General features: G+C 70.5%; 90 protein-coding genes, 1 tRNA gene and 2 pseudogenes (2 of these 93 cut by a window edge). 44 read left to right on the top strand and 49 right to left on the bottom strand.

Annotated features, from left to right (window positions below; genetic code table 11):
- Positions 1-245, top strand: partial view of a glutamine--fructose-6-phosphate transaminase (isomerizing) gene (glmS, locus tag I596_RS14265; protein ID WP_067649310.1) — the 3' portion only. Its footprint begins 1,588 nt before the window's first position; 245 of the gene's 1,833 nt are visible here — the last part of the coding sequence; the start codon falls outside the window, past its left edge; its stop codon occupies positions 243-245.
- A gap of 66 nt (positions 246-311) precedes the next feature.
- Here glmS and I596_RS14260 read toward each other — a convergent pair whose 3' ends face one another.
- The 4 genes from I596_RS14260 to I596_RS14245 all read right to left on the bottom strand — a co-directional run bounded on the left by I596_RS14260 (position 312) and on the right by I596_RS14245 (position 9,661).
- Entirely contained in the window at positions 312-3,464 is a 3,153-nt protein-coding gene (locus I596_RS14260) for a DUF7933 domain-containing protein (RefSeq protein WP_150132178.1), read from the bottom strand.
- 87 nt (positions 3,465-3,551) lie between these two features.
- Positions 3,552-6,020: an FG-GAP repeat protein gene (locus I596_RS14255; protein WP_083965602.1), complete on the bottom strand. Its 2,469-nt coding sequence runs from the start codon at positions 6,018-6,020 to the stop codon at positions 3,552-3,554.
- A gap of 187 nt (positions 6,021-6,207) precedes the next feature.
- A complete protein-coding gene (locus I596_RS14250; protein WP_067649302.1) occupies positions 6,208-8,685 on the bottom strand; it encodes a winged helix-turn-helix domain-containing protein in 2,478 nt (825 codons plus the stop codon).
- A 160-nt stretch (positions 8,686-8,845) separates the two neighbouring features.
- On the bottom strand, positions 8,846-9,661 hold the full coding sequence (locus I596_RS14245) for a hypothetical protein (RefSeq protein WP_067649299.1): 816 nt from the start codon (positions 9,659-9,661) through the stop codon (positions 8,846-8,848).
- A gap of 145 nt (positions 9,662-9,806) precedes the next feature.
- On the opposite strand from I596_RS14245, the gene I596_RS19260 reads away from it, so the two are divergent.
- The 5 genes from I596_RS19260 to I596_RS14220 all read left to right on the top strand — a co-directional run bounded on the left by I596_RS19260 (position 9,807) and on the right by I596_RS14220 (position 15,852).
- The gene (locus I596_RS19260; RefSeq protein WP_083965601.1) at positions 9,807-11,162 is read left to right on the top strand and encodes a 3-oxoacid CoA-transferase subunit B; all 1,356 of its coding nucleotides are present in this window, start codon (positions 9,807-9,809) and stop codon (positions 11,160-11,162) included.
- Positions 11,163-11,406: 244 nt separating this feature from the next.
- Positions 11,407-11,871, top strand: coding sequence for a (2Fe-2S)-binding protein (locus I596_RS14235; protein WP_067649296.1), 465 nt, complete (start codon positions 11,407-11,409; stop codon positions 11,869-11,871).
- A complete protein-coding gene (locus I596_RS14230) occupies positions 11,868-14,234 on the top strand; it encodes a xanthine dehydrogenase family protein molybdopterin-binding subunit (RefSeq protein ID WP_083965600.1) in 2,367 nt (788 codons plus the stop codon). Before I596_RS14235 ends, I596_RS14230 begins: the two co-directional genes overlap by 4 nt.
- 18 nt (positions 14,235-14,252) lie before the next feature.
- Positions 14,253-15,272, top strand: a complete 1,020-nt coding sequence (locus tag I596_RS14225; protein WP_083965599.1) for an XdhC family protein — start codon at positions 14,253-14,255, stop codon at positions 15,270-15,272.
- Positions 15,259-15,852, top strand: coding sequence for a nucleotidyltransferase family protein (locus I596_RS14220; protein ID WP_067649293.1), 594 nt, complete (start codon positions 15,259-15,261; stop codon positions 15,850-15,852). Before I596_RS14225 ends, I596_RS14220 begins: the two co-directional genes overlap by 14 nt.
- 16 nt (positions 15,853-15,868) lie before the next feature.
- On the opposite strand, the gene I596_RS14215 is transcribed toward I596_RS14220, so the two are convergent.
- Positions 15,869-16,567 (bottom strand): ion channel, encoded by a 699-nt coding sequence (locus I596_RS14215; RefSeq protein ID WP_150132177.1) that lies wholly within the window; start codon positions 16,565-16,567, stop codon positions 15,869-15,871.
- 88 nt (positions 16,568-16,655) lie between these two features.
- Here I596_RS14215 and I596_RS14210 point away from each other — a divergent pair, with 88 nt between their 5' ends.
- A complete protein-coding gene (locus tag I596_RS14210) occupies positions 16,656-17,234 on the top strand; it encodes an LOG family protein (RefSeq protein ID WP_083965810.1) in 579 nt (192 codons plus the stop codon).
- 168 nt (positions 17,235-17,402) lie between these two features.
- Here the strand turns inward: I596_RS14210 and I596_RS14205 are convergent, their stop codons facing one another.
- The 4 genes from I596_RS14205 to mrcB form a co-directional block, all read right to left on the bottom strand.
- Positions 17,403-17,825, bottom strand: coding sequence for an HIT family protein (locus I596_RS14205; protein WP_067652036.1), 423 nt, complete (start codon positions 17,823-17,825; stop codon positions 17,403-17,405).
- Between the two features lie 127 nt (positions 17,826-17,952).
- Positions 17,953-19,923 (bottom strand): DNA repair helicase YoaA, encoded by a 1,971-nt coding sequence (yoaA, locus tag I596_RS14200; protein WP_223303839.1) that lies wholly within the window; start codon positions 19,921-19,923, stop codon positions 17,953-17,955.
- Between the two features lie 11 nt (positions 19,924-19,934).
- A complete protein-coding gene (locus I596_RS14195; protein ID WP_067649287.1) occupies positions 19,935-20,468 on the bottom strand; it encodes a hypothetical protein in 534 nt (177 codons plus the stop codon).
- Positions 20,465-22,771, bottom strand: a complete 2,307-nt coding sequence (gene mrcB, locus I596_RS14190; protein ID WP_223303838.1) for a penicillin-binding protein 1B — start codon at positions 22,769-22,771, stop codon at positions 20,465-20,467. The genes I596_RS14195 and mrcB overlap by 4 nt, the downstream gene beginning before the upstream one ends.
- Positions 22,772-22,868: 97 nt before the next feature.
- On the opposite strand from mrcB, the pseudogene I596_RS19305 reads away from it, so the two are divergent.
- Together I596_RS19305 and I596_RS19300 are read left to right on the top strand one after the other, a co-directional pair.
- Positions 22,869-24,665 (top strand): annotated as a pseudogene (locus I596_RS19305) (glycosyltransferase); the annotation flags it as partial.
- Positions 24,666-25,094: 429 nt separating this feature from the next.
- Positions 25,095-27,194: a glycosyltransferase gene (locus I596_RS19300; protein ID WP_067652028.1), complete on the top strand. Its 2,100-nt coding sequence runs from the start codon at positions 25,095-25,097 to the stop codon at positions 27,192-27,194.
- A 196-nt stretch (positions 27,195-27,390) separates the two neighbouring features.
- Here the strand turns inward: I596_RS19300 and I596_RS14180 are convergent, their stop codons facing one another.
- Positions 27,391-27,969 carry a Fe-Mn family superoxide dismutase gene (locus tag I596_RS14180; RefSeq protein WP_067649285.1) on the bottom strand — a complete coding sequence of 193 codons (579 nt, stop codon included), beginning with the start codon at positions 27,967-27,969 and terminating at the stop codon, positions 27,391-27,393.
- Positions 27,970-28,219: 250 nt separating this feature from the next.
- On the opposite strand from I596_RS14180, the gene grxD reads away from it, so the two are divergent.
- Positions 28,220-28,537, top strand: a complete 318-nt coding sequence (grxD, locus tag I596_RS14175) for a Grx4 family monothiol glutaredoxin (RefSeq protein WP_067649283.1) — start codon at positions 28,220-28,222, stop codon at positions 28,535-28,537.
- The gene (locus tag I596_RS14170) at positions 28,534-29,304 is read left to right on the top strand and encodes an SDR family NAD(P)-dependent oxidoreductase (RefSeq protein WP_223303837.1); all 771 of its coding nucleotides are present in this window, start codon (positions 28,534-28,536) and stop codon (positions 29,302-29,304) included. The genes grxD and I596_RS14170 overlap by 4 nt, the downstream gene beginning before the upstream one ends.
- 9 nt (positions 29,305-29,313) lie before the next feature.
- Here I596_RS14170 and I596_RS14165 read toward each other — a convergent pair whose 3' ends face one another.
- Positions 29,314-31,332, bottom strand: coding sequence for an NADPH-dependent 2,4-dienoyl-CoA reductase (locus I596_RS14165; RefSeq protein ID WP_067652025.1), 2,019 nt, complete (start codon positions 31,330-31,332; stop codon positions 29,314-29,316).
- 95 nt (positions 31,333-31,427) lie between these two features.
- Here I596_RS14165 and I596_RS14160 point away from each other — a divergent pair, with 95 nt between their 5' ends.
- A complete protein-coding gene (locus tag I596_RS14160) occupies positions 31,428-31,802 on the top strand; it encodes a hypothetical protein (RefSeq protein ID WP_067649278.1) in 375 nt (124 codons plus the stop codon).
- A 9-nt stretch (positions 31,803-31,811) separates the two neighbouring features.
- On the opposite strand, the gene I596_RS14155 is transcribed toward I596_RS14160, so the two are convergent.
- Positions 31,812-32,828 (bottom strand): zinc-binding alcohol dehydrogenase family protein, encoded by a 1,017-nt coding sequence (locus I596_RS14155; RefSeq protein WP_067649275.1) that lies wholly within the window; start codon positions 32,826-32,828, stop codon positions 31,812-31,814.
- Between the two features lie 133 nt (positions 32,829-32,961).
- The gene (locus I596_RS14150; protein WP_067649272.1) at positions 32,962-34,179 is read right to left on the bottom strand and encodes an MFS transporter; all 1,218 of its coding nucleotides are present in this window, start codon (positions 34,177-34,179) and stop codon (positions 32,962-32,964) included.
- A gap of 115 nt (positions 34,180-34,294) precedes the next feature.
- Between I596_RS14150 and I596_RS14145 the strand changes: the two genes are divergently transcribed.
- Complete coding sequence (locus tag I596_RS14145) at positions 34,295-35,245, top strand: LysR family transcriptional regulator (protein WP_067649269.1); 951 nt, start codon at positions 34,295-34,297, stop codon at positions 35,243-35,245.
- Positions 35,246-35,248: 3 nt separating this feature from the next.
- Here the strand turns inward: I596_RS14145 and I596_RS14140 are convergent, their stop codons facing one another.
- The gene (locus I596_RS14140; RefSeq protein ID WP_067649266.1) at positions 35,249-36,040 is read right to left on the bottom strand and encodes a dioxygenase family protein; all 792 of its coding nucleotides are present in this window, start codon (positions 36,038-36,040) and stop codon (positions 35,249-35,251) included.
- 224 nt (positions 36,041-36,264) lie between these two features.
- Between I596_RS14140 and I596_RS14135 the strand changes: the two genes are divergently transcribed.
- Positions 36,265-37,716, top strand: coding sequence for a bifunctional 2-methylcitrate dehydratase/aconitate hydratase (locus I596_RS14135; protein ID WP_067649263.1), 1,452 nt, complete (start codon positions 36,265-36,267; stop codon positions 37,714-37,716).
- A gap of 216 nt (positions 37,717-37,932) precedes the next feature.
- Positions 37,933-38,985: an OmpA family protein gene (locus I596_RS14130; RefSeq protein ID WP_067649258.1), complete on the top strand. Its 1,053-nt coding sequence runs from the start codon at positions 37,933-37,935 to the stop codon at positions 38,983-38,985.
- A gap of 318 nt (positions 38,986-39,303) precedes the next feature.
- On the opposite strand, the gene I596_RS14125 is transcribed toward I596_RS14130, so the two are convergent.
- Complete coding sequence (locus I596_RS14125) at positions 39,304-40,104, bottom strand: inositol monophosphatase family protein (RefSeq protein ID WP_067649255.1); 801 nt, start codon at positions 40,102-40,104, stop codon at positions 39,304-39,306.
- Positions 40,105-40,213: 109 nt separating this feature from the next.
- On the opposite strand from I596_RS14125, the gene I596_RS14120 reads away from it, so the two are divergent.
- From I596_RS14120 to I596_RS14110, 3 genes are all read left to right on the top strand, one after another.
- Positions 40,214-40,984, top strand: a complete 771-nt coding sequence (locus I596_RS14120; RefSeq protein WP_067652022.1) for an RNA methyltransferase — start codon at positions 40,214-40,216, stop codon at positions 40,982-40,984.
- 172 nt (positions 40,985-41,156) lie between these two features.
- Positions 41,157-41,786 (top strand): DUF47 domain-containing protein, encoded by a 630-nt coding sequence (locus I596_RS14115; RefSeq protein WP_067649252.1) that lies wholly within the window; start codon positions 41,157-41,159, stop codon positions 41,784-41,786.
- A gap of 5 nt (positions 41,787-41,791) precedes the next feature.
- On the top strand, positions 41,792-42,919 hold the full coding sequence (locus I596_RS14110; RefSeq protein ID WP_067649249.1) for an inorganic phosphate transporter: 1,128 nt from the start codon (positions 41,792-41,794) through the stop codon (positions 42,917-42,919).
- A gap of 168 nt (positions 42,920-43,087) precedes the next feature.
- On the opposite strand, the gene I596_RS14105 is transcribed toward I596_RS14110, so the two are convergent.
- On the bottom strand, positions 43,088-43,495 hold the full coding sequence (locus I596_RS14105) for a hypothetical protein (protein ID WP_067649246.1): 408 nt from the start codon (positions 43,493-43,495) through the stop codon (positions 43,088-43,090).
- Positions 43,496-43,543: 48 nt separating this feature from the next.
- Here I596_RS14105 and I596_RS14100 point away from each other — a divergent pair, with 48 nt between their 5' ends.
- The 5 genes from I596_RS14100 to secF all read left to right on the top strand — a co-directional run bounded on the left by I596_RS14100 (position 43,544) and on the right by secF (position 47,990).
- On the top strand, positions 43,544-43,906 hold the full coding sequence (locus I596_RS14100) for an MGMT family protein (RefSeq protein WP_083965595.1): 363 nt from the start codon (positions 43,544-43,546) through the stop codon (positions 43,904-43,906).
- 50 nt (positions 43,907-43,956) lie between these two features.
- Positions 43,957-44,610, top strand: coding sequence for a rhomboid family intramembrane serine protease (locus I596_RS14095; protein WP_067649243.1), 654 nt, complete (start codon positions 43,957-43,959; stop codon positions 44,608-44,610).
- Positions 44,611-44,731: 121 nt separating this feature from the next.
- The gene (gene yajC / locus I596_RS14090; RefSeq protein WP_067649240.1) at positions 44,732-45,061 is read left to right on the top strand and encodes a preprotein translocase subunit YajC; all 330 of its coding nucleotides are present in this window, start codon (positions 44,732-44,734) and stop codon (positions 45,059-45,061) included.
- 58 nt (positions 45,062-45,119) lie between these two features.
- On the top strand, positions 45,120-46,994 hold the full coding sequence (secD, locus tag I596_RS14085; protein WP_067649237.1) for a protein translocase subunit SecD: 1,875 nt from the start codon (positions 45,120-45,122) through the stop codon (positions 46,992-46,994).
- Positions 46,995-47,015: 21 nt separating this feature from the next.
- On the top strand, positions 47,016-47,990 hold the full coding sequence (secF, locus tag I596_RS14080) for a protein translocase subunit SecF (protein WP_067649234.1): 975 nt from the start codon (positions 47,016-47,018) through the stop codon (positions 47,988-47,990).
- Positions 47,991-48,125: 135 nt separating this feature from the next.
- Here the strand turns inward: secF and I596_RS14075 are convergent, their stop codons facing one another.
- From I596_RS14075 to I596_RS14060, 4 genes are all read right to left on the bottom strand, one after another.
- Entirely contained in the window at positions 48,126-48,572 is a 447-nt protein-coding gene (locus tag I596_RS14075; protein ID WP_083965594.1) for a cupredoxin domain-containing protein, read from the bottom strand.
- A 263-nt stretch (positions 48,573-48,835) separates the two neighbouring features.
- Positions 48,836-50,176, bottom strand: coding sequence for a S8 family peptidase (locus I596_RS14070; protein ID WP_067649228.1), 1,341 nt, complete (start codon positions 50,174-50,176; stop codon positions 48,836-48,838).
- Positions 50,176-50,844: a zf-HC2 domain-containing protein gene (locus I596_RS14065; RefSeq protein ID WP_190278919.1), complete on the bottom strand. Its 669-nt coding sequence runs from the start codon at positions 50,842-50,844 to the stop codon at positions 50,176-50,178. Before I596_RS14065 ends, I596_RS14070 begins: the two co-directional genes overlap by 1 nt.
- Before the next feature lie 4 nt (positions 50,845-50,848).
- Positions 50,849-51,478 carry an RNA polymerase sigma factor gene (locus I596_RS14060; protein ID WP_083965593.1) on the bottom strand — a complete coding sequence of 210 codons (630 nt, stop codon included), beginning with the start codon at positions 51,476-51,478 and terminating at the stop codon, positions 50,849-50,851.
- 148 nt (positions 51,479-51,626) lie between these two features.
- On the opposite strand from I596_RS14060, the gene I596_RS14055 reads away from it, so the two are divergent.
- The 4 genes from I596_RS14055 to I596_RS18145 all read left to right on the top strand — a co-directional run bounded on the left by I596_RS14055 (position 51,627) and on the right by I596_RS18145 (position 57,688).
- A complete protein-coding gene (locus I596_RS14055) occupies positions 51,627-52,382 on the top strand; it encodes a TorF family putative porin (RefSeq protein ID WP_150132176.1) in 756 nt (251 codons plus the stop codon).
- A 601-nt stretch (positions 52,383-52,983) separates the two neighbouring features.
- Complete coding sequence (locus I596_RS14050; protein ID WP_067649219.1) at positions 52,984-55,494, top strand: S8 family serine peptidase; 2,511 nt, start codon at positions 52,984-52,986, stop codon at positions 55,492-55,494.
- Between the two features lie 569 nt (positions 55,495-56,063).
- Positions 56,064-57,170 carry an XRE family transcriptional regulator gene (locus I596_RS14045; RefSeq protein ID WP_067649217.1) on the top strand — a complete coding sequence of 369 codons (1,107 nt, stop codon included), beginning with the start codon at positions 56,064-56,066 and terminating at the stop codon, positions 57,168-57,170.
- An 11-nt stretch (positions 57,171-57,181) separates the two neighbouring features.
- Entirely contained in the window at positions 57,182-57,688 is a 507-nt protein-coding gene (locus I596_RS18145; protein WP_083965591.1) for a hypothetical protein, read from the top strand.
- 530 nt (positions 57,689-58,218) lie between these two features.
- Here I596_RS18145 and I596_RS18140 read toward each other — a convergent pair.
- Entirely contained in the window at positions 58,219-59,664 is a 1,446-nt protein-coding gene (locus tag I596_RS18140; RefSeq protein WP_083965806.1) for a restriction endonuclease, read from the bottom strand.
- A gap of 104 nt (positions 59,665-59,768) precedes the next feature.
- Between I596_RS18140 and I596_RS14035 the strand changes: the two genes are divergently transcribed.
- The 3 genes and pseudogenes from I596_RS14035 to I596_RS19295 all read left to right on the top strand — a co-directional run bounded on the left by I596_RS14035 (position 59,769) and on the right by I596_RS19295 (position 60,942).
- Positions 59,769-60,062 (top strand): transposase, encoded by a 294-nt coding sequence (locus I596_RS14035; protein ID WP_067649211.1) that lies wholly within the window; start codon positions 59,769-59,771, stop codon positions 60,060-60,062.
- Positions 60,059-60,709 (top strand): annotated as a pseudogene (locus I596_RS14030) (IS3 family transposase); the annotation flags it as partial. The gene I596_RS14035 and the pseudogene I596_RS14030, both read left to right, overlap by 4 nt.
- A 47-nt stretch (positions 60,710-60,756) precedes the next feature.
- Positions 60,757-60,942, top strand: coding sequence for an IS3 family transposase (locus tag I596_RS19295; protein WP_223303836.1), 186 nt, complete (start codon positions 60,757-60,759; stop codon positions 60,940-60,942).
- Here the strand turns inward: I596_RS19295 and I596_RS14025 are convergent.
- The 20 genes from I596_RS14025 to I596_RS13930 all read right to left on the bottom strand — a co-directional run bounded on the left by I596_RS14025 (position 60,939) and on the right by I596_RS13930 (position 77,261).
- On the bottom strand, positions 60,939-61,397 hold the full coding sequence (locus I596_RS14025; RefSeq protein ID WP_083965590.1) for a site-specific integrase: 459 nt from the start codon (positions 61,395-61,397) through the stop codon (positions 60,939-60,941). The two genes, I596_RS19295 and I596_RS14025, sit on opposite strands and share 4 nt — an antisense overlap.
- 87 nt (positions 61,398-61,484) lie before the next feature.
- Positions 61,485-61,559 (bottom strand) — tRNA-Lys (locus I596_RS14020).
- Positions 61,560-61,848: 289 nt separating this feature from the next.
- A complete protein-coding gene (gene queC / locus I596_RS14015; RefSeq protein WP_067649209.1) occupies positions 61,849-62,514 on the bottom strand; it encodes a 7-cyano-7-deazaguanine synthase QueC in 666 nt (221 codons plus the stop codon).
- Positions 62,511-63,230 (bottom strand): 7-carboxy-7-deazaguanine synthase QueE, encoded by a 720-nt coding sequence (gene queE, locus I596_RS14010; RefSeq protein ID WP_083965589.1) that lies wholly within the window; start codon positions 63,228-63,230, stop codon positions 62,511-62,513. Before queE ends, queC begins: the two co-directional genes overlap by 4 nt.
- 47 nt (positions 63,231-63,277) lie before the next feature.
- Positions 63,278-64,171, bottom strand: coding sequence for a tol-pal system protein YbgF (gene ybgF / locus I596_RS14005; protein ID WP_067649207.1), 894 nt, complete (start codon positions 64,169-64,171; stop codon positions 63,278-63,280).
- 6 nt (positions 64,172-64,177) lie between these two features.
- Positions 64,178-64,690 (bottom strand): peptidoglycan-associated lipoprotein Pal, encoded by a 513-nt coding sequence (pal, locus tag I596_RS14000; protein ID WP_067649204.1) that lies wholly within the window; start codon positions 64,688-64,690, stop codon positions 64,178-64,180.
- A 102-nt stretch (positions 64,691-64,792) separates the two neighbouring features.
- Positions 64,793-66,103: a Tol-Pal system beta propeller repeat protein TolB gene (gene tolB, locus I596_RS13995; protein ID WP_083965588.1), complete on the bottom strand. Its 1,311-nt coding sequence runs from the start codon at positions 66,101-66,103 to the stop codon at positions 64,793-64,795.
- Positions 66,104-66,113: 10 nt separating this feature from the next.
- Positions 66,114-67,043: a cell envelope integrity protein TolA gene (tolA, locus tag I596_RS13990; RefSeq protein ID WP_067649201.1), complete on the bottom strand. Its 930-nt coding sequence runs from the start codon at positions 67,041-67,043 to the stop codon at positions 66,114-66,116.
- The gene (gene tolR, locus I596_RS13985) at positions 67,043-67,489 is read right to left on the bottom strand and encodes a protein TolR (protein WP_067649198.1); all 447 of its coding nucleotides are present in this window, start codon (positions 67,487-67,489) and stop codon (positions 67,043-67,045) included. The genes tolA and tolR overlap by 1 nt, the downstream gene beginning before the upstream one ends.
- A gap of 35 nt (positions 67,490-67,524) precedes the next feature.
- Positions 67,525-68,211, bottom strand: coding sequence for a protein TolQ (gene tolQ / locus I596_RS13980; protein ID WP_067649195.1), 687 nt, complete (start codon positions 68,209-68,211; stop codon positions 67,525-67,527).
- Positions 68,208-68,633, bottom strand: a complete 426-nt coding sequence (gene ybgC, locus I596_RS13975) for a tol-pal system-associated acyl-CoA thioesterase (RefSeq protein ID WP_067649192.1) — start codon at positions 68,631-68,633, stop codon at positions 68,208-68,210. Before ybgC ends, tolQ begins: the two co-directional genes overlap by 4 nt.
- Positions 68,626-69,672 carry a Holliday junction branch migration DNA helicase RuvB gene (gene ruvB, locus I596_RS13970; protein WP_067649189.1) on the bottom strand — a complete coding sequence of 349 codons (1,047 nt, stop codon included), beginning with the start codon at positions 69,670-69,672 and terminating at the stop codon, positions 68,626-68,628. The genes ybgC and ruvB overlap by 8 nt, the downstream gene beginning before the upstream one ends.
- A gap of 83 nt (positions 69,673-69,755) precedes the next feature.
- Positions 69,756-71,633, bottom strand: coding sequence for a potassium transporter Kup (locus tag I596_RS13965; RefSeq protein ID WP_067649186.1), 1,878 nt, complete (start codon positions 71,631-71,633; stop codon positions 69,756-69,758).
- A 136-nt stretch (positions 71,634-71,769) separates the two neighbouring features.
- Positions 71,770-72,360: a Holliday junction branch migration protein RuvA gene (gene ruvA, locus I596_RS13960; protein WP_067649182.1), complete on the bottom strand. Its 591-nt coding sequence runs from the start codon at positions 72,358-72,360 to the stop codon at positions 71,770-71,772.
- Positions 72,357-72,911 (bottom strand): crossover junction endodeoxyribonuclease RuvC, encoded by a 555-nt coding sequence (gene ruvC, locus I596_RS13955; RefSeq protein ID WP_067652008.1) that lies wholly within the window; start codon positions 72,909-72,911, stop codon positions 72,357-72,359. The genes ruvA and ruvC overlap by 4 nt, the downstream gene beginning before the upstream one ends.
- A gap of 57 nt (positions 72,912-72,968) precedes the next feature.
- The gene (locus I596_RS13950) at positions 72,969-73,709 is read right to left on the bottom strand and encodes a YebC/PmpR family DNA-binding transcriptional regulator (RefSeq protein WP_067649179.1); all 741 of its coding nucleotides are present in this window, start codon (positions 73,707-73,709) and stop codon (positions 72,969-72,971) included.
- Between the two features lie 36 nt (positions 73,710-73,745).
- Complete coding sequence (locus tag I596_RS13945) at positions 73,746-74,396, bottom strand: lipase family alpha/beta hydrolase (RefSeq protein ID WP_067649177.1); 651 nt, start codon at positions 74,394-74,396, stop codon at positions 73,746-73,748.
- Complete coding sequence (gene aspS, locus I596_RS13940; RefSeq protein WP_067652005.1) at positions 74,393-76,162, bottom strand: aspartate--tRNA ligase; 1,770 nt, start codon at positions 76,160-76,162, stop codon at positions 74,393-74,395. Before aspS ends, I596_RS13945 begins: the two co-directional genes overlap by 4 nt.
- A 134-nt stretch (positions 76,163-76,296) precedes the next feature.
- Positions 76,297-76,854, bottom strand: a complete 558-nt coding sequence (locus I596_RS13935) for a DUF3011 domain-containing protein (protein WP_067649174.1) — start codon at positions 76,852-76,854, stop codon at positions 76,297-76,299.
- Between the two features lie 83 nt (positions 76,855-76,937).
- The gene (locus I596_RS13930; protein WP_067649171.1) at positions 76,938-77,261 is read right to left on the bottom strand and encodes an FmdB family zinc ribbon protein; all 324 of its coding nucleotides are present in this window, start codon (positions 77,259-77,261) and stop codon (positions 76,938-76,940) included.
- 282 nt (positions 77,262-77,543) lie between these two features.
- Between I596_RS13930 and I596_RS13925 the strand changes: the two genes are divergently transcribed.
- Positions 77,544-79,436: a DUF7453 family protein gene (locus I596_RS13925; protein ID WP_067649168.1), complete on the top strand. Its 1,893-nt coding sequence runs from the start codon at positions 77,544-77,546 to the stop codon at positions 79,434-79,436.
- Between the two features lie 19 nt (positions 79,437-79,455).
- Here I596_RS13925 and I596_RS13920 read toward each other — a convergent pair whose 3' ends face one another.
- Positions 79,456-81,810 (bottom strand): winged helix-turn-helix domain-containing protein, encoded by a 2,355-nt coding sequence (locus tag I596_RS13920; RefSeq protein ID WP_223303977.1) that lies wholly within the window; start codon positions 81,808-81,810, stop codon positions 79,456-79,458.
- 112 nt (positions 81,811-81,922) lie between these two features.
- On the opposite strand from I596_RS13920, the gene I596_RS13915 reads away from it, so the two are divergent.
- Both I596_RS13915 and ggpS read left to right on the top strand, forming a co-directional pair.
- The gene (locus tag I596_RS13915; RefSeq protein ID WP_067649161.1) at positions 81,923-83,185 is read left to right on the top strand and encodes an MFS transporter; all 1,263 of its coding nucleotides are present in this window, start codon (positions 81,923-81,925) and stop codon (positions 83,183-83,185) included.
- Between the two features lie 150 nt (positions 83,186-83,335).
- A complete protein-coding gene (gene ggpS, locus I596_RS13910; RefSeq protein ID WP_223303835.1) occupies positions 83,336-85,654 on the top strand; it encodes a glucosylglycerol-phosphate synthase in 2,319 nt (772 codons plus the stop codon).
- Between the two features lie 231 nt (positions 85,655-85,885).
- Here ggpS and I596_RS13905 read toward each other — a convergent pair whose 3' ends face one another.
- The 3 genes from I596_RS13905 to clpB form a co-directional block, all read right to left on the bottom strand.
- Positions 85,886-88,057, bottom strand: coding sequence for an FG-GAP repeat domain-containing protein (locus tag I596_RS13905; RefSeq protein ID WP_150132173.1), 2,172 nt, complete (start codon positions 88,055-88,057; stop codon positions 85,886-85,888).
- 238 nt (positions 88,058-88,295) lie between these two features.
- Positions 88,296-92,513, bottom strand: coding sequence for a beta strand repeat-containing protein (locus I596_RS13900; RefSeq protein ID WP_190278917.1), 4,218 nt, complete (start codon positions 92,511-92,513; stop codon positions 88,296-88,298).
- A gap of 223 nt (positions 92,514-92,736) precedes the next feature.
- Positions 92,737-95,319: an ATP-dependent chaperone ClpB gene (clpB, locus tag I596_RS13895; RefSeq protein WP_067649153.1), complete on the bottom strand. Its 2,583-nt coding sequence runs from the start codon at positions 95,317-95,319 to the stop codon at positions 92,737-92,739.
- A gap of 213 nt (positions 95,320-95,532) precedes the next feature.
- Here clpB and I596_RS13890 point away from each other — a divergent pair, with 213 nt between their 5' ends.
- The 6 genes from I596_RS13890 to I596_RS13865 all read left to right on the top strand — a co-directional run bounded on the left by I596_RS13890 (position 95,533) and on the right by I596_RS13865 (position 102,563).
- Positions 95,533-96,204 (top strand): glutathione S-transferase family protein, encoded by a 672-nt coding sequence (locus I596_RS13890; protein WP_067649150.1) that lies wholly within the window; start codon positions 95,533-95,535, stop codon positions 96,202-96,204.
- A gap of 46 nt (positions 96,205-96,250) precedes the next feature.
- Entirely contained in the window at positions 96,251-97,378 is a 1,128-nt protein-coding gene (locus I596_RS13885; protein ID WP_067649147.1) for an MGDG synthase family glycosyltransferase, read from the top strand.
- Positions 97,365-98,474 carry a phosphatidate phosphatase App1 family protein gene (locus I596_RS13880; protein WP_223303834.1) on the top strand — a complete coding sequence of 370 codons (1,110 nt, stop codon included), beginning with the start codon at positions 97,365-97,367 and terminating at the stop codon, positions 98,472-98,474. Before I596_RS13885 ends, I596_RS13880 begins: the two co-directional genes overlap by 14 nt.
- A 106-nt stretch (positions 98,475-98,580) precedes the next feature.
- Entirely contained in the window at positions 98,581-99,360 is a 780-nt protein-coding gene (gene otsB, locus I596_RS13875; protein ID WP_150132172.1) for a trehalose-phosphatase, read from the top strand.
- A gap of 7 nt (positions 99,361-99,367) precedes the next feature.
- Positions 99,368-101,152 carry a glycoside hydrolase family 15 protein gene (locus I596_RS13870; RefSeq protein ID WP_067649141.1) on the top strand — a complete coding sequence of 595 codons (1,785 nt, stop codon included), beginning with the start codon at positions 99,368-99,370 and terminating at the stop codon, positions 101,150-101,152.
- A gap of 43 nt (positions 101,153-101,195) precedes the next feature.
- Positions 101,196-102,563, top strand: a complete 1,368-nt coding sequence (locus I596_RS13865; RefSeq protein WP_067649138.1) for an alpha,alpha-trehalose-phosphate synthase (UDP-forming) — start codon at positions 101,196-101,198, stop codon at positions 102,561-102,563.
- A 33-nt stretch (positions 102,564-102,596) separates the two neighbouring features.
- Here I596_RS13865 and I596_RS13860 read toward each other — a convergent pair whose 3' ends face one another.
- The 4 genes from I596_RS13860 to aceE all read right to left on the bottom strand — a co-directional run bounded on the left by I596_RS13860 (position 102,597) and on the right by aceE (position 106,895).
- Entirely contained in the window at positions 102,597-103,001 is a 405-nt protein-coding gene (locus I596_RS13860) for a DUF3224 domain-containing protein (protein WP_067651996.1), read from the bottom strand.
- A 192-nt stretch (positions 103,002-103,193) separates the two neighbouring features.
- Entirely contained in the window at positions 103,194-103,613 is a 420-nt protein-coding gene (locus I596_RS13855; RefSeq protein WP_067649135.1) for a thiol-disulfide oxidoreductase DCC family protein, read from the bottom strand.
- A complete protein-coding gene (locus I596_RS13850) occupies positions 103,588-104,214 on the bottom strand; it encodes a DUF4166 domain-containing protein (RefSeq protein ID WP_083965585.1) in 627 nt (208 codons plus the stop codon). Before I596_RS13850 ends, I596_RS13855 begins: the two co-directional genes overlap by 26 nt.
- Positions 104,172-106,895 (bottom strand): pyruvate dehydrogenase (acetyl-transferring), homodimeric type, encoded by a 2,724-nt coding sequence (gene aceE, locus I596_RS13845; RefSeq protein WP_067649129.1) that lies wholly within the window; start codon positions 106,893-106,895, stop codon positions 104,172-104,174. Before aceE ends, I596_RS13850 begins: the two co-directional genes overlap by 43 nt.
- Before the next feature lie 190 nt (positions 106,896-107,085).
- On the opposite strand from aceE, the gene I596_RS13840 reads away from it, so the two are divergent.
- From I596_RS13840 to I596_RS13820, 5 genes are all read left to right on the top strand, one after another.
- Positions 107,086-109,161 carry a hypothetical protein gene (locus tag I596_RS13840; RefSeq protein WP_150132170.1) on the top strand — a complete coding sequence of 692 codons (2,076 nt, stop codon included), beginning with the start codon at positions 107,086-107,088 and terminating at the stop codon, positions 109,159-109,161.
- A gap of 235 nt (positions 109,162-109,396) precedes the next feature.
- Positions 109,397-109,960 (top strand): ECF-type sigma factor, encoded by a 564-nt coding sequence (locus I596_RS13835; protein WP_067651993.1) that lies wholly within the window; start codon positions 109,397-109,399, stop codon positions 109,958-109,960.
- The gene (locus I596_RS13830; protein WP_067649124.1) at positions 109,960-112,836 is read left to right on the top strand and encodes a serine/threonine-protein kinase; all 2,877 of its coding nucleotides are present in this window, start codon (positions 109,960-109,962) and stop codon (positions 112,834-112,836) included. Before I596_RS13835 ends, I596_RS13830 begins: the two co-directional genes overlap by 1 nt.
- Before the next feature lie 147 nt (positions 112,837-112,983).
- Positions 112,984-114,501 (top strand): choice-of-anchor Q domain-containing protein, encoded by a 1,518-nt coding sequence (locus I596_RS13825; RefSeq protein WP_067649122.1) that lies wholly within the window; start codon positions 112,984-112,986, stop codon positions 114,499-114,501.
- A gap of 79 nt (positions 114,502-114,580) precedes the next feature.
- Positions 114,581-115,343, top strand: the 5' portion of a protein-coding gene (locus I596_RS13820) for a leucine-rich repeat domain-containing protein (RefSeq protein ID WP_067649120.1). 704 nt of this gene lie beyond the right edge of the window; the window shows 763 of its 1,467 coding nt (coding positions 1-763); it begins with the start codon at positions 114,581-114,583; its stop codon lies beyond the right edge, outside the window.

Genomic DNA, 115,343 nt, shown 5'->3' with positions numbered 1-115,343 from the left:
TCAAGTCGAACCTGGAAGAAGTGCGCGCGCGCGGCGGCGAGCTGTTCGTGTTCGCCGACGACCAGGTGCAGATCGACGGCCTCGGCGAGCGCGGCGCCGTGGTCAAGGTCGCCTCCGGCGGCAACCTGTGCGCCCCGGCGGTCTTCACGGTGCCGCTGCAGCTGCTGGCCTATCACGTCGCCGTGCTGCGCGGCACCGACGTCGACCAGCCGCGCAACCTCGCCAAGTCCGTCACGGTCGAATAGCGCGCCGCGCGGCGGCGGCAGTGGAAACGAGGGCTTCGCAGGCGAAGCCCTCGCTCCCGGGTACGGCTAGGGAATCGTGATCGGTCCACCGGACCGGTTGTAGGCGTAGCGGAGCAGGCGCGCCGGGTAGCCGGTGGGCCAGGTCGTCGCCAGGTGCAGGTAGCCGTAGGTGATCAGGCCGGTTTCCTCGTTGTAGAACTTGAAGCCGAGGTAGCCGTCGACCCCGGCCAGGAAGTACCGGGTCTCGCCGTACTCGCCGTTGGCCACTTCGCTGAAGGTCGAGTCCGGTCCGATCGTGTCGCCCGCTTGCAGGACGCTGTAGGGGCCGAACACGGTGTCGGCGACGCCGCCGTTGCGGCCCGGGTGGACATCGCCGAACCAGTAGAACATCAGATGCGGCCGCATCGACGACCAGTAGGGCTGGAAGTCGTCGCCGTAGAGCGGGAGCGCGTCCCAGTCCTGGCGCCCGAAGTTGAACGACAGGCCGCTCTCGGTGGCCGGCAGTTCGAGGTTCAGCAGGCCGCTGACGACCAGGTCGTCTTCCGGCGGCGCTTCGAAGCCCGTGCAGAACAGGCCGTCGCCGTGCGTGCTGCAGGCGTGCGCTGCCAACGGCGCGGTCACTTCCACGTGAACCGGTATCGCCAGCACCGGGCGCGCCGGGTCGTTGGTCGCGATGCACAGCTGGGCTTCGTGGTTGCCGGGTGCGAGGCCGCCTGCCGCCGGATCGACCGTGACGCGGATACGCGCCAGGGCGCCGCCGGCCACCGTGTCGCCCGGCACGGTGGCGCTCAGCCACGGCAGCGCCGGGCCGGTGCACGACGTGCCGGCGCCGGTCGCCCGGATCATGAAGTTGCCGAGGACGCCGATCATGCTGGCCAGGCCGGTCAGGTCGTTCGCGGCCAGGTTGTCCAGATCCAGCGGCGCCGGCGCGCTGTCCGACGGCAGGTTGAGCGACAGGTAGGAGCGCGCCCGGTGGACCGAGCCGTCGACGGCCGCGGCGTACAGCGAACCCGGATAGCCGTTCATCGCCCAGTGCTCGACCATGCCGAGATAGACGTCGCCGGGACCCGGGACGGCGAAGGCGGTCGCATAGGTCTGGAATACGTCGAGCGTGTCGATCGTAACCAGGCGGTTGCCGCCGAGCCGTACCGCATTGCTCGGGTCGCCGTCGCCGTCGGCGTCGTAGTAGGCGACCAGGTTCGCGGTGAGCCCGATGAGGCTGCCGCCCTCCAACTGGCGTGGCCACATCACCGACACCGAGTCGATCGTCTGCGCTTCCAGCACGTTGTAGCGGTTCAGCCAGATGCCGGCGAACTGGCCCAGGCCCAGGCTTCTATCGTAGCTGCCGTCGTCGAGCCGATAAATCACCGCACTGGACGTGCCGGCGGGATCGGCGCCGTAGCCGCGGACCGGCTGCTGCACGACCGGCGACGTCACCGCCGGCAGCGACAACGCGGTGGCTTCTTCCTCCGCGGCACCGGCCTTGGCCAGGGTCCTCGGATGCGGCCGCAGGCCCGAGGCGGTGCCCTGGGCGGCGATGGCATAGCGCAGCGGCAGGCTGCCGCTGGCGTTGGCCAGTGTGAAGACCGCCTCGCGGCTCATGTTGGCGGCGACGCTGACATTCAGCACGGCCGGTGCGGCGCTGGCCGAGGGCGGCTGGACCGGCGCCGGCAGTGCGACCGTGATCGGTGCGCCGTCGCCGTCGATCGCGCTCTCGATGATCTGGGCGGGGAGTCCGGCCAGGCCGAACGTGGCCAGGCGCAGGTAGCCGTAGCAGACGCCGCTGCCCTCCACCGGATACGGCAGGCGCCCGTTGCACCGGAAGCGCACGCCGAGTGCTCCGTCGCCGCCGGCCAGCCAGGCCGGGTCGGGCAGCACGTCCGGTTCGCTGGAGTAGGTGGCTGCCGGGCCCACGGTCGCGCCATCCGCCAGCATCGCCGCGTGGCCGTTGCCGTCGACGACGAACTGGGCCTGGCTGGCGGCGATCGCCTGCAGCACCAGGGTCACCATCAGCGGCGATTCGCCGTTGTAGCCGAGCCCGAGGCCGACGTCCCAGCCGTAGGCGCTGGCGACGCCTTCGCTGGTCTGGCCGCCGATCAGGTCGAACGAGGTGCGCAGGCCGGTCGCGGCGATCGGCTGGTTGAACGCGTGGCGGACGATGCCGTTGCCGCCGGCCGGCACCACCGACAGCGTCGCGGTGGCGGCCTGGACACTGTCGCCCTGATTGGTGCGCAGTGCCCCGGCGGCGATCTGGTTCACGTGGGTGCCGCCGTCCGAGGTCACGTCGACCTGGATCGTGCAGCGCCCACCGGCCGGGATCGACGCACCGGCTGCGGCCAGCGTGACCGCGCCGCTGCCGGCGGGCGCGGTCAGCGCGCCACCGCAGGTCGTGCTGGCGTTCGGCGGCGTCGCGACGCGGAGACCCGCCGGAAACGTGTCGGTCAGGTCGGCGGTGAGCTGCGCGTCCTGCGCGAACGGATTGACCAGCGTGATCGTCAGCGTACTGGTGGCCGGCGCGCGCACGACCTCCGGTGCGAACGCCTTGCCGAGCGCCACGGCCGGCGCGGCGGCATTGGCGACGATGATCATGTGCGCATCGGCGAAGTTCAGCGTCGACAGCGGCGTCGGTGTCGGGACCCCGCAATCGGGCGCGCTGATGAGTGCCTCGTGCGTCTGCGGACTCGGGTTGCCGCCGGCGTAGAACGCCGACAGCGGGTAGGCGTCCACGTGGTACTCCACGACCAGGTCGGTGCCCACCGCGTCCGCGACCAGGCCGGCGACCGGGATCGTCGCGGTGTCGAGCTGGCCGCTGACCAGCGTCTGCGCCGACTGGCCGATCAGGGTCAGCTGGTCGGTCGGGATCGTTCCGGCCGGCACGGCGTGCGGGATCGTATGGAGCCGGATCGTCACCGGCGCGGTGCCGCTCTCGGTGCCGACGGTGACGCTTTCGATCGCCAGCGACGTCGGCGCGCCGTGCTCGGAAAGATAGAAGCGGCGCCACCAGCTGGTGGCGCCGGTGGTGCCGGCTTCCCAGTCGGAGCAGGACACGCCGCCGGTGGCCACCGGCGTGTTGTCGGTCATCTGTGCGATCGGGCGGGCACCGAGGACGACCTCGGCGCCGCGCGCGGCGGTCGTTGCCGGCGCCGGCTGCAGCCGGGCCGCGTGGGCGGTTCCCACGCTGGCGAGCAGGCCGGTCAGGACCAGGATCATAGGTTTCATTGCAAGTTCCCCAACCATCATCGATAGGTACCGCTGCACGCGTAGCGCGGCCGCGGTCGTATGAAAGGACTGTCCGGTGGTGCCGTCCTACGGCGAATCGAAGCCGTCGCGGAACAGCGTGCCGTCCGGGTGCACCGTCAGGTCCACGGGCACGCGGACCATCCGTGCCTGCGGGTCGTTGGTCGCCATGCACAGCAGTGCGCGGTAGCTGCCCGGTGCCAGCGCGGTGGCGTCGGCGGTCACGGCGAGGTTCTCGGCGGCGCCGGCGGCGATCGCTCCGGTGGTGGCGGCCAGGGTCAGCCAGGGGATCTCGGACGCGGCGATGCAGTCGTTGTCGGCCTCGCCACCGGTGGCGCGGATGTGCCAGTTGCCGGGCGAGCCGAACGTTTCGAGATGGCCGATGATGATGTTGCGTGCCAGGTGATCGAGGTCGGGATCGCCGTTGCCGGCACCGCCCACCCACGAGGCCGCGCGCACGGGCGCGTCGGTATCGACCGCCGCCGGGAACAGCCGCGGCCAGCCGCCGCCGCGCGCGTAGCTGCTCTCGAAGCCGACGTAGACGTCGCCTTCGCCGGGCACGCGGAAGCTGGCCGGATAGTCGACGAACTGGTCCAGCGCACCGATCGTGACGAACTGGTCGCCACCCAGGCGTACCGCGTTGATCGGGTCGCCGTCGCGGTCGGCGTCGTAGTAGGCCAGCAGGTTCACCTGCCGGCCGACCAGGCTGCCGTCCGCGTTCTGCGGCCACTGGATCGACACGGTATCGATCGTGAAGGCGCCGGTGCCGGGCGGCGCGGCGAAGCGGTTGAGGTAGATCGCTGCTGCTTCCTCGTAGCCGCGCGACAGGTTGAACGTGTTCTCGTAGCTGCCGTCGTCGAGCACGAACGCCAGGGAACCGTCCCCGCTGGGCCCCGTCCACGGCGCGGGCATGCGCGAGCCGGCCTTGCCTCCGTGGCCGACGGCCGAGGGAGCCGCACCGGCGGGGGCGGCCGGTCCTGGGGCGGGCACCGGTGCCAGCGGGACCGCGGCCGCGGTGGCGGCCGATTCGCCGATCGCGTAGTCGAGCGTCTCGTCGCCGCCGTTGGCGATCCTCAGCGTGCCGGCGGCAGTGCCGCCGGACATCGCGTTGAGCCGCAGCACGGCGGGTGCGACATCGGCCCTGGCCGCCTCGTGCGCGGTGTGGAGATAGGCGGCGTCGACGAGCTGGGCACCGACCACGGCCCTGCGGCCGTCCAGCGCGACCTTGAAGCCGATACGGTCCTGCCAGTCGCCGTCGCTGGCGACCAGCCGCTTGGTGCGGGTCCAGGCGCCGTCGAGCTTGCGGAAGACGAAGGCCGCGCCTTGCTGGGGCACGCCGTCGATCGGCGCATAGTAGGCGCCGACGAGCGCGGTCGAACCGGAGATCGCGGTCGAGATGCCGAACGCATCCATCAGGTCGCCGTTCTGCGCGAGCAGCTTCTGTGCGAAGGACAACCCGCCGGCGGAGCGCTCGTACACGTAGACCGCACCGTTGGCCGCGCCGCCATGGTCACCGCCGTTCATCGCGCCGATCAGCGCGGTGCTGCCGTCGAATGCGAGCGACGTGCCGAACTGGTCGCCGAAGCCGCCGTCGTAGGCGGCGAGCCGCTGGACCTGGGTCCAATCGCCATCGTTGCGCGCGTAGACGTAGACGAGCCCCTGGTTCATGGCCGGACGGGCGCCGGTGGCATTCTTGGCGCCGATCAGCAGGCGATCGCCGTGCAGCGCCACCGACCAGCCGAACTGGTCGCCGGCCTTGCCGTCGGCGGCGGCCAGCCGGCGGACCGGCTGCCAGCCCGCGTCCGATCGCGCGAACAGGTAGGCCGCGCCCTGGTTGGGGCGGTCGCCGTGCAGCGTCGCTTCGAACGCGCCGACCACGGCGGTGTCGTCGAAGATCGCGACCGCCTGGCCGAACTTGTCGCTGGGCGTGCCTTCTTCGGCACCCAGCCGGGCCGTCTGGACCCAGACGCCCTCGGTCGTGCGGGTGAACACGTAGGCGGCGCCGGCGCTGGCTTCCGGCCGGTCGGCGGCTTCCGGCGCCGGCCGGCCTCCGCCATAGACGCTGCACGAGGCGCCGACGATCAGCTGGTCGCCGTGCACCGCCAGCGCGGTGCCGAACATCTCGCCCGACACCGGCACGTCGGCGGTCAGCTTCTGGCGCTGGGTCCAGACCCCGTCCGACTCGACGAAGACGTAGACCGCACCGGCGAACGCGACGCCATTGGCCGTGGCCAGTGCCGCGCCGACAAGGGCGGTATCGCCGGTGACGGCCACCGCCGAACCCAGGAACTGGCTGCCGGTGCCGTCACTGGCGGTGAGCTTGCGCTCGTGCCAGATCCACGGCCGGAGCAGGCCGGCCGGCGCGCCGGCCGCGAGGCCGCCGTCGAGCCCGGTTACCGGCACCGGTCGTGGGGTGTCGCCCAGGTGCGCGGGTGCCCAGGGCGGCTGCACGGTCCGCGGACCGGCCTCCAGGGCGTCGGCGCGCGCGAGGCCCGCCGCCGCCAAGGTGCCGAACAACACCCATCCCAATCGTTTCATTTTGCAAGATCCCCGCAAGCTACTCGTGAAAGGAAGTCGTGGACAGGCTTGCGCGCTCGCAGCGCGAGCAGCCTGTCCCGACTGTAGTCGGCCGCGTCGGGACCATCTGCGCGAACGCTTTGGCCTGCCTAAGCGCGGCCTGATGGATGCCTGTGGGAACGCGACAACTGGTTGATTGGACGGGAAATCAGCGAGCGGCCGATTCGCCGTGGACGGCGGTGGCGGCGCCGGATGCCGCCGGCGCAGGCGCCGGGGCGGTGGGCCAGGTCGCGAGGGCCGCCGGCAGGGTTCGCTCGCCGGCCAGGTCGCGGGCCTTGGCGAGGGCGGCCTTCCAGGCCTGCTGCTGGCCGAGCGCGTGATAGAGCTGCGCCTGCAGCACGGCGCACTGGTACTCCTGGTCGACCCATTGCGCGACCCGGCCGACGACGCGCGTGGCCTCGGTGAGCCGCCCGATCTCGATCAGGTACCTGCCGTAGGCCACGGCCACCATCGCGATTTCCGACGGCGCGGCGCGCCCGGTCAGGGCCAGCGCCTGCTCGAAGCCGGTGAGCGCCGCGTCGGTCCGATGCTCGGCCGCCGCCTGCTCGGCCTCGCTCAGCCGGACCTGCAGGGCGATCGAGGGATCCTGCAGCGTGCTCGCCCACGCGGCGAACCGCTGCGTCTGCCGCGCCGCCTCGGCGATCGCGCCTTGCCGGCGCAGCGCCTGCGTGAGAACCCTCCAGCCCCCGCTGTGGCCGCGGGCATAGTGCGGCGCCGAGAGCGCCGGTGCGGCGCGCAGTTCGGTCACGCGCGTAGCCAGGGCGACGGCGGCGGTCCAGTCCTCGCGCACCAGCGCAAGCTGCGCCTGGTTCGCGAGCAGGGCCGAGTAGAGGTCCGCCTGGCGCGCCGGATCGATGGCCGCTGCCGCCGCATCGAGATCGCGCTGCGCCTCGTCCAGCCGGCCGCTGGCGATCAGGGCGCGTACCTCGTGCAGGCGCGCCGACCAGTCCGCGTCCCAGGTGGTACCGAGCACGAGCCGCGCATGCCCGGCGACGGCGAGCGCGTCGCGCGGCTGCAGCATCGCCATGTGCAGGTAGATCTTGTTGCCGAACGCGGCACGCAGGACGTCGCCCGGCGGGAAGCGCTCCAGGCGCGCGATCGCCCGGTCCTGCAGGGCCTGCGCCTCGGCGAAGCGATGGCGTGCGATCAGGGTTCCCGCCTGCGACGCCTCCAGCTCCGCCAGGCCCAGCGTATCGCCGGCCAGTTCCATCGCGATCCGCGCCTGCGCGAAGTCGCCATCGGCCTCCGCGTCGTTGCCTTCGACCGCATGCAGGACCGCGCGGCTGCGCATGGCGGAGCCGTAGATCAACGAGAGATGTGCCTGCTGGGCGATCCGGATCGTTTCGTTCAGGCGGTCGCGTGCCGCGTCGTTGCGGTTATCGAGGAAGTCCAGCGCTGCCAGGCCGAACAGCGCGCGGCTGTGCGTCTCCGCATCCAGCGGGCGTTGTGCCCGATCGTCCAGCACCGATTGCAGCAGCGTGCGTGCCGCCTCGGTGCGGCCGGCGGCGACTTCCAGCTCGGCCTTGCGCACGCGCAGCGGTGCCGAGTCGCCCAGCGCCGGCGGGATCGCGCCGAGCAGCTGCCGGGCGGTGTCGTCGTCATGGCCGTCCATCGCCGCGTCGACGCGCCGGATCAGCGTTTCCTCGTCGAGGGTGGCGCCGGGCGCGTCGGTGCCGGGCGTGCGGCCGAGCAGTACCAGCACGCGATCCGCCGCCGCGCGCGCGCCTGCGATCGCATCGGCGGCGTGCACTTCCACTTCGCGCGTGTCGCCGTCCGTGCCCTTCACCTCGACGTGCAGGCGCCACCCCGTCGGCGTCTTGCGCAGCGAGGGCGCGACGATGAGGCGCGCGCCGGTGGCTGCCCGCACGGTGGCGGGATCGACCGCCTCGACGGCATCGTTCTTCGCCAGCGCGACGATGTTGCTGCTCGGCACGGCGGCCAGTCCGCCGTCATGCAGGCGCGTGGCGATCAGGTCCATCAGGCCCAGGCGCAGCCAGGCCCATTCGCTGTCCAGGGTACCGTCGATGCGGACCGGCAGGACCGCCAGGCGCGCCGGTCCCGGCACCGGTTCGAGCGCGGTGCCCGGCGCGGCCGAAGCGGCGGGCGCGGAAACCGGTTCTTCACGGTCGCCGCGAATCAGCCGGGACAGGGGTGGCAGCAGGACGCCCACCAGCACGAGCACGACGAGGCCGCCGATCACGCCCAGGCGGCGCCTCGTCCGTGACGACCCGGTGACCGGCCCCGACGGCGCCGGCAGCGGCGGTGCGGCTGGCACGGCCTCGACCGGCCCGGCGTCCGGCAGGTCCGGCCGCAGTTCGGCCACCCAGCGGTAACCGAAGCGCGGCACCGTGCGGATGACCTCCTGGTCGCTGCCGGTGTCGTTGACGACACGGCGCAGGCTGCGGATCAGCTGGTCGAGCTGGTTGTCGGTGACATCGGCCTTGCCCCAGACAGCGGCGCCGAGTTCGTCGCGGCCGACCGCGCGATCGCGGTGCTCGACCAGCCAGGCCAGGCAGTCGAACACCTTCGGCGACATCGGGACGAGCTGGCCGTCGCGATGCAGTTCGCGAGCGGCGAGATCCAGGCGGCAGGTACCGAAGCGGAAAACCGAGGGAGACGCATGCATCGGCCGAGTGTAGCCCGCACGGCGACCCGGGCCGAGCCGCGCCGCCGCAACGCGATGAACACCGGCTGCGTTCCGCCGCTGGTCCGGATGGCCGGCGCGTCTGTTCCAGTGCTTGCAGCGGCCGGCGGCCGACCCGGCCGGATCAGGCGACGAGCGCGTTTCAGCGTCGCGGCGGGTCGGGCACGAAGGCGCCCGGGAACGGCACCGGTTCGCGCTCGGCGACCGGGCGGACGATGATGCCGCGGGCGACCAGGTTGCGGTAGCTGTCGTACCCGATCGCGACCTGCTCGGCCGGCCGGCTGCTGGCGCGCACGAACCGGGTCTGCGTGACGGTCGAGGTCTCGCGCTCGCCGTGACCGGTGCCGAGCCGCTCGGCCGGCCGCGCGGCCGATGCCTGCGCGCGTTGCGGTACCGCGTCGGCGGCTTCGGCTTCCTCGCGCGGTGCGGCCGGAGCGGCGGCCGGCGCTTCGCCGGCGGAGACCTGCGGTGTGCGCTTGCGTTCGATCGGCACCTGCCGTTCTTCGAACACGGCCACGCCGATCACGCCGACGTTGGCCGGGCGTCCGGTTTGCGAGGCGTAGCTGTCGGGCAGGGCGGTAAACGTGAACTGCGCGACCTCGTCCAGGCTCTTGCGCCAGCCGAGGATCTGGGTCGACTCCCACGGGCCGAGCACGTAGCCGCCCTGGTCGGGGCTGGCCGTCTCGCCGGTCACCGCATTGACGCCGTCCACCGACAGCACGGCCAGCACGCGGGCGCCGCTGCGATTGGTCAGGCGCACCGCATAGCGGTGGCCCGGCACGCCGGCGACGTGGGCGCGGCCCTCCTTGTAATGCGGCGCCAGGGGCTGGCCGGTATCGCGGTCGACGACGGTCAGGTCGATCAGGCGGGCGGGCCGCGCGAAGGCGGCGGGCGCGGTGGCGACGGCGAACAGCGTGGAAAGCAGGACGAGGGACGGCAGGGCGCGGGCGACGTGCATGGAACACCTCCGGTGTGGGGACGGAACCTGCAACGTGCCGCCGCCGCCGCCGGGGTTTGCGGCCGGCGCCATGCGCGGCGCATGGCGGCCGGCGCCGATTCGAGCGAAACTTGCGCACCCATTCCCAGCACGACGAAGGCAGCGCGTGAACAAAGTCCATGCAAACGCGGCGGAGGCACTGAACGGCTTGCTGTTCGACCGCATGACCATCGCCGCCGGCGGTTTCGGCCTCTGCGGCATCCCGGAGAACCTGATCGGCGCGCTGCTCGCAGCCGGGACCCGCGAGCTGACGATCGTCGGCAACAACGCCGGCGTCGACGATTTCGGCATGGGGCCGCTGCTCAAGACCCGCCAGGTCAAGAAGGTGGTCGCGTCCTATGTCGGCGAGAACAAGGAGTTCGAGCGGCAGGTCCTCGCCGGCGAGCTGGAGCTGGAACTGGTGCCGCAGGGCACGCTGGCCGAGCGCCTGCGCGCCGGCGGTGCCGGCATCCCGGGCTTCTACACGCGCACCGCGTTCGGCACCAAGCTGGCCGAGGGCCGCGAGACCCGCGTCTTCGACGGCAAGGAGTACGTGCTGGAAGAAGGCATCCGCACCGACGTCGCGCTGATCAAGGCCTGGAAGGGCGATGCGCTCGGCAACCTGGTGTTCCGCAAGACCGCGCGCAACTTCAACCCGATGATCGCCACCTGCGGCAAGGTCTGCGTGGCCGAGGTGGAGGAACTGGTCGAGGTCGGTACGCTCGAGCCGGACCAGGTCCACGTGCCGGGCATCTACGTCGACCGCATCATCCAGGGCGAGAAGTACGAGAAGCGCATCGAGTTCCGCACCGTCGCCGGCGCCAATACCGGCAAGGAAAGCCCGCTGCGCATGGCGATGGCGCAGCGCGCGGCGCGCGAGCTGCGCGACGGCTACTACGTCAACCTCGGCATCGGCATCCCGACCCTGGTCGCGAACTTCATCCCGTCCGGCATGGACGTGACGCTGCAGTCGGAGAACGGCCTGCTCGGCATCGGCCCGTTCCCGGATGACGCGGCCGTCGACGCCGACCTCATCAACGCCGGCAAGCAGACGATCACCGCGCTGCCCGGCGCGAGCTTCTTCTCCAGCGCCGACTCGTTCGCGATGATCCGCGGCGGCCATATCGACCTGTCGATCCTCGGCGGCCTGGAGGTCTCGGTGACCGGCGACCTGGCCAACTGGATGGTGCCCGGCAAGATGGTCAAGGGGCCGGGTGGCGCGATGGACCTGGTCAGCGGCGTCAAGCGTGTCGTCGTGCTGATGGAGCACAACGCGAAGGACGGCACGCCGAAGATCCGCAACGAATGCACGCTGCCGATCACCGGCAAGCAGGTCGTGGACCTGATCATCACCGATCTGGCGGTGTTCGAGGTGGAACGCGGCAAGGGCCTGAAGCTGATCGAGCTGCAGCCGGGCGTCAGCGTGGCCGATGTCCGCGCCAAGACCGAATGCGCGTTCGCGGTGGCGCCGGGCCTGGAATAGGCGCCGCCCGCCGGCGGCTGCGTGCAAGGCGCAGCCGCCGCACTGCAAATCGATACTCCTGGGTATTTTAATCGGCAGGTGGGCTGGCTATGCTCGGGTGGCCGCTGCTGCCGGCGCGTGTCTGCGTGTCCCGGCGGTCGGCGGCGGTCCCGTGCGGTTTCACCGGCCGGCGTGGACCAGCCTCGTACGAAGGCATGACGCGGATCCACCCGGGTCCGGTCGACCCACGAACCGGAGGTGGACGATGGTCACGTTGACCGTGAACGGCCGCGAGCAGCGCTTCGACGGCAATCCCGAAATGCCCCTGCTGTGGTATTTGCGCGACGTGCTGGGCCTGACCGGGTCCAAGTACGGCTGCGGCATGGCGCTGTGCGGCGCCTGCACGATCCACCTCGACGGCGTCGCGATGCGCGCTTGCGTGACGCCGGTCTCCGCGGCACAGGGCCGCACCGTCACCACGATCGAAGGCCTTTCGGCCGACGGCAGCCATCCGGTGCAGCAGGCCTGGACCGAACTGAACGTGGCCCAGTGCGGCTACTGCCAGTGCGGCCAGATCATGCAGGCCGCGTCCCTTTTGAAGGACAAGCCCAAGCCGAGCGACGCCGACATCGATGCGGCGATGGTCGGCAACCTGTGCCGCTGCGGCACCTACACGCGGATCCGCGCGGCGATCCACCTGGCGGTGGAAAAGACCGGAGGTGGCGCATGACGCCCGACGGGATGACGCCGCGGTACGCCGCGGAAGACGCGGCGGCGTCCGTGACGGACACCGGCGCTGGCGTGGTCACCAATGTCAGCCGGCGCGCCTTCCTGCTCGGCCTCGGTGCCGGCGCGCTGGTGCTGGCGGTGGCACCGGCGATCGCCGCCGACCCGCCGCGCCGCTACGGCGGCGACGGCATGCCCGGCGGCCTCAAGGACGATCCGCGGCTGTTCGTCGCGATCGCCGCCGACGGCACGGTCACGATCATCAACCATCGCGCCGAGATGGGGCAGGGCGTGCGCACCAGCGTGCCGCTGATCGTCGCCGACGAGCTGGAGGCCGACTGGACGCGCGTGAAGGTGCAGCAGGCGCCGGGTGACGAGACCAAGTACGGCAACCAGAACACCGACGGCTCGCGCTCGGTCCGCCACAACTTCGAGCCGCTGCGCCGCGCCGGTGCGGCCGCGCGGCAGATGCTGGTCGCCGCCGCGGCGGCGCGCTGGAAGGTGCCGGCCGCCGAGGTCGTCGCGCAGAACCACACGCTTTCGCACGCGGCCAGCGGCCGGCGCGCCGGCTACGGCGAGTTCGCGGCGGACGCCGCCGCGCTGCCGGTGCCGACCGGCACGGCGCTCAAGCTCAAGACGCCGGCCCAGTTCCGCTACATCGGCAAGGGCAAGGTCGGCCTGATCGACAATCGCGACATCGTGACCGGCAAGGCGCAGTACGGCATCGACACGCGCCTGCCCGGCATGGTCTATGCGGTCGTCGCGCGGCCGCCGGTCTACGGCGGCAAGGTCAAGCGCCACGACGCGGCGGCGGCACTGAAGGTGCCCGGCGTGCTCAAGGTCGTGCCGCTGGACGGCGCGCCGATCCCGTCGGCGTTCTTCCCGCTCGGCGGCATCGCCGTCGTGGCCGAGAACACCTGGGCGGCGATCGAGGGTCGCAAGGCGCTGACGATCGAATGGGACAACGGCCCCAATGCCGGCTACGACTCGGCCGCCTACCGCGCGGCGCTGGAGACCGCCTCGCGCGCGCCGGGCGAACTCGTCTACGACCGCGGCGACACCTACGGCGCCCTGGCCAAGGCCGAGCGCAAGATCGCGGCGGAGTACTACGTCCCGCACCTGGCGCATGCGCCGATGGAGCCGCCGGCCGCGGTCGCGCGCGTCGGCGCCGATGCCGCGGAGGCCTGGGCCTGCGTGCAGGCACCACAGGCCGGTCGCGCGCTGCTGGCGGGCCTGCTTAAGCTGCCCGAGGAGCGCGTGACGATCCACCAGACCCTGCTCGGCGGCGGCTTCGGCCGCAAGTCCAAGCCGGACTTCATCGCCGAGGCCGCACTGCTGTCGCGCGCGATGGACGGCAAGCCGGTCAAGCTGACCTGGACGCGCGAAGACGACATCGTCAACGACTACTTCCACACCGTCTCGCTGGAGCGCATCGAGGCCGCCGTGGACGCCGACGGCAAGCCGCTGGCCTGGCTGCATCGCAGTGCGGCGCCGTCGATCGGCTCGCTGTTCGGTCCGGATCCCAAGCACCAGCGTGACTTCGAGCTCGGCCAGGGCCTGACCGACCTGGCCACGGCCGTGCCGAACTACCGCATTGAGAATCCCGAGGCCGCGGCGCATACGCGCATCGGCTGGTTCCGCTCGGTCTACAACATCCCGCACGCGTTCGCCACGCAGTCGGCGGTGGCGGAGCTGGCGCACGCGGCGGGCCGCGACCCGAAGGATTTCCTGCTCGACTTCATCGGCCCGGCACGCCGGGTCGATCCGACCACGATGAAGACGCCGAACTACGGCGAGGACCCGGCCAGGTACCCGCTCGATGCCGGGCGCCTGCGCCGCGTGGCCGAGGTCGTCGCCAAGGCGGCCGGCTGGGGCCGCGCGCTGCCGCGCGGGAAGGGCCTCGGGATCGCCGCCCACCGCAGCTTCGTCAGCTACACGGCGGTGGTCGTCGAGGTCGAGGTGGCCGACGATGGCACGATCGTGATCCCGCGCGTGGACATCGCGATCGACTGCGGGCCGCAGGTCAATCCCGAGCGCGTGCGCTCGCAGATGGAAGGCGCGGTGATCCAGGGCATCGGCCTGGCGACGATCGGCGAGATCCGCTTCGCCGAGGGCCGTGCCGTGCAGAGCAACTTCCACGACTACCTGCTGCCGCGCATCGACGCCGCGCCGCGCGCGATCCACGTGCATGCGGTCGGTGCCGACGACTATGCCGTGCCGCTCGGCGGCGTCGGCGAGCCGGGCCTGCCGCCGGTCGCGCCAGCGCTGGCCAACGCGGTGTTCGCCGCGACCGGCCGGCGCATCCGCAGCCTGCCGATCGACACGCAGCTGGCCGGCTGGAACGCGACCGGCACGGCTGCCGGCTGAGCGCATCGAGGCGCGCCGATGGCCGTGATCTGCGATGCGAACGGGACCGCCGGCCTGCCGGTGGCCGTTCGATCCGGCACGGGCGCCGGCGGTCCGCGCGCGGTGGTGGAGGCCCTGCTGGCGGCGGCACATGCGGGCGTGCCGGCGGTGCTCGGCCTGGTCGTGGACACCAACGGGTCGACCTACGCCAAGCCGGGCGCGCTGCTGTGCGTCGCCGAGGGCGCGCGCGTCGGCTGGATCAGCGGCGGCTGCCTCGAATCCTCGCTGGAGGCCAGCGCCCGCGCCCAGCTCGCCGCGCGCCAGGCCGGCGTCGTCGAGTACGACACGCGCGATGACGCCGATCTTCTCGTCGGCAGCGGCATCGGGTGCCGCGGTGTCGTGCGTATCGCACTGGTGCCGCTGACGCTGGTGGCCGGCATCGCTGCACCGCTGGAGGCCTGGACGCGGCAGGCCCGCGACCTGGACGTGGCCCTGCTGGCGACCGGCGAGCTGATCGTGCGCGCCGGCGAGGTCGGCGGGCGCTGGATGCCGCCCTGGGAACCCGCGGCCGTGGCCGCGCTCGACGGTGACCGCCACCTGCGTATCGCGCGTGCGCCGCGCCTGCTCGTGTTCGGGGCCGGGCCGGAATCGGCCACGCTGCTGCCGTGGCTGCGCCAGCTCGGCTGGTACGTGGACGTCGCCGAGCGCCGCCCGCGCTGGGATGCGGCGGCCGCGCACGCGGATCGGCACCTGCAGGTGCCGCCCGGCACGGTGCTGGCCGACGCGCAGCACGACGCCGCGCTGGTGATGAACCACGATTTCGAGCTCGACCGCGAGGCGCTCGAGCACCTGGCGGCGGCGCCGATTCCGTGGATCGGCCTGCTCGGTCCGCCGGCGCGCCGCGACGACCTGCTGCGCCTGCTCGGCCCGGCGGCCGCCGCGGCGCTGCAACCGCGCCTGCATGCGCCGGTCGGTCTCGACCTCGGCGGCCGCGGCCCGGAAGCCATCGCCCTGGCGATCACCGCGCAGTTGCACGCCTGGCGCCATGGCGGCGGCTGATCACGCCGCGATCGTGCTGGCGGCCGGCCGCAGCCGCCGCCTGGGGCGCCCCAAGCAATTGCTGCGTGTCGACGGCGTCAGCCTCCTGCGCCGCACGGTCGCTGCCGTGCTGGCGACCCAGCCGGTCCTCGTCGGCGTGGTGCTGGCGGCCGATGCGCCGGCGGTCGCCGCCGAGATCGCCGGACTGCCGGTCGTGACCTGGTTCAACCCGATGCCGGACGCCGGCCTGTCCGGCTCGCTGCGCGTCGCCGCATGCGCGCTCGCCGCCCATGCGGGGCCGACACTGATCGTCGGCGTCGATCAGCCGCGCCTGGGGACCGATCACCTGGAGGCGCTGTTGCAGGCCGGTCGCGTGCACGGCGGCGACGTCGTCACCGGCTACGGGCCGGCGTTCGGCATCCCCGCGCGGGTCACCGCGGCGACGCTGGCCCAGGCGATGGACTTGAGCGGTGACGGCGGCCTCAAGCGGCTCTGGCTGGCCGCGCCGCCGCAGCGCGTGCAGGCCGATGCGCTGGGGTTCGACCTCGATACGCCGGCCGATCTCGCCGTGGCGGTCGCGCGCGGCTGGATCGACGCCTGAGGCCGGCCGGCGGGGGTCAGCCGTCCGCGTCGCGGCGCGCGATCGCCCGCGTGGTCGCCAGCCCGATCAGGCGCGAGACGACCAGGGCGATGTACATGACGCCGGCGAACTGCTCGAGCATCACCAGGGCGCGCGCCTGCGCGCGCACCGGGATGATGTCGCTGAGGCCCACGCCCGACAGCGTGCTGAAGCTCAGGAACAGCAGTTCCATCCAGCTGCGCGGGGCGTCCGGCGCCGTCGCCGCGATGAAGCTGCCGGGAAACCATTGCTGGCAGACCAGGTACGCGAACGCGAAGGCCCAGGCCAGCAGCGTGAACGTGGCGCCGGCCGCGAACAGCTCGTCGCCGGTGACGCGATGGTCGCGCAGCATGTAGGCGGTGAGGCCGCCGGCGGCGTACAGGTAGAGCGCACCTTCGAGCACCTGGGCCGCCGTCGCCAGCGATGGCGGCCCCAGCCCGGTGCCGGCGAGCAGCGACAGCGCCACCGCCGGCGCGGCCAGCAGCCAGGCGATCCAGTTGATCGCCGGGCTGCGGTTGATGACCCACAGCGCCAGCGCCAGCACCAGGATGCCGAACGCACCGAACACCGCGCGGCCGGCGGCGGCGTGTTCCATCGCCGGATACAGCACCACGCCGAGCAGTTGCACGAACAGCAACAAGGCGGACGGGTGGCGCTTGACCGTCACCAGCGTCCTGAGCAGGGGAATCGAGGCCATGAGCGGGTTCCGTTCGGGACGTCGCGCCGGTGCGGGGCCTTCCACGCGAAGGCGTAGAATCCGCGCGCATTCTGTCATGGGAACGAACATGCGTGTCTGCGTCTACTGCGCCTCCAGCGAGCATTGCGACCGCGTCTACCACGAGGCCGCGTTCGCGCTCGGGCGGCAGCTGGCCGAGGCCGGCTGCACCACGGTCTACGGCGGCGGCGCGGTCGGGCTGATGGGCTCGCTGGCCGACGGCGCGCTCTCGGCCGGCGGCCAGGTCATCGGCATCATTCCGCGCTTCATGACCGAGGTGGAGTGGCAGCACCCGGGCCTGGCCTCGCTGGAAGTGGTCGAGGACATGCGCGAGCGCAAGCACCGCCTGCTGACCGATTCGGATGCGGTCGTCGCCCTGCCGGGCGGCTGCGGCACGCTGGAGGAGTTGTTCGAGGCGATCACGCTCAAGCGGCTGGGGCTCTATTTCAACCCGATCGTACTGGTCGACACGCAGGGTTTCTACGCACCGCTGCAGGCGTTCATGGAGCAGGTGGTCGCGCAGCGCTTCATGAATCCCGAGCACCTGGGCATGTGGCATCTCGTCGATACGGTGGAGGAGGTGCTGCCGGCGATCCGTCGCATCCCGCGCTGGCGCGACGACGCGCGCAGCATCGCGGTCGTGCGCTGACAGGCGGCCGGGAACGCGCCTGCCGGCGCGATCCCGGGGACGGATCGCTCGCGGGGCGACGGCGCAGCCGTCGAGTTGCGCAGTTGGTGGTACCGCATTGCCGCGGCCGCGCGAGCCGGGCAGGGGCAGGGCAGTCGTTTCTCGACGCACTGCGTGCGCAGCGCGGTGTCAGTCCAGGTGCGCGCGCAGAGCGGCGGCATAGGCGTCGCGCGTGCCGGCCTCCGGCGTGGCCGGCGGCTGCGGATAGATCCGCAGCAGGCCGTCGTCCGGCAGCCGCGGGTGCACGTGGATGTGCAGGTGGGGCACTTCCTGGAAGGCCGCCTCGCCGATCGAGTGCCAGAGGCTGAGGCCCTGGTTCGGGAAGGCCGCCGCGACCGCCCGCGTCACGCGCGCCACGGTCGCCATCAGCGCCGCGCCGGTGGCGGCATCCAGCTCGCGCACGTCGCCCAGGTGCCGGCGCGGGATCACCAGCGTGTGGCCGGGATGGAACTGGCGCAGGTCGACGAAGGCCAGCGTCAGGGCGTCCTCGCAGACGAGGCTGGCCGGTGCTTCGCCGCGGACGATGTCGCAGAAGACGCAGGCGGTGCTCATCGGCGTTCCCCGCGATAGCCGGAGGCCGGCGACCGGCCGGCGGTGGTCGCGGATGCCGGACGCCGGCGGCGGATCGCCGGGGCTGCGGGCGGCCACGGCGCAAGGGCCGCCGGCGCGGGGCACACGGTCACGGTGTTTCCTGGGCGGGTGCGGGTGCGTCGGCGAAGAACCGCCGCACGTCGGCGATGTCGCGCGTCTGCGGCAGCGGCGGCAGGCTGCGCAGGAACAGCTTGCCGTACGGCCGCGACAGCAGCCGCGGATCGCAGAGCACCAGCACGCCGCGATCGCCGACGTCGCGGATCAGGCGGCCGGCGCCCTGCTTGAGCGCGATCACGGCGGCCGGGATCTGCCATTCGGCAAACGGATTGGCGCCGGCATCGCGCAGCGCCTCCAGGCGCGCGGTCAGCACCGGGTCGTCGGGCGCGGCGAACGGCAGCTTGTCGATGATCACGCACGACAGCGCCTCGCCGGCGACGTCCACGCCTTCCCAGAAGCTGGCGGCGCCGAGCAAGACACCGTTGCCGGACGCGCGGAACGCCTCCAGCAGCTGGTGGCGCGGCGCGCTCCCCTGGACGAACAGCGGCCAGCGGGCGTGCTCGGCGAGCCGCTCGGCGGCGCGGCGCAGCGCCCGGTGCGAGGTGAACAGCAGGAAGGCGCGCCCCTGCGAGGCTTCGAGCACCGGCAGCGCGGCATCGACGACGTGGTCGGTATACAGCGACGAGGACGGATCGGGCAGGCCCGGCGGCAGGTAGGCTAGCGCCTGGTGCGCATAGTCGAACGGGCTCTCCAGCGACAGCGTGTGCGGATCGTCCAGGCCGAGCTGGCGCGCGAAGTGGTCGAAGCGGCCGGCCACCGAAAGCGTAGCGGACGTGAAGATCCAGGCGGCGCGACTCTGTGCGCGCAGTTCGCGCAGCGGCGCGGACAGGTCCAGCGGGGTGGCGTGCAGCGCGAAGCCGTGCGGCGTGGTCTCGTACCAGTGCACGAAGTCGCGCGAGCCGGCGTCGCGCACCTGCCGCAGGCGGGCGATCTGCTCGCCGGCGCGCTCGTGCAGCGCGGCAAAGCCGCGGCTGCGCTCGGCATGCGCCTCGAGGCCGTCGGTCAGGCCGTGCAGGGCCTGGTCGAGCCGGTCCAGTTCGTCCGAGACGTCGGCTGCGCCGATGAACAGCGCGAGCGCGCCGCGCGCCGGCAGCGCGTCGATCGCCAGCCGCAACCGCTGCAACAGCGGCGCGAACGGCTCGACCAGCGGCTGGATCACCGCCAGCGCGCCGGTGACGTTGGCGCATTCGGCCAGCGCATCCTGCGCCAGCTCGCCGACCTGGCGCGCCGACAGGCTGGTCGAGAAGAACTGGCCGGCCAGTTCCGGGATCTGGTGCGCCTCGTCGAGCACGAAGGCCTGCGCCCCGGGCAGGATCTCGCCGAAGCCCTCCTGGCGCAGCGCCAGGTCCGCGAACAGCAGGTGGTGGTTGACGACCACCAGGTCGGCTTCCTGCGCGGCGCGGCGCGCCTTGACCACGAAGCAGTCGTTGAACAGCGGGCAATCGGTACCGAGGCAGTTCTCGGTGGTGGACGTCACGCGCGGCCACAGCGGCGAGTCCTCGGCGATCTCGGCCAGCTCGGCGCGGTCGCCGCTGGCGGTACGCGAGGACCAGGCGCGGATCGCCTGCAGCTGCGCGACCTGCTGGCGCGAGGCGAAGCGGCCGTCCTTGTGCGCCTGGTCGAGCCGGTACAGGCACAGGTAGTTCGCGCGGCCCTTGAGCAGCGCCGCCGACAGCCGCGCGCCCAGCACGCTGCGCACGCGCGGCAGGTCGCGGTGGAACAACTGGTCCTGCAGCGCCTTGGTGCCGGTCGAGACGATCACGCGCCGGCCCGACTCCAGCGCCGGCACCAGGTACGCGAAGGTCTTGCCGGTGCCGGTGCCGGCCTCGGCGATCAGGATCTCGCGCTCGGCGATCGCCTCCTCCACGGCGGACGCCATCGCCTGCTGCTGCGCGCGCGCCGCGAAGCCGGGCACCTCGGCGGCGAACGGCCCGTGCGGGCCGAGCAGGTCGGCGGCGGCCGGCGCGGCGGCGCGGGCGGCGTTCGTGTCCGGTCCGGTCAAGCCGTGCCCCGCTACATCCGGGTGGGGGGCGCCTTGCGGCATTCCTTGACCTGGCGTTCGGCTTCGGCACGTCGCTCCGGATCGCCGAGCTGCAGGCGCGTTTCGACCAGGACCTGCCAGTTCCGTGCGCAGAGGCCGCCCAGGCGCGGACCGAGGCGATAGCTGTGCATGGCGTGCTCCTCTGCGGCCTGCAGGTGGCCTTGCGCCAGCTCGATCTCGGCCAGGTACTGCAGGATCTCCGGTGCCTCCGGCGCCAGCTTCAGCGCGCGGCCGGCGGCGGTGGCGGCGGCGTCGAGCCGGCCTTGGGCTTCGGCCGTCTCGGCTTCGCGCAGGAAGCCGTCCACGGCCGGGTCGCGCAACGGCTGCACCTGGATGACCGAATCGTCGCCCTTGCCGGCGGCACGGACGGCAGCCACCGCATCGTGCGTCGGGCGCGGCGGCGGTGCCTCGGTCTTGGGCGGCGGCTGCGCGCAGGCGGCGGCGAGCGCGGCCAGGGTGGCGGCGAGCGGGAGGCGAAGCGGTCGGAGGTGATTGGGCGTCTTCATCGGCTGGGTTCGTCGGAGGAGGTGCGGTCGCTGCCCAGCCATTGTCGCAGACGATCGAATGCGCAGCCGCGGGTTTCGGTGGGCGCGTAGCCGGCGGCGAACGGCATCGGCCGCGCGCCCGCGCAGGCCTCTTCGGTCCGGCGTCCGCTCTCGGGATCGATCCAGACCGTCTCGAGGCCGCCGTCCGGCGGATCGAGCGGCGTGCTCGGCAGCCGCCGGAACAGCTCGATCCAGATGCGCAGCGCGCCGGTCGATCCGTACAGGCCGGTCGGCTTGTTGTCGTCGCGGCCGACCCAGGCGACGGCGAGCTGGCTGCCGGTGTAGCCGGCGAACCACGAATCGCGCTGGGTGTCGCTGGTGCCGGTCTTGCCGGCCGCGCGCAGGTGGCCGAGGCCGGCCTCGCCGATCGCGCGGCCGGTGCCGTCGCGCGCGGCCTGTTGCAGCGCATGGGTGACCAGGCGCGAGGCGGTGACGTAGTCGCCGGTGCCGCTCTTGACCTCGTAGCGGGCCAGCGGCCGGCCCTGCGCGTCGAGCACGCCGCGCAGGGCGCGCAACGGCACCGCGTGGCCGTCCGCCGCGAAGTACTGGTAGAGCTGGGCGACGTCGAGCGGACTGAGCTCCACCGCGCCGAGCAGCAGCGACGGGTTGGGATTGATCGTACGGCCCAGGCCGAACGACTCGATCAGGCCGCGCACGCGATCGACGCCGACACGCAGGCCCAGGTGCACGGTCGCCAGGTTCCAGCTGTTGGCCAGCACGTCGACCAGCGGCACCGCGCCGTGCAGCCGGCCGTCGTCGTTCTTCGGCTGCCAGCGGCTGCCGTCACGCTGCGGCATGTCGACCGGCGCGTCCTCGATCAGCGAGGCGAGCGAGTAGCGCTGCGGCTGCGCCAAGGCGACCAGGAACACGAACGGCTTGACCAGCGAGCCGATCGGCCGCGCCGCGGTCAGCGCGCGGTTGAAGCCCGGGGCCGCCGGATTGCGGCCGCCGATCAGCGCCTGCACGTCGCCGTCGCGCGCACCGGTGACGACCAGGGCGGCCTCGACCGCGTCGGCGCGCGTGCCGAGCGTGGCGAACGCCTTGCCGATCGCCGCCTCGGCCAGCAGCTGGGTCGAGGGCGCCAGCGTGGTGTGGATCGCCAGGCCGGCGCTGTCGAGCTCGGCATCGGGGTAGTCGCGCTGCAGCTGCGCGCGGACCAGGTCGAGGAAGGCCGGGTAGCGGTTGCGCGGCAGCGCGCCGGCGGCCGAGACGTCGAGCGGCTGCGATTGCGCCGCGGTCAGTGTCTTCTCGTCGATCAGGCCGGTCTCGAAGAACTGCGCGAGCACGCGGTTGCGGCGCGTCATCGCCCGCTGCGGATAGCGGCGCGGGTCGTGGTAGCTCGGCCCCTGCACCAGGCCGACCAGCAGCGCGATGTCGGCCGCGCCGAGCGTGCGCACGTCGCGGCCGAACCAGAATTCGCTGGCGGCCGCGAAGCCGTGGATCGCCTGGCCGCCCTGCTGGCCCAGGAACACCTCGTTGACGTAGGCCTCCAGGATCGTGCGCTTGTCGTAGCGCGCCTCGATCAGCAGGGCGATCAGTACCTCGTTGGCCTTGCGCAGCAGGTTCTGGCTGCGGTCGAGGAACAGGTTGCGGACCAACTGCTGGGTCAGCGTCGAGCCGCCCTGGACCACGCGGCCGGCGCGCAGGTTGGCCCAGCCGGCGCGCAGGATCGCCGCGCTGTCGATGCCGTGGTGACTCTTGAAGTCCCGGTCCTCGACCGCCTGCAGGCCCGCCACCAGCAGCGGCGGCGCCTCGCCGAGGCTGAGGATGCGGCGCTCCTCCTGCTCGCTGCCGTAGAGCGTCGCGATGCGGGCCGGTTCCAGGCGCACCGGGCCGATCGCCTGGCCGCTGTCGGCATCGGCCAGTGCACCGACCCGGCCGCCGGAGAGCGTCACGGCGATGCGCCGCTCGCGCTCGCGGCCGTCGAGCCATACGAAGCCGCGCCGCGCGATCGTGAAGCGTGCGCCGTCGCGCGCATAGGTGCCGGCCTGCCGCGCGCCCGCCTCGGCGCGATAGCGCGCCGCGTCCAGCTCCATCACCAGGGTCTCGGGGTCCAGCGGCAGCCCCTGGCGCAGTTCCAGCGGCCGTGCGTAGACACGGCTGGGAATCTGCCAGGACAGGTCGTCGAAGCGACTGCGCACCTGCCGGTCGAGGATGAACAGGTAAGGGCCGAGAAAGCCGATCGCTGCGCCCAGGGCCAGCAGGAACGGAGCGCGCAGCCAGCGCCAAGCCCACGCGATGACGGAAAACAGGCCGGAGAGCAAGCATCGTCCAGAAGTGCGGAATCCGGGCCAGTGTAGCCAAAGTGACATCGCGCGGCGCCATCCCGGATAATCGCCGGTCGCTCCGTGGCTGGCGTCCATGACTTCCACTCCGAGTTTCCGCCTCTGCCTGTTCGGGTCCGTCCCGCCGGCACCGTCCCTGCTGGCCGGCCTGACACACGGGGTCGCGCCGGTGCTGGTCGGCCCCTGGGCGGCACAGGCCGGCGGAGCCGATGCGGTGCGCCTTTCGGGCCTGCCCGCCGGTACCGATCCGCTGCCGTTCATTCCGGCGCTGGCTGCCGCGTTTCCGGGCGAATCGCTGGTGCTGGTGCGCACCGATGCCGAGTTGCCGGACCGGGTGATCGATCGCCTGCTGCGCGCGCTCGCGTGCGAGGACGTGCTGGCCGCCGTTCCGCTCGACAACGTGGTGCCGGCCCGATCGCCGCTGCCGGCCGGCACGGAAAGCGTCGCGCCCGCAGCACGGATCGACGCGGTGTGCTATGCCTACTCGGCGCGCGGCGCGTTCGACGGGCCGGTGGCCGCCGCGCCGGTCTCGGCGTGGCGCGGCGCCGCGCTGGCGCGGCTCGATCTGTCGCAGCCCGGGTGGATCGACGCCGCGCCCGCTGCCGGCCTGCGTTGCGTCGTGCTCGACCACGCCTATGTCGCCGCCGCCGGCACGCCGCTCACGGGTGCACCGGCCGATACCGACCCGCGCGATCCGCTGCCGCCGTCACCGCTGGCGGCGTTGCGCGAGCAGGTCCGCGCCGCGCTCGACGCCGGTGCGACGCCCGGCCGTGCGGCGCTGGACGAGCGGCCGGTGCTGCTGCACGTCCTGCATGGCTGGGGCGGCGGCGCCGAGCGCTGGGTGCGCGACTTCGCCGCCAGCTTCGACGGCGCGCACCACCTGGTGCTGATCGCCCGCGGCAGCGCCGCCCGGCGCATGCCCGGCGAGTGGCTGGAACTGCACGACGGCGCACTGGCCGGGCCGCCGCTGCGGCGTGTCGCGCTGCCGCAGCCGATCGCCGATACCGCGCTCGCCGATGCCGGCTACCGGGCGATCCTCGGCGACATCCTGGCCGACTACGGCGTCGACGCGATCATCGTCTCGTCGCTGATCGGCCACAGCCTCGACGCATTGCGCACCGGCCTGCCGACCGTGCGCATCGTCCACGACCACTATCCGCTCTGGCCGGTGCTGCACCGGGACTTCGGTGATCCGCGCCTGGCCTTCGACGCCGCGCAGCGATCGGCCGACCTGGCCGCCGCGACCGACTACGAGTTCATTGCGCGCGACCCGGACCATTGGACGCGGCTGCGCGACGCCTGCGTCGCGGCGCTGGGTGCCGCGCAGGTACGGCTGGTCGCACCGAGCCGGGCGGCCCTGGCCGACGACCTGCGCCTGGCACCGGAGCTGCGCGCGCTGCCGTCCGCGGTGATCCCGCACGGCATCGCGCCCTGGCCGTCGCCGCCGCCCGAGCCCACGGTCCGGGCCCCGGGCCGGCGCCTGCGCCTGCTGCTGCCGGGCCGCATCCGGCACGGCAAGGGCGGCGAGCTGCTGCAGGCAGTGCTGCCGGCGCTGCGCGAACGGGCCGAGCTGTTCCTGATCGGCGCCGGCACCGATGCGCACGCGCTGTTCGGCCAGCACGGCGTCCACATCCTGCTCGACTACCGCCGCGACGAACTGCCGGAGCTGATCGCGCGGATCGCGCCGGATGCGGCCCTGCTGCTGCCGACCGTGGCCGAGACCTTCGGCTACATGCTCTCGGAACTGCGCAGCCTCGGCGTGCCGGTGCTGGCCACGCGCATCGGCGCGCTGGCCGAGCGCATCGTCGACGGCGTCGACGGCTTCCTGGCCGCACCCGAGCCGGCCGCCGTGATCGCCGGCATCGACGCGTTGCAGGCCGATCGCGGACGGCTCGACACGGTCCGTTCGACACTGGCCGGGCAGCGCGAGCCGGACCTGGCGGCGATGAGCCGGGCCTATGCCGAGGTGATGCCGACCGCCGCCCGGCCGCCGCTGCGCTACCGGCCGGGCCTGCTCGGCGCAGACCGGATGGCCGCCGCTGCGGCTGCCCGCGACCTCGCCACGGCCGCGCGGCAGGGCCGGGCGCTGGCGGCGGACCTGGCTGCCACGCGCGAGGAAAGCGCCCGCCGCGGCGACTGGGGCCACCGCCTGGACCGCGAGTTGACGACACTGCGCGGCGAGTTCGACGCGCGCACGCGCTGGGCGCTGGCGCTGAACGAGGAGCTGGAACGCATCCGGCCGGTGCACGAACAGATGCTGGCCAGTACCTCCTGGCGCATCACCGCGCCGCTGCGCACCGCGATGGCGCGCCTGCGCGCGTTGCGCGCGGCGCTCGGCTACCGCAGGGCGCGCCTGTCGAGCCTGCTCGGGCGCGTGCGCGGCAGTATCGCGCGGCGCGGCGTGCTGGGCACGCTGACGCGCATCGCGCGCGAGCTCCGCGCACCGCCGCCGCCGCGGCGTGCGCAGGTGTACGCCGCGCCGGACGGCCGCTTCGCACCGTTCGCGGTGCCGCGCGCGGCGGCGCCGCGCGTCTCGATCGTGATCCCGGTCTACAACAAGATCGCCTACACGGTCGCCTGCCTGCGTTCGTTGGCCGAGCACGCCGGCGATACGCCGTTCGAGACGATCGTCGTCGACGACGGCTCCAGCGACGACACCCCGGAGAAGCTGGCGCAGATCCAGGGCATCCAGGCGATCCGCAACGCGCGCAACCTCGGCTTCATCGGCTCGTGCAACGCGGGCGCTGCCGCGGCGCGCGGCGAGTACGTGCTGTTCCTCAACAACGACACGGTGGTCACGGCGGGCTGGCTGGAGGCGCTGCTGCGCTGCTTCGCCGAGGAGCCGCAGGCCGGCCTGGTCGGCGCCCGGCTGGTCTATCCGGACGGCCGCCTGCAGGAAGCCGGCGGCATCGTCTTCGACGACGCCTCCGGCTGGAACTACGGCCGCTTCGACGACCCGGACGATCCACGCTATGCGTTCCGCCGCGAGGCCGACTACTGCTCCGGCGCGGCGATCATGCTGCCGCGCGCGCTGTTCGAGCGGCTCGGCCGCTTCGACGCGCGCTACGCGCCGGCCTACTACGAGGACACCGATCTCGCGTTCGCCGTGCGCGCCGCCGGCTACCGGGTGTTCTACGAGCCGGCCTCGACCGTGGTCCATTTCGAGGGGATCACCTCCGGCACCGACACCGCCACCGGCATCAAGCGCTACCAGGTGGTCAACCAGGCGACGTTCCACGACAAGTGGCGCGGCGCGCTCGCGCAGCAGCCGGCGCCGGGCACGCCGATCGGGCGCGCCGCCAGCCATCGCGCCCGCGGCCGCGTGCTGATCGTCGACGCGACGACGCCCGCGCCGGACCAGGACTCGGGCTCGCTGCGCATGGTCAACCTGATGCGCGTGCTGCGCGACCTCGGCTACCAGGTCAGCTTCCTGCCCGACAACCGCGCCTGGGTGCCGCGCTACACCGCGGCGCTGCAGGCGCTCGGCGTCGAGGCGCTGTACCACCCGTACGTCGCCGACCCGGTGGCCTGGTTCCGCGCGCGCGGTGCGGAGTTCGACGCGATCGTGCTGTCACGCCACTACGTCGCCAGCAGCTATGTCGGGCTGGCGCGGCTGCACGCGCCGCGCGCCCGGCTGATCTTCGACACGGTGGACCTGCACTACCTGCGCGAGCAGCGTGCCGCCGACCTGGAGCAGCGCGACGACCTCGCGCGGCACGCGGCGGCCACGCGCACGCAGGAGCTGCGGCTGATGCGCGAATGCGACGTGACCCTGGTCGTCAGTCCGGCCGAGCGCGCGCTGCTGGCGGTCGACGCCCCCGGCGTGCGGGTCGAGATCCTGTCCAACGTGCACGAGGTGTTCGGCTGCCGCCGGCCGTGGGGCGAGCGCCGCGACCTGGTCTTCGTCGGCGGCTTCGAGCATCCGCCGAATGCCGATGCGGTGCTGTGGTTCGTCGGCGAGGTGCTGCCGCGCATACGCGCACGGCTGCCGGACGTGCGGCTGCACGTCGTCGGCAGCAAGGTCACGCCGGCGGTCGAGGCGCTCGCCGGCGAGGCGGTGGTCGTGCACGGCTACGTGCCGGACCTGGAGCCGATGATGGACGGCTGCCGCGTCTCGGTCGCGCCGCTGCGCTACGGCGCCGGCGTCAAGGGCAAGGTCAACATGGCGATGAGCTACGGCTTGCCGGTGGTGGCCACGCCGATCGCCGTCGAGGGCATGCACGTGAAGGCCGGCGACGAAGTGCTGGTCGCGGCCGACGCGGACGCGTTCGCGGACGAAGTGGTGCGCCTGTACGGCGACGAGGCGCTGTGGACGCGGCTGTCGGAGAACGGCCTGCTGAACGTGCGCGAGCACTTCTCGTTCGAGGCGGCGCGCCGCGCGGTCCAGCGCGTCCTGTCGTGAAGGGGCCGCTCCGGCACCGACGACGGCCGGGCGGCGACCGCCGCAGCCGGGCACGCACGGCCGGTTACCTGCGGGCACGGTGGCACAGGCGCCTCGGATCGGGTTGCCGGTCCCCGGCACGGGCCGGGGACGGCGAGGAGTCGCATGACAGCGCGGGCGCGGCGCGCCGGCCGGCGCGGGCCGCGCTGCGCGAAGGTCAGGCCAGCTGGCTGGCGACGAAATCCCAGTTGACGAGGTTCCAGAACGCCTCGACGTACTTCGGCCGCGCGTTGCGGTAGTCGATGTAGTAGGCGTGCTCCCAGACGTCGCAGGTCAGCAGCGCGCGATCGGTGCCGGTCAGCGGCGTGCCGGCGTTGGACGTGCTGGCCAGGGCCAGGCTGCCGTCCGGGCGCTGCACCAGCCAGCCCCAGCCCGAGCCGAACGTGCCGACCGAGGTCTTGGTGAACTCGTCCTTGAACTTGGCGAAGTCGCCGAAGGCCTGGTTGATCTTGTCGGCCAGGACGCCGCCGGGCTCGCCGCCGCCGGTGGGCGACAGGCAGTTCCAGTAGAACGTGTGGTTCCAGATCTGCGCGGCGTTGTTGAACATGCCGCCGCTGGACTTGCGGATGATGTCCTCCAGCGAGAGCTCCTCGAACTCGGTGCCCTTGATCTGGTTGTTGAGGTTGGTGACGTAGGTCTGGTGGTGCTTGCCGTAGTGGTAGTCGATCGTTTCCGCCGAGATGTGCGGCGCCAGCGCGTCGCGGGCCCAGGGAAGCGGGGGAAGTTCGATGGCCATGCAGTGTCTCCTGCCGATGGGTGGGGAAGGACTCGGAAGTCTAGCAGGGTGGCGGGAGACGCTTTCGCGTGAACGCCCGCCGCTGCGGCTCCGGGGGATGCCCGTGTCGGGTGGTTTCGCCGCCGTTGCCCTTCGCGGGGGGCTGCGACCTTCCGCGCAAGGCCGCCCCGCGCCGCCGCGGCCCGGCCTTGTGCGGAACGGGTAGAATGCCCATCTGGCGCTGAATGCCTGCGCCCTTTCCGGATCCGTGATGGAAACCACCGAACGCATCAAGAAAACCCTGGCCGAACATGCGGTCGTGCTCTACATGAAGGGCACGCCGCAGTTCCCGATGTGCGGCTTCTCCAGCCGCACCGTCAAGGCCCTCAAGGCCGTCGGCGCCGACTTCCATGCCGTCAACGTGCTGGAAGACCCGGAAGTCCGGGCGACGCTGCCGCGTTACTCCAACTGGCCGACGTTCCCGCAGCTGTTCGTGCACGGCGAGCTGATCGGCGGCTGCGACATCACGCTGGAACTCTACGAGTCGGGCGAGCTCGAGCGCATCGTCAAGGACCTGCAGAAAGCGTGATCGGCCGTCTTGCCTTGGCGCGCGTCGCCGCGGCGGCGCCGGCCGCTGCTGCGCTGGACGGCCGCGTGGTCCTGGTCGCCGGCGCCACCGGTGGGCTCGGACGTGCCGCCGTGCTGGCCTGCGCCGGTGCGGGTGCGACCGTGGTGCTGCTCGGCCGCAAGGTGCGCGCGCTCGAGAAGCTCTACGACGAGGTCGCCGCCGCCGGCGGCGCGCAGCCGGCGATCTATCCGCTGGACCTGGCCGGCGCCAGCCCGGACGACTACGGCCAGGTGGCGGACACGGTCGAGCGCGAATGCGGCCGGCTCGACGGCATCGTCCATGCGGCCGCGCAGTTCGCCGGCCTGCAGCCGACCGACCAGATCAAGCCCGAGGAATGGCTGCGCACGCAGCAGGTCAACCTGACCGCGCCGTTCCTGCTGACCCAGGCCTGCCTGCCGCTGCTGCGCCAGCGCGAGCGGGCCGCCGTGGTCTTCGCATTCGACGACCCGGCCACCATCGGCAAGGCGTTCTGGGGCGGCTACGGCGTCGCCAAGCACGCCTTGCCCGGCCTGGTCTCGATCCTGCACGAGGAAACCGACACCGGGCCGGTGCGCATCCACGGCCTGCTGCCGGCGCCGATGCGCACGGCGTTGCGGCGGACCGCCTGGTTCGGCGAGGACACGCTCAGCCTGCCGACGCCCGACGCAGCCGGCGCGGCGGCGGCCTTCCTGCTGACCGATGCGGCGAGCGGACTGCGCGGCGCGATCCTCGATCTGCGCCCTGCCTGAGTCACCGCTTCACAGCGTGCTCGCCAGCGCCGTGCCTTGCGCGATCGCGCGCTTGGCGTCCAGCTCGGCCGCCACGTCGGCACCGCCGATGACATGGGTGGCGACGCCCGCGGCGATCAGCTCGTCGGCGAGACGGCGGTCCGGCTCCTGGCCGGCGCAGACGACGACGTGGTCGACCGCGAGTACCTGTTTCTCCTCGCCGACGCGGATGTGCAGGCCGTCCGCGTCGATGCGCTCGTAGGCGACGCCGCCGAGCAGCGTGACCCGCTTGGCCTTCAGTGTCGCGCGGTGTACCCAGCCGGTGGTCTTGTTGAGGCGCCGGCCCGGCGCGCCCGGCGTACGCTGCAGCAGCCAGACCGCACGCGCCGGCGGCTCCGGCCGTGCCGGCGCCAGGCCGCCGCGCGCGGCGTGATCCAGGTCCACGCCCCATTCGCGCGTCCAGCGCGCGAGGTCGGTGGTCGGCGACGGCGCCGGCTCGACCAGGAACTCGGCGACGTCGAAGCCGATGCCGCCCGCGCCGACGATCGCCACGCGCGGTCCGACCGGCACGCCGTCGCGCAGCACGTCCAGGTAGCTCAGCACGCGCGGATCGTCGCTGCCGGGAATCGACAGCCGGCGCGGCACCACGCCGGTGGCCACCACCACTGCGTCGAAGCCCTCGGTCCGCAGCGCGGCGGCGGTCGCGGACGTGCCGAGACGGATCTCGACGCCGGTATCGGCCAGGCGGTGGCCGAAGTAGCGCAGCGTCTCGTGGAATTCCTCCTTGCCGGGGATGCGCTTGGCGAGATTGAACTGGCCGCCGATCGCACCGGCCCGCTCGATCAGGGTCACGCGGTGGCCGCGCTCGGCCAGCGTCGCGGCCGCCGCCAGGCCGGCCGGGCCGGCGCCGACGACGGCATAGCGCCGCGGCTGCGCGACCGGCCGGATCGCCAGCTCGGTCTCGCGGCAGGCGCGCGGGTTGACCAGGCAGCTCGCCGTGCGGTTCTCGAACACGTGGTCGAGGCAGGCCTGGTTGCAGGCGATGCAGGTGTTGATGCGGTCGCCGCGTCCGCTGCGTGCCTTGGCGACCCAGTCCGGGTCGGCCAGCAGCGGTCGCGCCATCGAGACCATGTCGGCGCTGCCGTCGGCCAGCAGGCGTTCGGCGACCTCGGGCATGTTGATGCGGTTGGTCGCGACCAGCGGCAGCCCGACCTCGCCCTTGAGCTTGCGCGTCAGCGCGGCGAACGCCGCGCGCGGCACCGAGGTGACGATGGTCGGCACGCGCGCCTCGTGCCAGCCGATGCCGGTATTGATCAGTGTCGCGCCGGCGGTCTCGATCGCCCGCGCCAGCTGCACGATCTCGTCCCAGCTCTGCGCGTCGTCGACCAGATCGAGCATCGAGAGGCGGTAGATGATGATGAAGGCCTCGCCGACCGCCGCCCGCGTGCGGCGGACGATCTCGACGGCCAGGCGCATGCGCCGCTGCGCGCTGCCGCCCCAGGCATCGTCGCGCCGGTTGGTGCGCGCGGCCAGGAACTGGTTGATCAGGTAGCCTTCCGAACCCATCACCTCGACGCCGTCGTAGCCGGCATCCTGTGCCAGCTTGGCGCAGCTCACGAATGCGTCGATCGTGCGCTCGACGCCGCGGGCGGTGAGCGCACGCGGCGTGAACGGCGTGATCGGTGACTTGATCCGCGACGGCGCGACCGACAGCGGGTGATAGGCATAGCGGCCGCCGTGCAGGATCTGCAGGCAGAGGCGACCGCCTTCGGCGTGCACCGCGCCGGTCAGCCGGCGGTGCCGCGCCACGTGCCACGGCATCGACAGGCGCCCGGCGAACGGCTTGAGCCAGCCCTCGACATTGGGTGCGATCCCGCCCGTCACCATCAGCCCGACACCGCCGCGCGCACGCTCGGCGAAGTACGCCGCGAGCCGCGCGTAGTCGCGGGCGCGGTCTTCCAGGCCGGTATGCATCGAGCCCATCAGCACGCGGTTGGGCAGGACCGCGAAACCCAGATCGAGCGGGGCGAACAGGTGCGGGTAGTCCACGGTGCCATCCACGGATTCAAACGAGCGTTTAAGATGCCTGTCCGGGCGTGCCGGTGGCAAGGGCGCTCGCGTCAGGACCGGCCACGGGAGGCGTCGTGAGCGTAAACGGGGTGATCTACCTATGCGGCGTGCACAGCATCGCCTTCGCGCTGTTCCACGCGGCGTTCTGGCGGCTGTTCCGCTGGCGGACCGAACTGGCCCGCGTCGGGCGACCGACGCGGGCGATCGTGCAGATCCTCAACCTGCGGCTGATCCACGTGTTCCTCGGCATCGGCATCGTCTGCTTCGTCTTCCCCGAGGAACTGGCCGGGACGCCGCTGGGGCGCGCGCTGCTGCTGCTGATGGCGCTGTTCTGGGTCGGGCGGACGATCGAGCAGCTGGTGTTCCTGCGGATCGATCATCCGCTCGTGCACGGCCTGACGGCGGCGTTCGTGCTCGGCGCGGGGCTGTTCGCGCTGCCGTTGCTGTAGCCCGCGCCGCTACCAGCCGGCGAGGGCGAGCTTGCCGATCGTGCTGCCCGATTCCAGCTGCCGGTGCGCCTCGCGCAGGTTGGCGGCGTTGATCGGCGTCAGCGTCTGGGTGTGCGTGCTGCGCAGTGCGCCGGCGTCGACCAGGTCGGCGACGCGTTCGAGGATCGCGCCCTGCTCGCCCTGGTCGGCGGTTTTGAAGCGCGGCCGCGCGAACATCATCTCCCAGTGGATGCCGATGCACTTGGCCTTGTACGGATCGCCGATGCGCAGCGCGCCGGCCGGTTCGACGATGAGGCCCACATGGCCCTGCGGCGCCAGCAGCTCGCCGAGCGCGTCCCAGTAGCGGTCGGTATCGGCGAGGTTGATCGCGGCGTCGACCGTCTGGAAGCCCAGGGCCGCCAGTTGCGGCGCGAGCGGCTGGCGGTGGTCGATCACGTGGTGCGCGCCGAGGTCGCGGCACCACTGCACCGTCTGCGGCCGCGAGGCGGTCGCGATCACCGTGAAGCCGGCGCGGCGGGCGAGCTGGATCGCGATCGAGCCGACACCGCCGGCGCCGGCGATCACCAGCAGGGTCTTGCCGGTGCCGCCGTCCTGCGCGTCGAACGGCATGCGCTGGAACAGCAGTTCCCAGGCGGTGATCGTCGTCAGCGGCAGCGCGGCGGCCTGGGCGAAGTCGAGCGAGGCCGGCTTGCGGCCGGCCAGGCGCTCGTCGACCAATTGGAACTGCGCGTTGCTGCCGGGCCGCGTCACGTCGCCGGCGTAGTAGACGGCATCGCCGGGCTTGAAACGCGTGACCTCGGGGCCGACGGCCTCGACGACGCCGGCGGCGTCGAAGCCGAGGACGCGCGGCTGCGGTTCCACCTGCGGCTTGGGTGCGCGCAGCTTGGTGTCGACCGGATTGACCGAGACCGCCTCCACGCGCACGAGCAGGTCGTGGCCGGCGGCGGCCGGCACGGGCAGGTCGACGTCGATCAGCGCAGCGGGGTCGTCGATCGGCAGGTAGCGGGTCAGGGCGACGGCTTTCATCGGGAGTCCTCTCGAAGCGGCGGTAGGGATCGTGGTACCGGCCGGGACGCGCGTCCAGTGGCCTGGCGAAGATCGGTGAAGCGAAGCATCGGAACGGGGCGCATCGGGGCGGGGCGGCGCGCGGGCGAGGCGCTCATCCGTCCTCGCCGACGCACAGCACCGGCGCCGGCGCGCGCCGGTCCTGGTGCAGGGCCCAGCCGGCCACCAGCAGGGCCGCCAGCGGCACCAGCGCGGCCACCCAGGCCAGCGATTCGAGGCCCAGGCCGCGGTCGATCGTCCAGCCGCCCAGCCACGCGCCGAGCGCATTGCCGAGGTTGAACGCGCCGATGTTGAAGCTGGAGGCCAGGCTCTGGCCGGCACCTTCGGCCTTGGACAGCACCCACAGCTGCAGCGGCGGCACGGTCGCGAACGCCGCGAAGCCGAGCAGGCCGACGAAGACGACGGTCAGCCAGCGGCTGTGCAGGGCGAAGCCCATCAGGACCAGCACCACGACCAGCAGGGCCAGGCTGCCGAGCAGGGCCGGTACCAGCCGGCGGTCGGCCAGCCGGCCGCCGACCAGGTTGCCGGCGACCAGGCCGGCGCCGAACACCAGCAGGATCGGCGAGACCGCCGCTTCGCCGAAGCCGGTCACGCGCGTCAGGATCGGCGCGATGTAGGTGAACACCGCGAACATCCCGCCGAAGCCGAGCACCGTCGTCAACAGGCCGAGCAGGACCGGTCCCCGCGCCAGGGCGCGCAGGTCGGCGCGCCAGTCGCCCGGCTCCGGCGGTGCGGTTTCCCGCGGCACGTAGCGGGCCAGCACCGCCAGCGCGACCACGCCGATCGCCGTGACCGCCAAGAAAGTGGCACGCCAGCCGAACGCCTGGCCGAGCCAGGTGCCGAACGGCACGCCGAGGATCGTCGCCACCGTCAGGCCGGTGAACATGATCGCGATTGCCGAGGCACGCCGGTCCGGCGGTACCAGGCTGGTCGCGACGATCGAGCCGACGCCGAAGAACGTGCCGTGCGCGAACGCCGTCAGCACCCGCGCCGCCATCAGCAGTTCGTAGTTCGGTGCCAGCGCGCAGGCCAGGTTGCCGAGCGTGAAGATGCCCATCAGCGCCAGCAGGGCGGTCTTGCGCGGCCAGCGCCCGGTCAGCACGGTCATCACCGGTGCGCCGATCAGCACGCCGAGCGCGTAGCCGGAAATCAGCAGGCCGGCGGCCGGGATCGAGACGCCGAGGTCGGTACCGACCTCCAGCAGGATGCCCATGATGACGAACTCGGTGACGCCGATGCCGAACGCGCCGGCGGTCAGCGCATACAGGGCGGGCGGCGTGCGTGGCCGGGTGGCCGCAAGCGGGGTGTTCATGACGGGATCGGGGTCCGGAGGAAAGACGAGACGCCCAGGCTAGGCGCTTGCAGATTGAGCGGAAACCGGCATGATCGCGAATCAGTTTCAACAGAAAATTGAAAATGGAGGCCGGATGGACCGCGTCGGCGACATCGCCCTGTTCCTGCGCGTGCTCGATTCGGGCTCGATCAGCGCGGCTGCGCGCAGCCTGGACCTGTCGCCGGCCGTCGCCAGCCAGCGCCTGAAGCGGTTGGAACGCGATTTCGGCGTGCGCCTGCTGCACCGGACCACGCGGCGGCTGCACGCCACCCCGGAAGGGGCGGTGCTGGCCGCGCAGGGGCGGGCCCTGGTGGAGGACCTGGAATCGCTGGCCAGCGGCCTGCGCCAGAGCGGCGCGGCGGTGGCCGGCACGCTGCGGGTGACGCTGTCCGCCTCGTTCGGGCGCCAGTACGTCTCGCCGCTGCTGCCGCGGTTCCTCGCGCGGCACCCGCGGCTGCGGCTCAGCGTCCACCTGAGCGACCAGGTCGTCGACCTGGTCAGCGAGGGTTTCGACCTCGCGATCCGCATCGGTGCCCTGGAGGATTCGCGCCTGGTCGCGCGGCGGATCGCCGCCAACCGCCGCGTGCTGTGCGCCGCGCCGGCGTATCTGGCACGGCGCGGGCGGCCGCGGACGCCGCAGGCGCTCGGCGAACACGAATGCCTGCTGCTGTTCGGCAGCGGCGGCCGCCAGGACAGCTGGCGGTTCGGCACGCCGGAAGGCGGCGAGACCGTCGTCCGGGTGCAGGGGCGCTTCGAGAGCAACTTCGGTGAGCTGCTGCGCGACGCCGCCGTGGCTGGCGAGGGCATCGCGGTGCATTCGCTGTGGCACGTCGCCGACGACCTGCGCGCCGGCCGGCTGGAGGTGGTGCTGCCCGACTATCCGATCGCCGCCACCGCGATCAGTGCGGTGATGCCGCAGCGGCGGCTGGTTCCGCCGCGGGTGCGCGCCTTCGTCGACTTCCTGAGCGCCGAGTTCGGCGAGCATCCGCCCTGGGAACGCGGCCTGGACGGCGCGCTGGCCGGCGTGCGCGAGGTGCCCCGCTGAACGTCAGTCGCCGTCGAAGGCGAACGCGTCCAGTGCCAGCGAACCCAGCGCGACCGAATCGTGCAGCAGCCGCGCCCGCGGCGTGTCGCCGGCGGCCCCCAGCGCGACGAACAGCGGCAGCAGATGCTCGGGGCTGGGATGGTTGCGCAGGGCATGCGGAAGCCGCTGCCAGTCGAGCACGCCGGCCACGTCGCCGGCCAGCAGCCGGTCGCGCAGCGGATCGGTGAAGCCGGTCATCCAGGTGGCCGGCGCGGTGCCGCCGGCGCGCCAGTCCAGCTCGCGCAGGTTGTGCGAGAAGCTGCCCGAGCCGAGCACCAGCACGCCATCGTCGCGCAGCGGCGCCAGCGCGCGCCCGACGCGGTAGTGCCAGGCCGCATCGGCCCGCGGATCGACCGACAGTGCGACCACCGGCACGTCGGCCTGGGGATACATGCGCCGCAACGGCACCCAGACGCCGTGGTCGAATCCGTGGCCGGCATCGTCACGCGGCACGAAACCCTCGCGCGCCAGCAGGTCCGCCGCGCGCGCGGCCAGCTCGTCCGCGCCGGCGGCCGGATAGCGCAGCGCGTACAGCGCCGCCGGAAAGCCGCCGAAATCGTGGACCGTCGCCGGCCGCTCGCCGCGGGTCAGCGCCGGTCCCGGGCTTTCGAAGTGGGCGGACGCGACGAGGATCGCGCGCGGCCGGCCGATCGCCGGGCCCAGGCCGTCCAGGAAGCGGCCGGCCGGCGAATCCTCGATCGCCAGCATCGGCGATCCGTGCGATACGAACAGGCTGGGAAGCGGAGCGGTGGTCATGGCGGGTCTCGTCGGCCGCGGGGCGGCGCTGGCGGTCAAGATGGGTTCGCCGGGCGGCCGGATCGAGCCGCGGCGGCGGAAAAGACTGTTGCCGGCAGCCGCCGAATGCGCCGCCGGCGGTACCGCGCCGATGCCCGGGACGGACGCATCTGGCACAATGCGCGGCTTCGTACCGCGCGTTCGCGCGGCCGCCGCGCCTCCCCACCACCGCTACGGAACCCATCATGTCCGGACACGACATCCGCTCGGCCGCACGGCCGGATCCCGACCAGCCGATGGTCGACATCGCCAACTACGTGGCCGATGCGACGATCGATTCGCCGGAGGCCTACGACACCGCGCGCTACATGCTGCTCGACTCGCTGGCGACGGCCATGCTGGCGATGAAGTTCCCCGAGTGCGTCAAGCATCTCGGGCCGGTCGTGCCGGGCGCCACGCTGCCGGGCGGTGCGCGCGTACCGGGCACCAGCCACGAACTCGATCCGGTGCAGGCGGCGTTCGCGATCGGTACGCAGATCCGCTGGCTCGACTTCAACGACACCTGGCTGGCCGCCGAATGGGGCCATCCGTCCGACAACCTCGGCACCATCCTCGCCGTCGGCGACTACCTGTCGCGCAAGGCCGAGCGCGAAGGCGCCGCGCCGCTCACCGTCCGCGACGTGCTGACGTTCGCGATCAAGGCGCACGAGATCCAGGGCTGCTACGCGCTCAAGAACAGCTTCAACCGCGTCGGCCTCGACCACGTGATCCTCGTGCGCCTGGCCTCCACGGCGGTCGCCACGGCGATGTTCGGCGGCGGCAAGGAGGAGATCGTCACCGCGGTCTCGCATTCGTGGATCGACAACGGCGTGCTGCGCACCTATCGCCACGCCCCCAACACCGGCCCGCGCAAGAGCTGGGCCGCCGGCGACGCCTGCCGCCGCGCGGTGATCCACGCGATCAATGCGGTCGAGAAGCGCGTGGTCGGCTATCCGTCGGCGCTGAGCGCGAAGACCTGGGGTTTCTACGACGTCGCGTTCAAGGGCAAGTCCTTCGAGTTCGAGCGCCCGTTCGGCAGCTACGTGATGGAGAACGTGCTGTTCAAGATCAGCTACCCGGCCGAGTTCCATGCGCAGACCGCGGTCGAGTGCGCGATGCAGCTGCACGCCGAGGTCGCCGGCCGGATCGACCAGGTCGAGCGCATCGAGATCGAGACCCAGGAAGCGGGCGTGCGCATCATCGACAAGACCGGCCCGCTGGCCAACTACGCCGACCGCGACCACTGCATCCAGTACATGGTCGCCGTGCCGCTGATCTTCGGACGCCTGACCGCCGAGGACTACAACGACGCGGTGGCCGCCGACCCGCGCATCGACGCGCTGCGCGACAAGATGACGGTGAAGGAAAACCCCCAGTTCACGAAGGACTACTTCGATCCGGAGAAGCGCTACATCGGCAACTCGGTTCAGGTTTTCTTCAAGGACGGCTCGAGCACCCAGAAGGTGTCGATCGACTACCCGATCGGCCACCGCAAGCGCCGCCACGAGGGCATTCCGGTCCTGCTGAACAAGTTCCGCGACGCGCTGGCGGGCCACCTGCCGGCCGCCCGGTCCGCACGCATCCTGGCCGCCACGGCCGATCCGGCCGCGCTGGACCGGATGCCGCTGCACCGGTTCCTGGACCTTTTCGCGCTCTGACGACCGACTGACTGCGGGCTTAATACCGTTTTTACATATGCTGGTTCAGCTTGAAACGTCCGTCTAGACTGTGCCCCCCAGGGACCCGTAATAAATCGTTAAAAACACGTTCTGTTCCCCTAGGATTTGTTGTAGAGTGCGCACTGCGATTCGCGTCCAATCGGAGCGCACCTTCAGGACGCCAAGCAAGAACCAACGATCAGGAGACTCCAAATAATGAAGCAGAAAGCCTTGTATGCGCTGATTGCACTGTCGCTTGGCGGAGCGGCCACCGTCGCCCAGGCCCAGGACTACGGCAACTGGTACATCACGCCGCGTATCGGCGCCGTGATCCCCGATAGCGACCGCGACACCAAGGAGTCGCTGTACGGCGGCCTCGGCGTCGGCGTTTGGGCGACCCCGAACCTGGCGGTCGACTTCGAGTACGGCATCAACAACGCCGACTACGAGAACGACTCGGCCCGTCCCGGCAAGGAATGGGAGTCGGTCAGCCTCGGCGCCACCGCGCGTTGGTTCTTCGGTCAGGAAGGTTCGGCCTGGCGTCCGTACGTCCTTGGTGGCGTCGGCTTCCTGCGCCATGCCGCCTATGCCGAGAGCGTGCAGAAGAGCGGCTGGGATCCGTTCGCCACCGTCGGCGGCGGCGTCCAGTACAACGTCTCGCATCGTGTCGCGCTGCGCGGTGAAATCGCCGCCCGTTACGACAACGACAACAACTCGCTGCAGGGCCAGTTCCCGGGCGTGAAGAAGAACACCGGCTTCACCGACGGCCTGGCCACGATCGGCCTGGTCTACAACTTCGGTGGTGCACCGGCTCCGGAGCCGCCGCCGGCTGCCGAGCCGCCGCCGCCGCCGCCGCCGCCGCCGGCTGAAGAGCCCGCACCGGCCAAGGTCGTGATCGACCTGCGTGGCGTGAACTTCAAGTTCGACCGTCCGAAGGTCGGCGAGAAGAACATCGTCCCGACCCTGCGCGAGCCGACGGCCGACTCCGTCGCGATCCTCGATCAGGCGGTCGACGTGCTGAAGCGTTACCCGGAGACCGTGGTCGAGCTCGACGGTCACACCGACTCGATCGGTTCGGACACCTACAACCAGGGTCTGTCCGAGCGTCGCGCCCAGGCCGTCTACGACTACCTGACCGCGAACGGCGTCAGCGCGAGCCAGATCAGCGGCGTCAAGGGCTTCGGCGAGTCGAACCCGATCGACACCAACGACACCAAGGAAGGCCGCGCTCGCAACCGTCGCGTGGAGCTGCAGGTCCAGGGCCAGTAAGTCCTGACCGATCCAAGCTTGTCGAAAAGGCCCGGCGCAAGCCGGGCCTTTTTCTTTTCCGGGAACCGAAAGCGGGATGAACGAGGGCGCCGGGTCCGCCACGACGGGCGGCCGTGCCTGGCGGGTGTGCTTCGACCCGGCGGGGCTGGGCGGGGGCGATGACCCTGCGAACGCGGCCTTCGGCGATCGCCGCCGCCGGGCACGAGGTGGTGCGGGTTACGAATCGAAGCGGCACGCGCGCGAAGCCGCGGCGCGGCGGAGATTGCTTCAGGGCCCGGAACCGCCGCCGGCGAGCACCGGCGGCAATTGCCGGCGGCGTCAGCGCGCGAGGTCGGGCGTGAGGTCCTTGGCGATCGTCTTGATGATGCCGTCGGCGACCTTGAGGTTGCCGGCGATCAGGTTGCCGTTGTCGGGCAGGCCGTCGCGGCCGGTGAAGTCGCAGTAGCGTCCGCCGGCCTCGCGCACCAGCAGGCAGCCGGCGGCCATGTCCCAGGGCTTCAGGCCGATCTCGAAGTAGCCGTCGATGCGGCCAGCCGCCACGTAGGCCAGGTCCAGCGCGGCCGAACCGGTGCGGCGGATGTCCTCGGCCTCGCCGAGCAGGGTCTCGGTCATCGCCATCTGGGTGCGCAGGTGCTTGCGCTGGCGGTACGGAAAGCCGGTGGTCAGCAGGGCGCCGGCCAGGCTCTCGCGCTTGCTGACGCGCATGCGGCGATCGTTGAGGAATGCGCCGTCGCCCTTGCTGCTGGTGAAGAGCTCGCCGCGCAGCGGATCGTAGATCACGCCGTGCACCGGCTCCTTGCCTTCCAGCAGGGCGATCGACACGCAGAAATGCGGGAAGCCGCGCAGGTAGTTGTGCGTGCCGTCCAGCGGGTCGACGACCCAGGTGTAGCGCGACCTTCCGCTGGCGCCGCTTTCCTCGGCGAGCACCGCGTGATCGGGATAGGCCCGGCGCAGTTCGCGTATGATTTCGGCCTCGGCCTGGCGATCGACCTCCGACACGTAGTCGTTGCGCTGTTTCTCGACGACGTCGAGGTTCTCGATGCGATTGATGTGGCGCAGGATCACCTGGCCGGCGGCACGCGCAGCGCGTACCGCCACGTTCACGGCGGGTCTTGGCATGGCTCGGGCTGAGAAAGAACGCCGGGGCGGCGACCCGCTAGGGTAGCAGATGCACCGGCCGGCTCCCACCGGCGGCCCGTTCCGCCTTGCCCTTCACTTGATGGAACCGATGCCCGATCACGCCCAGACCCTCGCCTCGCGCCTGCGCATCGTCCTGGTCAGGCCTTCCCACCCCGGAAACATCGGTGCCGCTGCCCGCGCGATGCGCACGATGGGGCTGACCCGGATGAACCTGGTCGCACCGCATGCATTCCCGCACCCGGAGGCGGTCGCGCTGGCGGCCGGCGCCACCGACGTGCTGGACGCGGCCGTCGTCACCGACACGCTGCCGGCCGCGATCGCCGACTGCCGGCTGGTGCTGGGCGCTACCGCGCGCCGGCGCGGCGTGCCGCTGCCGGAGCTGGACCCGCACGCCGCGGCGCGGGTGGCGCTGGACGCGGTCGGGGAGGGCGCCGAGGTGGCCCTGGTGTTCGGCAACGAGCGCACCGGCCTGGAGAACGACGAGCTGATCTGCTGCCATCAGGCGATCACAATCCCGTCCGATCCGGCCTTCTCGTCGTTGAATCTCGCCCAGGCCGTGCAGGTGATCGCCTACGAACTGCGGATGGCATTGCCCGGGCGCGTGTCGCCGGCGGCGCCGGTCAGTCCCGCGGCGGGCGATCCGCCGGCGAGCAGCGAGCAGATGGAAGGGTTCTACGCGCACCTGGCGCAGACCCTGACCGACATCGACTTCCACAAGGGCCGGTCCGACCGCACGATCATGCAGCGCCTGCGCCGGCTGTTCCAGCGCGCCGAGCCGGACCAGCGCGAGCTGCGCATCCTGCGCGGCATCCTCGGCGAAGCGCAACGGATGGCGCGGATCGCGCGCGAAGGGAAGTAGCCGGACAGCCGCGCTCGGGCCGGGGAAGGGCGGTCGCACCGGGCGACCGGAGCGGGTGCGGCCGGTACGCGCGGTCGCAGGGCCGGCGACGCGGCGGATCGATGCTGTAACATATCCGTCATCTTCCCGATCCATCGCGCGGCTGCCCCCGGCGCCGAAAGAGCCTTCCTGCATGTTTTCCCTGCAAACGATCTTCGGCAAAGGCGACAAGTTCTTCGGCCTGCTCGAGGCCAGCGCCGACGCCGCACGCGATGCGGCCTCGGCATTGGTCCACCTGCTCCAGAACCGCAACGCCTCGCCGAGCCTGGACGAGTTCTCGCTGGCGCGCCGGCGCGAGAAGGCCTTGTCCGAGCAGATCAGCCAGGAGCTGGTGAACACCTTCGTGACCGCGCTCGATCGCGAGGACATCGAGGCGCTCTCGGCAGTGCTCTACAAGACGACCAAGTCGATCTCCAAGTTCGCCGAGCGCTATTCGCTGGAGGTCGACCGGCTGGGCGACGTCGACTTCGCCTCGCGCGCGGTGCTGCTGGAGAAGGCCGGCGACGTCATCACGCAGATGGTCCGCCAGTTGCGCAAGGGCATGAACCTGGAGGTCATGAAGTCGCTCAACGATCGCCTGCAGGCGATCGAGGGCGAAGCCGACCGGCTGATGCTCCAGCTCTACAGCGAACTCTACGACGGACGGTACGAGCCGGTGCGGATCCTGCTGCTGAAGGATCTGTTCGAACTGCTCGAAAAGGCCATCGACCGCTGCCGCGACGTCGGCAACGTCGCCTACCAGATCGTCCTCAAGAACTCCTGACCGCCATGGATCTGACACTGGTCCTGGTCGTCGTGCTGGCGGCGCTGGCGTTCGAGTACATCAACGGTTTCCACGACACCGCCAACTCGATCGCGACCGTCGTCGCCACCAAGGTCCTGAGCCCGGGCCAGGCGGTGCTGCTGGCGGCCGGCACCAACCTCGTCGGCGCGCTGATGGGCACCGCGGTCGCCAAGACGATCGCCTCGGGGCTGATCGACACCAACGTCGTGACGGTCACGCCGGAGATCCTGATCTGCGCCCTGCTCGGCGCGATCATCTGGAACCTCATCACCTGGTGGTGGGGCCTGCCGTCCAGTTCCTCGCATGCCCTGGTCGGCGGCCTGTGCGGTGCGGCCCTGGCGGCCGCGCACAACGACTGGGCGGCGATCATCTGGGCCCAGGGCGGCACCCACTGGTGGGGCGAGAAGGGGCTGCTGCCGAAGGTCGTCGTGCCGATGCTGACCTCGCCGCTGGCCGGTTTCGTGCTGGGCCTGCTGGTCATGGGCGCACTGTTCACGCTGATCGACTTCATCGCCTCGCGGCAGGGCGCGATCAAGCGGCTGGGTCGCCCGCGCGTGGTCAACGCGTTCTTCGGCAAGGCGCAGATCTTCTCGGCCGCGGCGATGGGCTTCTCGCACGGCATGAACGACGCCCAGAAGACGATGGGCATCATCGCGCTGGCGCTGGCCGGCGCGACCGCGGCCGGCACGCTGAACGACCTGCCGGGCTGGCTCACGTTCCTGCGGATCGAGCAGGATGCGGCCAGCGGCTTCGAGGTGGCCACCTGGATCAAGATCGTTTGCGCGCTGGTGATGGCCGCCGGCACCGCCGCCGGTGGCTGGCGCATCATCAAGACGCTCGGCCACAAGCTGGTCAAGCTCCATCCGATCAACGGCTTCGCCGCGGAAACCGCGTCGGCGAGCGTCATCATCACCGCCTCGCACTTCGGCATCCCGGTCTCCACGACGCACAACATCTCCTCGGCGATCATGGGCGTGGGCGCCGCCAAGCGTCCCAATGCGATCCGCTGGACGGTGGTCGAGCGCATGGTGTGGGCCTGGATCCTGACGATCCCGGTCACCGCCACGCTGGCCTGGCTGCTGGTCCGGCTCGTCGATACCTGGCTGCGCTAGCGCGTCGTCGGGCAAGGGCCGTCCTGCCCTTAGGTCAAGTGCGCCGGTCGCGGCAAGGCCGCGCTACCGGTTCCGCAGATCAGCCGCCGTGCCGCGGACCCGCGAGCGATTCCTCCCCGGATTGCGCCAGCCGGCTGTTTCTCGACAGCCGGCCGGAGCCGCCGGCCGTCAGAGGATGTCCTCGCCTTCGGCGTAGATCGCCTTCTCCAGGTGATCGCCGAGGCCGGCGATCTCGGCGATCACGCGGTCCAGCTCGGCCGCGTCGAGCACCGTGTACGGGCGGTTCTCGCACAGGTGCAGGTAGGGCGAGCCGTCCAGGTTGCTGAGCGCCAGGAAGCCGGTGCGCTGCTCCCAGTTGAAGCGCAGGCAGCGGACTGGGTCCAGCCCGGTGAACGGGCCGACCGGCGTGGAGATGCGCAGGTACTTGGCGCCGTCCTCGTCCTCGACCTCGGTCAGGTAGATGCCCTGGTGGCGCTCGGCGGCCACGTCGATGTCGAAGCTGACCAGGTAGGGGTCGTTCGTGCGCAGCATGTGGCGGCTGCCGACATGCGAGCGGATCTGTTCGAAACTCTGCACCAGCGTGTCCCCTTGGCAAACCCGGGGCTATGCTAACGTGCGATCGCCATGATGTCTGCGATCGATTCGTCCCAGCACGACGCCATCCGGCGCGTGGTGGCGGCGATCCCGCGCGGCTGCGTCAGCAGCTACGGCGAGGTCGCCGCCCGCGCCGGGCTGCCGGGGCGGGCGCGGCTGGTCGGGCGGGTGCTCGGCGAGGCGGGACCGGAGCCGGGCCTGCCCTGGCAGCGCGTGCTGCGGTCGGATGGGCGGATCGCGTTCCCGGCCGGCAGTAGTGCCTTCCGCGAGCAGGCCCGGCGCCTGCGCGCCGAGGGCGTGGCGGTCGTCCGCGGCAAGGTCGACCTGCGCCGGTTCGGCTGGGGCCGCGGCGACCTGGACGCCTTGCTCTGGGCACCGCCGGGCGATCGCTGAGCCCGGCCGTCGCCGGCGTGCGAGAATCGGGCGGCCCTTCTGGAGCCTTCATGCTTTCCGACCTGCCTCCCGTCACCCGCGCCCTGCTGGCCGTCAATGTCGCGCTGTTCGTGCTCCAGCAGTGGCTGGGCGACTGGCTGATCATCCATTTCGCGCTCTGGCCGCTCGGTCCGCACCAGGTCTACGGCATCGAGAACGGTGTCGCGCTGCGCGTGGGCTTCGAGGTCTGGCAGGTCGTCACGTACGGCTTCCTGCACGGCGGCTTCGCCCACATCGCCTTCAACATGCTGGCGCTGTGGATGTTCGGCGGCCCGATCGAGCGGCTGTTCGGGTCGCGCCCGTTCGCGATCTACTACCTGGTCTGCGTGATCGGCGCGGCGGCGGCCCAGCTGGTCGTCGTGAGCTTCTTCACCGGCGGGTTCTATCCCACGCTCGGCGCGTCCGGCGGGGTCATGGGCCTGCTGCTGGCCTTCGGCATGATGTACCCGCAGGCGCGCGTGATGGCGCTGCTGATCCCGGTCCCGATGCCCGCCTGGCTGTTCGTGATCCTCTACGGCGCCATGGAGCTGGTCTTCGGCATCACGCGGACCGAGTCGGGCGTGGCGCATTTCGCCCACCTGGGCGGCATGGCGGTCGGCTTCGTCCTGATCCAGTACTGGCGCGGCCGCCTGCCGATCAAGCCGCGGCGGATCCTGATGCGCTGAGGCCGGTCGGGGCCGTCCGGCGGGAGCGCGGCGGCCCGCGGTGCGGGCTGCGACCGCGCGTGGCATAATCCACGACCTTTTTCCGGCGGGTTTCCCGCCGCGTCCGAAGACTGGAGTCGTCATGGATTTCCTGATCAGTTCCGCCTTTGCCCAGGCTGCGCCCGGCGCCGCCGCTCCCAACCCGTTGATGTCGTTCCTGCCGCTGATCATCCTGTTCGGCATCTTCTACTTCATGCTGATCCGGCCGCAGATGAAGCGGGCCAAGGAACAGCGCGCGATGATCGCCGCCCTGGCCAAGGGCGACGAGGTGCTGACCACTGGCGGGCTGCTCGGGCGAATCGAGGACCTGGCCGAATCGCACGTGACGCTGGAGATCGCTCCGGGCGTCAGCGTCAAGCTGCAGAAGCAGGCGATCGCGGCGGTTCTGCCCAAGGGCACGCTCAAGTCCTGATCGTCCGCGTTTCCCCGCGCCGCGACGGGTGGTCGCGGCTTCCGATCGGTCCATACGAATGAACGATTTTCCACGCTGGAAGTACTGGCTGGTGGCGCTTGTCATCTTCGCCGGTCTGCTCTACTCGCTACCGAACATCTTCCTGCAGGAGCCTGCGGTGCAGGTCTCGGCCAACCGCGGCGCCACGATCGACGATGCGCTCAAGGAGCGCGTTCAGGGCGTCCTCGAGGCGGCCAAGCTCTCGTTCGAGAGCATTACGATCGAGGGCGAGCGCCTGATGGTGCGCGTGTCGACGCTCGACCTGCAGAACAAGGCGGCCGATACGATCAAGACCGACTTCGCGGAGAAGGGCGACAGCGACCGCTACGTCGTCGCGCTGAACCTGGCCTCCACCGTCCCGGGCTGGTTGCGGGCGATCGGTGCCAACGCGATGCCGCTCGGCCTGGACCTCCAGGGTGGCGTCCACTTCCTGATGCAGGTCGACCAGAAGAACGTGCTCGAGACCCAGGAGCTGCGCTACGTCGGCGACATCCAGACCGCGCTGCGCGAGAAGGGCATCCGCGCCAAGTCGGTCGGCCGCGGCGCGCAGGGGCTGGTCACGCAGCTGCGCAGCGAGGAAGACCGCAACGCCGCCTTCAGCGCGATCACGGCCTCCTCGCCCGAGCTCGAACTGGAGAACGGCCCGGTCGTCGGGGACTCCTACACCCTGATCGCCCGCATCAAGCGCGAGCGCCTGGTCGAGATCGCCCAGAACACGATCAAGCAGAACGTGGCCACGCTGCGCAACCGCATCAATGCGATCGGCGTCGCCGAGCCGGTGATCCAGCAGCAGGGCGACAGCCGCATCGTCGTCGAGCTGCCGGGCGTGCAGGACACGACCGAGGCGAAGAAGATCCTCGGCGCGACCGCGACGCTGGAGTACCGTGCGGTCGACGAGAACACCAACCCGATGGAGGCGCAGCGCACCGGCCAGGTGCCGCCGGATTCGCGCCTGTACCGTCACCGTGACGGTTCGCCGATCGTGCTCAAGAAGCGCGTCATCGTTACCGGTGACGAGCTCGTGGACGCGTCCAGCTCGCCCGATCCGCAGACCGGCGAGCCGGCGGTCTCGATCACGCTCAATTCGGCCGGCGGCCGCAAGATGCTGGACTTCACGCGCGAGAACGTGGGCCGGAGGATGGCCACGGTCTACATCGAGCGCATCCCCGAGACGAAGATCGTCGACGGCAAGGAAGTGACGGTGCCCAAGATCACCGAGGAAGTGATCAATGCGGCGACGATCCGCGGCGTGTTCTCCAACAAGTTCAACACCACCGGCATCGGCTCGATGAAGGAAGCCTCGGACCTGGCGCTGTTCCTGCGCGCCGGCTCCCTGGCGGCGCCGGTCGACATCGTCGAGGAGCGCGTCATCGGCCCCAGCCTCGGCCAGGACAACATCCGTACCGCGATCCATGCGGTGCTCATCAGCCTGGCGCTGGTGGTGGTCTTCGTCGCGTTCTACTACCGGCTCTTCGGCCTGATGGCCGACTTCGCGCTGCTGCTGAACCTGGTGCTGCTGGTGGCGATCCTCAGCCTGTTCCAGGCGACGCTGACCCTGCCGGGCATCGCCGGCATCGTGCTCACGCTCGGCATGGCGATCGACGCCAACGTGCTGATCTGCGAACGCATCCGCGAGGAAATCCGCAACGGCTGCACGCCGCTGGCGGCGATCCGTGCCGGCTACGAAAAAGCCTGGGCCACGATTCTCGACGCCAACGTGACGCACCTGATCGCCGCCTTCGGCCTGATGGCGTTCGGTTCCGGCCCGCTGCGCGGCTTCGCGATCACGCTGGCGATCGGCATCCTCACCTCGATGTTCACCGCGGTCACGGTGACGCGGGCCCTGGTCCAGGCGACGCTCGGCGGTCGCAGACTCAAATCCCTTTCGGTCTAAAGCGCCGAGTCGAGAGCGATCATGGAACTCTTCAATCCCAACGCCAACATCAACTTCATGGGCTGGCGCAAGGCCAGCCTGGTGATCTCCTGCCTGCTGATGGTCCTGTCGGCCGGCGTGATCTTCGTGCGCGGCCTCGACTACGGCCTGGACTTCACCGGCGGCGCCCTGGTCGAGGTGGCCTACCAGGAGTCGGCCGAGGTGGCCGACGTGCGTACGGCCCTGACCAATGCGGGCTTCGAGAACCCGGTCGTGCAGAGCCTCGGCGGCACGCGCGAGTTCGCGATCCGCTTCGCACCGCGCGATGACGAAAAGGCCGCCGAAGGTGCGGGAGGCGGTGCCTCCCAGGCGGCGCACAACCGTATCGCCAACGACGTGCTGGCGGCGCTCAAGGCCGGCCGCGCCGATGTGACGATCAAGCGCAGCGAGTTCGTCGGCCCCCAGGTCGGCGAGGAGCTGCGGACCGACGGCCTGATCGCGGTCATCGTGGTCGCGCTGGGCATCGCGATCTACCTGTGGATCCGCTTTGAATGGCGCTTCGCGGTGGCGGCGGTCGCCAGCGAGGCGCACGACACGCTGCTGACGCTCGGCATCTTCGCGCTGACGCAGCGCGAGTTCGACCTGCCGGCCCTGGCCGCGGTGCTGTCGGTGGTCGGCTATTCGATCAACGACAAGATCGTCGTCTTCGACCGCGTCCGCGAGATCTTCCGGTCCACGCGCAAGGCCGACTCGATCGAGGTGCTGAACCGCTCGATCAACTCGACCATGTCGCGCACGATCATGACCGGCGTCACCACGGCGCTGGCGGTCGGCACGCTGTACTTCCTCGGTGGCCCGGTGCTCGAGAACTTCGGCCTGATCATGCTGATCGGTATCTTCATCGGCATCCTCTCGTCGATCTTCTTCGCCAACCCGATCCTGCTGCTGCTCGGTGTCTCGAAGAAGGACCTGATGCCGGTCACGCGCGAGGACCCGGAGCTGGCGCGGCGTCCTTGACGTCACCTCGCCCGGATACGAAAAACGCCCCGAAAGGGGCGTTTTTCTTTGGTGCGGACCGTGATGCGACCGCGGGACGGCACCGGCGTCGCGCGCCGCAGGCTCGCGGCTGAACTGCAATCGGCGCAGCCGGCTTCAGGTGCCCGGGGGGTTCTCGAAATCACTCGCGAAGATCACGTCGGAGGCCTTGACGATGATCATGCCGGCCATGCCGACGCCGCCGGGGCCGCCGTGCTGGCTGCAGAAGTAGCGTGCCGTTCCGGCGTCGGGAAACGTCACGGTCGCTTGCCAGATCGCGCTGCTCGGATCGCCGATCGGGCTCGCGCCGCAGGCCGTCGAGCAATGGAAGGGGGTCACGGCATCCGGATCGGATTCGACGTTGTGGAAGCCGCCGCCGTTGACGAAAGTGACCGTATCGCCGGCGGCGATCGTCAGCGACGGGGGGTCGAAGGTCATGTTCGGTCGCGCGGTCACCGTATGGTTGCCGGCAAACGCGGGAGCGGCGGCGGCGAGCGCGAAGGCGCCGGTCATGAGAAGAGGGTAGCGACGCATCGATGATCTCCTAGGGGGACGAAGGTCCATCCTCTGAGTACCGCCGGCGGGCCAACGGGTTGCCTCGGCCGGTGGCCGGGAATACGGCCGGTCGGGCGCCGGGTCCGGCGCGGAGCCGGACGGTGGACCGGGGCGCTCGCCGCGCACCGCCGGTGCCGGTCCGCGCCGGCCGACCGGCCGGCCGATCGGGTCCCGCCGCTGCTCGAAAAGCGCCGTCAGGCCTTGGTCTGGCCGGCCCGGTGGCCTTCGAGGGGCGCGGCGGTTGGGCGGTTCGGCGCCCCGGAGGGATGCTGTCAGCGCTGGGCGTGCCGGCGCGCCGGCGGTGCCGTGTCCCGGCAGCGATCGCCGGAACCCTGCAAGGCCTGCGCCGCCGCACAGACGTTGATCGACGCCGTCGCGTCGTTTGCGTCGTCGAGCAGCCTGACGGCGTCGGATGCGCGCAATCGCGGGTCCAGTTGCAGCAACAAGGCGATCGAGCCACTGACATGGGCCGCGGCGAGCGAGCTGCCGGACGCATAGTCGTAGTGGCCGCCGGGTTCGAGTGTCAGGATCTCGCGGCCCGGCGCGCGCAGCATCCGTTCCGCGGACGGCGGATCGTCGGTGTCGGCGACCGCGATGACACCGGGCACGTTCAGCGGGAAACCGTCCAGGCGCCCGCTGGCCGGCAGCGCGCCGACCACGATCGCGCCGTGCTCGATCGCATGGCGCGCGAGCTGTTCGAGCAGCGGGTCGGCCGGACCGCCGAGGCTGAGGTTGATGATCCGTGCGCTGGCGCCGATGGCGGCATCCAGCGCGAGCGCCAGCGTGAACGAGTTGCAGCGCGCCGCGGCACCGTCCGGCGTGCTCCAGCAGGCGCGGTATGCGTACAGGTGGGCGTCCGGCGCGACGCCGGCGATGCCGATACGGTTGTTGGCGACCGCGGCGATCACGCCGGCGACCTGGGTGCCGTGCCGGTCCTCCGCGGCGGGGGCGTCCGGATCGCCGACGAAATCGCGTTCCAGCGCGATGCGCCCGCGCAGGTCCGGATGCCCGACGTCGACGCCGCTGTCGATCAATGCGATGCGCACGCCGGTGCCGCTGCTCCAGCGCTGCGCCTGGTCCGCGCCGATCGCGGCGAAGCCGCGCTGCAGGCCGATGTAGGGATCGTTGTAGGGAGCGGCCGCTGCCGTGTCCGGCACCGCGGCCGCTCGCGGCGCGGTCAAGGTGTCGAAGCTCTGCAACGGCTGCACGAGGCGTACACGATCGTCGCGGCGCAGCCGCGTCAGCATCTCATCGTGGTCGGCCGTGGGCGGAAGTTCGTAGAGCATGCAGCGCAGCCGCAACGACGTGATCGTCCAGGCCGAGACCTCGCGCAGGCCGTAGTCCTTCGCCAGTCGCGCTGCGCTGGCGACGCTGCGCAGGCTGCCGCTGTAATTGGGCAGGCCGGCATAGCCGCGCGGGGTCGAACCGACCGACGGCGGCGGGTCGGGTCTTTCGGCGATCGCGACGATCAGCAGGCGCTCCGGTGCCAGCTGGCTTTGCGGCGGCGTCGCGAGCGCCGGTGAGGTGACAGCGAGCAGGGCGAGGAGGCACAGGACGACCCGGCCGCCGATCCGGCCGGCCGCTGTCGGCGAACGGACGGGCAGGCGATTCATCAGCGCAGCGCGGCGCGGCCGATCGGCTCGGCCAGCAGGATGCCGGGATAGCGACGCAAGCGCTCGACCGCACGCGCGGTGTCCGCGGCGGTATCCGAATCGAACGCGAGACCGTAGATCGAGCCGCCGGTATTGCTTTCGACGATCCGCAGTTCTTCGGCGGCCAGCATCGCCTGCAGTTCGGCAAGCGTCAGCGTCGGCGCCGGCACCAGGCGGATGACCGCCTGCGAGGCGTGCACGGGTGCGCTGGTCAGGGTCTGGTAGCGTGCGCTCGTATCGCCGCGCTGCAACAGCAGCGGGACCAGCAGGGCCAGGCCTATCCCCTGCACGAGCACGGCCGCGATCAGCACGCGATCGAGCAAGCGGCGCTTGCGCGGTTCACCAGAATCGACCCGGCCGGATCGAGCCGCGTCGTTCTCGAGGTCGATGCGCGCGAGCAACCGGCGCAGTCCGGCCTGCGCCTGCGCTCCGCCCGCATCCGGCACATCCATCGTCTCCGTCGCGATGCCGGCATGCAGCCGGCTCTGGAACGCGTATTCGTCGCGGCAGTCGGCGCACTGCCGGAGATGGTCCTCGACCGCCTGCCGCTCGGTGGCGCTGGCGCTGCCGTTGACGATCCAGGGGATCAGGTCCCAGATCTGGCGGTGGAGCTGGGTGGACGTGTTCATCGGGTCATCCTCGCGCCGCATGCGCATGGGGTGAATCCTCGCCGCCGAGCGCCGGCAGTGTATTGCGCAGACGCAGGCGCGCGTGGAACAGGCGCGCCTTCACGGTGCCGACGGCGACGTCCATGATCGCGGCGATCTCCTCGCAGGACTGGCCGAGGTAGTAGGCCAGTTCCAGCGTCATCCGCTGCTCGGTCGGCAGCGCGAGCAGGCCGCGGCGCACCCAGTCGCTCAGCTCGACCTGCTCGGCGTCGTCGCTCGTGCCTTCGGCCTGGGCGGTGGTCGATTCCGGCACGCCGGGCCGGTCGCGCAGCGTCTTCATCAGGCAGCGATAGGCGATGCCGAAGATCCAGGTCGCGACCTTGGCCTCGCCGCGGAACTGGTTCGCGTCGCGCCAGACCACCCACATCGTCTCGTTCACGATCTCGTCGACCAGGTCGCGCCGCGCCGTGTGCCGTGCCACGAAGCGTGCGAGCCGGTCATAATGGTGAAGGTACAGCCGCTCGAAAGCGGCACGATCGCCCTGGCCGGCGCGGCGCAGCCATTGGAGGTCGCAGGTGGCGGGATCCTTGCCGCCTTCCACGCAGGGCTCGGTATCGGGGCGGCCTTCGCGCGGCACGTTCAAGCCTCCAGCCATCGAGTCAGGGTCTTAGCCGTATGTACCACGAGTGAGCCGGAAGGTTGTGGAATACCTCGATTCCGCCCGCGGCACCCCGGACATCGCCCCGGAACCGCTAGCATTGGCCTTTCCGGGGTGCAGGGGGATCGGCATGGCGGTGGGCACGATGCGGCGCCCTTGCGGCGTCCTGCCGGTATGGCCGGCCGTCCTGTGTGCGGCCTGCGGCGTGCTGGCATCGGTTCGGGCCCAGGCGCAGGGCTGGAACGGCTCGCTCGCCCTGGCCAGCGACAACCTCTATCGCGGCCTCAGCCTCAGCAGCGACCGGCCGGCCTGGCTGGTGGACCTGCGCTACCCGATCGGCACCGAATGGACCCTCGGCCTCGGCGCCAGCGGCGCCATCGGCGAACGGCGTCCGGAACAGGACTCGGCGATGGAGCAGGTCGTGCTGCGCGTCGATCGTCATTGGCAGATCGATGCGGACTGGTCCGCCAGGCTCGGCGTCGCGCACTACGATGAACCCTGGAGCTTCTGGCGCAACCAGTTGCGCTACGACGAGATCAGCGCCGCGATCGGCTACCGCGGCCGCTGGAGCCTGAGCCTGGCGCTGACGCCGAACCGTACGTCGGTCTATGCCAGGAGCCGCTACGAACGCAGCGGCGTCGCGACCTGGACCGAAGCGACCTTCCGCCAGCCGATCGTCGAGCGTCTCGCCGCCGACTTCGGCGTGGGCTACGCCGCACTTTCGCACAGCGGCGATCACGACTACGGCTACATCAGCACCGGGTTGAGCTACGGCATCGACGATGTCGACCTGTACTTGGCCTACGTCTGGACGGACGCCACGGCACCGCGCTACTGGTGGGATGTCGACGGCCGCCCGGTGCGCTCGCGCTGGCTGGCCTCGGTGATCTGGAACTTCTAGCGCATGCCATGGACGTTGAGGTGAGTGCGAAGGCCCCGGCGCGGTGGTCCGGCAAGGCGCGGCTGCTGGCCGGATGGGCAGCCTGGCCAGCGGTCGCGGTGCTGCATCGGGCCGTCGACGATCCCCGGCTTGCCGGCTGAATCATTTCCCGGATTTGTTCAGGTGACGCCTCCCGACGAAAGGCATAGTCTGCGTCGCCAAAGTCTCCGAGGGCTGTCGCGAGGGGCGTTGCGACACCGCCCGGGCTCGCAATACAACCTGTCGCCGAACGGCGGATCGCTTGGGGAAGCCCTGTGTTGGCGGGCTGGAACGGCGGGGTATGCCTCGCCCTGGCCGAAGGCCTTCGGGCGACGCTTGTTGTTTCCAGGCGCCTTCCTGACTGTTCCTGCCGACAGTCTCGATACGCCGGCCGCGCCAGGATCGCGCGGCGTGGACCCTTCCGTCAGCGGCCGAATCGTCTGTGGCCGATCCATCATTTCCAGGAGTGTGTTTCATGCCCACATTGCCATCGCGCACCGCGCTCGCGGCTGCGCTCGTCCTTGCACTGGCTGGCGTGCCGGCTGTTCACGCCGCGTCCTCGACGATCGTGGCCGAACCGCCCATGCTCACCGCGATCGAGACCGCGCGGACGAACCCGGCCCTGCTGATCCTGCAGGCCGGCATCTTCGATCCCGCCGCGCAGCAGCTCGATGCGGCCACGGTCGGCGCGGCGGCGGCAGGACCCACCGCCTACGCGATCGTGCAGTTCGAAGCCGGCCGTCTCGACGCGCGCAAGGCGTTGGCGGCACAGGGCATCCGGTTCCTCGGCTACCTGCCGAACAACGCCTACTACGTGCGCCTCGACGGTCACGGCCTGGATGAACTGAACGCCCATCCGGGCGTGCGCTGGGCCGGCCCGCTGCAGCCGGCGATGAAACTCGACCCGCAACTGTGGACCGCCCGGCGTGTCGATTCGACCGCGCGCCGGGACAACGGCCGCTACGAGATCATCGTGCATGCCTTTGCCGGGGTGCCGTCCGCACCGATGGCCGAGGCGCTGCGCCAGGCCGTTCCCGGCGTGACGATCACCGAGCGCAGCGTGCGCGCCGAGGCGGCGCCGTACGTGCGCGCCGAGGTCGATGCGGGCCAGCTGGACGCGCTGCTGCGCGCGGCGACCGCGATCGACGGCGTCAGCTACGTGGCACCGTGGATCGCGCCGCAGTGGGCGAACAGCGGCTCGGTCGGCGCGATCCAGGGCAATGCGATGACCGAGTGCATCGGCACCGGCGTGGTCTGCGGGCCGACGCCGATCTGGGATCACGGCCTGACCGGCAGCGGCCAGATCGTCGCCGTGGCCGATTCCGGCACGACGCCGAACGCGGCCTGGTTCGCCACGCTCGACAAGGGCACCGGCCCGCATACCGAGGTCACCTATGCCGAGCGTCCGGCATTGCCGACCATCGGCACGCTGCACCCGGACAACAAGATCATCGCCTACTGGACCCAGCCGGGTGCGGTCGACTACGACTTCACCATCGGTCACGGCACGCATGTGACCGCCACCGTGGTCGGCGACGTGCACGGCACGTTCGGCGCGAACACGTACCTGGCGTCGACACCGTTGCTGCCGAACCACGACCTGGCCGATGGCATGGCGCCGAATGCGCAGCTGCTGTTCCAGGACAACGGCAACAACAACAGCCCCGTCATCGTGGACTTCCAGGGAACGCTGGAGCAGGCCTATGCCGGTGGCGCGCGCGTACACAGCAACAGCTGGGGCGCATCGACGGGAGGGCAGTACAACGGTAACGATGCCTCGGTCGACGAGGTCAGCCGCCGCAACGAAGGCTTGCTGGTGATCGTCGCGGCCGGCAACGACATGTCCGGCCCGACCCAGACCGGCTCGCCCGGCAATGCCAAGAGCGCGCTCACCGTCGCCGCACTCGGCCACGCCGGCAGCACCCAGCACGCGAGCTACTCGAACAGGGGCCCGGCCGCCGACGGCCGCGCCAAGCCGGACATCGCGGCGCCGGGCTCCAGCATCGTCTCGGCCCGCGTGGTCGGCAGCAGCGTCACCGATACGATCAGCGCGCCGCAGACGCGCAGTCTCTCGGGCACGTCGATGGCGACACCGACGCTGGCCGGCAATGCGGTGCTGCTGCGCCAGTTCTTTACCGACGGCTTCTATCCGCGCGGCGAGCGAACCGCCGCCGATGCCCTGCATCCGACCGGTGCCATGTTGAAAGCCGTGTTGTTGAACGGCACCCATGCGCTGACGTCCGAGGCCGACGGCCACCTCTGGCCGAACGACGCGACCGGCTGGGGGCGCGCCTGGCTCGACGGCAACCTGTGGTTCAAGGACACGCTGTCCGGCGGCGACGACAGCCGCCGCCTGCGCCTGTTCGAGCGGACCAACCCCACCGGCCTGGAGACCGGCGACGTCCACACCTACACGATCGCGAATGTCGCCGCCGGCATCGAGCTGCGCGCGACGCTCGTGTGGTTCGACGCCGAGGCCGTGCCCGGCGCCGCCTCGACCCTGGTCAACAACCTCGATCTGGAGGTGGTCGCGCCGGACGGTGCGCTCCTGCTCGGCGCCAACCGGATCCCCGGTGCCGATTCGACGCCGGGTGGCAGCGCCGACGCGAAGGACACCGTGGAGCAGGTCCGCCTGACGACCCCGGTCGCCGGCAGCTATACGTTCCGCGTCAAGGCGACCGCCGTACCGGGCAACGGCAGTGACGGCAGCGACCGCCAGGGCTATGCGCTGGCGGTGTCCGGTGGGTTCGCCATGCCCGATCCGACGCCGCTGCCGGCACCGACCGCGCTGGTCGAAGTCGACGGCGGTGGCCAGGGCATCGGCATCGGCTTCACCGGCGCCGCCGACGCCGAGGGCTTCCAGCTCTACCGCGCCGACGGCACCTGCCTGGACGCGGCGCCGGGTGATTTCCATCTCGTCGCCAGCAGCGCGGCCTCGCCGCTGGTCGACGCACGTGCGCAACCCGGCGTGCGCTACGCCTACAAGCTGCGCGGCGTCCGCAACGACGTCGAGGGCGCGCTTTCCGATTGCGTGGCCATCTCCAGCGACGGGATCTTCGCGGACGACTTCGAGGAAGCGGCCGGCGGCAAATGAGGCCGCTGGCCGGAGGTTGGGGACCGCCGGAAACGACCGCCGGCCTGGTATCCGAGGCTTCGAGCATGGCGCGGCATCCCTGGTCGGGGCCGCGCCGTAAAAAATGCCCCTTCGAGGGGCATTTTTTTGGCCACGGGGGGCGATGACCGCGTCGGGAGGGGCCTTGCCCGCCGGGAGGTGAGCTTCTCGTCAGCGGCTCGGCCGAGGCGATGGGCACGCCTGGTGCCGCTGGCGAGCCCGGCAGGGGCCATCCGGATCGACGAGGAGAGATGGTGGGCCGTGATGGGATCGAACCATCGACCAATGGATTAAAAGTTTGCATGGAAATCAATAAGCTATTGATGTTCTGGCGAAGTCGAGCGAAGGTAGACGAAGTGGAAAGAAGTTCCATATCAGCACGTTAGCGAAGGTTAGCGAAGTCGCTGCGAACTGAGGGTTGCACCTGCACTGTACCGATGGCCGTAGCGACCGACATGCCCCAAGCCTTCAGTAAGGCCTGCTGGATTCGGCATGGGTTTCTTGCAAAATTTGCATTTGCAAGATAAACTTGAGAGCCGAAGGGAGCCACTATGGATCAAGCCACTATCCGTAAGCGCCTGGTCGCCCTGCGTGAAATTCGCGGTGCAACGCAAGAGCAGTTGGCGACCGCGCTCCAATTCAATGACCGCCAGACCCTCTCGGAAATCGAAGGCGGTGGGCGGTCAATATCGATTCCAGAGCTGGTCAAAGCAGCGCAGTTTTTCGGCGTTAAGCCTGATTACTTCACGGATCCGCTACGCCTAGCCGGTGAGGCCAAGTTTTCCTGGCGGAGGACCATGGAGGTTGGCGAAAATTTAAACATGTTCGAGGAGCGTGCGGGTGGCTGGATCGCCACCTATCGGCATCTGAGCCGCCTTAAAGGCGACTCGATCAACTCGTCGTTGACGCAGATCGGACTTACCCCAAAGAGCTCGTACGAAGAGGCATGGGCCGCGGGTGAAGCGATCGCCCGCAGCTTGGAACTTGGCCCAGTGCCAGCAGCTATGCTTGCTGATGCTCTGGAAGAACGCTGGGACACGCTCGTACTTTATGTGGATGCTCTGCAGGGGGTGTCCGGCGCGGCGTGCCAAGTCGGCGCCATGAACACCGTCATTATTAATCGCCGTGAATCCGAGGGGCGCCGGAACTTCGACTTGGCACATGAGGTGTTCCACCTCATCACTTGGTCGTTGATGGAGCCTAAACATATCGAAGGGGACGTGCAGCTCTCGGCGCGCTACAGGCGCATCGAAAGCTTGGCGGATAACTTTGCCGCAGGCCTGCTGATGCCTTCCGAGTCGCTGCAGAAGTATATCGACGATCATCCTCTGCCCCGTCTCATCGCTGATCTAAACGAATGGGTACGGACGGCCGCAAGCGTGTTTTTGGTGAGCGGCGACGCCATGCGTTGGCGACTCGCGTGCTTGAAGCACATTGCACAAGCCACGGCCAAGCGTCTGGAGTCTGCCGCGATCCGAGTGGCAAGTGAGAATGTTCCGCCGCCGCATTTCAGTCGTCGATTCGTCGAAGCGCTCGGCTGGGGCATCGAACAAGGCTATGTAACGGTGCGCCGGGCCTCCGAGATCGTCGACGAGTCCATTGATGGCTTAGCGGAACTCTTCACGGAACACGGCTTGAAGACGCCGTTCGATATGTAAGGGGCTGCATCATGCCCCTGCAGAGAGGTCAACGCGTTCTTGTTGATACCAACGTCATCATTGCCGCGCACGACAGTGGATGCCTTCCTCAGCTTCTCGATGGATTTCGTGTTTGCACGGTCGAAGAGGTCATTGTCGAAACCCAGAGAGGACGGCAGCGCCGTAGACCTGAGCGGACTATCAACGAAGCGTGGCTCCGCGAGAGACTGGAATTGATTGGTACCGTGACCGACGAGCAGCGCCTCGAATTCACCTTGACCCACCAATCAGTGGGTCTGGATGAAGGCGAGCGCGACCTCCTAATCTGGGCAGCCACAATCGAGGACGCGTGGCTATTGAACAGTCCGGACATGGGTGTCGTGCGATTCGCGCATCAAGTGAACTGGCTCGATCGACTCGTGTCTCTCGATGCGATGTGCAGGGTCATTAATGCGCGCCTGACTCAAAACCTCCCGGATAACTTTAGGGATGATTGGCTGGTCCGCAAACGTACAGAGCTCCGGCTTGGGGCACTTTAATGTCGTAGTGCGCGCCTCGCCTCCAATCCACGAAAACAGGAAGCCAAGGCCGTGGTTGATGAGCGCAAAGTGGTCGAACAGAACGCCGTTCACGATGAATTGGATACTTGCGGCCACGCCGTCGATGCTTGGCTCCGCGAGCACGTTGTGCCGGCCGCGAAAGCGTTGGCCGCAGATGGCAGCCGCGCCCTGACACCGAGCCAAGTACGCGCCAACCTGGCTAAGTCCGCCGCGTGTCGGCAACGTGACATACAGCGTTCGCTTCGCGCCCTACGAGCTTGCCGTTTGAGATTTCCTCGGCGACTAGATGCTTGCTCGTTGCGTTGCGAAGCTCAAGCCTGTCGTGCTCTTTGAATCCGGAAACGCAGCACGGACAAAGCACTGCGATGTGTACGACTTCGGATGTCATCGCCGGCACCACCCACGGACGCCGTAGCCGACACCGAGTATCAACAGGATCCCACCTAGCTTGGTGTGCCAAGCAGCCCATCACAACGCAGGGCGATCATCCTCGGCGTCGGACGACTCCTTCATGAGACTAGAGCTTTGAACTGCTGGTATAGCAAGGTCTCCCCGTACCCGTACATGAGTGCTTGCCGTTGCTTGATCAACTCGCCAAGATCGGCGTCATCCAGTACGAGAATGAAACCGCGTTGATCGTTGGCTGTATCTTTGCACCGCTTCAGCAGCAGAGCTTTGTCATCGATGGATCTGACTACGAGGATGCCGAGCTTCCCTCGAGAAGGGGAGAATCGACCAGCGAGTTGATCGATTTCAGGGTTTCCAACCTCCTTCCCGTAATTTTTGCATTCAACGAAAATATGGGAGGCGGGGTGATTCCTTGAGGCCCAGCTAAAAAACCCATCCTTGGCGTCATTTACATAAGTAATGTCGATGCGCTTCCTTCCTTCGTGAATTTTGTCTTGCTTCACCGGAAAGGCAAGGGCGGGATAGAGTAAGGCGGATAGAAATTTCTCGATTGCGTTCTCATAGGTCGCTGCATCTTTCTGACCTGACTTGAGGGATGTTACGTCGTTTAATAGCCCAGCAAAATTTGGTGTCGGTATATTTTCCAGTTCCGCAAGAGCAGAATGGCCAAGCGGGCGCGATGGAGTAGCGTTCTTTGTCTCTCTGTAGTTAGTGAGGGCTTGTGGATGCTCGCCGGTTAACTTGGCGGAGGCGAGCTTGTTAGCACCGTACAGGTCATAGAGATCAGTCTTATAGACCTTCTTGACGCCTTTGTTCTTCTTGCTCTGTAGAACGTGAACAAGTGACGAGTTGATATCCTTGTGATGCTGTTGCAGCACAGGCATCAGAAAGTGGCGATAGTATTCGTCATGTCCGTAGATTTGCTTAACACGCGCAATAATCTTTGGAATGAGGATAAGAGGGCCTTGCTTCGTCATGGGTAAGTCAATAAGACTGTTTTCCCATTTCTCATCACGTGTGTTCCATACAGGCCCAGAATCAACCCCGGCAGTCAGCGGTATGCCGTAGTAACTGCACGCTTGCTGCGTGTACTGAATCAGTGGGCCACGAATGATGTTGCAGACTGCATCTGACAGCATGTCGGGGCCAACCCCATCAACAAATAAGATCGTGTCCTCAAGGTCATGCACAACACCCGTTTGCGCAGCTTTGCTTTTAACGAGAGATTCCCAAATTTTCTCAGCTGATACCGCACCAAGAGCGCTGCCGCGCGACTTGTTCTTTGAGTAGCCTATATGGAACTCGTTTCGCTCGTTGAGGCACGCGAGAAGCTCCTTTGCTCTGTCATGCTTTCCATTCCGTATCGCAGTTAGCACTGACTCGAAATAGCTCTGCAACAGCGATACACAATGATGCCCCCACTCTGTTTTCAGAGAGCGCAGTGCGGCCGGATCAACGAAGATAGGAATGTCCTTATCAATATGGACGTCGAGAAAATCGAGCGTTGCCTGATTGCGTTCTAATTTGAAGTGGCGAGATACCAGCATCCGTAGCCCCTGTTGGCCGTTTGCCTGCATATTATACGGGCTGAACCTGCCCCGTCGGAACGGACGCCAGGAAGCGATAGATTGATCGCAACCTGGAGGTTCCTATGCAGCGCATCACACGTCGTCGTTACACGGACGACTTCAAGACTCAGGCCGTTGCCTTAGCCGAATCGGTCGGGCGGTCTGAGGCGGCTCGGCAGTTGGACATCTCGGTCAAGACGTTGGGCAACTGGCTGGACGCCTCGCGCGCCGGTCGCCAACTGAGCTCGCCCAGCCGCCAGCCGGTCAGTGATCTGGAGAGTGAGCTGACTCGTCTGCGAGCCGAGAACGCCACGCTCAAGATGGAGCGCGAGATCCTAAAAAAAGCGACGGCGTTCTTCGCCAAGGAGTCCAAGTGAGGTACGCCTTCGTCGCGCGTGAACGGGCTCGCTATCCGCTTCGGTTGCTGTGCCGCGTGCTGTCAGCGTCGGTTTCCGGTTACCACGACTGGCTGCATCGCCAGGGCCGACCGGATCCAGAGGCGGCCCTGCGGGTCGAGCTGCGCTCGCTACACACGGACAGTCGCGGCACCTACGGTCGACCGCGTCTGGTGCAGGCGCTACGCGCTCGCGCCCACAGGATGGGCCACAAGCGCGTGGCTCGGCTGATGCGCCAGGAAGGCTTGCGCGGCAAGGTCAAAGGCCGCTCCAAGCTGCGCACCACTGACAGCCGGCACGGTCGGTCGGTGGTCGGCAATCACCTGGATCGGCGGTTCGCGGTGGATCATCCGCTGCCAGTCTGGGTCGGGGACATCACCTATCTGCCCACGCGCGAGGGCTGGCTATATCTGGCCGCGGTGATCGACCTGCGCACCCGGCAAGTCCTGGGTTATAGCCTGTCCGAACGGATGCCCGATGATCTGGTGCGTCAGGCGTTCATCAATGCTTGGTCGGCTTCGCCGGTGCCGCCTGATGCAATCTTCCATTCAGATCGCGGTAGCCAATACGCCAGCGGTGCGTTCACCAAAACGCTGGCCGCGCACGGCTTCGTGCCGAGCATGAGCCGCAAGGGCAACTGCTGGGAGCGCGCAGCCTGCCCTCAGGGCACAACGCCGTGGCCGAGAGCTTCTTCGCCACGCTCAAGAACGAGGAAGCCACCGGCGTATACGCCACCAAGGCTGCAGCCCACGCTGCCATCGCCGGCTACATCCATGGCTTCTACAATCCTGTCCGTCTCCACTCCGCGCTTGGTTATCTGTCGCCCAACGACTATGCCAAGAAGGTGAAGCGGGCCGCCTAGAATCGACCTTCTTGGCGTCCGTTCGCAGGGAGCAGGTTCACCGTCGTGAAGAGGTGGCCGAGCAAGGCAAGATCGAGGCGAACGGTGCTGTTGCTCTTCCCCTTCGCCAAGCGCGTGTCGCGGAACGTGGCGACCATCTCGGCAGTGATCGCTGCGAGCGAATACTTGCCGAAGTGCGAGCGCAAGGTTTCGGCGCGCACCTGCTCGGCGCGCTGCGTCGTTGGCTTCTTGATCGGTGTGACTTCGGCCAAGTAACGATCGAGGGAAGCGGATACCGTGAGGCGCTCGGACGGCGCTCGCTCGATGTAGACGCCGCGCACCATCGAATCCTCGGTGCGTCGCGACCAGTCTTCGGCATCGCGTTTCGTGCGAAACGTCTTCGCGACGGTCGGCCATCCCTGCTTGCGGATGAGAGCCTTCCAGCTACCCGAAGGTGTCTTGACGATGGTCGCCACGGGGCGCTCTCTGCATCGAAGTGTACCGAAACTGTACCTTCGAGCATTGGATTGCGTCGAGCGATTCGCCTAACGTATTGAAAGTATTGGTGGGCCGTGATGGGATCGAACCATCGACCAATGGATTAAAAGTCCACTGCTCTACCGCTGAGCTAACGGCCCGGAAGACGACCTGCGCGCAGTCCCTGGAGGAGGGCGGCAGCCGGTGGACGGTGCCGATCCTGCGTCGCAGTCGGAGGCGACGCACGGGGGCCGCGCTGGGGTGCGGCGGTCGGCGGGGCCATCCAAGCCGGCTATTGTAACGGCATCTGGCGCGGTATGGACGCGAACGCACCAACGGCCGTTCGCGATGCGGCGGCTCGCTGGAACCGACGGATGGCGCGGGACGAGACGCCCTGGCTGCGCTCGCTTTCCGGCACCGGCAGCGCCGAAGCGTCGGCCGGTGCGCCGGTCAGCGATAGCGGGTGGGGTCGGCCACGCCGGCCGCCACGAACCCATCGGCGCGCAGCCGGCAGGCGTCGCAGTGCCCGCAGGCGCGACCGTCCGCGTCGGCCTGATAGCACGAGACGGTCTGCGCGAAGTCGACGCCGAGGCACAGGCCTGCGCGGACGATGTCGGCCTTGCCCAGCGCGATCAGCGGGGCGTGCACGCGCAGCGGCGTGCCCTCGACGCCGGCCTTGGTCGCCAGGTTGGCGAGCGTCTCGAACGCGGCGATGAAGGCCGGGCGGCAGTCGGGATAGCCGGAGTAGTCCACGGCGTTGACGCCGCAGAAGATGTCGGCGGCGCCCAGTACCTCGGCCCAGCCGAGCGCGATCGACAACATGATCGTGTTGCGCGCGGGCACGTAGGTGACCGGAATCCCCGCACCGCCCTGTTCGGGCACGTCGATGTCGGCGGTCAGCGCCGAGCCGCCGATCGTGCGCAGGTCGACGTGGACGGTCTTGTGCTGGTGCGCGCCGAGGTCGCGCGCCAGCCGCTCTGCGGCTGCCAGCTCCGAACTGTGGCGCTGGCCGTAGGCGACGCTGAGCGCATGGCAGTCGAAGCCCTCGGCGCGCGCCAGCGCCAGCGTGACGGCCGAATCCATGCCCCCGGAAACCAGTACGACCGCGCGTTTCAATGCCCTGACTCCTCGCCCCACAGGATCTTGTGCAATTGCAGCTGGAACCGTACCGGGAGGCGGTCGGCAAGGATCCATTCGGCCAGGTCGCGCGGATCGAGCGAACCGTGCACCGGCGAGAACAGCACCATGCAGCGCTGGCCGAGCCGGTGCCGCCCGACCACGTCGCGTGCCCATTCGTAGTCGGCGCGGCCGGCGAGCACGAACTTGACCTGGTCGCTGGGCGAGAGGAAGCGCAGGTTGTCCCAGCGGTTGCGCGCATCCTCGCCCGAGCCGGGCGCCTTGAGGTCGAGCACCTTGCGCACGCGTGCATCGACCGCGCCGACGTCGATCGCACCGGATGTTTCCAGCGAGACCTCGTAGCCGGCGTCGCACAGGCGCGTCAGCAGCATCAGGCAGCGCTTCTGGGCCAGCGGCTCGCCGCCGGTCACGCAGATGTGGCGGGCGCCGTGGCGCGCGACGTCGGCCAGGATCGCGTCGATGGTCCACCAGGTGCCGCCGTGGAACGCGTAGGCGGTATCGCACCAAGTGCAGCGCAAAGGACAGCCGGTGAGACGCACGAACACCGTCGGCCAGCCGGCCGCATCCGCCTCGCCCTGTATCGAGTGGAAGATCTCGGTGATGCGCAGCCGCTCGGGACGGGGCTTGCCCGCGATCAGCGCTGCGTTCGAGGTCGCGATGTCGCCGTGCTCACGCGGCAAGGGCCGAATCGGCATCGTTCCGCTCCGGGGCGGGGACCGTTCCGGCGGCGTGGGCCGCCGGCTCAGCGGCCGCTGTCGAGCTTGATCGCGCGCAGCCGGGCGGTCGCCTGGCGCGAGGCTTCGGTGTCCGGGTACTGCTGGACGACCTGGTTGAGGGTCGCCTCCGCCTCGGTCAACTGCTTGAGCTCGTACTGGCTGTTGCCGACGTTGAGCAGGCCGTCAGCCGCCTTGGGATTGTTCGGGTAGCGCGAGACGAGCGTCTGGAACGCGTCGAGCGCGCGCGGATAGTCCTGCGTCACGAAGTAGGCGCGGCCGAGCCAGAAGTACGCGTTGCCGACCAGCGGGCTCTGCGGGTACTGGGCGATGAAGTCGATGAAGCGACGCTCTGCCTCGGCGTATCCGCCGCTCTTGAGCGCCGAGAACGCTGCGTCGTAGGCCGCGCTTTCGGCGGCCGGATCGGCCGGTGCCGGCGGCGGTGCCGTCGGGTCGGTGCCGGCCATGGCCGGCGCGGTGCCGAGGTCGGCAGGCGTGGGTGCCGTCGCGCCGGCCGCAGCGGGCGCCGGCTGGCCGCCGAGCTGGACGTCTTCGAGTTGATTGTTCGTGCTGGCCGCGGGGGGCGTGCCGGCACCGGCGGCGGCGCCGCCGCCTTCGAGGCGACCCAGTCGCGAATCGAGATCGATGTACTGGTCGCGGTTGTTCTTCTTGAGCTGCTCGACCTGGTTCTGCAGTTCCTCGATCTGGCCCTGCAGGTTCTGCACCTGGGTCTGCAGCTGCTGGATCTGGTTGACCAGCTCGACGCTGCCCTGGGCCTGGCCCGAACCGCCGGTCTTGGCTTCGAGGGCGGCGACGCGCTCGGCCAGGGAGAGGCGCTGGGCCTGGGCGGGGAAGGCGACCAGAGCGGCGACCACGAGGGTCGCCGCTCCGAGCTGCTTCAGACGGTTCTGAGCGGCCTGCATCGCTGCTTACTTGGCGGTGTAGACGATTTCGACGCGACGGTTCTTCGACCAGGCCGACTCGTCGTGGCCGCGGTCGACCGGACGCTCCTCGCCGTAGCTGACGACCGTCAGCTGGCCGGCCGAGGCACCGGCAGCGCTCAGGGCGCTCTGGACCGCGTTGCCGCGGCGCTCGCCGAGGCCGAGGTTGTACTCGCGCGAACCGCGCTCGTCGGTGTTGCCTTCCAGCGTGACGCGTGCATCCGGGAACTGGGTCAGGTACGCCGCATGGCAGGCGATCTGGGCCTGGAACTGCGAGCTGATCGTGCTCGAATCGAAGTCGAAGTACACGACGCGCTGGCGCAGGCACGAATCGGTCTCGAGACTGTCGCGCGTGTAGCGGCCGGACGTATCCGCCGGAGCGGTGGTGGTCGACGGCGTGGTATCGACGGGCTCCACCGGCTTGGTGGTGGTCTTCTTAGCGCAGGCCGCAATGCCGGCGACCAGCAGGGCGGCGACGAGGACACGAACTACGATCTTCATGTGGGTTCCTTGAGATTTTCCGGGTTGGGACAGTTCACACCATACAATGACGATCAGGCCCGGAAACGACCTGTCGGCAGATTATAAAAAGCTTTTCTTAGATCAACGCTGACGATACGGCCCCCAGGCGGGCTCGCGGACGTCGCCGTCGGCCAGCACCAGGCGCTGCCTGACGCGGCCATCGGCCGAAACGGCGTAGAGAACTCCGCGTGCGCCCTCGGCGGCCGCGTACAGGATCATGCTTCCGTTCGGCGCGAAACTGGGCGACTCGTCCTGATTGCCCGGCGAGATCTGGCTGTACTGACCGGTAGCGCGATCGAAAACGGCAATACGATACACGTTTCCGCTGCCCTGCACCATTGAGACCGATTTGCCGTCACAGCACACCGATGCGCGCGCGTTGTAGGCGCCCTGGAACGTCAGCCGGGTGGCTTCTCCGCCGGTCGCCGGCACCTGGTAGATCTGCGGCTTGCCCGAGCGGTCCGAGGTGAACAGGATGCTGCGGCCGTCCGGCGACCAGACCGCTTCGGTGTCGATCGCGAAGTGCCGGGTCAGCTGGGTGCGTGCACGGCTGGCCAGGTCGATCACGTAGATCTCCGGGTTGCCGCCGAACGAAAGCGTCAGCGCCAGCTTGCTGCCGTCCGGGGAGAACGCCGGGCCGCTGTTGATGCCGCGCTGCGAGGAGATCAGCTGGCGCTGGCCGGTGGTCAGGTCCTGGATGTAGACGGCCGAGTTGCCGTTCTCGAACGACACGTAGGCCAGCTTGCGGCCGTCCGGCGCCCAGGCCGGCGACATCAGTGACTCGCCGGAGCGCACGACCACCTGCGGGTTGTAGCCGTCGGAGTCGGCGACCATCAGCTGGTACTGGATCTTCGGGCTGACGCCCACGGCCGTCACGTAGGCGATGCGCGTCCAGAACGCGCCGCGCACGCCGAGGATCTTCTCGTAGATCAGGTCGGCGATCTGGTGGGCGACGTCGCGCATCTGGCTGCGTTGCCCGCTGATCGCGACACCGGCCATCCGCTGCTGCTTGGCCACGTCGAACAGCTCGAACTCGACGCGCAGGCCACCGTCGCCGGCATCGCCGATGCGCCCGATCACGAGATAGTCCTGCTTGAGCATGCGCCAGGTGGCGAACTTGACGTCGCCTTCGCGGGCCGGGAACTCGACCACGTTCGCCTTGGCCAGCGTATTGAACTTGCCCGAGCGCGCCAGGTCGTTGCGGATCACGTCCGCGACATCGGTCTCCGGCGGCAGGCCACCGCCTTCGAACGCGAACGGGACGACCGCGATCGGCAGGGCCGAGGGGTTGCCGTTGGTGATGTCGATCGAAAGGCCCTGGGCCGCCACGCCCGGCGCGTGGCCGAGCAGGGCGAGCATCGCCAGCAGGCAGGTCAGTATCCGGTATCGCATGGGGCGTGCCTCATCCTTCGTATCTGAAGTTGAAATCGATCTGGCGCTGGAAGACCTTCTCGTAGCCCTGGTACGGCAGCGGCGCGGCGCGCATCACGGCCTGTTCGATCGAGTTGCGCGTCGGCGCGTCGGCGTTGCAGGGCGTCCCGACCTGGACCGAGATCACGTCGCCACCGGGGATCTGCTTGATCTGCAGCGTACAGCGCAAGCCGGCCTGCGCGCTGTCGGGCCGGTTCCAGCTGGAGGTGACGGCGGCCTGGATCGCGGCCGCATAGCGCGCCGCCAGGTCGTTGTCCTGGCCGCCGGCACCGGTCTGCGCCTGGGCCGCGCGCTGTTCGGCCGCTGCCGCTGCTTGTGCGGCCTTCTCGGCCTTCTCGGCGTCGGCGGCCAGCTGCGCGGCCTTGCGGTCGGCCTCCAGCTTCTTCATGCGGGCCTGCTCGTCGCGCAGCGTCTTCTCGGCCGCTTCGCGCTTCTTGCGGATTTCCTCCAGCTGGCGCTGCTGCTCGCGCTCCTGCTCTTCGAGCAGGATCTGCTCGCGGCGCACGCGCTCTTGCTGTTCCTTCTTCTCCTGCTCGGCCTTTTCCTGCGCCAGCGCGGCCACGCGCTCGCGCTCGATCACATCCTGCCGGTCCGGCGGGGGCGGCGGCGGTGCGGGCGCGGCTTCGGCGGGCGGCTCCGGCGGCGGGGGCGTAGGCGCGGGCGGCTCCGGCTTCGGCGGCTGGGGCTGCGGTTTCGGCGCCGGTCGCGGGCTCGGCCGGCTGCCGCTGGGCGCGGGAGCAGCGGTGGGACCGACCAGGACGGCCTCGATCACCGGGCCGGGCATGACGATAGGCCGTGTTTCCTGCGTCCACCAAAGCCCTCCGAACAACAGCAGCGCGCACAGCAGGTGCAGGGCAAGCGCGAGCACCAGGGCGCGCAGCTTGTCGCGGGAGCTCTCCATCAGCGGGGGCGTGCCTTGCCGTCGCCCGGCTGGCTCATCAGGCCGACCTTGGCGGCACCGGCCTGCTGCAGGAGGACCATCGCCGAATAGATGCGCCCGTAGTCAACGCGCTCGTCACCGGCGACGAGCACCGGAATTTCCGGATTCTGGCGAACGAAAGCTGAAACCTTGTTGACCAGGGCGTCGGCCTCGATCGCTTCGCGCGGCGTCTTGCCGAGCGTCAGGTACAGCTTGCCGTCCTGGTCGACGGTGACCAGGACCGGTTCCTTGTCGTTCTGGATCGACTTGGCATTGGACTGCGGCAGCTGGATGTCGACGCCGAGATTGAGCAGCGGCGCGGTCACCATGAAGATGATCAGCAGCACGAGGGTCACGTCGATGTACGGCACGACGTTGATCTCGGCCTTGAGCTTGCGCCGTTTGCGGGTTCTTCCGAGGGTCTGCATGGCCTATCTCCAACGCGTCCGCGGCGGGGCCGGGGTCAGGCCGCTTCGTCGTGCGGCGCCTGCCGCGCGAGGATCGAGGAAAACTCCTCGACGAAGGTGTCGTAGCGCAAGCTGATCCGCTCGATCTTGTTGGCGTAGCGGTTGTACGCCCAGACCGCCGGGATCGCGGCGAACAGGCCCATGGCGGTCGCGATGAGCGCCTCGGTGATGCCGGGTGCGACCATCGCGATGCTGGCCTCCTTGACGTTGGCCAGGCCGTGGAACGCGATCATGATGCCCCAGACGGTGCCGAACAGGCCCACGTAGGGACTGATCGAGCCGACGTTGGCGAGGAACTCCAGGCTCTGCTCCAGCCGCTCGGTCTCACGGGCGGAGGCCACGCGCATCGCGCGCTGGGCGCCTTCCAGCAGCGAGCGCGAATCGACGTTGCGGCGCTGGCGCAGGCGGGCGAACTCGCGGAACCCCGCCTCGAAGATCGACGCGGTGCCGGTGATCCGCTCGCCGTCCGCGGTGACTTCCTTGAACAGGCCCGCCAGGTCGGCGCCGGACCAGAACCGGTCCTCGAACTCGCCGGCATCGCGGTTGGCGCGGTCGATCATCGCCTTCTTGCGGAAGATGATGAACCAGGACGCGATCGAGAAGCCGAGCAGGATCGCCATCACGATCTGCACCGGGATACTGGCACTGAGCAGCAGGTGCAGTACGTCGAGTTCGGCGTTCATCGGGTGGCGATCTCCTGGAGTATGTCGTCGGGTATCGGGCGCGGGCGGAAGCTGGCCGCATCGAGGCACGCGATGTGGACCTCGGCTTCGACCAGCAGTTCACGATCGGGTTCGCGCAGCAGCCGCTGCGCCACGCTGAAGCGCGCGCCGCGGACATCGACCGGCGCCACGGTGGCGGTGAGCAGGTCGTCGAGCCGTGCCGGCCGTCTGAATCTGAGGTCCATGCGATGCACCACGAAGACGATGCCCGCCTCGTGCTGCAGCTGCTGCTGGCCGATTCCGGCGGCCCTCAGCCATTCGCTGCGGGCGCGCTCGAGAAAGCGCAGGTAGTTGGAATGATAGACGACGCCCCCGGCATCGGTATCCTCCCAATAGACGCGAACCGGCCAGGCGAACACCGGTTTGACTTCGCCTTCAGTCATCGTTCACGCCAAACAGCTCGCCTGGGCGCGGCGTTTCGGCACGCGACGGCGGCGCCAGGCCGAAATGCTGCCAGGCCTTCTTGCTGGCCATACGCCCACGCGCCGTGCGCACCAGGAAGCCCTGCTGGATCAGGAACGGCTCCAGGACGTCCTCCAGGGTGCCGCGTTCCTCGCTGAGGGCTGCCGCCAGCGAGTCGACGCCGACCGGACCACCGTCGAAGTTCTCGATGATCATCAGCAGCAGGCGGCGGTCCAGCGCGTCGAAGCCTTCGGCGTCCACCTTGAGCATTTCCAGGGCGGCGCCGGCCACCTCGCGGGTGATGCTGCCGCCGGCGCGGATCTGCGCGTAGTCGCGCACCCGCCGCAACAGCCGGTTGGCGATGCGCGGGGTGCCGCGGGCGCGCCGGGCGATCTCGCTGGCGCCGTCGGCGTCGCAGGCGATGCCGAGGATGCGCGCGGAGCGGCGCACGATCGAGGTCAGCTCCAGCGGGCTGTAGAACTCCAGGCGCTGGACGATGCCGAAGCGGTCGCGCAGCGGTGCCGTCAGCAGGCCGGCGCGTGTCGTCGCGCCGACCAGGGTGAACGGCGGCAGGTCGAGCTTGATCGAGCGGGCCGCCGGGCCCTCGCCGATCATGATGTCGATCTGCCGGTCCTCCATGGCCGGGTACAGCACTTCCTCGACGACCGGCGACAGCCGGTGGATCTCGTCGATGAAGAGGACGTCGCGCGGCTGCAGGTTGGTCAGCAGCGCGGCCAGGTCGCCGGCGCGTTCGAGCACCGGGCCGGAGGTCGAGCGCAGGCCGACCCCCAGCTCGTTGGCCACGACGTGGCTCAGCGTGGTCTTGCCCAGGCCCGGCGGGCCGAAGATCAGCACGTGGTCCAGCGCCTCGCCGCGCCGCCGCGCCGCTTCGATGTAGATCGCCAGCTGCTCGCGCACGGCCTGCTGGCCGAGGTAGTCGTCGAGCTTCTGCGGCCGGATGCTCGCGTCGAGCAGATCGTCTTCGCGATTGGCGCTGGCGGAGGTCAGGCGGTCGGACACGGCGGATAGGGCGACAGGGAGAGGCGTGTCCGGCGAAGCCGGACACGAGCGGGATTGTCGCTCAAACGCGACCGCTTTGCGCTCTATATCTCGACCTGGGTGCCGAGCTCGATCAGCCGGTTGCCGGGAATCCGGAAGAAGGCGGTGGCCGGCAGCGCATTGCGCTGCATCAGCACGAACAGGCGGTCGCGCCAGGCGACCATGCCGGGCCGGTCGGTCGCCACGATGCTCTCGCGACTCAGGAAGAAGGTCGTGTCCATCATGTCCAGCGGCGCGCCGCACAGCGGGATCCGCGCCAGCTCGGCCGGGACGTCCGGGTCCTCGGCGAAGCCGAAGCGCAGCGTCACCAGCTCGAAGTCCTCGTTCAGCCGCTTGACCTCGACCCGCTGGTCGTCGTCCACGACCGGCTCGTCGCGGATCTCCACCGTCAGCACGACGTTGCGCTCGTGCAGGACCTTGTTGTGCTTGAGGTTGTGCAGCAGCGCGTTGGGCACGCCGTCGAGGTTGGCGGTCAGGAAGATCGCCGTGCCGTGCACGCGCAGCGGCGGGTGCAGGGCGATCGACGCCAGGAACGGCTGCAGCGCGATGCCGGTCTGGCGGATCGCCGCCAGCACCAGCTGGCGGCCGCGGCGCCAGGTCGCCATGATCGTGAACACGCCGACGCCGAGCGCCAGCGGGAACCAGCCGCCGTACTCGATCTTGTCGGCGACCGCGATCAGCAGCACCAAGTCGATGCCGACGAACAGGATGCCGGCCAGCGTCGTCGCCAGGCGGCTCCAGCGCCAGACGCGGCGGGCCACGACGACCACCAGCAGGGTGTTCATGAACATCGTGCCGACCACCGCCAGGCCGTAGGCGGCGACCAGGTTCTCCGACGAGCGGAAGCCGAGCACCGCGGCGATCGTCAGTACCAGCAGCACCCGGTTGACCCAGGGCAGGTAGATCTGGCCGATCGTCTCGCGCGAGGTGTGCAGGACCTTCAGGCGCGGCAGGTAGCCGAGCTGCATCGCCTGGCGTGCCATCGAGAACGCGCCGGAGATCACCGCCTGGGAGGCGACGATCGTCGCCAGCGTCGCCAGCACGATCATCGGGATCAGCAGCGGCGCGGGCACCAGCAGGTAGAACGGGTTGGAGGCCTTGGTCGGGTCGGCCAGCACCAGGGCGCCCTGGCCCAGGTAGTTCAGCGTCAGGCACGGCAGCACCAGGAAGAACCAGACGCGGCGGATCGGCTTCCTGCCGAAATGGCCCATGTCGGTGTAGAGCGCCTCGGCACCGGTGATCGCCAGCACCACCGCGCCCATCGCGAAGATCGCGAACTTGCCGTTGTGCGCGAAGAACACCACCGCATGGTGCGGACTGAGCGCCGACAGCACCTGCGGCTCCTGCGCGATGCCGACCACGCCGAGCGTGCCGAGTGTCAGGAACCAGATCAGCGTGATCGGCGCGAACAGCGGGCCGACGCGGCTGGTGCCGTGCTTCTGGATCGCGAACAGCCCCAGCAGGATCAGCACGGTGGCCGGTACCACGTAGCGGTGCAGCGCGGGCGCGAGCACCTCGATGCCCTCCACCGCCGACAACACCGAGATCGCCGGCGTGACCACGCCGTCGCCGAAGAACAGGGCGGCGCCGAACAGGCCGATCACCATCAGGATCCAGCGCGTCCGGCTGCTGTTGACGCCGCGCTGGGCGAGCGCCATCAGCGCCATGATGCCGCCTTCGCCCTTGTTGTCGGCGCGCAGGATGAAGGTCGCGTACTTGACCGAGACCACCATGATCAGCGACCAGAAGATCAGCGACAGCACGCCGAGCACGTTCTCGCGGCCGACCGCGACACCGTGCTGGCCGAAGGCTTCGCGGAATGCATACAGCGGGCTGGTGCCGATGTCGCCGTAGACGACGCCGAGCGCCCCGAAGCACAGGGCGAGCAGGCGTTGCCGGTTCTGCGGTTGGTCGTTGCTCATTGCGGTCGGATCCCGGAGGGGGAGGTGCGGGACGGTCGGCGGGCGCTCCGGCACCGCCTGGGCGGACCGGCCCCGCAGGCCGATGCAAACGGCGTGCCCTGGAGCAGCAGGAAAGTCATCGGTTGGGGGGCGGCAATCAGCGCAAGGCGGCCTTCAGCGCCTTGCGGATGATCTCTTCGGCGCCGTCGCCCGGGGCGCTGGCGTCCTTGACCAGCCGCGCGACTTCGGCCGGCTTGTAGCCCAGCGCGATCAGCGCGGTGCTGGCTTCGCCGACCGGGTCCTGCATGCCGCCGCCGCCGGAGCCGCCCGGCTGGCCGCCGGTCAGGCCGTCGACACGGTCGCGCAGCTCGACGACGATGCGTTCGGCGGTCTTCTTGCCGATGCCGGGGATGCGCGTCAACGCGGCGATGTCGCCGCTCTGCACCAGGCGCGCGAACGCATCGACCGGCACGCCCGACAGCACGGCAAGCGCGGTCTTGGCGCCGATGCCGCTGACCTTCTGGATGCTGCGGAACAGCGCGCGCTCGCCTTCGCTCAGGAAGCCGTACAAGGCCACGGCGTCTTCCTTGACGGCGTAGTGGGTGCGCAGCACCACCTCGCTGCCGACCGCGGGCAGGTCGAAGAACGTCGACAGCGGCGCCTCGAGCTCGTAGCCGACGCCGTTGACGTCGACCAGCAGCCACGGCGGCTGCTTGGACACCAGGGTTCCACGCAGTCGGCCGATCATCGGCGACGTCTCCAGGCGGTACGGGGAATGCCGATGCGCTGCACGCTGGCGCGCGTGTGCGCGTGTGCGAGGGCGACGGCGAGGGCATCGGCGGCATCGGCCTGCAGGCGGCCCGACAGTCCCAGCAGGATGCCGACCATGTGCTGGACCTGCGCCTTGTCGGCACCGCCGCCGCCGACGACGGCCTGCTTGACCTCGGTGGCGGCGTATTCGGCGATCACCAGGCCCTTGTCGGCGACGGCACAGATCGCCGCGCCGCGGGCCTGGCCGAGCTTGAGCGCCGAATCGGGGTTGCGCGCCATGAAGACCCGCTCGATCGCCACCTCGGCCGGTCCGTGCGTTTCGATCAGCGCGCCGATCTCGTCGAAGATCTGCTTGAGGCGCAGGTGGAACGTCGCGGCGCCGAGCAGCACCAGCGCGGTATGGAACACGTGGTGCGAGCGGCCGGCCTCGTCGATCTCGATGATGCCGATGCCGGTACGCTGGCTGCCCGGGTCGATGCCCATGATGCGGCAGCGGCCAGGCGCAGTGAGGGAAGGGGGGAGGGTCATGAGGACCGGGTCGGGGCTGTCGGGGCCGCGAGGCGGCCGCCGCGCGCCCATCGACGGCTAGCCGAAGGCATCCGCCGGCAGGCGGGCGTTGGAATAGACATGCTGCACGTCGTCCAGATCCTCCAGCCAGTCGATCATCCTCGCCACGGTCGCCGCCGCGTCGCCGTCGAGGGCGACCTCGGTCGCGGCCCGCAGCGTCAGCTCGGCCTCGGCCACCGGAATGCCCGCCTTGGCGACCGCCTCGCGGACCGCATCGAAGGTTTCCGGCGAGGTCAGGACCTCGATCGAGGCATCGTCCGGATCGGTCGTCACGTCCTCCGCGCCGGCCTCCAGTGCGACCTCCACCACGGCATCCTCATCGGTGCCGGGTGCCAGCGAGAGTACGCCGAGCTTGCGGAACAGGAAGCTGACCGAGCCGTCGGTGCCGAGGTTGCCGCCGAACTTGGTGAACGCATGGCGCACGTCCGAGACGGTGCGATTGCGGTTGTCGGTCATGCAGTCGACGATCACCGCGACGCCGCCGGGGGCGTAGCCCTCGTAGCGCAGCTCCTCGTAGGTGACGCCTTCCAGCTCGCCGGTGGCCTTCTTGACCGCGCGCTCGATCGCGTCCCGCGTCATGTTGGCCGTCAGGGCGCGGTCGATCGCCAGCCGCAAGCGCGGATTGGACGCGGCATCGCCGCCGCCGGCGCGCGCCGCGGTGGAGATCTCGCGAATCAGCTTCGTGAAGATCTTGCCGCGCTTGGCATCCTGGGCATTCTTGCGATGCTGGATGTTCGCCCATTTGGAATGACCGGCCATGATGTCCGCTGCTGCCTCGTACGGCTGCGAATTTTATCAGGCGGCCGCTTGCCGCGGCGGCAGGAAATGGCCGCTGCGCAGGAAGGCGATCGTCTGGTCGGCCGCTTCGCGCGACAGCAGCAGGCCCGAATGCGAGGTCGGCACGGTCCGGTGGTCGGCGATGCCGGGTAGCTGCGTCTCGCCGACCGACACCGTGCCGTCGTGATCGCCGGCCAGCGGGCCGAGCACGAAGCCCAGGCCCAGCGGCAGCCGTCCGGCGACGACGCCGACGGCGTTGGGGCCGTCCCAGCGCTCGAGGCCGGTACACAGCAGGTCGGTGCTGCGTCCCATCAGCCAGCGGCCGCCGCGCCAGTGGGCGAGGCTGCGGGCCGCCGCGCTACCGCACAGCGGCGAGCCCAGGCAGACGACGCGGCCGTCCCCGCCGGCCTGCCCGCTTCGGGCCGCGGCCAGCGCACGCAGCGCGATCAGGCCGCCGAGGCTGTGGCCGACCAGGTGCAGGTTGCCGCGATGGGCGTGCATGCGTTGAAGCAGCTTCTCGGCCGCGCGTTCCGGGCCGCCGAGGGTGCTGGCGTAGTCCATCGTCTCCACGTCGAAGCCCGCCTCGCGCAGCCGGCGGCCGAGAGGCAGCAGCGTCAGGCTGCGCATCCACAGGCCGTGCAGCAGGATGACGTGGCCGCCGTCCATCATGTCGTGGGTTTGACGACCCGGATGTGCAGCTCCTGCAGCTGGGCCTCGGCGATGGGCGAAGGCGCGGAGGTCAGCAGGCACTGCGCGCTGGCGGTCTTCGGGAAGGCGATCACGTCGCGGATCGAGTCGGTGCCGGCCATCAGCGCGGCGATGCGATCGATGCCGAATGCGATGCCGCCGTGCGGCGGTGCCCCGTACTTGAGCGCATCGAGCAGGAAGCCGAACTTGGCCTGCGCTTCTTCCGCGCCGATGCCGAGCAGGTCGAACACGGCGCTCTGCATGTCCGGGCGGTGGATGCGGATCGAGCCGCCGCCGATCTCGTTGCCGTTCAACACCATGTCGTAGCCGCGGCTGACCGCGAATGCGGCATTGGCGCGCAGGTCGGCCACGTCGTCGATCTTCGGCGCCGTGAAGGGGTGGTGCAGGGCGACGTAGCGGTTGGCTTCGGCGTCGAACTCGAACATCGGGAAATCGACGACCCACAACGGCTTCCAGGCGTCCTCGACCAGGCCCAGGTCGTGGCCGAGCTTGAGCCGGAGCGCGCCCATGAAGGCGCTGACCGTCGCGTACGGGCCGGCGCCGAAGAAGATGACGTCGCCGGTCTGCGCGCCGACCGCCGCGAAGATGCCGTCGATCGCGCGATCGTCCAGGAACTTGACGATCGGCGAGGTCAGCCCCTCGCGGCCGTTGGCGAGGTCGTCCACGCGGATCCAGGCCAGGCCCTTGGCGCCGTACTTGGCGACGTGCGGGCCGAGGTCGTCGATCTGCTTGCGCGTCAGCTCCGCGCCCTTGGGCAGGCGCAGGGCGGCGACGCGGCCGCCGGCATCGCTGGCCGGGCCGCTGAACACCTTGAAGTCGACATGGCGGACGTGCTCGGCGACGTCGACCAGCTCCAGCGCGATGCGAAGGTCGGGCTTGTCCGAGCCGTAGCGGCGCATCGCCTCGGCATAGGTCATCCGCGGGAACGGAGCGGCCAGCGCGACGCCGACCACCTCCTGGAACACGTGGCGGATCATCGGCTCGACGAAATCCTGCACGTCGCGCTCCTCGACGAACGCGAACTCCATGTCCAGCTGCGTGAATTCCGGCTGGCGGTCGGCGCGCAGGTCCTCGTCGCGGAAGCAGCGCGCGATCTGGTAGTAGCGATCCATGCCGGCCATCATCAGCAGCTGCTTGAACAGCTGCGGCGACTGCGGCAGTGCGAAGAACTCGCCCGGGTGCACGCGCGAAGGGACCAGGTAGTCGCGCGCACCTTCCGGCGTCGCCTTGGTCAGGATCGGCGTCTCGATGTCCTGGAAGCTGCGGGCATCCAGATAGTGGCGCAGCGCCGAGACCAGCTTGGTGCGCAGGCGCAGCCGGCGCTGGACCTCCGGGCGGCGGATGTCGAGATAGCGGTAGCGCAGGCGCATGTCCTCGCTGACCGCGTCGTCGAGCATGAACGGCAGCGGCGCCGCGGCGTTGAGCACCTCGACGGTATCCGCCAGGATCTCGATGCGGCCGGTGCGCAGGCGCTCGTTCACCTGGCTGGCCGGGCGCGGACGCACGCGGCCGGTGACGCGCAGGCAGAACTCGTAGCGGACCGCCTCGGCAGCCGCGAAGGCGGCGGCGTTGTCCGGCTCGATGACGATCTGGACGATGCCTTCGTGGTCACGCAGGTCGATGAAGATGACGCCGCCATGGTCGCGCCGGGTATCGGCCCAGCCGCAGAGGGTGACGGTTTGTCCATCGAGCGCCTCGTCGACGAGGCCGCAGTGGTGGCTGCGCATGCAGTGCTCCAGCAAGGTAGGCAGCGGCCGCTCCGCTGAACGGCCGGGCGCGGAATGCTATAGCCGTTCATGCTGCACCGCAAACGAAACGCCCGCCGGATCGGCGGGCGCTTCGTTCGGCGGGGGGCGGGGACTCAGCGCCAGCGGCGCTGGACCACGAAGACCGCCGAGCAGCCGCGGTCGACCCAGACGCCGGCGCGGTTCCAGCCCCAGGTGCGGCCCTGGATGCAGGCCGTCTCGGAGGTCTGGCGCTCGATCCGCACTTCGCTGCCGCGGCCGGTGTCGACGCTGCAGAAGTTGTAGCGGCGATCGCGGCTCTGGCAGGTGAAACGGATGTCGCGGTCCCAGTCGCCGCCGGGCGTCCAGCCACCGCCGCCCGGGCCGTGGCCACCGCCGGGACCGGGCCGGTAGCCCGCCTCCACGAAGATGCCCGCACAGCCACGGTCGACCCACAGGCCGCCGCGGTCCACGCCCCAGTTGCTGCCCTTGCGGCACTGCGTGCTGGACAGCTGGCGCACGATCTGCGCATCGCGCCACTGGACGCCGCACCGCTGGTAGCGATGGTCGCGGCTTTCGCAGCGGACCTGCTCCTGCCCGTAGCCCGGGCCGCCGGGCCGCTGGGCGTGGGCCGGCGTGTACGCCAGCAACAGCGCGACCGCGCCGGCCAGACCGACAAAGAATGATTTCAGCATGTTCCCCTCTCCTGTACTGAACTGTTGCGGCAATGACGCCCAATTCTAGTCGGATGAGGCCTGAACGGTGGCAGATCGGCGCATCAATCGGCGGCTTTCGCCGGCTTGGCCGGCTCCGCTGCGGTCGTCGCCGGCTTGGACTCGGCCGGCTTGGCCCCCGTATCGGCCGACGGGGCGGCGGCGGGCGCGGCATCCTGGCTGGCCAGGTTGCGCTTGGTGTCGCCGTCCTTCTTGAAATCGGTCTCGTACCAGCCGCTGCCGGCGAGCCGGAACGCCGGCGCCGTTACGCGGCGGCGCACGCCGGGGCGTCCGCAGTCGGGGCAGTCGCTGGGATCGGGGTCCGAGAGCTTCTGCAGGCGGTCGAAGCGGTGGCCGCAGGTGGGGCATTCGAATTCGTAGATCGGCATGTCGGTACGGTCTCGTCGCAGGTCGGCAACGGCGGGGCAGCATGCGGGCGCCTCAGAAAAAAGCAAGTCCGGATGGGCCACGCGAGCCAGCGCAGCCGATCGGAAGCAGCCGGACAACGGCCCGGAAGCCTCGCGCAAGGCTTGCGGAAGCCGTTCGGGAGCGTCGCCCGGAGCTGCGCCGTGCAATATGGGGCCGTCGACCACCGGCGCGACGCGCACTGCGCGGCTGCGGCCCGAATCGGTGCCTTCGTTCCACACAACACGATGGGGAGTAGCAAGACGATGAAAGCCCGCCACTCGATCCGGCTCGGTACCGGATGGCTCCTGGCCTGCGCGCTGTCCGGCGCCGCGGCCCAGACGGTGCGCCAGCACGATGGTCCGGCCGGCAGCGTGACCGATCTGCGTGCGGATGGCACGCGCGTTGCGGTGCCCGCGCGCCGGGCGGTGCCGTCGCCGCTGGGCTGGACCGCACCGGCCACTGCGCCGCAGGCCGGTGCGCCGCCGGTCTGCGCCGCGGCATCGCGCGCCTGGCACGGTCAGGCGTTGCCGGCCGGCGAGTCGGGCACGCTGGTGGCTGCGGCCTTCATGCGCTCGACCACGATCGACAACCGTGGCCGCATTGCCTTCTTCGCCCAGGTGGATGGCGCGGCGCGCAACCAGGGCGTCTTCGTCGCCGGCCCGGCGGGTCTGGACGTCGTCGCGATGGGCTGCGGCGGCCCCGGCGGCAGCGGGGCCACGTCCGACTGCGGCGACCTCGCGCCCGGCGGCGGACGTTTCAGCGGCTTCTTCGGGGAGACCTGGGGTACGCCCGACCTCAATGATGCCGGCGACGTGCTGTTCATGGCCGACCTCCATGGAGCGCCGCATCCACGCGGCCTGTTCCTCTATCAGGCGGCTGCGGCGCGCTTCGTCAAGATCGCTGCCGTGGGCGAGCCTTCGCCGCTCGGCGGGATGCTGACCGGCATCGGTCCGGGCAGCCTCAACAACGCCGGCGACGTCGTCCTGCTGGCGTCGACCGACGGCCGGCTCGACGCGGACGCGCTGATCTGGCGCGACGGCGTCCTGTCCAAGTACGTGGCCGCCGGCGATCCGGCGCCGGGTGGCGGTACCTTCACGATGATCGGTACCGAGTCGTGGGGCATGGTCGACGGCACCCAAGTGCCCGGCGGTCCGGTACCGGCGATCAACGATCGCGGCCAGGTCGCGTTCCGGGGCGAGGTCAGCGGCGGCATCGCATCCGCCGGTCTGTTCATCAGCGACCACGGCACGCACAGCTGGGTCGTCCAGATGGGCGACCCGGTGCCGGGTGGCGGCACCTACATCGGCCTGCAGGCGCCCTTGCTGAACAACGCCGGCGAGCTGGCGTTCTTCTCCGACATCGCAGGCGGTCCGGGCTCGGCCTGGGTCACCGGCAAGCCGGGCCAGTGGCGGCGTGCGCTGGCGTTCTACGATCCGATCGACACCGGGCAGGTGTGGAGCCTGGCGTTCTCGCGCAATCCGCTGGCCGCGCTCAACGACCAGGGCGACCTGCTGCTGGCGACGACGATCCTGCGCCCCGACTCCAGCGAACGTGGCGCGATCGTGCTGAGCCGTGCCGACGGCTCGCTGCGGCTGCTCGCCGAACAGGCGCAGCCGACGCCGCTCGGCGGCAGCTGGGGTTCGCTCGACGGCTGGCCGACGCTCAACAATCAGCGGCAGGCGCGGATCGGCGCCGGCACGCCGGGATTGCCGGGGCAGGCGACCACGCAGATGGTCGTCGAGGCCTGCGGCGAGGGCGCACCGGCGCTGGCTGCCGCACCGGCACCTGGCACCGCGCTGGCGTTCGGTGCGGTGCCGGCCGGTACGCTCTCCGCGCCGCTCGGCGTCGACCTGGCCAATCCGGATGGCGTCGGCTCGGCGCCGGACTCGGACCTGCGTGTCAACCATGCCCAGGCCGACGATCCGGCGTTCGTCGTCCGCCTCGTCGAGCCGGGCCCGTTCGCGGCCGGCGTGGCGGCCGACGGCCAGCCCGACATCGAGGTGCGCTGCGCGCCGACGCAGGTCGGCCCGGTGCACGGCGAGTTGACGCTGCTGACCAACGATCCGGCCCAGCCGGCGGGCGGCTATCGGTATCCGCTCTCCTGCGAAGGCACGGACGACACGCTGTTCGCGAACGGCTTCGATCCGGCCGGTTGAATGCGGGGCGGGGCGGCGGTCAGCGCGTGACCGCCGCCACCAGTCCGTCGGGCCGTGCCGACAAGGCCGTCGGCACCGGCCGTTCGCCGGCCAGGCGATGCACCTGGTCCATCGCCGTGCGCCACGCGTCCAGGTGCCCGAGCGCGCGATACAGGCGCGCCTGCAGCAGCGCGCAGGTGAAGTCCGAGCCGGCCCAGGTGGCGACGCGACCGGCCACCGCGCTGGCGGTCTCCAGGTCGCCGCGGTCGATCAGTGCGTCGCCCCAGGAGATGGCGACGGCGGCGACGTCCGCCGGAATCGAGCCGCGCTCGGCGATGCCGAGCGCATCGGCATAGGCCCGATTGGCCACCTCGCGCTGCTCCTCGCTCCAGGCCTGCTCGGCCTGCGCCAAACGGGTCCTGATCGCGAGCGCGGGACTGTCCTGCGTGCGGGCCCACTGCGTGAAACGCTGCAGCGCCTGGGCGGCGTCGGCGCGCTGTCCCTGGCGCCGCTGCGCGCGGATCAGCGTCAACCAGGCATCGCCGGACAGGCCGTCGCGCGGCGTCACCGCCGCGGCCGCCACCGCCTCCAGAGACAGGCGCGCGGCGCTGCCCGGCTGTCCGTCGGCGAGCGCGATCCGCGCCAGCGCACCGCGCGCGAGCATCGGTACCGCGGTGTCGTCGGGCAGGTCGCCGGCCTCGGCCAGGGCGGCCAGGCGTGCGCGCGCTTCGGTCATCCGGCCGACCGACATCCAGGCATGCGCGCTCCAGTACGCGGCGAGGCGCTGCGTCGAGCGATTGGCGATCCGTCCCGCCTGCGCGTTCAGGCGATCGGCCGCCGCCGCGGCGGCGGCGGGTTGCAGCAGGGCCAGTCGCGCCTGGATCTGGTTGACCAGCGCGCCGGCCCATTCGTCCATCGCGCCGAACCGTTCGAAGCGCTCCGCCGCGCCGACGAAGCTCGCCAGCGCCTCGGCCGGCCGGCCGCGATGCGCACTGAGCGCGCCTTCGTTGGTGTCCAGCCGCGCCAGCGCCAGCGTGTCGCCGGCCAGGCCGAGCGCGATGCGCGCACGCGCGAAATCGTCGCGTGCATCGGTGTCGCGGTCCTGCAGTGCACGCGCGACGCCGCGCCCGGTATAGGCCTGGCCGGCCAGCGCCGGCTCGCCGTGGCGGCCCAGTGCTGCCAGGGCGTGGTCGAAATCGCGTTCGGCCGCGGCCGGCGCCTCGAGCCGGATCGCGGTCGCGCCGCGGCCGTTGAGCGCGCGTGCGCGCAGCACGGGATCGTCGTCGGCCGTGATCGCCTCCAGCAGCGCGTCGAAGGCGGTGCGCGCGGCCTCGAACCGGCCACCCGCGAACGCCAGTTGTGCGCGCAGCAGCCGCAGTTCGGCCGATGCCGCAGCGGCCGGCGCCGCGGCATCGGCCAGGGTCTGCGCCGATTCGAGCTGGCCGGCCAGCATCAGTGCGCGGATCCGCGCCAGGTACGCATCGGCGGAGGCCGATCCGTCCTGCACGGCCGTGACGCCGAGCACGGCGAGCAGGCGATCGGCCGCTTCGCGCGCGGTCGCGGTCGCTTCCACGCCGTGCACCTCGACCTCGCGAAGCTCGCGTTCCGGGCCGTGCAGCGCGAGACGGATCCGCCAGCCGCCGGCGATGCGCTGCGCGGACGGCGCGACCACCCAGCGCGCATCGATCGCCTGGCGCACCTTCGCCTCCGCGTCCGGCGCCTTGTGCACCAGCGCGACGACGTTGTCGCTCGGCACGACGGCCAGGCCCGCGCCGTGCAACCGATGCGCGATCAGCTCCATCGCGCCCAGCCGCAGCCAGCCCCATTCCTCGTCGGCGGTGACGTCGGCCGGCAGCACCACCGTCAACGCCTGCGGCGTGGTCGCCGCCGCGCTCGGCGGCGGCGCGCGGTCGCGGAACGAGGAACCGGCCGCGAGGGCCAGCACCGCGGCCGCGACGGCCGGCCAGCGCCATGCGGCACGGCGGCGCGGTGCGGTCGCGGTCGCGGTCGCGGTCCGGTTCGGCGGCGCTTCGACCGGCATCGGCGCCTCGGGTGCGGCGGCACCTTCGTCTTCGGCGACGATCTCGACCGGTGCCACCCAGCGATAGCCGAAGCGCGGAATCGTGCGGATCAGCTGCTGTTCCTCGCCGGAATCGCCGATCGCGCGCCGCGCCTTGAGCAGCGCCTGCACGAGCTGGGTATCGGCCACGTCGGCCTTGCCCCAGACGGCGGCGGCCAGCTCGTCCCGGCCGACCGCGCGCTCGCGATGCTCGATCAGCCAGGTCAGGCAGTCGAACACCTTCGGCGAGAGGATGACCAGTTCGTCGTTTCGCCGCAGCTCGCGCGCTGCCGGATCTACGCTGTACTGCCCGAATCGATAGACACGCGGAATCATCACGCGAGGGTAGCGTGCGGCCGCCGCCAAGACCACGCTCGCGTCGCCGCACGACATGACGCATCGCAGCAAGTCGTGTTAGGGTAAAAGCCGACCTACCGACGACGGACTGATGCTGGCGCTGATCGCCCCATTGTCCGCGCTGCTCGGCGGCGTGGGACTTCTTTTGCTCGGCAGCGGCCTCTTCGGCACGCTGCTCGCGGTGCGCGGCGAGCTGGAAGGCTTCAGCGCGCAGACGATCGGCCTGATCACGTCCGGCTACTTCGTCGGCTTCTTTCTCGGGACCTTCTTCGCGCCCGCGCTGATCCGGCGGATCGGCCACATCCGCAGCTTCGCGTTCTGCGCCGCCGGCACCGCGGCGCTGACGCTCGCGCACGCGATCTTCGTCTGGCCGCTGGCCTGGCTGCTGCTGCGCATCGGCGTGGGCGCGCTGCTGGTGGTGCTCTACACCGTGATCGAGAGCTGGCTCAACGCCTCCTCGCCGCCGGCCCGCCGCGCCCAGGTGTTCTCGGCCTACATGCTCGTCAATCTCGGCGCCCTCGCGCTCGGCCAGCAGTTCCTGCGCGTGGCCGACGCCGGTGGCTTCGTGCTGTTCGCGGTGGTCTCGATGCTGGTTTCGCTGGCGGTGATGCCGGTCGCCTGGACCCGCCTGTCGCCTCCGGCCGTGCATGCGGTGCCGCGCATCGGCCTGCGCGCGCTCTACCGCACCGCGCCGTCGGCGCTGGTCGGCACGTTGGCCTCGGGGTTGGCGCTCGGCGCGTTCTGGGGGCTGGGGCCGCTGTACGCGGCGGACCTCGGCCTGGACCCCGCCGGCGTCGCCAGCTTCATGGGCTGGACGATCGTCGGCGGCGCCGCGCTGCAGTTCCCGCTGGGGCGCCTGTCGGACCGGCGCGACCGCCGCTCCGTGCTCGCCGCCGTCGGTGCGGTCGCGGCGCTGGCCGCCGTCCTGGTCCCGCTGGCGGCCGGCCTGGGGCACGCCGCGGCCTTTGCGGCGATGTTCGCGTTCGGCGGCCTCTCGTTCGCCGTGTATCCGCTCAGCGTCGCGCACCTGATCGACCGCATCGCACCGGACCAGGTGCTGGCCGGCAGCAGCAGCCTGCTGCTGGTCCACGGCGTGGCTTCGGCGATCGGGCCGGGCCTGGCCGGCGCGGCGATGACGCGCAGCGGCCAGCCCGGCGCGTTGCTCGCATATGCCGCTGTCGTGTTCGGTGCGATGGCGCTCTACGTCGGCTGGCGCCGCCGCATCCGCGAAGGCGAGAGCGCGCATGACGCCAGCTTCCTGCCGATGCTGCGTACGACACCGACCGCGCTGGAGCTGATGCCGGCGGCGCACGACAGCGAGCCTGCCGCCGAGCGCGCCCGGCCGCCGGCCTGAACGCGACACCACCGTTTTGCCCGGATCGCTCCGGGGCACGCCGGCGAACGGAGACGCCGGTTCCGGCCGGCATGCCGCCGTCCGGATCGCCAGTGGCCGCCGGTCCCGGAACGGACCGACCGGACCGCTACAGACCAGGAGGTTCGTTCCTTGACGATCGACATCGGCATCCAGGCTTCTTCACTCGCTACTGCAGCAGCGCCGCCACGGTTGCATGAGCCGCCGGCCCTGCTGCTGGCGACCGACCTCGACGGCACGTTCCTCGCCGGCGACGTCGCCGATCGCCAGCAGCTCTACCAGACCATCACGCGCCGTACCGACATCGCCCTGGTCTACGTGACCGGCCGCGGCCTGGAGGCGGTCCTGCCGCTGCTGGCCGACCCGACGCTGCCGCGGCCGCACTACATCATCTGCGACGTCGGTGCGACGGTGGTGGACGGGGAGACGTTGCAGGCGGTGCAGCCGCTGCAGGGCGCGATCGAGTCGCTGTGGCCCGGTGAGCAGCCGGTGTCGAGCGCGGTCGCCGACCATCCGGGCCTGCTGCGGCAGGACGTGCCGCAGCAGCGGCGCTGCTCGTACTTCTGCGAGGCCCAGGCGGTCGACCGGGAACTGCGCGCGATCGTCGCCTCGATCGGCTGCGACCTGCTGTTCTCGGCGGGCCGCTACCTGGACGTGCTGCCCCGCGGCGTGGACAAGGGACACACGCTGCGCGCGCTGGTGCAGTACCTGGGCGTCGCGCCCGGCCGGGTGCTGGTGGCCGGCGACACGCTCAACGACCTGTCGATGTACCGCGAGGGATTCAACGGCGTCTGCGTCGGCGAGGCCGAGCACGGACTGGTCGAGGCGACCCGCGGCCTGGGCCACGTCCTGCACGCGCAACGGCCCGGCTGTGGCGGCATCCTCGAAGCCATTGCCCATTTCGACCTGCTCGACGCCCGCACGCTGGCCGCCGAACCCGGCGTGCCGGAAGGCAAGTCGCGGCTGGTCATCGTCTACCACCGCCTGCCGTACGAGGAGACCGAGGTCGACGGGCGCCTGGTCCGGCGGCCGCACCGGTCGCCGAACGGCATCATCCCGACCTTGCTGTCGTTCTTCGCCGACGGCCGCGAGGGCGCCTGGGTGGCCTGGTCGGACCGGTCGCCGGACCATCCGGACTACCAGAGCCACCCGGCGGTCGACCGCGAGCGCTACCCGCGCCTGCGCACCGCGCTGGTGCCGCTGGACGAGGCGGACATCGACATCTTCTACCGGCGCTTCTCGAAGGAGGCGTTCTGGCCGCTGCTGCACACGTTCTGGGAACGGGCGCAGTTCCGCGAGGACCACTGGCAGGTGTTCCTGCGCGTCAACCGCGCATTCGCCGAGGCCAGCGCGGCAGAAGCGGCACCTGGCGCGACGGTCTGGATCCACGACTACAACCTGTGGATGGTGCCGGCGTTCCTGCGCGAGCTGCGCCCGGACCTCGTCATCGCGTTCTTCCACCACACGCACTTCCCGTCGGCCGACGTGTTCAACGTCGTGCCGTGGCGGCGCGAGATCGTCGGCAGCCTGCTGCAATGCGACTACATCGGCTTCCACATCCCGCGCCAGGTCGAGAACTTCGTCGACGTCGCGCGCGGCGCGCTGCCGGTCAAGACGCTCGCGCGCACCAGCTGCGCCCCGCGCTTCCTGACCTACGGCTGCGCGGTGGGCCTGGACCGCTACAGCCACCGCATCGAGGCCGGCGGGCGCGAGGTCCGGCTCGGCGCGCATCCGGTCGGGTTGGACGTGGCGCGCGTGCGGCGGTTGCTGGACACGCCGGAGGCGGCGCAGCGGATTGCGGCGCTGCGCGACTCGCTCGGCGGTCGGCGCCTGTTGTTCTCGGTGGAGCGGCTCGACTACACCAAGGGCACGCTGGAGAAGCTGCTCGCCTACGAACGGCTGCTGGAGACCTCGCCGGAACTGCACCGGAAGATCAGCCTGACCGTCGTCTGCGTGCCGGCCTCGCGCCGGATGGTGATCTACCGCGAGCTGCAGACGCAGATCGAGCAGGTCGTCGGCCGGATCAACGGCCGGTTCTCCCAGGTCCACTGGACGCCGCTGCAGTTCTTCTTCCGGCCGTTGCCGTTCGAGGAACTGGTCGCCTGGTACGCGGTGGCCGACATCATGTGGATCACGCCGCTGCGCGACGGCCTGAACCTGGTCGCCAAGGAGTACGTGGCGGTGCAGGGCGCGAGCAAGGGCAGCGGCATCGTGCTGCTGTCGGAGTTCGCCGGCGTGGCCGCCGAGCTCAAGGGCGCGCTGCTGACCAATCCGCACGACATCGGCGATCTCCTCACCCAGGTCCGCCATGCGATCGGGCTGCGCCGGCACGAGGCGCGCAGCCGCCTGCGGCAGATGTACGAGATCGTCTGCCACAACGACATCGAGCGCTGGGGACGCGAGTTCCTGGCAGCTGCCGAGCGGGACGCTGTCGTCGGGGCATCGGCCTGAAGCGGGCCGCAGTGTGCGGCGCGCGATCGGGAACGCGCGAAGTCCATCCGCATGCCCGGGCTTCGGCGGGACGAAATGCAGATGGGTGCTCGATCGGAATCGATTGGTGTACTCGGAGCGCGTGCGCTCGTGCGCAGATATCGCAAGCCATCCAAGAGCCGCGAGAAGGAAGGTGACGTGGCCCTGATCAGTGCGGCATCGCGCCGCGACTGCTTACGGCACATTGACTGGCTACTTGTCGGCTGGTTCGAAGCCATCAGAGAAGATGGCTTCAACGAGACGAAGTCGGTAGCGGAAATGGCCCGCGTCTCCGCCGACGGAGATCACCCATTCGTCGGGCCCGATGTCCGAAGCGGCGAGCTGATTGCGGGGAGCCAGTCGGGTTCCCAGCCAGTCGCTCGTGGCCAACGTGCGTCCGGTGGTTGCATCGAGCACGTGCAGTCGCCCCTCTGCGACGGCCACCAGCGGCTTGGAGGCATCGCCGAGCGGGAGAACGGCATCAAGCGGCACACCAGTGCTGATGCCGCGCAGATGAGTCAACGTACGCGAGTCGCGGAAGCTGATCTGCCCATCCGCGGCGAAGGTCATCAGCAACTCGGGCGCCCCCTTCACGGAAGACGGTAGCAGGTGCAGGCCGGACGCGCCGATAGGCTGCGCCGACAATGGTTGAAGGGATTGTGCGTCGATGACGTGGATCGACTCGGATGAGGCCAGAAGGAGTGCAGGCGGCGATCGGTGTGTAGCCTTCAGGAACTCCATGCCCACGACCGAACCGCCGGTATTCCCGATCGGCTGCGATGCGGCCAGCAGCTGACCCGTCGTCCCGGAAAGAACGGCGATCAGCGCAGGCTGGCCGGGCGAGAACGGCATTGCCAGCGAGACCGCGATATCGGCGACACCATCGCCGTCGTAGTCGAATGCCACGGCATGCTCGATCACGCGGCTCGCGAATGGCTCCTGTCTGCCGTCCAGTTGCCATCGCGTCTCGTGGGTCGAGCCGTCGATGACCGACAACCGGCTATCGGAGGAGCCGTAGCCATAGACGGTGATGTCCGATCGAGCGCCCACCGGTAGAAGAAGAACGCCGTTGGCCGAGAGCGAGAACGGCGAATCCGGTTGCCAGGGGACCTCTGGTGATTGCCATTCGAGCTGTCCGCTTTGCACATCGTGGATGCGCACTGTCGTCTCCAAGCGGTCGCTTTCCGAAGCGAAGACCTGCTCCGGAATACCATCCCCGTCGACGTCGCCAATCGCGACATTGGTGAAGCGCCCGTCGAGGGACTCCAGAGCGAACGTCCACCGGCCGCGTCGCAGATCCACCCAGCGGGCCCGCGTACGCCGTCCGTTTCCATCGAGCGACCCTTCGGCGAGCCCCAGGTCCTGGTAGCCGTCCCCGTCCAGGTCGCCCTGGGCGACCGCGCAGATGCAGTAGTCGTAGGTCTGTATCGTGTAGCGCTCCTGTTGTGTCTCCCCGTCGAGGAAATGCAGCGAGGCCCAGAGTTGGGCGTCGCCATAGACGATCTCGTCGCGACCGTCCCGGTCCAGGTCGTAGACGCCCAGCGCTCCAACACCGTACTGGCTCTTGTGAGTCCACAGCCACGGCCAGGGCGCCTCGGCGCCGACGACTCCCAGGTCCCAACCCGCGGTGACGATCTGCAGGGCCCCACCCAGACCGCTCCTGGCGGCCATCACGCGGTCGGCGAAGCCGCCACTGGGTCCTCCCTGATCTGCACCGGTGGCACCGTCGACGATGTTCCGCGAGTTACCGACGACAATCTCCAATGCAGCGTCGGCGTCGAGCTGCACTAGTGCGAGTTCGGAGGCGGGCCATTGGGTTCGGGTCTGCCAGAGAAGCTGGCCGGTTGCGAGTGAGTAGGACCTCAACTCATAGTCGTCGAAGGAGGCGATCAGTTCGTCCATGCCGTCGGCATTGACGTCACCGATCACGGCTTTGCGCGGAACGCCGGCCAGTTCGAAGCCGCGCAGAGGCTTGAGCGGCCAGCCGCCATAGGCCATCAGGCGTCCACGGAACGCGGTGAGGTGGCTTAGCGTGTAAATCGTTTCCGCGGGAACGGCGCCGGAGGCCGCCATCACGGCGACGAGCGATTCGCCCGGAACGACCAACGACTGCTTGACTTCGATCTGGTCGGCGGCATTCATGCCCACGACGATCAACAAGCGGGAATAACCGGCATGTGCAGAGAACGCGAAATCATCGCGGCCATCACCATCGAGATCGCGGACAGAAAAACCGTCCCGCGCCGCGAAGAACAGGCTGGGGATTTCGCTCCCAAGTGACTCCAGTTCCACGCCGTTCGCAAAGGCCACGGAGCCGGTGATGGGTACGAGCCAAGCGAGCGCCGCGAACAACGAAAGACGACGTCGATCCCGACGTACTTCCATGAAGCTTCCCCTGACGAAACGATCGTTGCGATCCAGTCACCGATTCTAGGCGATAGGCGCATCTACGGGCATCGTTTCGCCGGCCTCGGCAGCCATCAACGGGCAATTACGACGACTGGGTGCATCGTGACGGCGCCAAACCGATCGTATGCACGTTGCATGCATGCGCGACGCTTTGAAGACCAAGCCCCCGGCATTCGCCGGGGGCTTGGTCACTTCAGTCGAACCTGGACGTCGCTCAGGTTCGTTGACGCAGGACGACCAGGCTGGCGAGTCCCATCAAGGTCAGCAGTACCAGGGTCGACCAGCCGCCGACCGGTACCGGCACCACGACCGCGGCGGGAGCGCGCGCCTGGCCGGTCAGTACCACGTTGACGGACCCGACATCGGCGGTCACCGTGATCGTCTGCGAGTAGGTGCCCGGGCTCCCGGGCGCGAACGCATAGATCACCGTGCAGCTTTCGTCGGCATCGAGCGGGAACGGCACGGCACCGCAGGTGCCGCCCGGCAGCTGGCTGAACGGGGCGGCGGCCGGACTCAGGCCGGTCACCGTCAGCGGACCCGAGCCGGTGTTGACGACGGTGAGGGTCCGCGTGCTGCTGTCGCCGACGTTGAGCTCGCCGAAATCGAGCGTGGCATTCAACACGCCCAGGACGCCTGCCACGCCGGTACCGCTCAGCGTGATCGAGCCGCCGCCCGGCACGTTCGCCGTCACGGTCAGCGTCTGGCTGGCCGGGCCGGCGGCCGCCGGTGCGAAGGTGTAGCCGACGGTGCACGACGCACCGGCCGCGATCGTGATCGGCAGCGCGCCACAGGTGCCGCCGGACTGCGCGAACGGTGCAGCGGCAGCGCCCAGCGCGGTCACCTGCAGGGGTGCGCCGCCGCTGTTGCCGAGCGTCACCGACTGGACCGGACTGGTCGAACCGATCGCCACCGGTCCGAAGTCGAGGCTGGCCGGCGCGAGGGTCAGGCTGCCCTGTGTGCCGGTGCCGCTCAGCATGATCGAGCCGCCGCCCGGTACGTTTGCCGTCACGGTCAGCGTCTGGCTGGCCGGGCCGGCGGTCGTCGGCGCGAAGGTGTAGCCGACCGTGCACGAGGCACCGGCCGCGATCGTGATCGGCACTGCGCCGCAGGTGCCGCCCGACTGTGCGAACGGCGCTGCGGCAGCGCTCAGTGCGGTCACCTGCAGGGGTGCGCCGCCGCTGTTGCCGAGCGTCACCGACTGGACCGGACTGGTCGAGCCGACCGCCACCGATCCGAAGTCGAGGCTGCCCGGCGTGACGGTCAGGCTGCCCTGCGTACCGGTACCGCTCAGCGTGATCGAGCCGCCGCCCGGAGCATCGGCCGTCACGGTCAGCGTCTGGCTGGCGGGACCGGCGGCGGCCGGCGCGAAGGTGTAGCCGATCGTGCAGGAGGCGCCTCCGGCGATCGTGATCGGCGGCGCGCCGCAGGTGCCGCCCGATTGCGCGAACGGTGCGCTGGCCGCCGTCACCGCCGTCACCTGCAGCGACACGTCGCCGCTGTTGGACAGGGTCACGCTCAATGGCGCACTGGTGGTGCCGACCGGCACGGTGCCGAAGGCGAGTGTCGTCGGCGCCAGCGTCAGTGCAGCGGGCTGGAGCACGGTCGTGGTGTCGGTCTGGCTGTTGTTGGCCGGGACCGGATCGGTCACGCCTGCCGCTGCCGCTACCGTGGCTACATTGGACAGCGTGCCGGTCGCCGCCGGCGATACCGTGCAGACCGCCGTGTAGGTGACGCTGCCACCGGCCGGCAGGTTGACGGTGTCGCTGAGGTTGCCGCTGCCACCGGCCGTGCAGGTGCCGCCTCCCGCGCCCGTGCAGGTCCAGGTCACGCTGGCACAGCCGGCCGGGAACGTGTCGGTGACGGTCGAGCCCGGCGCATGGCTGGGCCCGGCGTTGCTCGCGACGAGGGTGTAGGTCGTGCTGCCGCCGGCCACGACCGAGGCGACGCCGTCGGTGTTCGTGATCGCCAGGTCCGCCTGCGCAGTCAGCGTGTCGGTGTCGGTCGCCGAATCGTTGGCCGCGTTCGGATCGGAGCTGCCGGCGATGGTCGCCGTGTTGCTCAGCGAACCGGTGGCTGCGGGGTCGATGGCGCAGACCGCCGTGTAGGTGACCGACGCGCCGTTCGGCAGGTCGAGCGTATCGGCGATGTTGCCGCTGCCCGCGGCGGTGAAGCCGGCGGCGCCGCCCGCGCCGGTGGCGGTGTAGGCCACGCTGGCGCACTGGGCCGGGAAGGTGTCGGTGACGGCGGCGGCGGTGTCGTTGCCCGGCCCCAGGTTGGACGCGACGATGCTGTAGGTGACGGCCGTTCCCGGGACCGCGTCGGTCACCCCGTCGGTCTTGGTGATCGCCAGGTCGGCGTCGAGGATACCGAAGGTGTCGACGGTGGAGGCACCGCCGATGCCGTCATTGGGCAGGCCCTCGGCGATGATCGTGATTGCATACGGCAGGTCGCCTGCCGTGTTCACGCCGAAGTTGAATTCCACCGACCGGCTCGCGCCGTTGGGCCAGGGCGCGGTCGTCGTGATCACGCCCATCGCCAAGCTGGAGTTGACGCCGCCGCCGAGCGCCTGCGCGGCCGGTGTCTGCAGCGTCAGCGCCTGGGCCGTCACCGTCGTCGTGTCGGTCAAGGTGATGGTCTGCGTGGGCGAGTTGAGCGCGCGCAGGTCGAGCACGCCGGCGGGCGGCGTAGCGCCGGTCAGGGTCGACAAGGCGATGATGCGGTAGCGGAACGCGGTCAGCGGCTTGCCCGACTGGTTGGTGTACGTGCGTCGGATCTTCAGCGTGCCGTTCGCGCCGTTGGTCACCGGCGTCAGGTCACGGACCAGGTTCGGCTCGGCGTCGGCGGGCTGGCCCGGGTCGATGACGGCGGCGGTCATCGTGTCCGCACTGTGCATCGGTGCCGCCGTCGTGGTGAACGCGGTCATCGTGTGTCCGCGTTGGGGGCCGGGCGCACCCAGGATCGCGGCAACGCCGCTGAAGGTGCCACCGGTCGGCTCGACCAGGATGAAGTCCGCCGCGTTGTCGCCGGTGTCCTGCGGGAAGTTCGGCCCCGTCCCGCTCGGCTCCGTCTTGCGCACCCAGCTGTGCTGCCCCGCCGCCGTGATGCCGGCGGCCGGTGCCAGCCCGGTGCCTTCCTTGTAGTCGGCGAGGGTCACCGAGCTGTAGCCGACCGCGTCCAGGCGATTGGCACTGGTCGCCGCCGACGTGGAGAAGACCGCCAGGCCGACGTCGTCGGGCAGGAAACCGACCGTGGCCGATGCCGGATTGACCGAGACGTTGGCCGAGCCGCTGGCCGTGATGCCGGTGCCCGTGGGGTAGGTGGACAGGCTGTAGGTATTGCCGGCCGGCGATGGCGCCGTCGGTTGCGTGGAAATCAGGAAGTAGCTGCGCGGTGCGAGGGCGAGGGGGCCTGCGGTGCTCAACGTCTGCGGAAGCACCAGGAACGTGGTTTCCGCGGCGCCCTGGGCGCCGGCGATGCGCCAGCCCGCCCCTGAGGGGCTGGTGGGATCCGCGCCGGGGACCGCGTCGATGATCGTGATCGACTGGTCGGTGTTGTTGTACAGCTCGATGAACTCGTCCGCCGAGCCGTCCGAGCCGGGCGGCGTGGTGCCGGCACCGCGCGTGCGGAACTCGGAGATCAGGATGTCGCCTGCTGCCGGCGGCGCCGGCCGTGCGTCGAAGGTGAGCGTCCAGCCGCCGCTGATCGTGCCGCCGTCGAGGTTGGCGTCGTCGATGATGTAGAGGTTCCAGGTGCCGTTGGGATTGTCGCCGTTGAACGCGGACAGCGTGTAGGTGTAGGGCGCTGCCGGTGCCGGCGCCGGAAACAGGTCGGTCGTGCCGGAATTGGCCGGGCGGTACGTGCCGGTGACGAACGGTACGCCGGTATTGCCGGTGACCGTCGACGGCACCGGCCGCTCGGCATAGTCGTCGAGCGTGACGTTGATGTTCGACACGCCCGGCGAGCCGGCACCGAAGTCGGACATCAGCACGACCTTGCGGCCGCTCGGCGACACCAGCAGGATGTCGACGTCGGCCGGGAACGCGTGCGAGAACCCGTTGAGCGTCACCGACACGCGTTCGATCACGCCGGTCTCGCCGGCCACGGTGATCGGCGAGGGGTACAGCGATGCCGCCTGACCGGAAGCCGGGCAAGGGTTGGGGCAATCCGTGATGGTGATCGCCGTCGCGTTGCTGTAGCTGGTGGGACCGCCGCGCGGCGCCGTCGCCGGCCGGCTGGCCGGCGGGCTGCCCGCGTCGCTCCAGAACGCACGTACCACCGGCGTCGCGGCCGGCTCGACGGCAAATGATTTTTCGGCGAATGCCGTGGCGGGTGCGGCAAGCGCACCGATCAGCGCGATCGACAGCCACGCCGCATGCGGCCATAACCACGAACTGCGCGCACGCTGTGCGCGCGACAAGAGGTACCTCTTCATCGTTTTCCCCTTTTCCCTTTTTGTCCCTGGAGTCGCCAAGGCTACTCCTCGGCAATGACGTCCGCACCATCGCCGGTGGCGTCGCGAAGGGGGTAGGGGGCGGGGCATCCGGACTCGCGTTCAGGTTGCTCGAACGCGAGTCCGGCGCTCCGGCAAGCGTTCGCATGCCGAAGTGGCCCGGCCTGCGCTGCGGGCCTGCGTTTTGCGAGCGCAGGCCGGCCCGTCAGGCCTTGGCGAACACCAGATGCCCGCCTTCGGCGTCCACGGCGATGCCGTCGCCCGGCTGGAAGCGTCCTTCGAGGATCTCCTTCGCCAGCGGGTTCTCCAGCTGCTGCTGGATCGCACGCTTGAGCGGGCGGGCGCCGTAGACCGGATCGAAGCCGACGTTGCCGAGCAGGTCCAGCGCCTTGTCCGAGATCGAGAGGCGCAGCTGGCGTTCGGCCAGGCGCCTGCCGAGGTAGTCGGTCTGGATCCGCGCGATCGTGCGGATCTGCGCCTTGTCGAGCGGACGGAACACGACGATCTCGTCGAGGCGGTTGATGAACTCCGGCCGGAAGTGCGCCTGGACCACGCCCATCACGGCGGCCTTCATCTGCGTGTACTGCGCCTCGTCGTCACCGGCCAGCTCCTGGATGTACTGCGAGCCGAGATTGGAGGTCATCACGATCACGGTGTTGCGGAAATCGACCGTGCGGCCCTGGCCGTCGGTGAGGCGGCCGTCGTCGAGCACCTGCAGCAGCACGTTGAAGACATCGGCGTGCGCCTTCTCGACCTCGTCGAGCAGGATCACGCTGTACGGGCGCCGCCGCACGGCCTCGGTCAGGTAGCCGCCTTCGTCGTAGCCGACGTAGCCCGGCGGCGCGCCGATCAGGCGGCTGACCGAGTGCTTCTCCATGAACTCGCTCATGTCGATGCGCACCATCGCCTCGCCCGAGTCGAACAGGAACTCGGCCAGCGCCTTGCACAGCTCGGTCTTGCCGACGCCGGTGGGGCCGAGGAACAGGAACGAGCCGTTCGGGCGGTTCGGGTCCGACAGGCCCGCGCGCGAGCGGCGGATCGCATCGGACACGGCCCTGACCGCCTCGTCCTGGCCGACCACCCGCTTGTGCAGCTCCTCTTCCATGCGCAGCAGTTTCTCGCGCTCGCCCTCGAGCATCTTGCTGACCGGGATGCCGGTCCAGCGGCTGACGACCTCGGCGATCTCCTCGGCGGTCACGCGGTCCTGCAGCAGCTGGAAGCCGGAGGTCTCGGCCTTCTGCGCCTCGCCCAGCTGCTTCTCCAGCTGCGGGATGCGGCCGTACTGGATCTCCGACACCTTGGCGTAGTCGCCCTGGCGCATCGCCGCTTCCAGTGCCAGCCGCGCCTGCTCGATCTCCTCCTTGATCGTCTTGGTGCCGGCCACCGCGGCCTTCTCGGATTTCCAGATCTCCTCCAGGTCCGAGTACTCGCGCTCCAGGCCGTCGATCTCGGTTTCCAGGTCGGCCAGGCGCTGCCGCGACTCGGCGTCCTTCTCCTTCTTGAGCGCCTCGCGCTGGATCTTGAGCTGGATCAGCCGCCGTTCCTTGCGGTCCAGTTCCTCGGGCTTGGAGTCGATCTCCATGCGGATGCGGCTGGCCGCCTCGTCCATCAGGTCGATCGCCTTGTCCGGCAGCTGCCGGTCGGGGATGTAGCGGTGCGACAGCGTGGCCGCCGCGACGATCGCCGGGTCGGTGATCTCCACGCCGTGATGGACGGCGTACTTCTCCTTGAGGCCGCGCAGGATCGCGATGGTGTCCTCGACGCTGGGCTCGCCGACGAAGACCTTCTGGAAGCGCCGCTCGAGCGCGGCGTCCTTCTCGATGTACTTGCGGTACTCGTCGAGCGTGGTCGCGCCGATGCAGTGCAGCTCGCCGCGCGCGAGCGCGGGCTTCAGCATGTTGCCGGCGTCCATCGCGCCTTCGGCCTTGCCGGCGCCGACCATCGTGTGCAGCTCGTCGATGAACAGGATCACCCGGCCTTCCTGCTTGGCGAGGTCGTTGAGCACGCCCTTGAGGCGTTCCTCGAATTCGCCGCGGAACTTGGCGCCGGCGATCAGCGCGCCCATGTCGAGCGACAGCACGCGCTTGTCGCGCAGGCCTTCGGGCACTTCGTGATTGATGATGCGCTGGGCCAGGCCTTCGACGATCGCGGTCTTGCCGACGCCCGGCTCGCCGATCAGCACCGGATTGTTCTTGGTGCGCCGCTGCAGCACCTGGATCACGCGGCGGATTTCCTCGTCGCGGCCGATCACCGGATCGAGCTTGCCGGACTCCGAGCGCGCGGTCAGGTCGACGCAGTACTTCTCCAGCGCCTGGCGGGTTTCCTCGGCGCTCTCCGAGTCGACCTTCTCGCCGCCGCGGACTTTCTCGATCGCGGCCTCCAGCGGGGCCTTGGTGGCGCCGGCCGCCTTGAGCGCGGCGCCGACTTCGCCCTTGTCCTCGAGGGCGGCCAGCACGAACAGCTCGCTGGCGATGAACTGGTCGCCGCGCTGCTGGGCCAGCTTGTCGGTGAGGTTCAGCAGGCGGCCGAGGTCGTTGCCGACGTTGATGGTGCCTTCCTGGCCGGCCACCTTCGGCAGCTTGTCCAGCGCCTGGCCGATGCGCGCGCGCAGCGCGGCCACGTTGACGCCGGCCTGCGCCAGCAGCGGTGCGGTGGAGCCGCCCTGCTGGTCGAGCAGCGCGGCCAGCACGTGCGCCGGCGCGAGCATGTTGTGGTCGCGGCCCACGGCCAGGCTCTGGGCATCGGCCAGGGCCTGCTGGAAACGCGACGTGAGTTTGTCCATTCGCATCGATCGGTACCTGAAAAAGGGGGAGGCGGCGCATGGCCGCGAATACCGTGAAAATGAGGTTGGATCGGTCCGGATCAAGCAGGTGGCGGGGCATTCCCGCAGCTGCGGCGTCCAGTGTGCCTCAGCCACCCGGCCGGATCCTTGACCCCGATCAGGTGGAAAAGCCGCGCCGGAGCGGGCAGCATCGGCACGGGGCGCCGCCGGAGACCTTGCATGATCACCGTCCACCACCTGGAGAATTCGCGCTCGCAGCGCGTGCTGTGGCTGCTCGAAGAGCTGGGCCTGGACTACGCCATCGTGCGCTACGCGCGCGACCCGGAAACGCTGCTGGCGCCGCCGGAACTGCGCCGGGTCCATCCGCTCGGCAAGTCGCCGGTGATCGTCGACGGCGCGCTGACGATCGCCGAATCCGGCGCCATCATCGAGTACCTGGTCGACCGCCACGGTTCGGCGCTGGCGCCGCCGGCCGGCTCGCCCGAGCGCCTGCGGTACACCTACTGGTTGCACTTCGCCGAAGGCTCGGCGATGCCGCCGCTGCTGCTCAAGCTGGTCTTCCAGCGACTGGCCACGGCACCGATGCCGTTCTTCGCGCGGCCGGTCGCCCGCCGCATTGCCGCATCGGTGCAGCAGCGGCTGGTGGATCCGCAGCTCGTGCGCCAACTCGACTACCTGGAGGGCGAGCTGGCCGGACAGGACTGGTTTGCCGGCGCCGCGTTCAGCGCCGCCGACGTCCAGATGAGTTTTCCGGTCGAAGCCGCCGCGGCGCGCGCGGGCCTGGATGCCGGCCGGCCGCGCCTCTGGGACTGGCTGCAGCGCATCCACGCGCGGCCGGCCTATCGGCGTGCGCTGGAGCGCGGCGGCCCATACCAGCTGCTCGGCGAATGAGCGACCATGCGGGTGGAATGCGCTTCGCGCGGGGAGGCGTGAGCCGATGAGGAAGATCCTGGTCCTGAGCGTCTCGGCCGGCGCCGGCCACGTGCGTGCCGCCCAGGCCCTGGTCGCCGCCGCGACCGGCCTTCACGATGTGGAGGTCGTGCACTGCGACGTGCTCGACTTCGTGCCGGCGGCGTTCCGCAAGCTCTATGCGGAGCTCTATCTGGACCTGGTCGGCCGCCATCCGCACCTGTGGGCCTACCTGTACGACAAGGCCGACCGCGCGCCGCGCGAGGCCTGGTTCTCGCGCATGCGCCGTGCGGTCGAGCGCCTCAACACGCGCGCCCTGCACGAGGAGGTCGCCCGCCAGGGCGCCGATGCGATCGTCTGCACGCATTTCCTGCCGGCGGAGCTGCTGGCGCGGCGGATCGCTCATGGCGAGGCGGTGCCGCCGGTCTGGGTGCAGGTCACCGACTACGACGTGCACCGCCTCTGGGTGCAGCCGGGCATGCGCGGTTACCTGGTGGCCGGCGACGAGACCGCGTTCCGCCTGCGCGAGCTGCTGCCCGACACGCCCCGCATCGCCGTCACCGGCATCCCGGTGCTGCCGCCGTTCGCGCAGCGCCACGACCGCGCCGCCTGCGCGGCGGAGCTGGGCATCGACCCGCAGCGCACGACGGTGCTGGTGATGACCGGCGGTGCCGGCATCGGCAGCGGTGCGGCGATGGTCGAGCGGCTGCTGGCGATCGACGGCGATTTCCAGATCGTCGCGCTGGCCGGCCGCAACGAGGCCCTGCTGGCCGCGTACCACCGGCTGGCGGCAGCGCAGCCGCAGCGCCTGTGGCCGCTCGGCTTCACGACGACGGTCGAGCGGGTCATGGCCTGCGCCGACATCGCCGTGACCAAGCCCGGCGGGCTCAGCATTTCCGAGTGCCTGGCCGTCGGCCTGCCGATGGTGCTGATCGCGCCGATACCGGGTCAGGAAGAGCGCAATGCCAGCCACCTGCTGGAGCAGGGGGCGGCCCTGCTGGCCCTCGACGCCACGGCGCTGGAGTACCGCATCCGCCGGCTGCTGGCCGATCCGGCGCTGCGCGCTGGCCTGCGCCAGCGCTGCCTGGCGATCCGCCGGCCGGCCGCGGCACGGCAGGCACTGGACCAGGTGCTGGATGCCGATGCGGCGCGTTGAGACGGCCCGCGCCGGCCTGCGCCGGCTGTCGGCCGCCGCCCTGGCGTTGCTGGCCGGGGCGTCGCCGTTGGCGGCGCGTCCGCTGGCCGGCGACGAGCAGGTGCTGTTCGTGCCGGGCATCGCCCGCCCGCTCGAGGCCGGGCGGATCGAGGTCGCGATCGACGCCTGGGTCTACGAGCGCGAGGAGCGGCCGCGCCTGGCCGCGGCGTTCGCACGCTATATCGGGTTCGACTTGGCCACGGCGACGGCGGCGGATCGCGAACGGTTCGAGCAGCGCACGCGCCTGTTCCTGGTCGACTCGGAGAACCGCAAGCGGCTGGACGTAGCGTTTCCCGGCGGGCTGCGCGTCACCCTGCCGCGCACGCGGCACGGCGGGCGCAGCACCACGCGCGTCACGATGGACGGCGGCGCCATCGCGGCCGACGTGCGCTGGGTCGACTTCCATGCCGTCCTGCCGCCGGCGGACGCCCGCCGCTTCGCCGGCCGTGCCCTGTGGGTGCCGGCGCGCGGCCTGTCGGTGGTGTCGGACATCGACGACACGATCAAGGACTCGGGTGTCGCCGACCGGCGCACCCTGCTGCTCAACAGCTTCGTCCACCCCTTCAAGGCGGTGCCCGGCATGGCGGATCGCTACCGGCAGCTGGCGGCGGCGCCGGGCCTGCGTTTCCACTACGTGTCGGGCAGCCCGATCCAGCTGCTGGCGCCGCTGACCGACTTCCTCGCGGCGGCGGGCTTTCCGGACGGCAGCATGCACCTGCGCGAAGCGACCGCGTGGCGGACGCTGGTCCCGCGCGAGGGCGCCTCCGAGGCGCACAAGCTCGGGGTCCTCCGGCGGCTCCTGGCCGACCTGCCGCATCGCGATTTCGTCCTGGTCGGCGACGCCACCGAGGCCGACCCGGAGATCTACGCGACGCTGGCGCGCGAGCAGCCGGACCGCGTCTGCGCGATCCTGATCCGCGATCCCGGCCACGCCGGGCGCGACGCCTCGCGCTATCGCAGCGCGTTCGCCGGCATCGCGCCCGAGCGCTGGCGGCTGTTCGACACGATCGAGGACGTGGCCGCGCCGCTGGATCGCTGCGTGTCGGCCGCGCGCTGAACACTGCCGGAAGCCCGCGGCGGCCGGCGGCCGGGGTGCGTTTGCGCGGCGCCGCCGGTGCGGCAGAATCGGGGCGACGCCCGAGCGTCTGCCATCCCCTATGCCGATGACGCACGAGACACGGTCCGGCGGCCTGCCGCCGCCACCGGCCCTGGCAGCCGACGCCGCCCTGTTCCTGGACCTGGACGGCACGCTGCTGGACTTCGCGCTGCGGCCGCAGGATGTCGTCGTCGCTGCCGGACTGCGCGAGGCGCTGCAGCGGCTGCACGTGCGGCTCGGCGGCGCGCTGGCCCTGGTCAGCGGCCGCCCGCTGGCCGACATCGACCGCCTGTCCGGCCTGCCGCAGCTTGCCGCCGCCGGCCTGCACGGCGCACAGGTGCGCACGCCGGCCGGCGTGGTCGAGCAGGCGCCGCCGCCGGCGGCCGGTCTGGACCCGGTGCGGGCGCATCTGCGGGGCTTCGCCGAGCGCTGGCCCGGCGTGCTGGTCGAGGACAAGCACGACGCGCTCGCGCTGCATTACCGCGCGGCGCCCCACGCGCAGGCGGCGGTCGAGGCGATCGCTGCGGACCTCCTGCGCATCGCCGGTTCAGGATTCGCGTTGCAGCATGGCAACCGCGTCGTCGAGCTTCGCCCGGCGGGCAGCGACAAGGGAACGGCGGTGGTGCGCCTGCTCGGCGAGCCGCCGTTCGCCGGCCGCCTGCCGTGGATGATCGGCGACGACCTGACCGACGAGCACGCCTTCCGCCGCGTCAACGCGCTCGGCGGCCGCAGCGTGATCGTCGGCCCGCGCCGGCCCAGTGCGGCGCGCCATGCGCTGGCCGGGCCGGACGCGGTGCGGGCCTGGCTGGCCGAGGCCGCTTCGGCGCCGGGACCGGCCACCGGATAGGAAGGGCATGAGCCAGCCGCAGGATCTCGAACTCGGCATCATCGGCAACGGCGGCGTCAGCGCGCTGGTCGATCGGCGCGGACGGATCGTCTGGGGCTGCCTGCCGACGTTCGACGGCGATCCGGTGTTCTGCAGCCTGCTGACACCGACGATCGGCGAGGCCGGGCTGTTCGACGTGCTGCTCGACGGCCTGGCGGACCAGACCCAGCACTACCTCGACAACAGCGCGGTGCTGCGCACCCGCCTTTCGTCCGCCGACGGCAGCGCCGTGGAGATCACCGACTTCGCGCCGCGCTACAAGCAGCACGGCCGCCTGTTCCACCCGATGACCCTGGTGCGGACGTTGCGGCCGGTTGCCGGCGCGCCGCGCATCCGCGTCCGCCTGCGGCCGCTGGCCGGGTACGGTGCCCGCCGGCCGGAACGCACGCTCGGCTCCAACCATGTGCGCTTCCTGCTCGACGGCCTGGTGCTGCGCGCGACCAGCGACATGCCGCTGCCGATGCTGGCCGACGAGCTGCCGTTCCTGCTCGACCGGCCGGTCCACATCGTGCTCGGTCCCGACGAGACGCTGGCCGAGTCGCCGGCGCGCTTCGCGCACGAAGCGCAGGAAGCCACGCTCGGCTACTGGCACGAGTGGGTGCGCTACCTGTCGATCCCGGCCGAGTGGCAGGAGGCGGTGATCCGCGCCGCCATCACCCTGAAGCTGTGCCAGTACGAAGGCACCGGCGCCATCGTCGCGGCGATGACCACCTCGATCCCGGAGGCCGCGCACACGGTGCGCAACTGGGACTACCGCTACTGCTGGTTGCGCGACGCCGCCTTCGTCGTGCGTGCGCTCAACCGCCTGGGCGCCACGCGCAGCATGGAGGAGTACCTGCGCTACCTGTTCAACCTGGCAGCCGGGCAGGGTGATTTGGCACCGGTGTACGGCATCCATTTCGAGCGCGAGCTGCACGAGCGCGAGGCCGAGCACCTGGCCGGCTACCGCGGCATGGGGCCGGTGCGGATCGGCAACGACGCCTGGCGCCAGACCCAGCACGACGTCCACGGCAGCGTGGTACTGGCGGCGACGCAGCTGTTCTTCGACCGGCGCCTGGTCGCCGCCGGCGACGCCGCGGCATTCCGGCGCCTGGAACCGGCCGGCGAGGCGGCCTGGCGGCTCTACGACCAGCCCGATGCGGGACTCTGGGAGTTCCGCGGGCGCGCCTCGGTGCACACCTATTCGAGCGTGACCTGCTGGGCCGGCTGCGATCGCCTGGCGCGCATCGCCGGCCATCTCGGGCTGGCCGACCGCGCCGGCCACTGGCGTGCGCGCGCCGACGCGATGCGCATGAAGATCCTGGAACGCGCGGTCCATCCGCAGCGCGGCCATTTCGTCGACGTCTTCGACGGCAGCGGGCTGGACGCCAGCCTGCTGCTGCTGGCCGAGCTGGGTTTCGTCGGCGCCACCGACCCGCGCTACGTGGCGACCGTCGAGGCGATCGGCGCGGCGCTGGCACGCGGCCACCACCTGTTCCGCTACATCGCGGCCGACGACTTCGGCATGCCGGAGACCGGCTTCACGATCTGCAGCTTCTGGTACGTCGACGCGCTGGCGGCGATCGGGCGGCGCGAGGAGGCGCGTGCGCTGTTCGAGAAGCTGCTGTCCCAGCGCAACGCGCTGGGCCTGCTGTCCGAGGACATCGCCCCGGCGACCGGCGAACTGTGGGGCAACTTCCCGCAGACCTATTCGCTGGTCGGCCTGGTCAATGCGGCGATGCGCTTGTCGCGCAGCTGGGAGGAGCTGTCGTGAACGCCGCCTTCCGGTCCGGCGCGGCACATGCGGGACGGCGGTGATGGGGCGCCTGGTCGTCGTCTCCAACCGCGTCGCCGTGCCGCGCGAGCGGCGCGCCGGCGGCCTGGCGGCGGCGATGCATGCGGCGCTGTCGCAGCGCGGGGGGCTGTGGTTCGGCTGGAGCGGGCGCGTCGTCGCGGCACCGGCCGACGCGCCGAAGATGGAAGCGCAGGGCGCGATCACCTACGCGCTGACCGACCTCGGCCGCGCCGACTACGAGGCCTACTACCTCGGCTATGCCAACCGCGCGCTGTGGCCGCTGTTCCACTACCAGCCGAACCTGGTGGAGTTCAGCCGCGCGAACCTGGAAGGGTACCTGCGCGTCAACCGGCGATTCGCGGCGCAGCTGGCGCGGCTGCTGCGCGAGGACGACACCGTCTGGGTCCACGACTATCACCTGATCCCGCTCGCCAGCGAGCTGCGCGCGCTCGGCGTCGGCGCGAGGATCGGCTTCTTCCTGCACATCCCGTTGCCGGCGCCGGAACTGATGGCGATGCTGCCGGGGCATCGCCGGCTGGTGGAGTCGCTGGCCGACTACGATCTCGTCGGCCTGCAGACCGAGGCCGACCGGCACGCGCTGGCCGACTACTTCGTTCGCGAGTGCGGGGCGTCGACCGCCGACGGCCGCCTGATCCTCACGCCGGGCGGTCGCCGCTTCCGCATCGGCGCGTTCCCGATCAGCATCGATACCGCCCTGATCGCCCGCCTGGCCACGTCCGGCTCGACCAATGCCGCCACGCGCGGCCTGGTCAGCAGCCTGCAGGGGCGCGCGCTGGCGATCGGCGTGGACCGCCTGGACTACTCCAAGGGCCTGCCCGAGCGCTTCGAGGCATTCGGCCGCTTCCTGGCGCGGCATGCCGAGCGCCGCCGCCAGGTGTCGATGATGCAGATCGCCCCGCTCTCGCGCGAGGACGTGCCCGAGTACCGCGAGCTGCGCGAGCGGCTCGAACGCATGGCCGGCGCCACCAACGGCCAGTACGCCGAGCCGGACTGGGTGCCGATCCGCTACATCAACCGCAGCTTCCAGCAGGCCACGCTGTCGGGCTACTACCGCGTGGCCCAGATCGGCCTGGTGACGCCGCTGCGCGACGGCATGAACCTGGTCGCCAAGGAGTTCGTCGCCGCGCAGGGCGCGGACGACCCCGGCGTGCTCGTGCTGTCGCGCTTCGCCGGTTCCGCCAACGAACTGGCCGGCGCGCTGCTGGTCAACCCGCACGACGTCGACGACACCGCCGAGGCGATCGAGCAGGCACTGGCGATGCCGCTGGCCGAGCGCCGGGCGCGCTGGCAGACGATGTTCGACTGGCTGCGCACGCACGACATCGCCGCCTGGCGCGATGCCTTCCTCGCTGCGCTCGACGCCGGCTGAGCGCGGCGCGTTGCGGTGGTGAGGCCGCCGCGTTCAGGGCTGCGGCAGCGTGTACCGGAAATCGTAGTGGTGCTTGCCGTCGCTGATCGTGATCGTCATGCGGCCGCTGATGCCCGCGAGCGCGCCGGTGCCCGAATCGGGGACCACGGTGATGCTCAGTTCCGGCGTGCCGCGCGTCAGCGTGCCGCTGTGCTGCAGCGCGAAGCTGCCGCTGCGGCCGTGCAGCGTGCCGGTGACGCGCTCGATCGCGACGTAGCCGGCCGAGCCCTGGGCGTCGCCGGCCGCGGTCAGCATCTCGCCGCTGCCGGTGGCGTCCAGGTCGCCGTGGAAGGTCTTGTCGAGCGCCATCCGGCCGCGGCGCGCGTCGCCGCCGGCCTTGTCGTGCAGGTCCAGCGGGCTGAGCTTGACGTCGAAGAGGCCTTGGGCGTGCTGGGTCATCGGGGCTTCCCGTGCAGGAGGTGGCGAGGACGGCGGTTCGGCAGCGCGCGCGCCGGGCGAAACGCCGCCGGCGACGGCCAGCGCCAGAAGGAGGCACGCGGCCGGCAGCCTGGGATTCTCGGACATCGGATCGTCACTCGGTGTCGGGGACGTTCGATGCTGGCCGCCAGCCCGGCTCGCGTCAACCCGGTTTCACGGCAGGAAGCGGGCGGCCACGTCCGGCCCGGGTACCAGGCAGGCGTCGCTGCGGCCGAACCAGCGATAGCGGTTGCGTGCGATCCATCGATAGGCGGCGTCGCGCAGCGGCCGCGGCACGGCACGCAGCAGGCCCGCCAGCCGCCAGCCACCGCCGAGGCCCCGCAGCACGCGCAGCAGAGCCTCGCTTTCGAGATGGCCGTGCCCGTCCTCGACCAGCAGGAAGGACGGGGGATCGGCCGGGTCGAGACCGTGCCGCGCGAGCAGCGCCTGGCCGCTGACGCCTTGCTGGGCGGCGAAGCGAAAGCGGTGCGCGCGATCGTGCCGCAGCACGAAGCGCACGCTGCGGCTGCACAGCAGGCAGTTACCGTCGAAGACGATGACGGGAGCTTCAATCGACATCGAGCCATCCCGCATAGGCGATCAGCAGCGCGCCGCGCGGGAGCCGGACCGTGACCTCGAACCGGTAGCGGCCGGCGTGCACGTACTCGCGCGCATTCACGTCGAGCAGGGCGCACGGTACTGGCACGCCCGCCACGCGCACGCGTTCCAGCGCCCATTGCAGGGTTCCTTCGCGAACGGCGAGCCGGAACGCCAGCGCGACCGGGCCGATCCGCTCGACCAGGCAACCGCCGCGGGCCGACAGCGCCGACGCGAGCCGGTGCGGGCCGAACCGGCGGGTCCAGCGCTCGCCTGTCGCACCCGGCACGATCCGCACCGACAGCGGATGGAGGACGTCCGGCGGCAACCGCAGCAGGCGGCCGCACAGCCGCGAGAAGCGCGTGGTGCCACGCGTGACCTGCGCCTGGCCGGCATAGTCGCGCGACCGATCGGCGCGATGGATCCGCTGCACGCGTGCCGGCAGGGCGGCCAGCGCCCGCTCGCCGAGCAGGCGCTGGAACAGCGGGGCCGGCCCATCGGCGGCCGGCGCCGCCGTGGCGCGTTCCGGCGCGGTGCCGGAAGCGCCCACGGCGCTCAGGCCGTGGCCGGGTTCGGCTTCTCCGGATCGAGCTTCCACTGCTTGATCGCGCGTGCGACGTCTTCCGGGTTCATCCGGCCTTCGGCGACCAGCGCGCTGATGGCCGCATGTGCGATCCAGTAGCGGTCGACCTCGAAGAAGCTGCGCAGATGGGCGCGGCTGTCGCTACGGCCGTAGCCGTCGGTGCCGAGCACGACGAAACGCTTGCCGTCGGGCAGGAACGCGCGGATCTGGTCGGCGTAGCCACGGACGTAGTCGGTGGCGGCGACGACCGGGCCGGCGCGTTCGGCCAGGCAGCGGCCCACCCAGGACTGGCGCGGCGTCTTTTCCATCGGATGCAGGCGGTTCCAGCGCTCGGCATCGAAGCCGTCGCGGCGCAGCTCGTTGAAGCTCGGGCACGACCACACGTCCGAAGCCACGCCGAACTCCTTCTCCAGCAGCTCGGCCGCGGCGATCACCTCGCGCAGGATCGTGCCCGACCCGAGCAGCTGGACGGTCGGCACGCTGCTGGGCTTGCCCTTGCCCTTGCCGCCGGCCTTGCCGCCCAGCCCCGAGTCCTGCAGCAGGTACATGCCCTTGATGATGCCTTCCTCGGCACCCTCGGGCATGTCCGGATGGGTGTAGTTCTCGTTCATCACGGTGACGTAGTAGAACGCGTCCTCCTGCTCGGTCAGCATGCGGCGCACGCCGTCCTGCAGGATCACCGCGATCTCGAACGCGAAGGTCGGGTCGTAGCTGTGGCAGTTGGGGATCGCGCCGGCCAGCAGGTGGGAATGGCCGTCCTCGTGCTGCAGGCCCTCGCCGTTGAGCGTCGTGCGGCCGGCGGTGCCGCCGATCAGGAAGCCGCGCGCGCGCATGTCGCCGGCGGCCCAGGCCAGGTCGCCGATGCGCTGGAAGCCGAACATCGAGTAGTAGATGTAGAACGGCAGCATCGGCACGTTGCTGACCGAGTAGCTGGTGGCCGCCGCCATCCACGAGGACATCGCGCCCGGCTCGCTGATGCCCTGCTGCAGGACCTGGCCGCTCTCGTCCTCGCGGTAGTACATCAGCTGGTCGGCGTCCATCGGCTTGTACTTCTGGCCGAACGGCGCGTAGATGCCGATCTGGCGGAACATGCCTTCCATGCCGAAGGTGCGCGCCTCGTCGGCGACGATCGGCACGATGCGCGGGCCGATCACCTTGTCGCGCAGCAGCAGGTTGATGCCGCGCACGAACGCCATCGTCGTGGAGATCTCGCGGTCGCCGGAGCTCTTGAGGATCGGCTCGAACACCGGCAGCTCCGGCGTCGGCAGCGTCTCGGACTTGGGCCGGCGCTGCGGCAGGAAGCCGCCCAGCGCCGTGCGCCGCTCGATCAGGTACTGCACTTCCGGCGAATCCTTGCCGGGGTGGTAGTACGGAACGCTCGGCAGGTCGGCGTCGGAGACCGGAATATTGAAGCGGTCGCGGAACGCGCGGATCGCCGCGTCGTCCATCTTCTTCTGCTGGTGGGTGATGTTCTGCGACTCGCCGGCGCCGCCCATGCCGTAGCCCTTGACGGTCTTGGCGAGGATCACGGTCGGCCGGCCGGTCGTGTTGACCGCTTCGTGGTAGGCCGCGTAGACCTTGTGCGGGTCGTGGCCGCCGCGGTTCAGGCGCCAGATGTCGTCGTCGGAGAGGTTGGCGACCATCTCCTTGAGCTCCGGGTACTTGCCGAAGAAATGCTCGCGCGTGTAGGCGCCGCCGAAGGCCTTGCAGTTCTGGTACTCGCCGTCGACGGTCTCCATCATCAGCTTGCGCAGCGTGCCGTTCTTGTCGCGCGCCAGGAGCGGATCCCAGTAGCTGCCCCAGATCAGTTTGAGCACGTTCCAGCCGGCGCCGCGGAACACGCCCTCCAGCTCCTGGATGATCTTGCCGTTGCCGCGCACCGGCCCGTCCAGGCGCTGCAGGTTGCAGTTGACGACGAAGATCAGGTTGTCCAGGCCCTCGCGGCCGGCCAGCGAGATCGCGCCGAGCGACTCGGGCTCGTCGGACTCACCGTCGCCGATGAAGCACCAGACCTTGCGGTCGCTCGGTGCGATCAGGCCGCGGTGCTCCAGGTACTTCCAGAACTGCGCCTGGTAGATCGCCTGCAGCGGGCCCAGGCCCATCGAGACGGTCGGCACCTGCCAGTACTCGGGCATCAGCCACGGGTGCGGATAGGACGACAGGCCCTTGCCGTGGCCGGCCACTTCCATGCGGAAATGATCGAGCTGTTCCTCGCTGAGGCGGCCTTCCAGGAACGAGCGCGCATAGACGCCGGGGCTGGAATGGCCCTGGTGGAAGATCAGGTCGCCCGGATGCGCCGCGCTCGGCGCGCGCCAGAAGTGGTTGAAGCCGACGTCGTAGAGCGTCGCGCTCGACGCGAAGCTGGCGATGTGGCCGCCGAGGTCGCCCGGCTTGCGGTTGGCGCGCACGACCATCGCCATCGCGTTCCAGCGGATGATCGAGCGGATGCGCCATTCCATCGCCGCGTCGCCCGGCGACTTGGCCTCCAGATTCGCGGGGATCGTGTTGATGTACTCGGTGGTCGGCGCGAACGGCAGGTGGCCGCCGGCGCGACGCGTTTCCTCGACCATCCGCTCGAGCAGGTAGTGGGCACGGTCGGTGCCCTCCGCGTCGATGACGGCCTTGACCGAATCGGTCCATTCGCGCGTCTCGATCGGATCGGGGTCCTGGTCGAGGATGTCCTGTAGCTGGTTCATGTACTGCCCTCCGCGGCCGCTGTCGGCGCGGCTCGATCGATGCTGGATTGAATGACGTACCGCCCATTCTAGCGGGTCGCGGCGTCCACAGGCCGCCGTGCGAAGCTAGGATGGCCGCTGCGGGCGTGATTTCCCGTATCCCGGGCAGGGCGGACGTCGGGCCGCGATCGCACGAATCAAAGGGGGGCGCATGAAACGGATGCCGTCGTGGGGAGGCTGGGGGCTTTTCGTGGCGGCGCTGGGCGCCGCGATGCCGGCACAGGCCGATCTGGTCGTCTACGACGACGCCCTGCGCAACGGCTTCCAGAACTGGTCCTGGGGCGAGGTCGACCTCCAGGTGCCGGCGCCGGTACACGCCGGCACGCAGGCGATCGCGTTCCGTGCGCATTCCTGGCAGGGGCTTTCGTTCGCCCGCCCCGGCCAGCCGGTCAGCGCGGGTGCGTACCCGCAGCTGCGCTTCTGGATTCGCGGCGAAGCCGGCGGCGAGCAGTTCCGCCTGGTATTGCAGTCGGCCGGCGCGGCCGTCGCCGAGGCGGCGCTGGACGGTTTCGTCGCCGGCGGCGCCGTTGCGGCCGGCCAGTACCGCGAGGTGGTGGTGCGCCTGGCCGACCCGCCGCTGGCCTACGCCGGCGCGTTCGACCGCATCGACCTGGTCGATGCCAGCGGCCGTGCACCGGCCAACCCGCAGCGCGTCCATGTCGACGAGGTGCGCCTGGTGGAGGGCAGCGCCGTGGTCGACCCGGTCTTCGCGGACGGCTTCGAGGGCAGCGGCCCGCCGCCGGCGGGCGGGCTCGCGATCGAGCACGGCGTCGCGATCGACGGGCTGTCCGGCGACCGCTTCGCCTGGACCGACCGGGCCGGCCTGCCGCGCTCGGCCACGCTGGCGCACAACAACGCCGGCACCGCGGCCGACGGCAGCCGCGGTGGCGAGCTGCGCGAGTTCCGCTACCAGGTGGGCGCGGCCACCCGCACGCTGCGTGCGGTCGGCGGCGGCGCCGGCGGCTTCGGCTATGTCGTCTCGCACCCTACCGACGCCGCCGCATGCACCGGCGAGGGGGATTCCTCCAGCCTCGGCCATTTCACGCCCGGCCAGTTCCAGCGCGTGTTCGAGGGGCGCCACCATGCGATCTTCCGCTTCACGCAGGCCTACCCGCGCTATTGCACGGTCAGCGCGCCGGCCGCGCGCCACGACGTGCCGGTCACGATCGACTGGGTGTTCGCCAACGGCCGCGACCACCCGCTGTGGTCGATCACCTGGGATCTGTCGGCCGTGCCGGTCGGCCGGCTGGCCGACGATTCGCGGGCGCCGTACGGCGAGCTGCGCATCGACGGCGCCGCCAGCGATGGCGCGCGCAGCCTGATCGCCGGTACCGGCTGGGGCGACCGCTACCGCTTCACCAGCAGCACCGATCCCCTGACCCTCGCCAGCGCCTGGACCTGGAACCAGCCCAATACGGTGCCCTACGCCAAGCTGTGGACCACGGCGGTCGACGCGACGATGGGCATCGTCCAGAGCGAGACGATCGACCAGCAGGATGCCGGCGGCTACTGGGGCCAGGACCTGTGGATGCGCACCAGCGGCCAGGTCAGCGGCTGCCCCGGCAACCACCTGATGCCGTGCAACTACAACTGGCCGTTCCAGACCGTCAACTACTCGTTGTCCGGCGGCAATTCCACCCGCAGCGCGCGGATCGCCTGGGGTACCAACTTCGGCTTCCTCGGCCAGGCGCAGTACCGCATCCGCGGCAACGCCTACTACGGCGGCTCGGCCAACGGCACGGCGCTGCCGGGGGACCCGATGGCGCCCGGCTGGCCGAGGAAGAGCTACGCCACCTACATCGTCTTCGGCACCCACAGTGCCGACCCGGTCGGCGCGCAGGTCGCGCAGATCGAGACGATCCAGGGCCTGAGCCTGAGCGCCACGATCGGCAGCGTCGCGACCAGCGGGCCGGCCGGCGTCGCCGATGCCACCACCCAAACCTATGCACCCCCGGGCTACGATGCCGTCTACGGGGCGCTGACGTTCGTCGCGGCGGCCAACCGGCTCGATGCGAACATCGCCGTCGCCAGCGGTATGCTGCGCCATCCGCTGCTGGTGCTGCGCCAGTACGGCGGCAGCCTGCCGGCTACGCTGCGGCTGAACGGCGCGGTCCTTGTGCGCGACCAGGACTGGCTGCCGTCGCCGCGACCCGGCGCGCAGGAGCTGTGGATCACGCTCAAGCGCGATCTGTCGGGTGCGGTGAACCGCATCGAGATCGTGCCGTGAGCGACCGTTTCGACGCCGCGCCGGGCCGAGGCCGGGCATGCGCGTCCCGTTCTCCAGGGGGACTGGGGTGCTGACCGTGCCGCTGCAGGGCCGGTCCGCGAACGAAGCGCCGGCACCTGCCGGCGCGTGTACGCCGGGCAGGTAACGGACGACCTGCCCGGTCTTGCGCGGGATTTCCTTGTCCGCGCCGGCACGCAATACTGCGCGCGTCCTCTTCGGAGCCGTGCTGCGTCCCGTGTCAGCCACTTCCAGCGAAGTCACCCAGCTCATCCGGCAATGGCAGGCGGGCGAGGCGGATGCGCTCGACCGGCTGCTGCCGCTGGTCTACGCCGACCTGCGTGCGATGGCCGCGCGGCTGCTGGCGCGCGAGAACCGCCAGGCGACGCTGCAGCCCACGGCCCTGCTGCACGATGTCTTCGTGCGCCTGCTCGGCGGCGGCCGTGTCGACATCGAGAGCAGCGCGCACCTGTTCAACACGGCCGGTCGCATGATGCGCCACATCCTGGTGGACCGGGCCCGGGAAGCCGGCGCCGAGAAGCGCGGCGGTGACTGGCAGCGCGTCGACCTGGTCGATGCGCTGCAGCTGCCGATTCCCGAGCGGACCCACCTCGGCCTGCTCGACGAGGCGATCGACGAACTCGAGCAGATCGACGCGCGGCTCGCGCGCATCGTCGAGCTGCGCTACTTCGTCGGGCTCAGCGTCGCAGCGATCGCGCGGATCATGGACGTGGACAAGCGCACGATCTATCGGGACTGGGCGTTCGCACGCGCCTGGCTCGGCCGGCACATGCAGCGCTAGTGGACGGCGAGACGCTCGAGCGCTGGCGCCGCGCCCGCGAGGCCTTCGGCACGCTGATCGACCTCCCGGCCGACGCGCGCGCGGCCCGCCTCGCCGCGATCGGCAGCGGCGACGCGCGCCTGGCCGCCGACCTTGCCGCGCTGCTCGCCCAGGTGGGTGAGCTGGTCGACGAGACGGACGGCGCCGAGGCCGCGGCCGAGCCGGTCGCACAGCGCGCCGGTACCGTGATCGGCGGGCGGTTCCGCCTGCTCGGCCTGCTCGGCATCGGCGGCATGGGCGAGGTTCACCTGGCCGAGCGCACCGACGAGCTCGACCGCAAGGTCGCGCTGAAGCTGGTGCGCAGCGACCTGCCGATCCCGGTCGCACGTGCGCGCCGCGAGCAGCAGATCCTCGCGCGGCTCAGCCATCCGCACATCGCCGCGCTGGTCGACGCCGGCATCGGTGACGCGGGTCAGCCCTGGTTCGCGATGGAGTACATCGACGGCGCGCGCATCACCGATTGGTGCGACCGGCGCGCGCTGGACCTGCCGGCGCGCGCCCGGCTGTTCGCGCGGGTCTGCCGCGCCGTGCAATTCGCGCATCGCAACCTGATCTTGCACCGCGACATCAAGCCGTCGAACATCCTGGTCGACGCCGAGGGCGAGCCGCGCCTGCTCGATTTCGGCATCGCCAAGCTGCTCGACGGCACCGACGCGCAGCAGACGCAGACGCTCGCGTTCACGCCGGCCTATGCCGCGCCGGAGCAGTTGCGCGGCGAGCCGGCGACGACCGCCGGCGACGTCTACCAGCTGGGCCTGGTGCTGTACGAGCTGGCCGCCGGCGTACCGGCGCGGCGTGCGCACGAAGTCGCGCGTGCCCGGGCCGATGACGACACGCCGCTGCCGCGCGTCGATCAGGCGTTCGGCGCGCTGACCGTGCAGGCACCGGACGGCGCCGATCGCATCGCGCGCGAGCGCGGCCTCGGCGTCGAGCGCCTGCGCCGGTCGCTGCGCGGCGACCTCGGCCGGATCGTCGCCAAGGCGACCGCTGCCGATCCGCGCGAGCGTTACGACACCGCGCAGGCGCTGGCCGAGGATCTGGAACGCTGGGCCGACGGCCGGCCGGTGGCCGCCCATCGCGGCACGTTCGCGTACCGGCTGCGCAAGCTGGTCCGCCGGCACCGGGTGGCGACCGCGATCATCGCGCTGCTGGCGCTGGGCCTGGTCGCGAGCACGCTGTTTGCCGTGCACCGTGCCGCCGAGGAGCGCGAGCAGCGCCGCCAGGCCGAGGCGGCCGGTCGGCGCGCCGACCAGCAGCGCCAGCGCGCCGAGATCCTGCTCGGCTTCATGAACGACATGTTCCGCCAGGCCGATCCGCAGAATGCCGATGGCGTCGAGCCGACCGCGACGCAGATGCTCGAGCGCGCCGCGACCGCGCTCGAGGCACGCACCGACCTCGACGCCGTGACGCATGCTGCCCTGCTGACCCAGGTCGCCGATACGTTCAACTCGCTGTTCCTGCCCGGACGCGCTGCCGACAGCGCCCAGCGCGCAGTGAACCTGCTCGAGCCCGAGCGCGAACGCCGGTCGGGCGAGTACCTGATGAGCGTAGGCATCCTGCTCGACGCGCTGCAGATGCTCGACCGCAGCGACGCCCAGCTCGCCCTGGTCGAGCACGCCTTGCCGATCGCCGCGCGGACGGAGGAGCCGGCGATCTGGTCCTCGCTGCTGCTGAAGTTCCGCGGCGCCGCGCGCTGCAGCCGTGGCGACTTTCCGGGCTGTGCGGCCGATCTGCGCGAGGCGCTGCAGCGGATCGAAGGCGCGCCGGGTGCGCGTCCGGCCGGTGTCGCGTCCACGCTCCACCAGCTCGCGGTGCTGCTCAACGACGAGGGCTACCCCGCCGAGGCGGTACGCCTGCTGCGGCAGGCGCTCGACGCGCTCGACCGCGATCCGGCCGCACTGAGGGCGGACCGCGAGACGATGCGGGTCAACCTCGCCAACAGCCTGGCCGCGCAGGGGCGCGCCGATGAGGCGATCACCCTGATAGAGAAGGGCCTGGCCGAGCCGCTCGGCCTGTACGGCTCGGACGCGCCGTTCGTCGAGGCGATGCTCAGGCGCAGCCTGGCGCGTGCCAAGGTGCTGCGCGGCGAGTACGCGCAGGCGCGTGAGCTGCTGGCCGCGCCGTCCGGCGCGATGCCGGCCGATCATCCGGGACTGCCGCGCCACTTCAGCCACTCGCATCTGGTCGCGGCACGGATCGCGCTCGACCTTGCCGATCCGGCGGCCGCGCTGGCCGAGGTCGAGGCCGCTCGTCGGCAGGTGGCGACCGAGAGCGACGCCGGTGCGACGCTGTTGCAGCTGCGCGTCGAGATCGTGCACGCCGACGCGCTGCTGCGCAGTGGTCGCTGCGATCTCGCACTGCCGCGTTGGCAGGCGGCGCGCGAGCGTCTGGACGCGTCGATCGGCGCCACGCCGAGCTGGATCGGTGCCGAAATCAGCGACGGCCTCGGCCGCTGCGCGCTGGCTGCCGGCGACACCGCGCGGGCCGAGTCCGCCTTCACGGCGGCCATCGCCGGCTTCGCGTCCGCGACCGGCGAGGCGTCGCCGTGGACCGTTCGCAGCCGCATCCACCGGCTCTGGGCCCAGGCGATGGCGAGCCACGACGCGGCGCTGCTCGACCGGCTCGACGAGGCGCGCGGCGCGCTCGCCGAGGCGCTCGGCGGCAGTGCACGCGCGCAGGTCTGGCAGACCGATCTGCTGATCGAGACCTTGTCGTCCGAGCTGCGCGTACCGCTCGACCGCTCGCGTGCCGAGCGTGCCGACCAGGCGCGGGCCGCATTCACGGCGCTGACCGGGCGTCCGGTCGCATTCCGGGACGGATTGACCGGCTTCAACTGAGCATCCCGCCGCGGCGGCGGATGCCTCCGGCCCGGGCGACAAAAAAATCATGTCGCGATGTCACCTTTCGGCCTGTCGATCCCGCAACGGTAGGTGAGCGATCGTCCGTTCGCGCAGAGGGGAGGTACGGTGGTGAATGATGCAAACGTGAGAAACGGCGTCCCGCGCGGCGCCCGCCGTCCGCTGGCAGCGGCCCTGACGCTCGCGCTCGGCCTGCCGGTGTGCGTGGCCGCAGTGGCCGGCCTGCCGGCCGCGCACCCGGGCGGCAGGCCCGAGGGCGGGGTGACCTGGCCGGTCACCCAGTGCGGCGATGACGGTGCCGGCAGCCTGCGCGCGACGCTCGCCGGTGCGGCACCGGGCGACACGATCGACCTCGGTGCGCTGACCTGCGGCACCGTCACGTTGACGACCGGCGCGCTTGCGGTCGTGCAGCACGGCCTGACGCTGCGCGGGCCCGGCGCAGCGTCGCTCGCGCTGGCCGGCAACGGCAGTGACCGCGTGCTGCGGCATACCGGCACCGGCACGCTGACGATCGAAGGCCTGACCGTGCGCGGCGGCGTGGTCACCGGCACCGATCCCGACGCCACCGTGCGCGGAGGTTGCATCGTTTCCGACGGCTCGGTCGTCCTGACCGGCGCCACGGTGCGCGAATGCTCGGTGTCGGCGACGTCGCTGGCCAGGGGCGGCTGCATCGCCGCTGCCGGCGCGACGCTGACCGACTCGCGTCTGGAAGCGTGCCGTGTCGAGATCGTCGGCGGCGCCAGCCACGTGGCCGCGGGGGGCGCCCTGTTCGCCGACGGCAGCCGCGACGTCGCCCTGGTGCGCTCGACGATCACGGGCAGCGAGGTCGACTCGCCGTCCGGTGGCGCGCTCGGCGGCGGCGTCTACGTCGGCTATGCCGGCGGTACGGTGACGGTGACCGACAGCACGCTGAGCGGCAACCGCGCCACCGGCCGGCCGTACGCGGCCGGCTATGGCTACTTCACGGCCGACCAGGGCATGGGTGGCGCGATCTTGAGCCACAACCACATCCGCGCCGAGCGCAGCACGTTCTCCGGCAACGAGGCGGGCTCCGGCGGCGCGATCGCGATGATCGGCGGCGACATCGCCGCCGATCGCCTGGTGCTGATCAACAGCACGGTGTCGGGCAATACCGCGCAGAGCATGGGCGGCGGCATCTGGACCCTGCTCGGCGGGGTCCGGTTGTCCAACAGCACGATCGCGTTCAACGAGGCCGACTACGGCGCCGGCGGCATGCTGCCGCAGCACCCGTTGTTCCAGGGCGTCTACGACTTCCCGCCGCGCATCGACAGCTCGATCGTCGCGGCGAACACCACCTACTACGGCATCGCCGACATCGACACGCAGCTGCCCAAGCTGGTCATCGCCGGGTCCGGGAACCTGATCGGCGCCTCGAGCGTGGCCGTGCCGCCCGATACGCTGGCCGGCGACCCGCGCCTGCTGCCGCTCGCCGACAACGGCGGGCCGACGCGGACGCACGCGCTGGCGGCCGACAGTCCGGCGATCGATGCCGGTGCCAACCCGGAGGGGCTGGTCCACGATCAACGCGGCGAAGGCCATGCGCGCCTGTCGGGTGCCGCCGTCGACATCGGTGCGTTCGAGCGCAGCGTCGGCGACGCGATCTTCTCCGACGGCTTCGACTGACCCCCTTGACGACCCGCCGCCGTGCGCACGACCTGCGCACGGCACATCCGAGCGCCATTCGATTTCCGGAGACCCATCGATGATTCCGATTCGCCTTTCCCACCGGCCGGCCCGTCCGCCGTCGCTCGCGCGGTGGCTGCTCGCGCTCGCGCTGACCGCCGTTCCGGCGATCGCGCCGGCGGCGGTGCCCGCGTCCGAGCGGGCGTTCCTGCTCGACTTCCACGCCAGCATGCACCCGGAGTACTGGTTCGAGAGCAACAACTGGGGCGGTCCCGCCGGCACCGAGTGCACCTGGTACGGCGTGATCTGCGACGGTGCGGGCGACCACGTTCTGGGCCTGGAGATGGTCCGCAACAATGTCTGGGGCACGCTGCCCGCCTCGCTGTCCGGGCAGAGCCAGCTCAAGATCTTCAGGCTGCCGCTGAACTTCTTCGAGGGCCCGATTCCGCCGCTCGACGCGCTGGTCAACCTGGTGATCTTCGAGGCGACCCAGCAGGTCAACACCGCCGAACAATACGGCCTGACCGGGCCGCTGCCGTCGCTGGCGGGCCTGACGCAGCTGCGCCGCTTCAACGTCAACCACAACCACCTGGAGGGCACGATACCGCCGTTTCCCACCGAGAACGGGCCATCCGCGCTCGAGGAGTACGTGGTCGCGGCGAACCGGCTGAGCGGCAGCGTGCCGGCGCTCGACGGCGTGCCGAAGCTCGCGCTGATCGACATCAGCGCCAACGGGCTGAGCGGCGCGCTGCCGTCGCTGACGCACCTGTCCGACCTGGCGTTCTTCGGCGCCAATGGCAACCAGCTGTCCGGCCCGCTGCCGCCGATCGCCGGCCTGACGC

It is taken from the genome of Dokdonella koreensis DS-123 (assembly GCF_001632775.1).
Taxonomy (GTDB): domain Bacteria; phylum Pseudomonadota; class Gammaproteobacteria; order Xanthomonadales; family Rhodanobacteraceae; genus Dokdonella; species Dokdonella koreensis.
This window is presented reverse-complemented; position numbering and strand designations above follow the sequence as displayed.

Bases quoted from the DNA above. Each gene is read 5' to 3' on its own strand.
- I596_RS14260 (WP_150132178.1), bottom strand. From the start codon at position 3,464: ATGAAACCTATGATCCTGGTCCTGACCGGCCTGCTCGCCAGCGTGGGA.
- ybgF (WP_067649207.1), bottom strand. From the start codon at position 64,171: ATGCAGGCCGCTCAGAACCGTCTGAAGCAGCTCGGAGCGGCGACCCTC.
- I596_RS14180 (WP_067649285.1), bottom strand. From the start codon at position 27,969: ATGGCCATCGAACTTCCCCCGCTTCCCTGGGCCCGCGACGCGCTGGCG.
- I596_RS14135 (WP_067649263.1), top strand. From the start codon at position 36,265: ATGTCCGGACACGACATCCGCTCGGCCGCACGGCCGGATCCCGACCAG.
- queE (WP_083965589.1), bottom strand. From the start codon at position 63,230: ATGCCGATTCGGCCCTTGCCGCGTGAGCACGGCGACATCGCGACCTCG.
- I596_RS14065 (WP_190278919.1), bottom strand. From the start codon at position 50,844: ATGAACACGTCCACCCAGCTCCACCGCCAGATCTGGGACCTGATCCCC.
- I596_RS14055 (WP_150132176.1), top strand. From the start codon at position 51,627: ATGCGGCGCCCTTGCGGCGTCCTGCCGGTATGGCCGGCCGTCCTGTGT.
- I596_RS14060 (WP_083965593.1), bottom strand. From the start codon at position 51,478: ATGGCTGGAGGCTTGAACGTGCCGCGCGAAGGCCGCCCCGATACCGAG.
- I596_RS14245 (WP_067649299.1), bottom strand. From the start codon at position 9,661: ATGCACGTCGCCCGCGCCCTGCCGTCCCTCGTCCTGCTTTCCACGCTG.
- I596_RS18145 (WP_083965591.1), top strand. From the start codon at position 57,182: ATGCCCCTGCAGAGAGGTCAACGCGTTCTTGTTGATACCAACGTCATC.
- I596_RS13860 (WP_067651996.1), bottom strand. From the start codon at position 103,001: ATGACCCAGCACGCCCAAGGCCTCTTCGACGTCAAGCTCAGCCCGCTG.
- I596_RS13900 (WP_190278917.1), bottom strand. From the start codon at position 92,513: ATGAAGAGGTACCTCTTGTCGCGCGCACAGCGTGCGCGCAGTTCGTGG.
- pal (WP_067649204.1), bottom strand. From the start codon at position 64,690: ATGAAGATCGTAGTTCGTGTCCTCGTCGCCGCCCTGCTGGTCGCCGGC.
- I596_RS14115 (WP_067649252.1), top strand. From the start codon at position 41,157: ATGTTTTCCCTGCAAACGATCTTCGGCAAAGGCGACAAGTTCTTCGGC.
- I596_RS13930 (WP_067649171.1), bottom strand. From the start codon at position 77,261: ATGCCGATCTACGAATTCGAATGCCCCACCTGCGGCCACCGCTTCGAC.
- secD (WP_067649237.1), top strand. From the start codon at position 45,120: ATGAACGATTTTCCACGCTGGAAGTACTGGCTGGTGGCGCTTGTCATC.
- I596_RS14250 (WP_067649302.1), bottom strand. From the start codon at position 8,685: ATGCATGCGTCTCCCTCGGTTTTCCGCTTCGGTACCTGCCGCCTGGAT.
- I596_RS14125 (WP_067649255.1), bottom strand. From the start codon at position 40,104: ATGCCAAGACCCGCCGTGAACGTGGCGGTACGCGCTGCGCGTGCCGCC.
- I596_RS14195 (WP_067649287.1), bottom strand. From the start codon at position 20,468: ATGAAGACGCCCAATCACCTCCGACCGCTTCGCCTCCCGCTCGCCGCC.
- I596_RS14100 (WP_083965595.1), top strand. From the start codon at position 43,544: ATGATGTCTGCGATCGATTCGTCCCAGCACGACGCCATCCGGCGCGTG.
- tolB (WP_083965588.1), bottom strand. From the start codon at position 66,103: ATGCGATACCGGATACTGACCTGCCTGCTGGCGATGCTCGCCCTGCTC.
- I596_RS14070 (WP_067649228.1), bottom strand. From the start codon at position 50,176: ATGAATCGCCTGCCCGTCCGTTCGCCGACAGCGGCCGGCCGGATCGGC.
- I596_RS13840 (WP_150132170.1), top strand. From the start codon at position 107,086: ATGAAACGGATGCCGTCGTGGGGAGGCTGGGGGCTTTTCGTGGCGGCG.
- otsB (WP_150132172.1), top strand. From the start codon at position 98,581: ATGACGCACGAGACACGGTCCGGCGGCCTGCCGCCGCCACCGGCCCTG.
- I596_RS13880 (WP_223303834.1), top strand. From the start codon at position 97,365: ATGCGGCGCGTTGAGACGGCCCGCGCCGGCCTGCGCCGGCTGTCGGCC.
- I596_RS14230 (WP_083965600.1), top strand. From the start codon at position 11,868: ATGACGCCCGACGGGATGACGCCGCGGTACGCCGCGGAAGACGCGGCG.
- I596_RS14140 (WP_067649266.1), bottom strand. From the start codon at position 36,040: ATGACCACCGCTCCGCTTCCCAGCCTGTTCGTATCGCACGGATCGCCG.
- I596_RS13920 (WP_223303977.1), bottom strand. From the start codon at position 81,810: ATGATTCCGCGTGTCTATCGATTCGGGCAGTACAGCGTAGATCCGGCA.
- I596_RS14155 (WP_067649275.1), bottom strand. From the start codon at position 32,828: ATGAAAGCCGTCGCCCTGACCCGCTACCTGCCGATCGACGACCCCGCT.
- I596_RS14120 (WP_067652022.1), top strand. From the start codon at position 40,214: ATGCCCGATCACGCCCAGACCCTCGCCTCGCGCCTGCGCATCGTCCTG.
- I596_RS14255 (WP_083965602.1), bottom strand. From the start codon at position 6,020: ATGAAACGATTGGGATGGGTGTTGTTCGGCACCTTGGCGGCGGCGGGC.
- aceE (WP_067649129.1), bottom strand. From the start codon at position 106,895: ATGAACCAGCTACAGGACATCCTCGACCAGGACCCCGATCCGATCGAG.
- I596_RS13855 (WP_067649135.1), bottom strand. From the start codon at position 103,613: ATGCGGGATGGCTCGATGTCGATTGAAGCTCCCGTCATCGTCTTCGAC.
- I596_RS14050 (WP_067649219.1), top strand. From the start codon at position 52,984: ATGCTCACCGCGATCGAGACCGCGCGGACGAACCCGGCCCTGCTGATC.
- I596_RS13965 (WP_067649186.1), bottom strand. From the start codon at position 71,633: ATGAGCAACGACCAACCGCAGAACCGGCAACGCCTGCTCGCCCTGTGC.
- I596_RS13935 (WP_067649174.1), bottom strand. From the start codon at position 76,854: ATGCTGAAATCATTCTTTGTCGGTCTGGCCGGCGCGGTCGCGCTGTTG.
- clpB (WP_067649153.1), bottom strand. From the start codon at position 95,319: ATGCGAATGGACAAACTCACGTCGCGTTTCCAGCAGGCCCTGGCCGAT.
- I596_RS13885 (WP_067649147.1), top strand. From the start codon at position 96,251: ATGAGGAAGATCCTGGTCCTGAGCGTCTCGGCCGGCGCCGGCCACGTG.
- I596_RS14110 (WP_067649249.1), top strand. From the start codon at position 41,792: ATGGATCTGACACTGGTCCTGGTCGTCGTGCTGGCGGCGCTGGCGTTC.
- I596_RS14210 (WP_083965810.1), top strand. From the start codon at position 16,656: ATGCGTGTCTGCGTCTACTGCGCCTCCAGCGAGCATTGCGACCGCGTC.
- ruvA (WP_067649182.1), bottom strand. From the start codon at position 72,360: ATGATCGGCCGACTGCGTGGAACCCTGGTGTCCAAGCAGCCGCCGTGG.
- I596_RS14075 (WP_083965594.1), bottom strand. From the start codon at position 48,572: ATGGACCTTCGTCCCCCTAGGAGATCATCGATGCGTCGCTACCCTCTT.
- I596_RS14225 (WP_083965599.1), top strand. From the start codon at position 14,253: ATGGCCGTGATCTGCGATGCGAACGGGACCGCCGGCCTGCCGGTGGCC.
- I596_RS13890 (WP_067649150.1), top strand. From the start codon at position 95,533: ATGATCACCGTCCACCACCTGGAGAATTCGCGCTCGCAGCGCGTGCTG.
- I596_RS13950 (WP_067649179.1), bottom strand. From the start codon at position 73,709: ATGGCCGGTCATTCCAAATGGGCGAACATCCAGCATCGCAAGAATGCC.
- I596_RS14045 (WP_067649217.1), top strand. From the start codon at position 56,064: ATGGATCAAGCCACTATCCGTAAGCGCCTGGTCGCCCTGCGTGAAATT.
- I596_RS13905 (WP_150132173.1), bottom strand. From the start codon at position 88,057: ATGGAAGTACGTCGGGATCGACGTCGTCTTTCGTTGTTCGCGGCGCTC.
- I596_RS14130 (WP_067649258.1), top strand. From the start codon at position 37,933: ATGAAGCAGAAAGCCTTGTATGCGCTGATTGCACTGTCGCTTGGCGGA.
- I596_RS13945 (WP_067649177.1), bottom strand. From the start codon at position 74,396: ATGATGGACGGCGGCCACGTCATCCTGCTGCACGGCCTGTGGATGCGC.
- I596_RS14095 (WP_067649243.1), top strand. From the start codon at position 43,957: ATGCTTTCCGACCTGCCTCCCGTCACCCGCGCCCTGCTGGCCGTCAAT.
- I596_RS14220 (WP_067649293.1), top strand. From the start codon at position 15,259: ATGGCGGCGGCTGATCACGCCGCGATCGTGCTGGCGGCCGGCCGCAGC.
- I596_RS14205 (WP_067652036.1), bottom strand. From the start codon at position 17,825: ATGAGCACCGCCTGCGTCTTCTGCGACATCGTCCGCGGCGAAGCACCG.
- tolQ (WP_067649195.1), bottom strand. From the start codon at position 68,211: ATGAACGCCGAACTCGACGTACTGCACCTGCTGCTCAGTGCCAGTATC.
- I596_RS14150 (WP_067649272.1), bottom strand. From the start codon at position 34,179: ATGAACACCCCGCTTGCGGCCACCCGGCCACGCACGCCGCCCGCCCTG.
- I596_RS14035 (WP_067649211.1), top strand. From the start codon at position 59,769: ATGCAGCGCATCACACGTCGTCGTTACACGGACGACTTCAAGACTCAG.
- I596_RS18140 (WP_083965806.1), bottom strand. From the start codon at position 59,664: ATGCTGGTATCTCGCCACTTCAAATTAGAACGCAATCAGGCAACGCTC.
- I596_RS14215 (WP_150132177.1), bottom strand. From the start codon at position 16,567: ATGGCCTCGATTCCCCTGCTCAGGACGCTGGTGACGGTCAAGCGCCAC.
- tolR (WP_067649198.1), bottom strand. From the start codon at position 67,489: ATGCAGACCCTCGGAAGAACCCGCAAACGGCGCAAGCTCAAGGCCGAG.
- ybgC (WP_067649192.1), bottom strand. From the start codon at position 68,633: ATGACTGAAGGCGAAGTCAAACCGGTGTTCGCCTGGCCGGTTCGCGTC.
- secF (WP_067649234.1), top strand. From the start codon at position 47,016: ATGGAACTCTTCAATCCCAACGCCAACATCAACTTCATGGGCTGGCGC.
- I596_RS14145 (WP_067649269.1), top strand. From the start codon at position 34,295: ATGGACCGCGTCGGCGACATCGCCCTGTTCCTGCGCGTGCTCGATTCG.
- aspS (WP_067652005.1), bottom strand. From the start codon at position 76,162: ATGCGCAGCCACCACTGCGGCCTCGTCGACGAGGCGCTCGATGGACAA.
- I596_RS13870 (WP_067649141.1), top strand. From the start codon at position 99,368: ATGAGCCAGCCGCAGGATCTCGAACTCGGCATCATCGGCAACGGCGGC.
- tolA (WP_067649201.1), bottom strand. From the start codon at position 67,043: ATGGAGAGCTCCCGCGACAAGCTGCGCGCCCTGGTGCTCGCGCTTGCC.
- yajC (WP_067649240.1), top strand. From the start codon at position 44,732: ATGGATTTCCTGATCAGTTCCGCCTTTGCCCAGGCTGCGCCCGGCGCC.
- grxD (WP_067649283.1), top strand. From the start codon at position 28,220: ATGGAAACCACCGAACGCATCAAGAAAACCCTGGCCGAACATGCGGTC.
- I596_RS19300 (WP_067652028.1), top strand. From the start codon at position 25,095: ATGGCGCGCCTGCGCGCGTTGCGCGCGGCGCTCGGCTACCGCAGGGCG.
- I596_RS14235 (WP_067649296.1), top strand. From the start codon at position 11,407: ATGGTCACGTTGACCGTGAACGGCCGCGAGCAGCGCTTCGACGGCAAT.
- I596_RS13915 (WP_067649161.1), top strand. From the start codon at position 81,923: ATGCTGGCGCTGATCGCCCCATTGTCCGCGCTGCTCGGCGGCGTGGGA.
- ruvC (WP_067652008.1), bottom strand. From the start codon at position 72,911: ATGACCCTCCCCCCTTCCCTCACTGCGCCTGGCCGCTGCCGCATCATG.
- I596_RS13925 (WP_067649168.1), top strand. From the start codon at position 77,544: ATGAAAGCCCGCCACTCGATCCGGCTCGGTACCGGATGGCTCCTGGCC.
- I596_RS13865 (WP_067649138.1), top strand. From the start codon at position 101,196: ATGGGGCGCCTGGTCGTCGTCTCCAACCGCGTCGCCGTGCCGCGCGAG.